The 115,343-nt window shown below is 72.1% G+C and carries 89 protein-coding genes (2 of these 89 running past the window's edge); 54 read left to right on the top strand and 35 right to left on the bottom strand.

Annotated features, from left to right (window positions below; translation table 11 throughout):
- Together OG985_RS41730 and OG985_RS41725 are read left to right on the top strand one after the other, a co-directional pair.
- A protein-coding gene (locus OG985_RS41730) for a tetratricopeptide repeat protein (RefSeq protein WP_371673607.1) crosses the window boundary here: on the top strand, positions 1-1,282 show its 3' portion. It extends 1,868 nt beyond the left edge of the window; only the last 1,282 of its 3,150 coding nucleotides appear in the window; the start codon falls outside the window, past its left edge; it ends in the stop codon at positions 1,280-1,282.
- Positions 1,283-1,539: 257 nt separating this feature from the next.
- Positions 1,540-6,753 carry a family 43 glycosylhydrolase gene (locus tag OG985_RS41725; protein ID WP_371673606.1) on the top strand — a complete coding sequence of 1,738 codons (5,214 nt, stop codon included), beginning with the start codon at positions 1,540-1,542 and terminating at the stop codon, positions 6,751-6,753.
- Between the two features lie 87 nt (positions 6,754-6,840).
- Here OG985_RS41725 and OG985_RS41720 read toward each other — a convergent pair whose 3' ends face one another.
- Positions 6,841-8,037 carry a serine hydrolase domain-containing protein gene (locus OG985_RS41720; RefSeq protein WP_371673605.1) on the bottom strand — a complete coding sequence of 399 codons (1,197 nt, stop codon included), beginning with the start codon at positions 8,035-8,037 and terminating at the stop codon, positions 6,841-6,843.
- Between the two features lie 326 nt (positions 8,038-8,363).
- On the opposite strand from OG985_RS41720, the gene OG985_RS41715 reads away from it, so the two are divergent.
- Positions 8,364-9,485, top strand: coding sequence for an arabinogalactan endo-beta-1,4-galactanase (locus OG985_RS41715; RefSeq protein ID WP_371673604.1), 1,122 nt, complete (start codon positions 8,364-8,366; stop codon positions 9,483-9,485).
- A 35-nt stretch (positions 9,486-9,520) separates the two neighbouring features.
- Here OG985_RS41715 and OG985_RS41710 read toward each other — a convergent pair whose 3' ends face one another.
- Positions 9,521-10,417, bottom strand: a complete 897-nt coding sequence (locus OG985_RS41710) for an SDR family oxidoreductase (RefSeq protein WP_371673603.1) — start codon at positions 10,415-10,417, stop codon at positions 9,521-9,523.
- A 90-nt stretch (positions 10,418-10,507) separates the two neighbouring features.
- A complete protein-coding gene (locus tag OG985_RS41705; RefSeq protein WP_371673602.1) occupies positions 10,508-10,963 on the bottom strand; it encodes a hypothetical protein in 456 nt (151 codons plus the stop codon).
- A 430-nt stretch (positions 10,964-11,393) separates the two neighbouring features.
- Here OG985_RS41705 and OG985_RS41700 point away from each other — a divergent pair, with 430 nt between their 5' ends.
- Genes OG985_RS41700 through OG985_RS41690 form a run of 3 tightly spaced genes read left to right on the top strand, consistent with a single transcriptional unit; the run spans position 11,394 to position 13,017 of the window.
- Positions 11,394-11,993 (top strand): sulfite oxidase-like oxidoreductase, encoded by a 600-nt coding sequence (locus OG985_RS41700; protein ID WP_371673601.1) that lies wholly within the window; start codon positions 11,394-11,396, stop codon positions 11,991-11,993.
- Positions 11,963-12,706, top strand: a complete 744-nt coding sequence (locus OG985_RS41695) for an FAD-binding oxidoreductase (protein ID WP_371673600.1) — start codon at positions 11,963-11,965, stop codon at positions 12,704-12,706. Before OG985_RS41700 ends, OG985_RS41695 begins: the two co-directional genes overlap by 31 nt.
- A 38-nt stretch (positions 12,707-12,744) precedes the next feature.
- The gene (locus OG985_RS41690; RefSeq protein WP_371673599.1) at positions 12,745-13,017 is read left to right on the top strand and encodes a DUF6510 family protein; all 273 of its coding nucleotides are present in this window, start codon (positions 12,745-12,747) and stop codon (positions 13,015-13,017) included.
- Positions 13,018-13,184: 167 nt separating this feature from the next.
- On the opposite strand, the gene OG985_RS41685 is transcribed toward OG985_RS41690, so the two are convergent.
- Positions 13,185-13,502: a hypothetical protein gene (locus tag OG985_RS41685; RefSeq protein ID WP_371673598.1), complete on the bottom strand. Its 318-nt coding sequence runs from the start codon at positions 13,500-13,502 to the stop codon at positions 13,185-13,187.
- 367 nt (positions 13,503-13,869) lie between these two features.
- On the opposite strand from OG985_RS41685, the gene OG985_RS41680 reads away from it, so the two are divergent.
- From OG985_RS41680 to OG985_RS41670, 3 genes are all read left to right on the top strand, one after another.
- On the top strand, positions 13,870-15,027 hold the full coding sequence (locus tag OG985_RS41680; RefSeq protein ID WP_371673597.1) for a M23 family metallopeptidase: 1,158 nt from the start codon (positions 13,870-13,872) through the stop codon (positions 15,025-15,027).
- 179 nt (positions 15,028-15,206) lie between these two features.
- Entirely contained in the window at positions 15,207-16,508 is a 1,302-nt protein-coding gene (locus OG985_RS41675) for a PP2C family protein-serine/threonine phosphatase (protein WP_371673596.1), read from the top strand.
- Between the two features lie 586 nt (positions 16,509-17,094).
- A complete protein-coding gene (locus OG985_RS41670; protein WP_371674644.1) occupies positions 17,095-19,293 on the top strand; it encodes a M4 family metallopeptidase in 2,199 nt (732 codons plus the stop codon).
- A gap of 90 nt (positions 19,294-19,383) precedes the next feature.
- On the opposite strand, the gene OG985_RS41665 is transcribed toward OG985_RS41670, so the two are convergent.
- The 3 genes from OG985_RS41665 to OG985_RS41655 form a co-directional block, all read right to left on the bottom strand.
- Complete coding sequence (locus OG985_RS41665; protein WP_371673595.1) at positions 19,384-19,665, bottom strand: zinc-ribbon domain-containing protein; 282 nt, start codon at positions 19,663-19,665, stop codon at positions 19,384-19,386.
- 171 nt (positions 19,666-19,836) lie between these two features.
- Positions 19,837-21,081, bottom strand: coding sequence for an MFS transporter (locus OG985_RS41660; RefSeq protein WP_371673594.1), 1,245 nt, complete (start codon positions 21,079-21,081; stop codon positions 19,837-19,839).
- A 152-nt stretch (positions 21,082-21,233) separates the two neighbouring features.
- Positions 21,234-22,196: a LysR family transcriptional regulator gene (locus OG985_RS41655; protein WP_371673593.1), complete on the bottom strand. Its 963-nt coding sequence runs from the start codon at positions 22,194-22,196 to the stop codon at positions 21,234-21,236.
- A 117-nt stretch (positions 22,197-22,313) separates the two neighbouring features.
- Between OG985_RS41655 and OG985_RS41650 the strand changes: the two genes are divergently transcribed.
- The 11 genes from OG985_RS41650 to OG985_RS41600 all read left to right on the top strand — a co-directional run bounded on the left by OG985_RS41650 (position 22,314) and on the right by OG985_RS41600 (position 32,814).
- Positions 22,314-23,312, top strand: coding sequence for a fumarylacetoacetate hydrolase family protein (locus tag OG985_RS41650; RefSeq protein ID WP_371673592.1), 999 nt, complete (start codon positions 22,314-22,316; stop codon positions 23,310-23,312).
- Entirely contained in the window at positions 23,309-24,265 is a 957-nt protein-coding gene (locus OG985_RS41645; RefSeq protein WP_371673591.1) for a cyclase family protein, read from the top strand. The genes OG985_RS41650 and OG985_RS41645 overlap by 4 nt, the downstream gene beginning before the upstream one ends.
- A gap of 23 nt (positions 24,266-24,288) precedes the next feature.
- Positions 24,289-25,461 (top strand): FAD-dependent oxidoreductase, encoded by a 1,173-nt coding sequence (locus OG985_RS41640; protein WP_371673590.1) that lies wholly within the window; start codon positions 24,289-24,291, stop codon positions 25,459-25,461.
- Positions 25,458-26,456, top strand: a complete 999-nt coding sequence (locus tag OG985_RS41635) for an amidohydrolase family protein (protein ID WP_371673589.1) — start codon at positions 25,458-25,460, stop codon at positions 26,454-26,456. Before OG985_RS41640 ends, OG985_RS41635 begins: the two co-directional genes overlap by 4 nt.
- A gap of 4 nt (positions 26,457-26,460) precedes the next feature.
- Positions 26,461-27,393, top strand: coding sequence for a VOC family protein (locus OG985_RS41630; RefSeq protein ID WP_371673588.1), 933 nt, complete (start codon positions 26,461-26,463; stop codon positions 27,391-27,393).
- 7 nt (positions 27,394-27,400) lie between these two features.
- Positions 27,401-28,327 (top strand): fumarylacetoacetate hydrolase family protein, encoded by a 927-nt coding sequence (locus tag OG985_RS41625; RefSeq protein WP_371673587.1) that lies wholly within the window; start codon positions 27,401-27,403, stop codon positions 28,325-28,327.
- Positions 28,324-29,073 carry an SDR family NAD(P)-dependent oxidoreductase gene (locus OG985_RS41620; RefSeq protein ID WP_371673586.1) on the top strand — a complete coding sequence of 250 codons (750 nt, stop codon included), beginning with the start codon at positions 28,324-28,326 and terminating at the stop codon, positions 29,071-29,073. Before OG985_RS41625 ends, OG985_RS41620 begins: the two co-directional genes overlap by 4 nt.
- Positions 29,074-29,156: 83 nt before the next feature.
- Positions 29,157-29,714 (top strand): GNAT family N-acetyltransferase, encoded by a 558-nt coding sequence (locus OG985_RS41615; protein ID WP_371673585.1) that lies wholly within the window; start codon positions 29,157-29,159, stop codon positions 29,712-29,714.
- 211 nt (positions 29,715-29,925) lie between these two features.
- Entirely contained in the window at positions 29,926-30,687 is a 762-nt protein-coding gene (locus tag OG985_RS41610; RefSeq protein WP_371673584.1) for a tetratricopeptide repeat protein, read from the top strand.
- 290 nt (positions 30,688-30,977) lie between these two features.
- Entirely contained in the window at positions 30,978-31,406 is a 429-nt protein-coding gene (locus OG985_RS41605; RefSeq protein ID WP_371673583.1) for a VOC family protein, read from the top strand.
- 247 nt (positions 31,407-31,653) lie between these two features.
- Positions 31,654-32,814, top strand: coding sequence for a S1 family peptidase (locus OG985_RS41600; protein WP_371673582.1), 1,161 nt, complete (start codon positions 31,654-31,656; stop codon positions 32,812-32,814).
- Between the two features lie 91 nt (positions 32,815-32,905).
- On the opposite strand, the gene OG985_RS41595 is transcribed toward OG985_RS41600, so the two are convergent.
- The 3 genes from OG985_RS41595 to OG985_RS41585 all read right to left on the bottom strand — a co-directional run bounded on the left by OG985_RS41595 (position 32,906) and on the right by OG985_RS41585 (position 35,186).
- Positions 32,906-33,316, bottom strand: a complete 411-nt coding sequence (locus OG985_RS41595; protein WP_371673581.1) for a VOC family protein — start codon at positions 33,314-33,316, stop codon at positions 32,906-32,908.
- A gap of 89 nt (positions 33,317-33,405) precedes the next feature.
- Positions 33,406-33,798 carry a helix-turn-helix domain-containing protein gene (locus OG985_RS41590; RefSeq protein WP_371673580.1) on the bottom strand — a complete coding sequence of 131 codons (393 nt, stop codon included), beginning with the start codon at positions 33,796-33,798 and terminating at the stop codon, positions 33,406-33,408.
- Positions 33,799-33,920: 122 nt separating this feature from the next.
- Positions 33,921-35,186 (bottom strand): MFS transporter, encoded by a 1,266-nt coding sequence (locus OG985_RS41585; protein ID WP_371673579.1) that lies wholly within the window; start codon positions 35,184-35,186, stop codon positions 33,921-33,923.
- Positions 35,187-36,219: 1,033 nt separating this feature from the next.
- Between OG985_RS41585 and OG985_RS41580 the strand changes: the two genes are divergently transcribed.
- The 13 genes from OG985_RS41580 (at position 36,220) to OG985_RS41520 (ending at position 50,049) form a co-directional block, all read left to right on the top strand.
- Positions 36,220-37,215: an NAD-dependent epimerase/dehydratase family protein gene (locus OG985_RS41580; RefSeq protein WP_371673578.1), complete on the top strand. Its 996-nt coding sequence runs from the start codon at positions 36,220-36,222 to the stop codon at positions 37,213-37,215.
- 34 nt (positions 37,216-37,249) lie between these two features.
- Positions 37,250-38,884: a carbamoyltransferase gene (locus OG985_RS41575; RefSeq protein ID WP_371673577.1), complete on the top strand. Its 1,635-nt coding sequence runs from the start codon at positions 37,250-37,252 to the stop codon at positions 38,882-38,884.
- Between the two features lie 145 nt (positions 38,885-39,029).
- Positions 39,030-40,037 carry a glycosyltransferase family 9 protein gene (locus tag OG985_RS41570; protein WP_371673576.1) on the top strand — a complete coding sequence of 336 codons (1,008 nt, stop codon included), beginning with the start codon at positions 39,030-39,032 and terminating at the stop codon, positions 40,035-40,037.
- Complete coding sequence (locus tag OG985_RS41565) at positions 40,034-40,996, top strand: glycosyltransferase (protein WP_371673575.1); 963 nt, start codon at positions 40,034-40,036, stop codon at positions 40,994-40,996. The genes OG985_RS41570 and OG985_RS41565 overlap by 4 nt, the downstream gene beginning before the upstream one ends.
- Positions 40,993-42,228, top strand: a complete 1,236-nt coding sequence (locus OG985_RS41560) for a glycosyltransferase (protein WP_371673574.1) — start codon at positions 40,993-40,995, stop codon at positions 42,226-42,228. The genes OG985_RS41565 and OG985_RS41560 overlap by 4 nt, the downstream gene beginning before the upstream one ends.
- Positions 42,225-42,860, top strand: coding sequence for an SIS domain-containing protein (locus OG985_RS41555; RefSeq protein WP_371673573.1), 636 nt, complete (start codon positions 42,225-42,227; stop codon positions 42,858-42,860). Before OG985_RS41560 ends, OG985_RS41555 begins: the two co-directional genes overlap by 4 nt.
- The gene (locus OG985_RS41550; protein WP_371673572.1) at positions 42,857-44,260 is read left to right on the top strand and encodes a PfkB family carbohydrate kinase; all 1,404 of its coding nucleotides are present in this window, start codon (positions 42,857-42,859) and stop codon (positions 44,258-44,260) included. The genes OG985_RS41555 and OG985_RS41550 overlap by 4 nt, the downstream gene beginning before the upstream one ends.
- 160 nt (positions 44,261-44,420) lie before the next feature.
- Positions 44,421-45,710: an ANTAR domain-containing protein gene (locus OG985_RS41545; protein ID WP_371673570.1), complete on the top strand. Its 1,290-nt coding sequence runs from the start codon at positions 44,421-44,423 to the stop codon at positions 45,708-45,710.
- Positions 45,711-46,121: 411 nt separating this feature from the next.
- The gene (locus tag OG985_RS41540; protein WP_371673569.1) at positions 46,122-46,310 is read left to right on the top strand and encodes a hypothetical protein; all 189 of its coding nucleotides are present in this window, start codon (positions 46,122-46,124) and stop codon (positions 46,308-46,310) included.
- Positions 46,311-46,332: 22 nt separating this feature from the next.
- Positions 46,333-47,028 carry a hypothetical protein gene (locus tag OG985_RS41535; protein ID WP_371673568.1) on the top strand — a complete coding sequence of 232 codons (696 nt, stop codon included), beginning with the start codon at positions 46,333-46,335 and terminating at the stop codon, positions 47,026-47,028.
- On the top strand, positions 47,025-48,035 hold the full coding sequence (locus OG985_RS41530) for a hypothetical protein (protein ID WP_371673567.1): 1,011 nt from the start codon (positions 47,025-47,027) through the stop codon (positions 48,033-48,035). Before OG985_RS41535 ends, OG985_RS41530 begins: the two co-directional genes overlap by 4 nt.
- Entirely contained in the window at positions 48,032-48,955 is a 924-nt protein-coding gene (locus tag OG985_RS41525; RefSeq protein ID WP_371673566.1) for a hypothetical protein, read from the top strand. Before OG985_RS41530 ends, OG985_RS41525 begins: the two co-directional genes overlap by 4 nt.
- Positions 48,952-50,049, top strand: coding sequence for a serine hydrolase domain-containing protein (locus tag OG985_RS41520; protein WP_371673565.1), 1,098 nt, complete (start codon positions 48,952-48,954; stop codon positions 50,047-50,049). The genes OG985_RS41525 and OG985_RS41520 overlap by 4 nt, the downstream gene beginning before the upstream one ends.
- A 124-nt stretch (positions 50,050-50,173) precedes the next feature.
- Here the strand turns inward: OG985_RS41520 and OG985_RS41515 are convergent, their stop codons facing one another.
- Together OG985_RS41515 and OG985_RS41510 are read right to left on the bottom strand one after the other, a co-directional pair.
- Positions 50,174-51,544, bottom strand: a complete 1,371-nt coding sequence (locus OG985_RS41515; RefSeq protein ID WP_371673564.1) for a carbohydrate-binding protein — start codon at positions 51,542-51,544, stop codon at positions 50,174-50,176.
- Positions 51,545-51,863: 319 nt separating this feature from the next.
- Complete coding sequence (locus OG985_RS41510) at positions 51,864-53,522, bottom strand: FAD-dependent oxidoreductase (RefSeq protein WP_371673562.1); 1,659 nt, start codon at positions 53,520-53,522, stop codon at positions 51,864-51,866.
- Between the two features lie 236 nt (positions 53,523-53,758).
- Here OG985_RS41510 and OG985_RS41505 point away from each other — a divergent pair, with 236 nt between their 5' ends.
- The 7 genes from OG985_RS41505 to OG985_RS41475 all read left to right on the top strand — a co-directional run bounded on the left by OG985_RS41505 (position 53,759) and on the right by OG985_RS41475 (position 59,069).
- Complete coding sequence (locus OG985_RS41505) at positions 53,759-54,883, top strand: SchA/CurD-like domain-containing protein (protein ID WP_371673560.1); 1,125 nt, start codon at positions 53,759-53,761, stop codon at positions 54,881-54,883.
- Between the two features lie 68 nt (positions 54,884-54,951).
- Entirely contained in the window at positions 54,952-55,434 is a 483-nt protein-coding gene (locus tag OG985_RS41500) for a cupin domain-containing protein (RefSeq protein WP_371673559.1), read from the top strand.
- Positions 55,431-56,699 (top strand): beta-ketoacyl synthase, encoded by a 1,269-nt coding sequence (locus OG985_RS41495; protein WP_371673558.1) that lies wholly within the window; start codon positions 55,431-55,433, stop codon positions 56,697-56,699. The genes OG985_RS41500 and OG985_RS41495 overlap by 4 nt, the downstream gene beginning before the upstream one ends.
- On the top strand, positions 56,696-57,943 hold the full coding sequence (locus OG985_RS41490; protein WP_371673557.1) for a ketosynthase chain-length factor: 1,248 nt from the start codon (positions 56,696-56,698) through the stop codon (positions 57,941-57,943). The genes OG985_RS41495 and OG985_RS41490 overlap by 4 nt, the downstream gene beginning before the upstream one ends.
- Before the next feature lie 27 nt (positions 57,944-57,970).
- Entirely contained in the window at positions 57,971-58,231 is a 261-nt protein-coding gene (locus OG985_RS41485; RefSeq protein ID WP_371673556.1) for a phosphopantetheine-binding protein, read from the top strand.
- Position 58,232: 1 nt separating this feature from the next.
- Positions 58,233-58,712 (top strand): SRPBCC family protein, encoded by a 480-nt coding sequence (locus OG985_RS41480; RefSeq protein WP_371673555.1) that lies wholly within the window; start codon positions 58,233-58,235, stop codon positions 58,710-58,712.
- A gap of 24 nt (positions 58,713-58,736) precedes the next feature.
- On the top strand, positions 58,737-59,069 hold the full coding sequence (locus OG985_RS41475) for a TcmI family type II polyketide cyclase (protein ID WP_371673554.1): 333 nt from the start codon (positions 58,737-58,739) through the stop codon (positions 59,067-59,069).
- A 78-nt stretch (positions 59,070-59,147) separates the two neighbouring features.
- On the opposite strand, the gene OG985_RS41470 is transcribed toward OG985_RS41475, so the two are convergent.
- The 3 genes from OG985_RS41470 to OG985_RS41460 all read right to left on the bottom strand — a co-directional run bounded on the left by OG985_RS41470 (position 59,148) and on the right by OG985_RS41460 (position 62,485).
- On the bottom strand, positions 59,148-60,176 hold the full coding sequence (locus OG985_RS41470; RefSeq protein ID WP_371673553.1) for a methyltransferase: 1,029 nt from the start codon (positions 60,174-60,176) through the stop codon (positions 59,148-59,150).
- Between the two features lie 51 nt (positions 60,177-60,227).
- Positions 60,228-61,289, bottom strand: coding sequence for a nitrous oxide reductase family maturation protein NosD (locus OG985_RS41465; protein ID WP_371673552.1), 1,062 nt, complete (start codon positions 61,287-61,289; stop codon positions 60,228-60,230).
- A gap of 131 nt (positions 61,290-61,420) precedes the next feature.
- Complete coding sequence (locus OG985_RS41460; RefSeq protein WP_371673551.1) at positions 61,421-62,485, bottom strand: NAD(+)/NADH kinase; 1,065 nt, start codon at positions 62,483-62,485, stop codon at positions 61,421-61,423.
- A 166-nt stretch (positions 62,486-62,651) separates the two neighbouring features.
- On the opposite strand from OG985_RS41460, the gene OG985_RS41455 reads away from it, so the two are divergent.
- Positions 62,652-64,376: a dolichyl-phosphate-mannose--protein mannosyltransferase gene (locus OG985_RS41455; protein WP_371673550.1), complete on the top strand. Its 1,725-nt coding sequence runs from the start codon at positions 62,652-62,654 to the stop codon at positions 64,374-64,376.
- Positions 64,377-64,387: 11 nt separating this feature from the next.
- On the opposite strand, the gene OG985_RS41450 is transcribed toward OG985_RS41455, so the two are convergent.
- Entirely contained in the window at positions 64,388-64,840 is a 453-nt protein-coding gene (locus OG985_RS41450; RefSeq protein WP_371673549.1) for a flavodoxin family protein, read from the bottom strand.
- Positions 64,841-65,091: 251 nt separating this feature from the next.
- Here OG985_RS41450 and OG985_RS41445 point away from each other — a divergent pair, with 251 nt between their 5' ends.
- Positions 65,092-66,225, top strand: a complete 1,134-nt coding sequence (locus OG985_RS41445; RefSeq protein ID WP_371673548.1) for a PP2C family protein-serine/threonine phosphatase — start codon at positions 65,092-65,094, stop codon at positions 66,223-66,225.
- Between the two features lie 33 nt (positions 66,226-66,258).
- On the opposite strand, the gene OG985_RS41440 is transcribed toward OG985_RS41445, so the two are convergent.
- From OG985_RS41440 to OG985_RS41430, 3 genes are all read right to left on the bottom strand, one after another.
- Entirely contained in the window at positions 66,259-66,684 is a 426-nt protein-coding gene (locus OG985_RS41440) for a DUF6003 family protein (protein ID WP_371673547.1), read from the bottom strand.
- A 180-nt stretch (positions 66,685-66,864) separates the two neighbouring features.
- Entirely contained in the window at positions 66,865-68,505 is a 1,641-nt protein-coding gene (gene pgm / locus OG985_RS41435; protein ID WP_371673546.1) for a phosphoglucomutase (alpha-D-glucose-1,6-bisphosphate-dependent), read from the bottom strand.
- A 111-nt stretch (positions 68,506-68,616) separates the two neighbouring features.
- Positions 68,617-68,877 (bottom strand): WhiB family transcriptional regulator, encoded by a 261-nt coding sequence (locus OG985_RS41430; protein WP_371674643.1) that lies wholly within the window; start codon positions 68,875-68,877, stop codon positions 68,617-68,619.
- 269 nt (positions 68,878-69,146) lie between these two features.
- Between OG985_RS41430 and OG985_RS41425 the strand changes: the two genes are divergently transcribed.
- Positions 69,147-70,034, top strand: coding sequence for an oxygenase MpaB family protein (locus OG985_RS41425; protein ID WP_371673545.1), 888 nt, complete (start codon positions 69,147-69,149; stop codon positions 70,032-70,034).
- Between the two features lie 7 nt (positions 70,035-70,041).
- Here the strand turns inward: OG985_RS41425 and OG985_RS41420 are convergent, their stop codons facing one another.
- Both OG985_RS41420 and OG985_RS41415 read right to left on the bottom strand, forming a co-directional pair.
- The gene (locus OG985_RS41420; protein WP_371673544.1) at positions 70,042-70,638 is read right to left on the bottom strand and encodes a DUF4383 domain-containing protein; all 597 of its coding nucleotides are present in this window, start codon (positions 70,636-70,638) and stop codon (positions 70,042-70,044) included.
- A 252-nt stretch (positions 70,639-70,890) separates the two neighbouring features.
- Complete coding sequence (locus tag OG985_RS41415) at positions 70,891-71,067, bottom strand: hypothetical protein (RefSeq protein WP_371673543.1); 177 nt, start codon at positions 71,065-71,067, stop codon at positions 70,891-70,893.
- 397 nt (positions 71,068-71,464) lie between these two features.
- Between OG985_RS41415 and OG985_RS41410 the strand changes: the two genes are divergently transcribed.
- Together OG985_RS41410 and OG985_RS41405 are read left to right on the top strand one after the other, a co-directional pair.
- Positions 71,465-72,568, top strand: a complete 1,104-nt coding sequence (locus tag OG985_RS41410; RefSeq protein ID WP_371674642.1) for an acyltransferase family protein — start codon at positions 71,465-71,467, stop codon at positions 72,566-72,568.
- Positions 72,569-72,908: 340 nt separating this feature from the next.
- Positions 72,909-73,565 carry a fasciclin domain-containing protein gene (locus tag OG985_RS41405; RefSeq protein WP_371673542.1) on the top strand — a complete coding sequence of 219 codons (657 nt, stop codon included), beginning with the start codon at positions 72,909-72,911 and terminating at the stop codon, positions 73,563-73,565.
- A gap of 58 nt (positions 73,566-73,623) precedes the next feature.
- Here OG985_RS41405 and OG985_RS41400 read toward each other — a convergent pair whose 3' ends face one another.
- The 3 genes from OG985_RS41400 to OG985_RS41390 form a co-directional block, all read right to left on the bottom strand.
- Entirely contained in the window at positions 73,624-74,838 is a 1,215-nt protein-coding gene (locus OG985_RS41400; protein ID WP_371673541.1) for a serine hydrolase domain-containing protein, read from the bottom strand.
- Between the two features lie 134 nt (positions 74,839-74,972).
- On the bottom strand, positions 74,973-75,182 hold the full coding sequence (locus tag OG985_RS41395) for a hypothetical protein (RefSeq protein WP_371673540.1): 210 nt from the start codon (positions 75,180-75,182) through the stop codon (positions 74,973-74,975).
- Between the two features lie 177 nt (positions 75,183-75,359).
- Positions 75,360-77,414 carry a DUF1996 domain-containing protein gene (locus tag OG985_RS41390; RefSeq protein ID WP_371673539.1) on the bottom strand — a complete coding sequence of 685 codons (2,055 nt, stop codon included), beginning with the start codon at positions 77,412-77,414 and terminating at the stop codon, positions 75,360-75,362.
- Between the two features lie 460 nt (positions 77,415-77,874).
- Between OG985_RS41390 and OG985_RS41385 the strand changes: the two genes are divergently transcribed.
- Both OG985_RS41385 and OG985_RS41380 read left to right on the top strand, forming a co-directional pair.
- Positions 77,875-78,567, top strand: coding sequence for a GAF and ANTAR domain-containing protein (locus tag OG985_RS41385; protein ID WP_371673538.1), 693 nt, complete (start codon positions 77,875-77,877; stop codon positions 78,565-78,567).
- An 87-nt stretch (positions 78,568-78,654) separates the two neighbouring features.
- Positions 78,655-79,188, top strand: a complete 534-nt coding sequence (locus OG985_RS41380; RefSeq protein ID WP_371673537.1) for a DoxX family protein — start codon at positions 78,655-78,657, stop codon at positions 79,186-79,188.
- A gap of 113 nt (positions 79,189-79,301) precedes the next feature.
- Here OG985_RS41380 and OG985_RS41375 read toward each other — a convergent pair whose 3' ends face one another.
- From OG985_RS41375 to OG985_RS41340, 8 genes are all read right to left on the bottom strand, one after another.
- Positions 79,302-80,069, bottom strand: coding sequence for an alpha/beta fold hydrolase (locus OG985_RS41375; RefSeq protein WP_371673536.1), 768 nt, complete (start codon positions 80,067-80,069; stop codon positions 79,302-79,304).
- Between the two features lie 59 nt (positions 80,070-80,128).
- The gene (locus OG985_RS41370) at positions 80,129-81,268 is read right to left on the bottom strand and encodes an alpha/beta hydrolase (RefSeq protein WP_371673535.1); all 1,140 of its coding nucleotides are present in this window, start codon (positions 81,266-81,268) and stop codon (positions 80,129-80,131) included.
- Positions 81,265-83,775: a thioester reductase domain-containing protein gene (locus tag OG985_RS41365; protein ID WP_371673534.1), complete on the bottom strand. Its 2,511-nt coding sequence runs from the start codon at positions 83,773-83,775 to the stop codon at positions 81,265-81,267. Before OG985_RS41365 ends, OG985_RS41370 begins: the two co-directional genes overlap by 4 nt.
- Positions 83,776-83,838: 63 nt before the next feature.
- Positions 83,839-98,535 (bottom strand): SDR family NAD(P)-dependent oxidoreductase, encoded by a 14,697-nt coding sequence (locus tag OG985_RS41360; RefSeq protein WP_371673533.1) that lies wholly within the window; start codon positions 98,533-98,535, stop codon positions 83,839-83,841.
- Between the two features lie 245 nt (positions 98,536-98,780).
- On the bottom strand, positions 98,781-100,505 hold the full coding sequence (locus OG985_RS41355) for a fatty acyl-AMP ligase (RefSeq protein ID WP_371673532.1): 1,725 nt from the start codon (positions 100,503-100,505) through the stop codon (positions 98,781-98,783).
- A gap of 336 nt (positions 100,506-100,841) precedes the next feature.
- Positions 100,842-101,078, bottom strand: a complete 237-nt coding sequence (locus tag OG985_RS41350; protein WP_371673531.1) for a hypothetical protein — start codon at positions 101,076-101,078, stop codon at positions 100,842-100,844.
- Between the two features lie 56 nt (positions 101,079-101,134).
- Complete coding sequence (locus OG985_RS41345; protein ID WP_371673530.1) at positions 101,135-101,575, bottom strand: Lrp/AsnC family transcriptional regulator; 441 nt, start codon at positions 101,573-101,575, stop codon at positions 101,135-101,137.
- A 49-nt stretch (positions 101,576-101,624) separates the two neighbouring features.
- Positions 101,625-102,974 carry a transaminase gene (locus tag OG985_RS41340; RefSeq protein ID WP_371673529.1) on the bottom strand — a complete coding sequence of 450 codons (1,350 nt, stop codon included), beginning with the start codon at positions 102,972-102,974 and terminating at the stop codon, positions 101,625-101,627.
- A 262-nt stretch (positions 102,975-103,236) separates the two neighbouring features.
- Here OG985_RS41340 and OG985_RS41335 point away from each other — a divergent pair, with 262 nt between their 5' ends.
- Positions 103,237-103,704, top strand: coding sequence for a hypothetical protein (locus tag OG985_RS41335; RefSeq protein ID WP_371673528.1), 468 nt, complete (start codon positions 103,237-103,239; stop codon positions 103,702-103,704).
- Between the two features lie 493 nt (positions 103,705-104,197).
- On the opposite strand, the gene OG985_RS41330 is transcribed toward OG985_RS41335, so the two are convergent.
- Together OG985_RS41330 and OG985_RS41325 are read right to left on the bottom strand one after the other, a co-directional pair.
- Positions 104,198-105,769, bottom strand: a complete 1,572-nt coding sequence (locus tag OG985_RS41330; protein WP_371673527.1) for a helix-turn-helix domain-containing protein — start codon at positions 105,767-105,769, stop codon at positions 104,198-104,200.
- A gap of 45 nt (positions 105,770-105,814) precedes the next feature.
- On the bottom strand, positions 105,815-106,405 hold the full coding sequence (locus tag OG985_RS41325; protein WP_371673526.1) for a GNAT family N-acetyltransferase: 591 nt from the start codon (positions 106,403-106,405) through the stop codon (positions 105,815-105,817).
- Between the two features lie 83 nt (positions 106,406-106,488).
- Between OG985_RS41325 and OG985_RS41320 the strand changes: the two genes are divergently transcribed.
- The 3 genes from OG985_RS41320 to OG985_RS41310 all read left to right on the top strand — a co-directional run bounded on the left by OG985_RS41320 (position 106,489) and on the right by OG985_RS41310 (position 109,375).
- The gene (locus OG985_RS41320; RefSeq protein ID WP_371673525.1) at positions 106,489-107,109 is read left to right on the top strand and encodes an L-threonylcarbamoyladenylate synthase; all 621 of its coding nucleotides are present in this window, start codon (positions 106,489-106,491) and stop codon (positions 107,107-107,109) included.
- A 158-nt stretch (positions 107,110-107,267) separates the two neighbouring features.
- Positions 107,268-108,023 (top strand): dienelactone hydrolase family protein, encoded by a 756-nt coding sequence (locus OG985_RS41315; RefSeq protein ID WP_371673524.1) that lies wholly within the window; start codon positions 107,268-107,270, stop codon positions 108,021-108,023.
- A gap of 167 nt (positions 108,024-108,190) precedes the next feature.
- Entirely contained in the window at positions 108,191-109,375 is a 1,185-nt protein-coding gene (locus tag OG985_RS41310; protein WP_371673523.1) for a glycoside hydrolase family 64 protein, read from the top strand.
- A gap of 82 nt (positions 109,376-109,457) precedes the next feature.
- Here OG985_RS41310 and OG985_RS41305 read toward each other — a convergent pair whose 3' ends face one another.
- A complete protein-coding gene (locus OG985_RS41305; protein ID WP_371673522.1) occupies positions 109,458-111,857 on the bottom strand; it encodes a M4 family metallopeptidase in 2,400 nt (799 codons plus the stop codon).
- Between the two features lie 416 nt (positions 111,858-112,273).
- Between OG985_RS41305 and OG985_RS41300 the strand changes: the two genes are divergently transcribed.
- The 3 genes from OG985_RS41300 to OG985_RS41290 form a co-directional block, all read left to right on the top strand.
- The gene (locus OG985_RS41300; RefSeq protein WP_371673521.1) at positions 112,274-113,182 is read left to right on the top strand and encodes an MHYT domain-containing protein; all 909 of its coding nucleotides are present in this window, start codon (positions 112,274-112,276) and stop codon (positions 113,180-113,182) included.
- A gap of 228 nt (positions 113,183-113,410) precedes the next feature.
- On the top strand, positions 113,411-114,913 hold the full coding sequence (locus tag OG985_RS41295) for a metallophosphoesterase (RefSeq protein ID WP_371673520.1): 1,503 nt from the start codon (positions 113,411-113,413) through the stop codon (positions 114,911-114,913).
- A gap of 80 nt (positions 114,914-114,993) precedes the next feature.
- On the top strand, positions 114,994-115,343 hold the beginning of the coding sequence (locus OG985_RS41290; RefSeq protein ID WP_371673519.1) for an LLM class flavin-dependent oxidoreductase. Its footprint extends 685 nt past the window's final position; only the first 350 of its 1,035 coding nucleotides appear in the window; its start codon is at positions 114,994-114,996; the stop codon falls past the right edge of the window.

Genomic DNA, 115,343 nt, shown 5'->3' with positions numbered 1-115,343 from the left:
GGACCTCGACACCGCCCTGGCCGGACTGCTGGATCACTGCCTGGCCGCGTCCGCCGCCGCCATGAACGTGCTGTACCCGGCCGAACGGCATCTGCGTCCCGCCGTCGACCTGCCCGTCACCGGCCTGCCGCCACTGCGCACGGCCGAGGAGTGCCGGGCCTGGCTGCGCGCCGCGCAGCCCACCCTGGTGGCCCTGTGCTCGCGCACCGAGGAGCCCGGGCCGTCCCGGCACACGGTGCGCCTCGCGACGACGCTGCACCGCCACTACGAGCGGTCGGGTCACTACGCGGACGCCCTGACCGTCCACACCCAGGCCCTGCGGGCGGCCCGCTCGGCGGGAGACGCCCGCGGTGAGGCCGATGTGCTCGCCTGTCTGGGAGCCGTCCACCGGCGGCTCGGCGACTACGGGAGCGCGCACGCCCACCACGAGGAGGCGCTCGCCCTCTGCCGTCGTATCGGGTACCGGGCGGGTGAGGCCCGGCATCTGACGAACGTCGGGGTGCTGCACGAACTGCGCGGTCACTACCGGGAGGCCGCCGAGCACCACGAGACGGCCGTCGGACTGTTCCGCGCGGTGGGTGACAGGCACGGCGAGGCGGACGTGCTCAACAACCTGGGCATCGTGCACGAGTTGCTCCAGGACTACCAGGCGTCCATCGAGCGGTACCGCAGGGCGCAGACCCTGTACCGGCAGACGGGGCACGCCTTCGGGGAGGCGAGTGTCCTCGGGAACCTGGGCATCGTCGTGGCGCGGCTGGGTGACCACACGGCCGCGGCCGGGCACTTCGAGCGGGCGCTCGCCCTCTTCCGACGGCTCGGGCACACCGGAGGCGAAGGCCACGCGCTGACCAATCTGGGCGACGCGCTGTGCGGCCTCGGTCGGTACGACGAAGCCACCGAACACCAGCGTCAGGCCCTGGCCCTGTTCCGGCGCACGGGCGAGCGCTACGGCGAGGCCGGCGCCCTCAACGGCCTCGGGGAGGCCCTGCACGGCGCCGCGCGGTACGCCGAGGCCCTCGACGCGCACGCCTCGGCTCTGGACGCGGCGGTCGGGATCGCGGAGCAGGAGGAACAGGCCCGCGCCCACGTCGGGACGGCACGGGTCCGGCAGACCATGGGGGAGCCGGCCCAGGCCGTGCGTCACCTGCGTCAGGCGCTGTCCCTCTACACCGCCCTGGATTCCCCTCGCGCGGAAGAGGTGCGCAAGACCCTCCTCTCCCTCGCCGTGGACCGGCCGACCGAAGGCGCGGACCGAGGCGAAGGCGAAGGCGGGAAGCACTGACGCGACGCCCCTTCAGGCGCTTGCCAAGTAGCCAACGCGCTGCGGTTGTTGAGAGCTCGGGAAAGCAAGATGTTCGGCCTGTCGGACATCGTTCGAAAACTCTTGACGCTGCGCCGCGCCCCGATTGACACTCTCGCAACACGACGTCACACAGCCGAAACGACAAGGCACCCACGATCGGGGCTCCGTTGCCGGCCTGCTTCGCCATGCCTTCGTCGCCTCCCCCCATCAGCCATGCTCCAGCAGGGAAACCCCACATGACGTACACCGCACGTCTGCGCAGCCGCGCCAGACGCCGGGCGGGCCGGCTCGCCGGCCTGACCGCCGCGTCACTGTTCCTGGGCCTCGCCGCGCCCGCCGTACCCGCGCAGGCGGCGGAGAACGCGCAGAGCGCGAGCGTCACCGACGGTCTGGCCCTCTGGTACAAGCTCGACGCGGCAACCGGCAGCACCGTCACCGACGCCTCCGGAAACGGCCGCGACGGCAGGGTGAGCGGCACCGCCGACTGGTCCGGCGCCGGTCAGGGCCTCGCCTTCAACGGTTCGGACACCTACGTCCAGGTGCCCGACGACGTCATGAAGGGCATGGCCGCGATCACCGTCGCGATGGACGTGCGGATCGACTCCTCCCAGACCACGCCGTACTTCCTCTACGGCTTCGGCAACTCGAGCGGCGGCAACGGGAACGGCTACCTGTTCACCACCGGGAACTCCCTCCGGACCTCCGTCGCCACCGGCAACTGGTCGACGGAGCAGACCACCAAGCCGGCCGACTCGCACAATCTGGCCCGCTCGGTGTGGAAGCACCTCACCTACACACAGACCGGCACCACCGGTGTGCTGTACGAGGACGGTGCGGAGGTCGGCCGCAACACCTCGGTCACCACCACCCCCGGTGCCATCGGCTCCGGCACCACGAGCGCCAACTACATCGGCAAGTCCGTCTACTCGGGCGACAAGCTCTTCAAGGGCAGCATCCGCGACTTCCGGGTCTACGACCGGGCGCTCGCCGACTCCGAGGTCGAGCAGCTCGCCCTCCCCGTCGCCACCCAGGGCGTGGCCGACGACAAGGCCGCCCTCAGCCTGGGCGACACCGGCGCCGTCACAGCCGACCTGGACCTGCCGCGCACCGGCACGGCCGGCGGTTCCACGATCAGCTGGGCGAGCGACAACCCGGACGTCGTCTCCGCCGGCGGCACGGTCACCCGCCCCGCCGCCGGGGCACCCGACGCCCACGCCAGGCTCACGGCGACCCTGAAGAAGGGCACGGTGACCGACACCAGGACCTTCGACGTCACGGTCCTGGCCGCCTTCGACGACGAGACCGCCACGCGTCAGGCCGCCGAGGCCCTCACCGTCCACACCCTCGACGACGTCCGCGGCAACCTGACCCTGCCGGCGACCGGTTCCTACGGCACCGACGTCAGCTGGTCCTCCGCCGAGCCGGACGTCGTCTCCGCCGACGGCGTGGTCCACCGTCCCGCGCACGGCGACGGAGCCACCACCGTCGAACTGACCGCCACCGTCACCAAGGGCACAGCCTCGACCACCCGGAAGTTCACCGCCGAAGTACCCGAACTCCCCGCCGAGCAGGCCCTCAAGGGCTACATGTTCAGCTACTTCACCGGCGAGGGCACCGCGGACGGCGAGCAGCTCTACTCCGCGCTCAGCAAGGGCAACGACCCTCTCAAGTGGCGGGAGTTGAACGACGGAAAGCCGGTCCTCACCTCCACGCTGGGCGAGAAGGGACTGCGTGACCCCTTCATCATCCGCTCCCCCGAGGGCGACAAGTTCTACCAGATCGCGACCGACCTCAGGATCTACGGCAACGGCGACTGGGACGCCGCCCAGCGCAGCGGCAGCAAGTCCATCATGATCTGGGAGTCCACCGACCTGGTGCACTGGACGAACCAGCGGCTGGTGAGGATCTCTCCCGACAGCGCGGGCAACACCTGGGCGCCGGAGGCGTTCTACGACGCCCGGCGCGGCGAGTACGTGGTCTTCTGGGCGTCGAAGCTGTACGCCGACGACGCGCACTCGGGCGACACCTACAACCGCATGATGTACGCGACCACCCGCGACTTCTACACCTTCAGTGAGCCCAAGGTCTGGATCGACCGCGGCTACTCGGTCATCGACTCCACGATGATCCGGCACGACGGGACGTACTACCGCCTCTCCAAGGACGAGCGGAACAACAGCTCCTCCACCCCGAACAGCAAGTTCATCTTCCAGGAGAAGAGCGACTCCATCCTCGACCCGGCCTGGGACCCGGTCGCCGAGGGCATCGGCAAGGGCGCGATGACCGCCGCCGAAGGCCCGCTGGTGTTCAAGTCCAACACCGAGGAGAAGTGGTACGCGTTCCTCGACGAGTTCGGCGGCCGCGGCTACATACCCTTCGAGACGACCGACCTGGCCACGGGCAACTGGACCCCGGTCGCCGACTACGACCTGCCGTCGAAGCCACGCCACGGCACCGTCCTGCCGGTCACCCAGGCCGAGTACGACCGCCTGCTGCGCGCCTACCAGCCCGACCAGTTGGTGGAGAGCGTCGAGAGCGTGAAGGTACGGACCCGGACCGGCCGGGCCCCGGTCCTGCCGGCCACCGTGATCGCGAGGTACGCCGACGGCGTCGACCGTCCCGTCGCCGTCGCCTGGGACGACGTCCCGGCGTCGAAGTACGCCCGGCCCGGCACCTTCACCGTGACCGGCAGCCTCCCGGACGGCGCCGCGATCCCGGTCCGGGCCGAGGTGACCGTGTCGGACGAGGGCGCCGACGTCCCGGCCGACCTGCTCCTGCACTACGGCTTCGACGAGACGGGCGGCACCATCGCCCGCGACTCCAGCGGACACGGCTACCACGGCACGTACGTGCACACGCCCGACTTCGGTACGGGCGTCGAAGGCGGCTCGTTCGAGATGTCGGGCGGCTCCGGCACCTCCACCACGTCGCCGTATGTGAAGCTCCCGAACGGCGTGCTGAAGAACGCCGACAGCGTGACCGTGTCGACGTACGCCAAGTGGAAGGGCGGCGACAGCTTCCAGTGGCTGTTCGGGCTCGGCCCGGACAGCAACAAGTACCTCTTCGCCACGCCCTCCAACGGCGGCTCCAGCCTCTACTCGGCGATCAGCAAGGCCAGTTGGTCGGCGGAGTCGAAGCTGACGGCCGGCTCGCGGCTCACGCCCGGCGAGTGGCGGCACGTCACCGTCACCCTCGACGGCTCGACCGGCACGATGGTCCTCTACGTCGACGGCGTCGAGGCGGCCCGCACGACGACCACCATCAAGCCGTCCGAGCTGTACGACGCTAACAAGGACTACAGCGGCTACATCGGCCGGTCCCTGTACTCCGGCGACCCGTACTTCGGCGGCGAGGTCGACGACTTCCGTATCTACGACCGGGCGCTGTCCGCCGCGGAGGTCATGGAGCTCAGCGGCAACACCGCGGGCATCGCCAAGGCGACGCACCCCGCGCTGAAGGTCGACGCGATCATCGACAACACGGACACCAGGATCACCCTGCCGATGAAGGAGGGCACCGATCTCACCGCCCTCGCACCGGAGTTCACCCTCGCCCACGGCGCGGCCATCAGCCCCGCCTCCGGCAGCGTCCACGACTTCACCGAGCCGGTGACGTACGAGGTGACCGGGTCCGACGGCACACAGCGGACCTGGACCGTGGCCGCACTCGTCATGAAGAGCCCGGTCCTGCCGGGACTCAACGCCGACCCGAACATCGTCCGCTTCGGCGACACCTTCTACCTGTACCCGACGACCGACGGCTTCGACGGCTGGAGCGGCACGCAGTTCAGGGGGTACTCCTCCACCGACCTGGTCCACTGGAAGGACCATGGCGTCATCCTCGACCTCGGCCCGGACGTCTCCTGGGCCGACAGCCGGGCCTGGGCGCCGACGATCGCCGAGAAGAACGGGAAGTACTACTTCTACTACTGCGCCGACGCGAACATCGGCGTCGCCGTCTCCGACTCGCCGACCGGGCCGTTCAAGGACGTCCTCGGCAAGCCACTGCTCAAGCAGGGCCAGTACAGCGGCCAGATGATCGACCCGGCCGTGTTCACGGACGACGACGGAAAGTCGTACCTCTACTGGGGCAACGGCCACGCCTACGTGGCTCCGCTGAACGACGACATGACCTCCATCGACACCTCGAAGGTCGAGGACATCACCCCGAGCGGCTACAACGAGGGCACTTTCGTCGTCAAGCGCAAGGGCACCTACTACTTCATGTGGTCGGAGAACGACACCCGCGACGAGAACTACCGGGTCGCGTACGCCACCGGCCCCTCCCCCACCGGCCCGTGGACCAAGCGGGGCGTGATCCTGGAGAAGGACCTCTCCCAGGGCATCAAGGGCACCGGCCACCACAGCGTCGTCCACGTCCCGAACACCGACGACTGGTACATCGCCTACCACCGCTTCGCCATGCCCGGCGGTGACGGCACCCACCGCGAAACCACCGTCGACAGGATGGAGTTCGACTCCGACGGCCTGATCAGAAAGGTCCTCCCGACCCTGACGAGCATCGACCCGGTCACCGTCGTCCACGCGGGGCCCGACGCCGAGGGCAAGGAGGGCGACGCGATCCGGCTGAACGGCACCATCTCCGGGGCGGGCAGCCCGACATGGTCGGTCGATGCGGGAGCGCCGTGCGCCTTCGCCGACCCCAGGGCGGCCAGGACCACACTCACCTGCACCGACGACGGCACCTACGAGGCGACGCTCACCGGCGGCCGCAGCAGCGACACGGTGAAGGTCGAGGTCGCCAACGAGAAGCCGGTCATCACCTCCGCCACGGGCCCCCGCTCCCCGGTGGCTGCCGGCGAACGTGCCGCCGTCAGTGCCGAGTTCATCGACCGGGGCGCGAGTGACACCCACACCTGCGTGGTCGACTGGAAGGACGGCACGAAACCGCAGTCGGGTACGGTCACCGCCATCGGCTGCCGGGCCCGGCACGCCTACGCCGGGGCAGGCATCCACCGCCCGGTGATCACCGTCACCGACGACGAGGGAGCCTCGGACAGCACCACCCTCCCCGAGGTGATCGTCTACGACCCGGCCGCCGGGCCCGCGCTCGGCACCGGCGTCTTCGGCTCCCCGGCCGGCGCCTACCCCGCCGGACCCGGCCTGACGGGCAAGGCCGCGTTCTCGTTCCTCGCGTTCTACCCGAAGAAGGCCACCGTCCCCTTCGGCGGAGCCACGTTCGACTTCGGCCGGGCGGGTCTGACGTTCCGTTCCACCAGCTCCGACTGGCTCGTGGTCGACGGCTCCCGGGCGATCTACCAGGGGTCCGGCACCGTCCGCGGCACCGGCGGCTACGGTGTGCGCATCACGGCCACCGACAACCCGGACACCATCCGCGTCAAGCTCTGGAAGAAGTCGACGGGCGACATCGTCTACGACAACCTCACAGGCGCGAGGGCGACGGGCGTCATCACGGTCAGCAGCCACTGACAGCAAGCGGGGTCGTACTCGGGAAGCCCGAGCACGACCCCGCGTCTTCGCGGCCCGCGGACGTACGTCGCCGCGGGTCGCCGTCCTTCAGCCCGCGAGGGGGTGGTCGGGGGCCAGCAGGTCCGCGATGCGCTCGGTGATCGTCTGGGCGGTGTTGCCGCCCGGCGCGCTCGGGCCCACGGTCGTCGACACCGCGATGGACAGACGCTGGTGCGGTTCGTACGCCATCACGGCGGCATAGCCGAAGAAGGACGGGTTCTGCACCACCCAGCCGTTCTTGACGACGACGCCGAGGCCGAAGTGGAAGTCCTCGGTCATCGGCAGGCACACCGTGGCGGGGCAGGTCTCCGTCGCATGGCCGAGGCCGACCGTGCCGGGGTTCAGCTGGGTGCGGAACGCGCGCCGGGAGAGCAGTTCGCCGGAGCCGATGGCCTGCCCGGAGCGGGCGAGGTCACAGATGTCGGTGGTCAGAACCGCGCCGGGGGCGGTGGTCCAGGACGGGTTGAAGTAGGTGGACTCCTCGTAGGTGCCGCGTTCGGCGTCGTAGGCGTGCAGGACCGGCGGCGGGATGAGCGCGGTGTCGTTGTTGCGCGTGTTGTCGAGGCCGAGCGGGTTCAGCACCCGTTCGCCCAGGAGCCGGTCGAGGGGAGTCCCGGTGATCTCCTCCAGCGCGCGGCCGAGGAGCACGAAGTTGGCGTGCGAGTAGCTCCAGTTGGTGCCGGGCTTGTACCACAGCGGGTGGCTCGTGGAGATGCCGACGAGTTCCTCGGGGGTCCAGTGCTGCCACGGGTCGGCGTACAGCTTCTTCAGGAAGACCGGGTCGGTGACGTAGTCGTGCAGGCCCGAGGTGGAGTCGCCGAGCATGCGCAGGGTGATCTCGTCGGCGTGCGGCAGGTCGGGCAGCCAGCGGGAGACGGGCTCGTCGAGGTCCACCTTGTGCTCGTCCACGAGTTGGAGCAGTACGGTGCCGAGGAAGGCGATGCCGACCGAGCCGGCGCGGAAGTGCATGGCGGGGGTGGCGGGGACGTCCGTCATGGACTCGCCGACCGCTCCGGTGACCAGTTCGCGCCCGTCGACCGTGACCCGGACGAGGGCGGCCTTGAGGTCGAGTTCCTCGCGGGTCTCGCTGACGATGTCGAGGACCTGGCGGGCCTGGTCCCGTGGCTGCCGGGTTTCGGCGCACGCCTGGTCGTGGGATCCGGGGGCGGCGCTCGCGCCGGTGGTCTGCAGGGTGGCGGCGAGGAGGGCGGCGGCACAGAGCACCGCCGTACGGGTACGCGTCATACGGGCACTATGAGCGGATCGTCCCAAGTGCCCCGGCGTCAACACTCCGAACGACGGCGCCCGGGACCCGTACGGCGGACTCCTGTCGGCCCACGTGGGGCGAGCGTGAGAGCGGTGCCGGAACCTGTGCGGAACTGTGCCGAGGACTGTGCACGTACCCAATTCGCAGGTGGCGACTCTATGCCTCGCACCTGCGCGTAATCCGACCGACACATCTATTTACAGCGCCTGTTACCTCTCCTACTGTGAACGTTCACGGACTCTCCCGCATGCACATGCCAGGCTCAGGCCTGGGCGTGGCCACGTCTCGATCAAAGGAGGTCGGGATGACCATGAACCGTCCGGGCCGCACAGTGAAAGCCGCACTGCTCCTGGCGGCGGTCGCCCTGCCCGCGTCCCTGCTCACCACACCCACGACCGCCTCCGCCGCGGGCTCGCTCAGCATGCTCGGCGCCGATGTCTCGACCGCCCAGCGAGCCCTCGACCTGGGTGCCAAGTACTACGACGCGAGCGGCACCGCCAAGGACCCGCTCGACATCCTCAAGGGCCTCGGCGTGAACTACGTCCGGCTGCGCGTCTGGAACAGCCCGGCCAGCGGCTACAACAACAAGGCCAAGGTGCTGGCGTACGCGAAGCAGGTCAAGGCCAAGGGGCTCAAGCTGCTGGTCGACTTCCACTACTCGGACACCTGGGCGGACCCGGGCAAGCAGTACAAGCCGGCGGCCTGGGCGAGCCACGGCATCACCCAGCTGCAGACGGACGTGTACAACTACACGTACGACGTCTGCAACAGCCTCAAGTCCCAGGGCACGACCCCGGACAGCGTGCAGATCGGCAACGAGATCAACGTGGGCATGCTGTGGGACGACGGCAAGGTCGTCAACAACGACTTCACCAACCTCAGTCTGCTCCTCAAGTCGGGCTACAACGCGACCAAGGCCTGCAACAGCGGCACGAAGGTGATCATCCACACGGCCAACTCGGACAGCGACGCCCACGCACGCTGGTTCTACGACGGCATCAAGGCCAAAGGCGTCAGCTGGGACGTCACGGGGCTGTCCTACTACTGCCCGTGGCACGGCACGCTCGCCAACATGGGCAGCGTCGTGTCCGACATGAAGTCCCGGTACGGCAAGGACGTCGTCATCGCCGAGACGGCCTATCCGTTCACCTCGGCGAACGCGGACGGCACCAGCAACTCGATCACCTCCGGCTGCTCCGGCTACCCGCTCAGCTGGCAGGGCCAGGCCGACAACTTCACCGCCGTGCAGAACACCGCCCGCAGCTCCGGCGCGATCGGCGTCTTCTACTGGGAACCGACCTGGTACGCGGTCACCGGCAACGGATGGGACCCGGCCGACATCACCAACAGCGGCAACGGCTGGGACAACATGGCCATCTTCAACTGGACCGGCCAGGTGAACCCGAACATCAAGTGGACGCCGTAGCACCCGTCACGGACCAGTCCCCGACGTCGTACGCCTCACTCAGGACGTGATCGCGTACGTCGTCGGGTCGCCGCGCGGTCGGCCCGGCCACCGGCACCCAGCAGCCCCGAGGAGACCAACGCCTCCTCGGCCTGCAGGCGGGGCAGTTCACGGCGGGACACCCGCAGGATCACGGGCGGCAGCGCGGCACGCGCCACCTGGACCAGACGCAGCCAGGCCGGAACATAGACAGCGGTGGTCCGGCTCTCCACGGCACGCGCCAACCGCTCGGCGACGACCTCCACCCGGCTGACGCGCCGGGCCAGGGGCGGCATGTGGGTGCGCAGTTCCCGCAGAGCCGTGAACCGGTCGGCGTCACGGATCATGTCGGTGCCGGTCCAGTTGAGATAGGCGATCCCGACCGCCACACCGCGGTGTGCCACCTCGGCCCGCAGTGCGTGGGTGAAGGCTTCCACGCCGGCTTTCGAGGCACAGTAGGCACTCATCATCGGCACCGCGCCGATCGATGCCAGCGAGGCGATCTGGAGGTGGTAGCCCGCCGTCTCCACGAGATCCGGCAGGAACGCCCGCGCCGTCTGGGCGCTCCCGGTCAGGTTCACGTCGATCACCCGGCGCCAGGTCGCGGGATCCGACAGGGCGAAGGGGCCGCCCTCGGCGATTCCGGCGTTCGCCACGACCACCGACGGTGGACCGAGACGGCCGCGGACGACCTCCGCGGTGTCGGTCAACGCCGGGTAGTCGGTGACGTCCACCTCGAGGGTCAGCGGCGCGTTGGGCAGCGCGGCTGCCCTCTCCTCCAGCGCCGGTCCGTCGTGGTCGAGCAGCGCCAACCGCGCGCCGCGCCGGGCGAGTTCGTTCGCCAGCGCCGCTCCCACGCCGCGTGCCGCCCCGGTCACCACGACGGTGCGGCCCTTGACCGGACTGTCACCCACAGGCTCGTCCCTTCTCGCTTCCGTGCGCGCACTTCGTGGCCCGCGACCGCCTGCACGTCCGACCGTCCGGCCGGCGGCCGGTCCCGCCGCTCATTCCGGACGTTCGGGAGGGACCCCGGGCCGGGCGGTGTGGTCGGGATGGCCGACGGTCCGCCGGTCCTCCTTCATCTCCGCCTCGTACAGGTGGTCGCGGCCCCCGGCGAGCCGGTCCACGGCGTCCCGCTCCAGGCCCCGGAACGGCTGGTAGTACGTGTCGTCGTACGCCTCGACGATCTGGAAGGTCCAGTGCCCCGGAATGACGTTGCGGCCCAGGATCTCGGTGCGCACCCGGTCCGCCCACTCGTCGTGGCCGGCCTCGCGCAGCAGCTCGACCGCCCGGTCCAGCTGGAGGTCCGCGGTGCCGGTCAGCTGATGGAAGCCGTAGAGGTGGCCTCTGGCCCGTTCGGTGGTCTCCAGGGCCTTGGACAGCGCCCCGAGTGCCTCCACGGTCTCGTCGCTGACCCCTTCGGGGCGCCGGTGGTCCCGGTCCGGGCCGTACTGCCGCATGTCCGTGTTCCTTTCGTCCCGGGGCCACCCGCAGCCGGTGGCGGGCAGCGCGGACGGCTTCGAGCCGAGGTCGCGTGGGACCCGTCCGGAGCCGGGGAGACCTCCGCGACAGCCTGCCGCGCTTCACCGCCAAGTGCCCACTCCGGTGTGGACCAACCGGGCCCTTCCGCCGGCCGAGGGCACGGTCGGAGGGGCCGGCGCGCGGACGACCGTCCTCGCCGACCGTGCGCCGGGAGACCAGCGGCGGTGCGCGGTCGGGCAAACCTCACCGGCTCCTGCCCGCTAGCGTGTCGGACGCCGAGCCCCCGGAAGGCGACGACGCCTCGGTCTCGCAAGCAGGGCAACCGACTGGTGGACAGGCCTCCCGCGCCCGACACTGACTGGTGGGCCTTCGCACGCTCCCCGTCAGACGTGCTCAGGAGATGACGCCGTGAACACTTTCTCCCCCGGCTTCCAGGGGCGTGGCCGTCGACCGGCCGACAAGCTGCCTCCCGGCCAGTACCCGACAGACTCGTTTCCCGTGCTGTCGGCGGGCCCCACGCCCAAGGTCCCCGTCGACACGTGGCAGTTCACTGTGACCACGGAACTCGGGGAGAGACACGCCTGGACGTGGGACGAGATGATGGCGCTGCCCCAGCAGGAGACCGTGCACGACATCCACTGCGTCACCCGCTGGTCGAAGTTCGACACACGGTGGCGCGGGGTGCCCCTCGACGCCTTCCTCGAAGACGTGGAGACGGCCGCGGATCACGTCGTCGTCAGCAGCTACGGCGGCTACACCACGAACCTCCCGCTGGAGGACCTCCTCGACGGCCAGGCCTGGATCGTCCACTCCTACGACGACGACCCCCTGTCCCCCGAGCACGGCGGACCGGCCCGCCTGCTCGTGCCGCACCTGTACTTCTGGAAGTCCGCGAAGTGGGTGCGGGGACTGCGGCTCACGGACGAGGACGAACCCGGCTTCTGGGAGAGCGTCGGCTACCACAACTACGGCGACCCGTGGCGCGAGCAGCGGAACTGGGGCGACTGACCGTGGCCGTCATCTGGCGCAGGGCACAGCTCGTCGAGCGCCGCCCGCAGAACGCCACCGCGCGCACCCTGGTCTTCAGCGTCCCCGGCTGGCCCGGCCACCTGCCCGGCCAGCACGTCGACGTACGCCTGACCGCCGACGACGGCTACCAGGCCGTACGCAGCTATTCCCTGGCCGCGCCCGCCGACGGCGACCGGATCGAGCTGGGCGTGCAGAGCGTGCCCGACGGGGAGGTCTCGCCGTATCTCGCCGACGCCCTGCCGGTCGGCATGGACGTCGAGGTCAGGGGGCCGCTCGGGAACTGGTTCGTCTGGCGGCCCGCAGCGGGCGAACCGGTGCTCCTGGTGGCGGGCGGCTCGGGAATCGTCCCGCTCGCGGCGATGGTCCGGGCCCACCGCGCATCCGGCTCGGACAGTGCGCTGAGCCTCGTGTACTCCGTGCGCGGCGGGGACGACGTCTGGTACCGCGACCACCTCGACGACGGGCATCCGGGCCTCGACGTCCGCTTCCTGTACACGCGCAAGCCCCCGCCGGGCAGCATCCGAGATCCCGCCCGCATCAGCGCCGCAGACCTGGCGGACGCGGCGGCCGGGCTGCGTCCGTCCAGTCCGGTCTACGTGTGCGGTCCCACCGGCTTCGTCGAGACCGCCGCCGACCTGCTCACCGGTCTGGGCCGGGACCCGGCCACCATCCGTACCGAACGCTTCGGCTGATCCGCCGTCCGCCCTCACCCGTCCCTCCGGAGGACCTCGTGGCCGACACCACCGCCCACCTGGACGGCAACTGCCTGGCCGGACCGCTCTCGGAGATCCTCTCCGTGGAGCCGACCGCCGCCTGGTGGCGCTGCCCGCAGTGTGCCCGCTCGGGTCCGCTCGCCGACCTGCACGTCTACGGCCCCGAGCCCGGCCTCACAGCCCGCTGCCCCGGCTGCGCCCACGTGGCGCTGCGACTGGTCAGGGAAGAGGGTCACATCTGGCTGTCGATGGGCGGAAGCGCCGGCGCGTTCCGCTTCCCGGTCGCCTGAGCGCCCTGCCGGAAGCCGGTACGGCAGCGAGACTCCCCGAGCCCTCCCGGCCGGTCTGCGACGCGCACTCCGCGGGCCGGCCCGCCGACAAGGTGAGCGGAGCCGCTGTCGGCGGCGAGCCGCACGTCCGCTCCCCTGGCGAGCGAGCCCGCGACGAGTGAGCCTTGTCAGAACTCGCTGTCGATGCCGGTGACGATCGCCGCCCCCAGCGGGGCGTCCTCCTCGCTGAAGCCGCTGTCGCGCAGCGCGGTGGAAACCAGTCGTACCGCTTCGCTCTCGGCACCGGACTGATCCGCGGCCTCGACCTCGACACGGGCCGCGAACATGCCGTCCTCGTCGACCGTCAGCAGGCTCAGCTCCTCGCTCTCACCCAGGTCCGTGTTCTTCGGGTCCTGGGGGCGGAGGCTGCGCTCGACGGCGGAGCAGGTGTCCTCGGAGATTCCGTGGACGAACGTGCCGGGCACGGTGATGACGAACGTGGTCACAGGGACTCCTTCCGCGGGTCCGCCGGGCGCCGGGGTACCGCACACGGCGGACGGGACATGGTCCGTACGGCCGGGATGCGGTCCGCCGGTCGCGCGACGCCGGGTGGGTCGGCGTCCGCCCCGGCATCGCGTGTCCTCCTGACTCTCGTCCGCTGCTTCCCGGTTCGCACTCGATGCGCCTGCCCCGCCTGCGCCCGGGAATGCGGACGTCGATCACCTGCGATGTGCCGGAGCGGACACATGGTCTGCCCGTTCGGGCAGGCGGGTGTGCCTCGGCGCTTCGTGATACCGGGGCGGTACAGCCTTAGCGTCGGCTCGTGAGCACCTTGTTTCCGCTGAAACCGTCGTCGGCGTGCGGAGTTCCCCGGTGACCGACACCCGGCCGGACGAACGGGAAACGGACGAGCGGGCAGCGGACGAGCCGGCGGCGCCCGAGCAAGGCAGACACGAGCAGGAAGCCGCGGGGCCGTCCGAACGGCCCCCCAAGCGCGTCCGACGCGGTCCGGGCCCGTTCACACTGCTGGTCCTGCCGGGGCTCACCGCGCTGGTGGGAGTGTCCTGCTTCCTGGCGCTGACGGGCGACCTGTCCGCCCTGTGGCCCCAGGAGCCCGACCCCGGCCCCGCCGCGGCCACCCACGTCGACGACTCGTACCTTCCCTGGCTGCGCAAGGCGGCCTCGGCCTGCACGGTGGTCACACCGTCGCTGCTCGCCGCTCAGATAGACCAGCTCTCCGGCTGGAGCAACGGCACCGGACGACTGACCGGCGAGAAGGGCATCGCGGCCTTCACCGACCCACGGTGGCGGACCTGGGGCAAGGACGACGACGGCAACGGGCATGCCTCGCCCCGTGATCCGGCCGACGCCATCATGGCGCTCGGCCGGCAGGACTGCTCGCTCGCCGGGAAGGTGACCGACCTCAGGACCGACGGCACCGTCAACGGGGACCTCGTGGATCTCACCCTCGCCGCCTACGCGGAGGGGACGGCAGCGGTCACCGAGGCGGGCCGCGTCCCGGCCCGGGCGCGGGTCTACCTCACCGAGGTGAAGGCCCTGCTCCCGCGGTACAAGGAGGTCGACCAGGACACGTCCGAGGGCACCGGCGCCGAGGCGGCCGGCGGTGTGCTGGTGGCGCCGCTGAGCGCCCTGACCGTGACCTCGCCCTTCGGGTCCCGTGTGCACCCGCTGACCGGGGTGACCAATTTGCACACCGGAGTCGACTTCGCCGCGGCCCAGGGCACGCAGGTCTCCGCCGCCGCGCAAGGACGCGTGGTGTTCGCCGCGATGACCAAGGCCTACGGCAACCGCGTCGTCGTCGACCACGGAACCGTCGCCGGGAAACGCCTGGAGACGACGTACAGCCACCTGTCGGCCCTCCAGGTCTCCGTCGGCCAGACGGTGCCGGCCCGGGCGCCGATCGGGGCGGCCGGATCGACGGGTCTGTCCACGGGTCCCCATCTGCACTTCGAAGTGATCTACGACGGGCGCTACACCGACCCGCTGCCGTGGCTCTCGCCCGGCGGGTGACGCACCGCGTCCGAGCCGGCGCCTGCGCCCCGGGCACCTGCGCCGGGACACCCGCCGGACATGCCGCTGAGTGGAGCAATGACCGGCACGCCGTGCCGCGGCACAGGAGGCTGGACCTCTTGCCAGATCCGCTGCCGGGAGTTTCGTGTGTGCAGGCCGCGTCAGCCGAGCCGTCAGGCATGTCAACCGCCCGCGAACCCCGCATCGGGACACCTCACCCGTCCGTCGGCGTCCGCGTGCGGGAGCGCTCGGTGAGGCGGCTCCGTCGTGGCACACCGTCCCACCGCCACGAGCCGCGGCCGGGCGGTGGCGGCCCGGCGCTCCCCGCCCCACCGCTGTGGATGCGCTGGCTTCCCGTCCTGTACGTCATCGCCGTCCTGGTCATCGAGCCGCTGACGCCGGTCGAGTGGCCGGTGAGCTTCCTCCTGGTGGCGCTTCCCCTCGTGGGCGCCTTCGCCCACGGGCCCGCGGCGGTCGCCGGCATCACCGTGTTCGCCGTCGGATTCGAAGCGCTGCTGGCGGGCACCCCGTGCTGCGCGGGCCGCTCCGTCGGCTACCTGTGGGACCGCCACTACGTGGCCGCGTACTTCTGCACGGTCCTGGTCGGCACCCTGGCCACGATCCTGGCCGCCCACCGCACCAGGCGCGAACGCACGCTCGCCACCGTGCGCTTCGTGGCCGACATCGCGCAGCGCGTCCTGCTCAGCCCCATCCCGCACCGTGTCGGCAACATCGAGCTGGAGAGTCTCTATCTCTCCGCCGCCGCGGAGGCACACATCGGCGGCGACCTCTTCGAGGCCGTACCCACCCGGCACGGCGTACGCCTGCTGATCGGTGACGTCCGCGGCAAGGGCCTGCTCGCGGTGGAGACCGCCGCCGCCCTGGTCGGCGCGTTCCGCGAGGCCGCACACGACGAGCGTGACCTGCCCGCCCTCGCGGGCCGGGTGGAGACGAGCATGACCCGCAGGGCCGCCCAGCTCCCCGGCAGCGAGATCGGCGAGCGTTTCGTCACCGCCGTCTTCGCGGAGATCGTCGCGGACGCCCGCGTCGTCCGGATCGTCAACTGCGGTCATCCACCGCCGCTGCTCATGCGCTCCGGCCAGGTGTGGGAGCTGGAGGCGACCCGGCCCGCGCCGCCGCTCAACCTCGGTGTCCTCGTCGGGGAGCCGTACCACGTGGACGAACACGCCTTCCATGTCGGCGACCAACTCCTGCTCTACACCGACGGCGTCACCGAGGCCCGCGCCCCGGACGGCTCCTTCTACCCGGTCCTGGAGCGCGTCCGCTCCTGGGGGCCCCTGTCGCCACGGCAGTTGCTGGACCGCCTGCACGAGGACCTGCTGGCCTACAGCCACAGCCGCCTGCACGACGACACCGCCGCTCTCCTCGCCTGTCTCCTCTCGGACGCTCCGCCGACGGGACCCGGGCCCGCTCCCCGGCTGCGGCGCCGGGTCGGCGAGGAGCACGCGGCTGAGGCGTAGGACCGGGGAGAAGCACCGCGGCTGAGGCGTAGGGCCGTGGGTGGAGAGCACCGCGGTCGAGGCGTAGGGCCGTGAGTGGAGCGCACCGCGGTAGAGCCGTGAGTCCGTCATGTGAGGAGCGCCGCGGCCGAGGCATCGAGGCCGTCGTGTTCGCCGGCCGGTGCCCGTCTGCGGACGTGCCCTCGGTTTCGGCTGGAAACCTCTCCTGTGGGTGATGAAGTCCCAGCACGCAATGGTCAGTTCCAGCCGTTGTGTTGTCACATCCATGACAATCCTGTGCGCCGGATGTCACCCTTCTTTCGGACGTTCACCGATCGTTCACTCCCCCCACGCTTCTTCACTCTCCCCCCACGTCCTCTCCCCACCTCCCCTTGGCGCACGCTCCCGCCGACACGGACTCCCGCGCCGGGCGGCTCCTGCGGCGTCCCCTTCCGTTCAGCGAAGCCGGGCCGGCCGTATCCCGCCGGCTCGCCCCGTCGGCCTGCGATCCGGGCCGGTCCCGTCGCAGAAGGAGAAGACCTTGCCCCAGCTCCACCGCACCGCACACCGGCGCAGACACACCACAGCCCTCGCCCTCACCGGAACCATGATCGCCCTCGCCCTGCAGAGCGGCACCGCCTCCGGCGCCCCGGCGGACCCCGGCCCTGCCCGGATCAGCGCCCAGCCCCGCGCCGGCGCGGCCCCCGCCACCACCTCCCCCGCCAGGCGCGCCACGCTCCTGAAGAAGGCCAAGGCGGCCGCCGCCGGCACCGCGCGGCGACTCGACCTCGGATCCGGCGAGAAACTCGTGGTCAAGGACGTCGTGCAGGATGTCGACGGCACCACACACACCCGCTACGACCGCACCTACGCCGGACTGCCCGTCCTCGGCGGCGACCTCGTGGTCCATGTGAACGACGGCAGCACCACCGTGTCCGCGGCCACCGAGAGCGACCTCGCCGTCCCGTCCACCAAACCCGCGGTGAACGCCACCACCGCCCGGCACAAGGCGCTCACCACCGCCGAGAAGGCCGACGCCGAGCGAGCGACCGTCGGCGAGGCACCCCGGCTCGTCGTGTGGGCCGTCGCCGCCGAACCGGTCCTCGCCTGGGAGACCGTGGTCGAGGGTGTCCAGCGGGACGGCACGCCGAGCGAACTCCACGTCGTCACCGACGCGGCGTCTGGCAAGACGATCCAGAAGTACGAGGGCGTGCACACCGGAACGGGCACGGGACAGTTCAACGGCCCGGTTCCGCTCGGCACCACGCTGTCGGGCTCGACGTACCAGCTTCTCGACGGCGACCGGGCGGGTCACCGCACCTACGACCTGAACCAGGGCACCTCCGGCACGGGCACGCTGTTCACCGACGACAACGATGTCTGGGGCGACGGCACCCCTGCCAACCGGCAGACCGCCGGTGTCGACGTGGCCTTCGGCGCGGCGGCGACCTGGGACTACTACAAGGACGTCCACGGCCGCAACGGCATCCGCAACGACGGGGTCGCCGCCTACAGCCGGGCCCACTACGGCAGCAACTACGTCAACGCCTTCTGGTCCGACAGCTGCTTCTGCATGACCTACGGCGACGGGTCCGGCAACACGCATCCGCTGACCTCGCTCGACGTGGCCGCGCACGAGATGAGCCACGGTGTCACCAGCGCCACCGCGGGCCTGACCTACTCCGGCGAGTCGGGCGGGCTCAACGAGGCGACCTCGGACATCTTCGCCGCCGCCGTGGAGTTCCACGCCGACCTCCCGGCCGACGTCCCCGACTACCTCGTCGGCGAGAAGATCGACATCAACGGGGACGGCACCCCGCTGCGCTACATGGACAAGCCCTCCCGGGACGGCTCCTCCCGCGACTACTGGAGCTCCACCCTCGGCAGCGTGGACGTCCACTACTCCTCGGGCCCCGCGAACCACTTCTTCTACCTGCTCTCCGAGGGCAGCGGCGCCAAGACCGTCAACGGTGTCTCCTACGACAGCCCCACCTCCGACGGCGCGCCGGTCACGGGCATAGGCATCGGCAACGCCGAACGCATCTGGTACCGGGCGCTGACGACGTACATGACCTCGTCGACCAACTACGCCGGGGCGCGCGTCGCCACCCTCCAGGCCGCCGCCGACCTCTTCGGGGCCTACAGCGACACCTACCTCGCCGTCGCCGGCGCCTGGGCCGCCATCAACGTCGGCGACCGGATCGCGCTGGGCGTCAACGTCGCCCCCGTCGCCGACCAGACCAGCGGAGTGGGCCAGCAGGTCGGCCTCCAGATCGACGCGTACACCACGAACTCCGACGCGAGCCTCACCTACACGGCGACCGGTCTGCCCGACGGCCTGAGCATCGACGAGCACGGCCGGATATCGGGCGTGCCCACCACCACCGGCAGCAGCGACGTGACCGTCACCGTCACGGACAGCACCGGTGCCGCCGTCACCGCGGACTTCGCCTGGCGGATCGCCTACATCTACGCCAACGCCACCCGCGTCGACATTCCCGACGCGGGAGCGGCCGTCGAGTCACCGCTCACCATCACGGGCCGGCCCGGCAACGCCTCCGCCACCACCCAGGTCTACGTCGACATCGTGCACACCTATCGCGGTGACCTGACCGTGGACCTGGTGGGTCCCGACGGAACCGTGTACTCGCTCCTCAACCGCAGCGGCGGTTCGGCGGACAACGTCGACCAGACCTTCACGGTGGACGCCTCCGCCCAACCCGTCGACGGCACCTGGAAGTTGCGGGTCCGTGACGTCGCGTCCATCGACGTGGGGTACATCCGCAACTGGCAGCTCACCCCCTGACCCTCGGCACAGTCGCCCGCACCCGCCCGGACCGGCTCACGGTCCGGGCGGGTGTGCGGGGGCGACCGGGTTCAGGTTCCGCCGTCCGGATCAGGACTGGTAGGGCTGCTGCTGCGGCTGCCCGTAGGACTGGCCGCCGGCGGCCTGCGCCTGCAACTGGTCGGCCTGCTCCTTGGTCACCTTCTGCTCGGCGCCGCAGAAGGTGCACTGCGTGACGTACTTCGTGGAGATCGGGAACAGCGGCACGAAGAACAGCGTGAACTTCGTGACGCGCTTCCTGAGCGTGTGCGCGGACGGATTCCCGCACTGTCCGCACACCAGCGTCAGTATCGCCAGCTGGTACAGGTAACCCTTGGTGCCGAAGATGATCATTTGGTTGGTCCCTCCCGGATCGGTGCCTGCCCGCACGGTGCCGGCGAACGGCACGGTACGGTCACCGCACAGTCTCGTGCACGCCGGCGGTACTGCCGAACAGCCGGGGTGACCACAGCGGCGCGCGGGTCGGCCGACGGCGCCCCGGGAGGGCGCGGCGGGCGGGGACGGTCAGGCCGCCGGCCCCTCGTCCGTCACCGCCGCCACCCGGCGGCGGGCGAGCAGCAGTCCCCCCGCCATGAGAGCGGAGGCGAGGCCGAGGAGGCCCACGGCGCCGGACAGGCTGCCGACCACGGACTCGGCGCCGATCAGGACGAGCGGGCAGACGAACTCGCCCGCGAAGAAGGCCGCCGTCCACAGGCCGGTGCCACGCCCGCGGTCGGCGTAGTCCAGCCTGGACATCGCCGCCGTGAGCAGGGAGGGCAGCAGGACTCCGCAGCCGAAGCAGTTGAGTACCGCTCCGGCCACCAGGAGCACGGGCCTGCCGGACAGGCCCATCACGACGAATCCGGCCGCACACAGGGCGAAGACGGCGGGCAGTCTGTGCCCGGGCTCGCCGCGCAGCCGGGTGAAGGCGACCGAGCCGGCCACGGTGGCCGCGCTGGCGAGGGCGGTGGCCAGACCGATGACCCCGGTGGACGTCACCCCCAGGTCGTCGAGGAGGTACGACATCTCCACCGGCACGGTGTAGAAGACCGCGGCGCCGAACATGGTGAGCGCGCAGAGCCCGGCCAGCCTCCGGACGGGGAACGACCGTGTCCCGACGGCCGGTTCGTCCGCGGCGGCCTCGTCGCCGGGTCGCGGCCTGGGCAGCGCGGCGGCCATCGCCGAGGCGAGCAGGAGGCCGACGGCGTAGATCCAGAAGGGGGCGCGCCAGCCCGCCGAGCCGAGCGCGCCGCCCAGCACGAAGAACGCGGTCGCGGCGGCGGAGGCGCACATGGTCTGCAGGGCGAGGTAGCGGTCCCGTACGTGTCCGGTGTAGTAGTCCCCGATCAGCGTGGTGCAGCAGGTCATGATCGCGGCCTCGGTGATGCCGACCAGCACACGGCTGGCCACGATGGCGCCGAGCGAGTGCAGCCAGAGCGGGGCGGTGCCGAACAGGGCGTACAGCACGGTCGCGGTGACCAGGAGGCGTTTGCGTCCCAGCCGGTCCACGATGACGCCGGCGAACGGAGCCAGCAGGGCGAGGGCGAGCGCGGGGACGGTCAGGACGACGGGGACGAGGGTTTTGGCGCCGGGGACCGAGTCGAAGTGGTCCTGCATCCGGGGCAGCACGGGGGCGATGAGGACGGCGCCGAGCACGGGCAGGCAGCTTCCGGCCAGGAGGAGAGCGGCGCGCAGGGGACCCGCGTTCTCGGTGCTCAGGGTGGCGCCGGCGGTGGTGACGGGCGCGGGCAGGGGGACGGATCCGGGCATGCGGGCTCCACGGGCGGTGGCGGGGGGTGCGGAGCCATGCCGCCGTCCTGGCCGTCGCCAGGCGGTGGGGCGTCTGCGCACCCGGGGGGACTGCGCCCGAAGCGGCGGGCGTCAGGATCTGCCCCGACTATGAGCCGGTCCGCCCCCGGCGCCTAGCCCTCGCGCGATCGATCTTCCGGATCGCCCTCATCCGTGCCGTGGATGACCGGACCGGGCGTCACCGTGGCGGCGACCCGCGCGGCCGTCTCCCGCAACCAGATGTGGGCGGCGTCATGGGTGTGGACGGGATGCCACCACAGGGCCTCCTGGAGCGGGACCGCCTCGTAGGGCGGCCGCATGACCCGGACCGGGGCCAGGCCGCGCAGCTTCTCCGCGAGGAGCTCCTGGATGAGGGCGATGCGCCGGGTGCCGGCGACCATGAACGGCAGCAGCTGGAAGCTGTCGACGGACACCTCGACCCTCGGCTCGATGCCGAGCATGCCGAGCTGCCGGACGGCCGGGGCGTCGTAGGTGCGCCGGTACGTCACCCACGGCAGGCGCGCCAGGTCGTCGGTGGTGAGGTGTTCGCCGACCTCGGCGTTGTCCTCCGCGACGAGGAAGACCCATCCGTCGCGGTAGAGCTCGGTGGTGGGGAAGTCGCTGATGATGCCGTGCGGCATCAGCAGGCCGTCGGTCGTGCTGAGCAGGGTGCCGGCCGCCTCGACGATGCCCGGCGGCGTCTGGGTGAAGCGCAGGCGGATGCCTGGAGCCTCGCGGTGGAGGGTGCGGGCGAGTTCGGCTCCGTAGACGGCCACCGCGTAGTCGGAGGCGACGATCGTGATCTCGCGGGACTCGGTGGCCGGGTCGAAGTCGGCCTGACTGGTGAAGAGGCGTTCCAGCAGGTCGCAGGCGGTCGAGGTGCGGTCCATGAGGACCTGCCCGAGAGCGGTCAGCTCGTAGTGACCGCCGACGCGGGAGAGGAGGTCGTCGTCGAAGTGGCGGCGCAGGCGGGCCAGGGCGGCGCTCATGGCGGGCTGGCTGAGGCCGACGCGTCGGCCCGCGCGGGTGACGTTGCGTTCCTCCAGGAGGGCGCGCAGGGCGACGACGAGGTTGAGGTCGAGGCTGGCGAGGTTCACGGCGCGCTCCCTGGGCGGGGAAAGGGCATAGACGGCATGGATGATCCATATCCACGGAATCGATTTCCCAGATTACGGGGAAGGGGCCCAGATTAGTCACATCGCAACCAGGAGGACATGCCCGTGAAACCCGCAGACCCTTCCGCGCCCTTCTCCGGACCCTTCGCCCTCGGCACCCTCGCCGTGCCCGGTCAGGAGCCCTTTCCCGGGCTCGTGCTCCCCGAGGGCAGTGTGCTGGACCTCCGCACCGCTGTCGGCGAGCCCGCGCTCACCACGCGGGGGATCTTCGAGCGCTGGGAGGAGTTCCTGCCCCGGCTGCACACGCTGGCGGCGGACCCGACCCACGACAGGCGCCCGCTCGCCGGTCTGCGCGTGCTGGCCCCCGTCGAACCCCGTCAGGTCTTCCAGTCGGGCGCCAACTACCGGCAGCACGTGATCGACCTGGAGGTCGCCCACCGCTCTCCGGACGATCCGCGCGGCCCCGAGGAGGCGCGGGCGGAGATCGCCGCGGTCATGGACCGGCGGGCGGCCGAGGACCTGCCGTACGTGTTCATCGGTCTGCCGAGCGCGCTCACCGGTCCGTACGACGACGTCGTCCTGCCGGCCTGGGCCGAGAAGCCGGACTGGGAACTGGAGTTGGCGGTCGTCATCGCCCGGCCGGCGTACCGGGTGCCGGTCGAGGAGGCCCTGGAGCACGTCGCCGGGTACACGATCGCCAACGACCTCACCGACCGCGCCACCGTCTTCCGCCGGGACATGCCCGCCATCGGCACCGACTGGCTGCGCAGCAAGAACGCGCCCGGCTTCACCCCGCTCGGCCCGTGGATCGTGCCCGCCGGCTCGGTCCCGGATCCGGGCGACCTGCGCGTCACGCTGAAACTGAACGGCGAGACCATGCAGGACGAGTCCACCAAGGACATGCTCTTCGGCGTCGCGCGTCTCGTGTCGTACGTCTCCCAGGGTGCCCGACTCCTGCCCGGCGACCTGGTGCTGACGGGCAGTCCGGCCGGAAACGGCATGCACTGGGGCCGGTTGCTGCGCGACGGCGACGTCATGAACGGCTCCATCACCGGGCTCGGAGTCCAGCGCACCCGCTGTACCGGAGCGTCGGCATGAACCGCGACGACCCCGAGAGCGAGATCGCCGCGAGCGCCAAAGCCTGTTCCAACTGGGGCCGTTGGGGGGCGGAGGACGTGCTGGGCACGCTCAACTTCCTCGACGAGGCCAAGCGGCGGGAGGGTGCCGCCCTGGTCCGGCGCGGAGTCAGCTTCTCCCTCTCGCAGCGCTTCGACATGGACGGCCCGCAGAAGGGCTGGCGCCGGCGCACCAACCCGGTGCACACCATGCTCGACACCGGCACCGACGCCGCCCTCGGCAACCAGGGCTTCCCGCACGGTCTCGGCGGCGCCGACGACGTGATCAGCATGCCGCTGCAGTGCTCCACCCAGTGGGACGGCCTCGGGCACATCTTCGACCACGGCAAGGCGTGGAACGGACGTGACGCGGCGAGGACCGTCACCTCCGACGGCGACCTCGTCACCGGCATCGAGCACATGGCGCCGTACGTCGCCGGCCGGGGCGTGCTCCTCGACGTGGGCCGGGTCGTCGGCGAGGACGGCGAGCTGCCCGACGGCTTCGCCATCACCGAGGAGCACCTGAACCGGACCGCCGAGGCCCACGGGGTGACGGTCGGCCGCGGCGACATCGCTCTCGTACGCACCGGCCGCCTGGCCCGGGCCGGGCGCGAGGGCTGGGGCGACTACGCGGGAGGCGACTCCCCCGGACTGTCGTTCACGACGGCCGGCTGGCTGCACGGCACCGAGATCGCCGCGATCGCCACCGACACCTGGGGCTTCGAGGTGCGCCCGAACGAGTTCACGCACGCCTTCCAGCCGCTGCACCAGGTCGCCATCCCCCACATCGGCCTGCTCATCGGCGAGATGTGGGACCTGGAGGCGCTCGCCGACGACTGCGCGGCCGACGGCGTCCACGAGTTCTGGCTCACCGCCGCCCCTCTTCCCATCACCGGCGCCGTCGGCTCCCCGGTCAACCCCCTCGCCGTCAAGTAGCCCACGGAACAAGGAAGTTCCTCATGCCCGAGACACCCGACACACCCAGAGCACCCGCGGCCGGGACGACCGGCGCCCGCACCGTCCTCGTGATCGGCGGCGGCGCCGCCGGGAACGCCGTCAGCATCCTGCTGCGCCGCGCCGGTCTCGCCGTGGACCTGATCGAGGCCAGGCCCGACTGGAACGCCACCACCGGCTCCGGCATCACCCTTCAGGGCAACGCCCTGCGGGTCCTGCGTGAACTCGGTGTGTGGAAGCAGGTCGAGGCGTCCGGCTTCGCCTTCGGCTCGCTGGGCGTCACCGCCCCCGACGGGACGGTGCTGCACGTGGCCGAGGACTTCAGGACCGGCGGCGACGACCTGCCGGCCACCCTCGGCATGCAACGCCCACACCTGCAGCGGATCCTGATCGACGCGGTCCGCGCGTCGGGCGCCGAAGTACGCCTGGGCACCACCGCCGACGAGCTGGAGCAGGACGCGCACGGCGTCACCGTACGGTTCAGCGACGGCACCCGGGCCCGCTACGACCTGGTGATCGCCGCCGACGGCCTCAACTCCGCCACCCGCGGCACGGTCGGCATCACCGACAGCCCCGAGCCCACCGGCATGGCCATCTGGCGCACCCCGGCCCCGCGCCCCGCGGGCGTCTCCCGCACCGACCTCGCCTACGGCGGCCCGGCCTACATCGCCGGCTACTGCCCCACCGGCGCGAACACGATCTACGCCTACGTGGTCGAGGCATGCCGTGACCGCGCCTCGATCCCCGAGCTGACCTACGCGGACGAGATGCGCCGGCTCACCCAGGGCTACGGCGGCGTCTGGCCGGAGATCACGAAGCACATCACCGACCCGGCGAAGGTCAACTACACCTGGTTCCACCGCCTGTTGGTGGAAGGTTCCTGGCACCGCGGCCGCGTCGTTCTCGTCGGCGACGCCGCCCACTGCTGCCCGCCCACTCTCGCCCAGGGCGCGGCCATGTCCCTCGAGGACGCCTCCGTCCTCGCCGAGCTGCTCACCGGCGGCCGGCCCTGGGACGACGAGCTGTTCCAGGAGTACCACGAGCGGCGTGTACCGCGCGTGCGGAGCGTCGTCGAGGCGTCCGTGCAGCTCGGGCAGTGGCAGCTGGACGGCGTGCGCGACGCCGACGTACCCGGTCTGCTGGCCCGCACGATGCCCCTCCTGCGGGAGCTGCCGTGAACGCGCCCACCGTGGACGTGCACGCCCACATCCTGCTCCCCGAGGTCGAGGCACTGGTGGCCGGACTGCCCGGCCTCGCCCAGGCCAGGGCCCTGGACGCCCGCCGCAACGGCGCCGCGGCCCTCGCGGTCAGCGGCGCGATGGTGCGCGAGGTCGTTCCACGGGCCACCGACGTCACGCTGCGCCTGGCCGCGATGGACGCACAGGGTGTCGACGTCCAGCTGGTCTCCCCCTCCCCCTCGCACTATCACTACTGGGCGGACGAACCGACGGCGGAGAAGGTGTACCGACTCGCCAACGAGGCCACGGCCGCGCACTGCGCGCAGGCGCCGGACCGGCTGAAAGGGCTCGGGCTCGTCCCCCTCCAGCACCCCGACCAGGCCGTGCGCGCCCTGGAACACGCCCTGGACATGGGCCTGTCGGGCGTGGAGATCTCCAGTCACGCGCCGGGGCGGGAGCTGTCCGACCCGGCGTACGAACCCTTCTGGACGCGGGCCGAGCAGACCGGCGCGATCCTCTTCCTGCACCCCTTCGGCTGCACGCTCGACGAGCGCCTGGACCAGTGGTACCTGTCCAACGTGGTCGGCCAGCCCACCGAGAACGCCGTCGCGCTGTCCCACCTCATCTTCTCCGGGGTACTGGACCGGCATCAGGAACTGACGCTGATCGCGGCCCACGGCGGCGGCTACCTGCCCACCCACATCGGCCGCTCCGACCACGCCTGGTCCACCCGCTCCGACGCCGGCGCCGGCTGTGCTCACCTGCCCAGCAGCTACCTCGGGCGCCTGTACTTCGACTCCCTGGTCCACGACCCGCACGTCCTGCGGGAGCTCGTCCGCGCCGTCGGCGCCGACCGGGTCCTGCTCGGCTCCGACTTCCCCTTCGACATGGGCACCGGGAACCCGGTCGGCGCGCTGCTCGCCGCGCGGCTGCCCGACGCCCACTTCCACGCCGTACGGGGCGGCAACGCGGCCGCCCTCCTCCGGAAGGACTGATCTCATGCGCCTGCTCACCCATCTGCGCCACGTCGACCTGGCCGTGCCCGACTACGACAAGCAGCTCGACTTCTACGCCGGCGTCTGGGGCCTCACCAAGGTCGCCGAGGACTCCGGCATCTCCTTCCTTGCGGCCGAGGGCTCCCCGGAGCAGTACGTCGTACGGCTGCGCAGGGCCGAGGAGAAGCGCCTCGACCTCGTCTCCTACGGCGCCGCGAGCACGGCCGACGTCGACACCCTCGCCGAGCGACTCCTCGACGGCGATGTGCGGTTGATCTCGCAGCCGGGCAAGGTCGACACCCCGGGCGGCGGCTACGGCTTCCGCTTCTTCGACGTCGACGGACGCACCGTCGAGGTCCTGGCCGAGGTGGCGGTACGGCAGCACCGCAGGATCGAGGAGAAGGAGGCGATCCCGGTCAAGCTGTCGCACGTCGTCCTCAACTCCCCCGACCTCAACCGCACCCGGGAGTGGTACGAGCGCCATCTCGGCTTCCGCCTCTCCGACACCCTGACGCATCCCAGGATGGGCGAGGCGATGCACTTCATGCGCATCAGCAGCCAGCACCACTCCATGGCCATCGCCCGGGGCCCGCACACCGCGCTGCACCACGTGTCCTTCGAGATGCGCGGCCTCGACGAGTACATGCGAGGTTCCGGCCGTGTGATCCGGGCCGGCCACCGCAAGATCTGGGGTCCGGGACGGCACACGGCCGGCGACAACACCTTCACGTACTTCCTCGACCCGCACGGCAACACCGTCGAGTACACGACGGAGCTGGAGGTCCTCGACGAGGACACCTGGCACCCGCACGTCTACGACTTCTCCCAGCCCGACGTGGCCGACCAGTGGGGCACCGCCAACCCCATGAACGAACTGGTCGCCAAGGAGTCCTTCAACGACGTCGACCGCGGCGTGTTCGTCGCCCCTCCGGTGTGAGTGACCCATGCGCATAGCCACCTACGTCCACGACGGCCGCCGGCACCACGGCGTCGTGGAGGACACCGTCGTACGCCCGCTGCCGGACGGCGTGTCCCCGCTCGACGCGGTGGGCGTGCGTCCGGTGGGCCCCGCCGTCCCGCTCGCCGACGTACGCCTGCTGCCGCCCCTGGAGCCTCCGACCATCCGCGACTTCGTCACCTTCGAGGAACACGTCGAAGGCGTACGGCGGTCCGTGGACGGCGCCACCGGGGTACCCGCCGCCTGGTACGACGCGCCGACCTTCTACTTCACCAACCCGTACGCGGTCGTCGGACCCCATGACGACGTGCCCGTGCCCCCGGGATCCCAGGTCCTCGACTTCGAACTCGAGGTGGCCGCCGTCGTCGGCCGGGAGGGACGGGACCTCACCCCGCGGCAGGCCCGGGATCACATCGTCGGCTACACGATCCTCAACGACTGGTCCGCGCGCGACCTGCAGGCCCGCGAGATGCAGGTGGGCCTCGGCCCGTGCAAGGGCAAGGACACCGCCGCCACGCTCGGCCCGTACCTGGTCACCGCCGACGAACTGGAGCCCTACCGGGACTCCGAGGGCTTCCTGCGGCTCGGCCTCACCGCCACGGTCAACGGCGAGGTCGTCGGCGAGGACCTGCTGTCGAACATGAGCTGGACCTTCGAGGAGATGGTCGCCTACGCCTCCCGGGGCAGCGTCGTCCGCCCCGGTGACGTCCTCGGCTCGGGCACCTGCGGCAACGGCGGCTGCCTGGCGGAGCTGTGGGGCGTACGCGGGGAACGCCGTCCGCCGCCGTTGCGGCCCGGGGACACGGTCACCCTCACCGTCGAGGGCATCGGCAGCCTCACCAACACCGTGGTCGCGGGTACGGCTCCCGTCCCGCTCCCGGCCGCCCGCCGCCGCACCCGGGAGCGGCCGTGAACCGGCTCGACGGCAAGGTCGTGGTCGTGACCGGCGCCGCCCGGGGCCAGGGCGCCGCCGAGGCGGAGGCGCTGGCCCGTGCGGGCGCACTCGTCATCGCCACCGACGTACGGGCGAGTGGCGACTGCCGCCGCCTCGACGTCACCAGCGAGGAGGACTGGGTTCAACTGGCGGCACAGGTGCGGGAGTCGTACGGCGTGGTCCACGGCCTGGTCAACAACGCGGGCATCACCTGGCGGGCCCGCCTCGACGACGTACGGCCCGACGACTTCGCCCGCGTCCACGCCGTCAACGTCACCGGCCCCCTCCTCGGCATCCAGCACCTCGTCCCGCTGATGCCACCCGGCTCGTCCATCGTCAACGTCGGCTCGTCCGCCGCCCTCACCGGCCACTACCCGGTGGCGTACACGGCCAGCAAATGGGCGCTGCGCGGCCTGTCCAAGACCGCTGCCACCGAGCTGGGCCCGCGCGGCATCCGCGTGAACACCGTCCACCCCGGCTACATCGAGACCGAGATGACGGCCACCGCCCCTCCCGCCTTCCGCGAGGCGAACATCCGCGAGACTCCGCTCGGCCGCACCGGCACCACGGGCGAGGTGGCCCCGCTGGTAGTCTTCCTCCTGTCCGACGCGGCCTCCTTCATCACCGGCGCCGAGATACCGGTCGACGGCGGACTGACCGCACACGGTGGCGTCAAGTCCCTCTCGGACGCGGTGGGTTCGCCGCCGCAGGGCTGGACACCGTGAGACGCCACGGCGATGCTTCCGGTCACCCCGCGCAAGCAGGCCGAGAACGGGCCACACCCTCGCCGCAGGTGGGAAAATGACCCATGACATCGTTCTGGACCGGCAACCGAATACGCCTGCGGGGAATCGAGCCCGACGACTGGACCCCGTTCATGCGCTTCGCCACGGACGAGGAGCGACTGGGTGATCTGCTCAACCCGCCTCGCTCCGCCGAGAGTTTCCGTAGCTGGGCGACGGAGCAGTCCACCGCCGGGTCCGACAGCGACTGCTTCAGGCTGGTGATCGAAGCCCTCGACACGGGCGAAGCGGTCGGTACTGTCGGTGTCCATCAGGCCGACCCACGGTCGGGCTGGTTCGAGTACGGCATCACCATGGGGGCCGATCACCGGCGCAAGGGCTACGCGGCGGAGGCGGCGGCGAAGCTGTTGCGCTTCATGTTCGCCGAGCGGCGCTATCACAAGTGCCAGGCGCGGATCTTCGCCCACAACGAGGCGTCTTTGGCGCTTCAGCGTCGGCTCGGTTTCGTCGAGGAGGGTCGACTGCGTGACCAGGTGTTCTTCGCCGGTCGGCACCACGACCTGGTACTGATGGGCATACTCGCCGACGAGTTCACCCGGCTGCACTCGCCGTCCGAGCCGTGACCCCGCCTTCCGGGGGCAGTAGCCGCCCGCCCTGCGTCCGCCCACCCGGTTCGCACAGCGCGGCGGAAACGACTGCGGCCTGCGGCTGATCCCGTGCTCCTCCCCGAGGCTCGGGGAGGAGCCTGAGACCGGCGGTGTGGCCTGTTCCGGGACACCGCCGTCACGGGCGCCGAGCGTAGCCTGGATGCAGGCGACAGACAGGGGTGGCGCCATGGACGGGCAGCCGGGCACGGGGTGCGCCGGGACGATGCGTGCCCTTCGGGAACAGTTGCGGCAGGCCGCCGAGGACCAGTCGTGGGCGAGCGTTCCGCAGCCGGGCGGGGACGGGGACCGAGGTGCCGGCGAGACACCGATCGACGATGTCGCCCTCTTCGAGAGGGAGTCGGCCACGGTCGAACGCGACCTCGGACCCGATCACCCCGAAACCCTCCGCGCCCGCAACAACCTCGGCGGCGCCCGTCAGCAGGCCGGGCTCCTGGAACGGGCCGTGCCGCTGTTCGAGCGGAACCTCGCCGACAGCGAGCGCGTCCTGGGACCCGACCACCCGGACACCCTCGCCTGTCTCAACAACCTCGCCGGCGCGTACGAGGCGGCCGGCGAGGCGGCCCGCGCCATCCCCCTCTACGAACGCGCCCTGGCCGGCCGCGAGCGCGTCCTCGGACCGGACGACCTGCGCACCCACCTGTGCCGGGACAACCTCGCCCGCGCCCACGAACTGACAGGCAACCCGGCTCGCGCCCTCCCGCTGCACGAGCGGACCCTGACCGACCGCGAACGGGTCCTGGGCCACGGCGATCCCGACACCCTCCTCTCCCTCGGCAACCTCGCCCACGCCCACCACACCACCGGAAACCGCGAGCGAAGCACGGAGTTGTTCGCCCAGGCCCTGACCGACAGCGAACGCCACCTCGGGGCCGGCCATCCCGCCACACAGCTGCTCCGAGAGCTGCTCTCGCACGTACGGGCCGGCTGAGCACGACGGCAACTGGCCTTTCCACGAGGGGCGTTGAGGGCAGTTCGCGGGTCGCGCCAGGAGACCGTTGCGCCGGAGGGCAGGCGAGAAACGGCGTTGCCCCGCCCCGCTGTGGTCACTAAAGTCAGCCGGGTGACTGCCGGGTCGGCCATGGGCCATACACGAGTGCGGGTCCCGGCCTCGGCTTGAGCGCGAGGCGGGCACGAGGCCCGCCCCTGTCTCCGTGTCCTCACCCGCGGCGCCGTGTGCGGCGCCCATCCCCACGCGTTCACCGACACGGAGACACACACATGCCCAACGACCGGCACCCCGCGCACGAATCCGCGCTGCCGACCTCCACCGTCCAGCTCAACCACACCGCCGTCTACGCCGCCGACCGGCATCTGTCGGCCGAGTTCCTCGCAGCGATCCTCGGGCTCGAGGTCGGTGTGCCGTTCGGACCGTTCGTTCCCGTCGATCTCGGCAACGGCGTGACGCTCGACTACTACGAGAAGCGCGACGAGCCGATCCAGTCGCAGCACTACGCCTTCCTCGTGCCCGACGCGCGGTTCGACGGGATGATCGCCCGCCTGGAGGCGGTCGGAGTCACCTACTTCGCCGACCCGAGCCATACCCGGCCCGGCCGCGTCAACGATCTGTTCGGTGGCCGCGGCGCGTACTTCGCCGACCCGGACGGCCACAACATGGAGATCATGACCCGGCCCTACGTCCGCCCCTAGGCAGGGCGACCCCAGCAGCCGCCCTGAGCTGGGCGGCTCCAGGCGGGCTCCTCCAGACACGGCCCATCGCCCCCCCGGGGCTCGCGCCGAGTGGTTCCCGGCGCGGGCCCCGGAGGCATGACGATGGCTCGCATTGGTATGGACCTGACACGTCGAGGGGTCTACGCTCTGCTCCAACCACGATGAGAGCGCTCTCAGCTTGCGGTTGTTCCACCCCACCTCGCTGGAACGACGAAGGGCAACTCCTGTGAGACGTAACGGACTCAAGCGCGCCGGCCTGGCCGCCCTGCTCATGCTGGGCAGCTGGGCCACCGCCGGAACACTGCCGGCCTCGGCCACGGACTCCCCCACCCCTGCCGCCGCCCCCTCCACCTCCGCCGGCCTGATCGAGGCGATGCAGCGGGACCTGGGCCTGTCACCGTCCCGGGCCAAGGCACGCCTGGCGGCCGAGCACACCGCGACAACCCTCGAACCGAAGGCGCGCCGGGCCGCCGGCTCTGCCTACGGCGGCTCGTGGTTCGACGCCGGCAGCGGACGGCTGACCGTGGCCGTCACCCGGGACGCCTCCCCGGCGACACTACGGGCCGTCCGCTCCACCGGAGCCGCGGTCCGCACCGTGGAGCACAGCGCGAAACAGCTCGCCGCCGCCAAGAACCGTATGGACGGACTGACCGCCCCCTCGGGTGTCAGCAGCTGGCATGTCGATCCGGCCGCCGGCTCGGTCGTCGTGAACGTCGTCGGAGAGAGGCGCTCCGACAACGATGTCCAGACGTTCCTCTCCCGGGCCCGCGATGCCGGGCCCGTCACCGTGCGGACCGTCGCGTCCGCCCCGCAGACCTTCGCCGCGGGCACCGTCGGCGGTGACCCGTACTACACGGGCAACGTCCGCTGCTCCATAGGCTTCTCGGTGTACGGCGGATTCGTCACCGCCGGACACTGCGGGCAGCCCGGCGCCGGAGTCAGCGGCTGGGACCGCTCCTACGTCGGAACGTTCCAGGGTTCCTCCTTCCCCGACAACGACTACGCCTGGGTCAGTGTGGGCAGCGGCTGGTGGACGGTGCCGGTGGTGCTCGGCTGGGGCACCGTGCCGGACCAGCTCGTGCGGGGTTCGGCCGCGGCGCCGATCGGCTCCTCGATCTGCCGCTCCGGTTCCACCACCCACTGGCACTGCGGCACCGTGCTGGCCAAGAACGAGACCGTGAACTACAGCCAGGGCGCGGTGCACCAGATGACGAAGACCAGCGTCTGCGCGGAGCCGGGCGACTCGGGCGGCTCCTTCATCAGCGGCGACCAGGCCCAGGGGGTCACCTCGGGAGGCTGGGGCAACTGTTCGTCCGGCGGGGAGACCTGGTTCCAGCCGGTCAACGAGATCCTCAGCCGCTACGGGCTGACGCTGCACACGACCTGACCCGGGCCACGTCCCGGTGGTTCCGCCACGGCGACGTGGCGGAACCACCGGTCGCGGCACGTTCCGCCGCGGGGAAGCGCCGGAGCCGTGCTCAGGCCGAGGGCTGGGTGAAGCGGATGCTGTTGCCGAAGGGGTCGCGCAGGCCGCAGTCGATGCCGTACGGGCGCTCGGTGGGTTCCTCGGTGAACTCGACGCCCCGGCCCAGCAGGGTGTCGTACGTCTTGCGGCAGTCGTCCGTGCTGAAGATGAGGTGGCCGCCCATGGCTCCCTTCGTCACCAGTTCGCGGACCTGCTGTGCCGTCTCCTCGGACATGGCCGGGGGCCCGGGCTTCTCCAGCAGGATCTGGCGGTCGGGGTGACCGGAGACGTTGACGGTCAGCCAGCGCATGAAGCCCAGGTCGACATCGGCGTTGACCTCGAGGCCGAGCTTGCCGACGTAGAAGTCGAGGGCCTCGTCCTGGTCGAGGACGTAAATCTGCGAGTGCGTGATGGCGGTGAACATGTGCTTCACGCTACCGAGCCGACCGGCGGAAAACTTGTCCAAAACTGCTCAGTCGGGGCGGCGAAGCGGCCGGGGCGGTCCGCGCGTGATCAGGCGCTCGGCCGCGTCCACGCCATCGTGAAGCACGTCGGTACGGCCGTGGCCACCGCCCCCTTGCGGTACGCCCTCGGCGACCGGCCGACGATGTCGCGGAACGTGCGGCTGAAGGTTCCCGGGCTGCCGAAGCCGACCTCGAAGCAGATGTCCGTCACCCTCCGGTCGGTCTCGCGCAGCAGGAACATCGCGCGCTCGACCCGGCGGCGTTGCAGGTAGCGGTGGGGTGTCTCGCCGAACGTGGCCCGGAAGGTGCGGGTGAAGTGCGCCTCCGAGACGTGGGCGATCCGGGCCAGGGCCGGGACGTCCAGCGGCTGGGCGTAGGAGCGGTCCATCGCGTCCCTCGCCCTCAGCATGCGGCGGTTGGTGTCCTCTGCGGCGCGGCTCACCGCACCATCCCACCACGCCCGCCCGCCCCCGGTGACCTGTCTGGTGACCGAGGCGCTCAGCGCCTTCGGCCGCACCGGTACAGCCCCTCTCAGCGTCACCGCCGTACCCCACGAGGCAACCGTCAGGCAGCCGTGCCCAGCGCCGCGCGTCCCGTGAGGTCGCCCGGCCGCGTCGGCACGGCGACCGCCCGCGGGTGTCGACGGCCGCGGGCGACGAAGCCCGCGCCGATCGTGCCGGCGATGAGCAGGCCGCCACTCACCAGAGCCCCGCGTGCCCCGGCCAGCTCCATCAGCAGACCCAGCGCCGGCGGACCACCGAGGCCCCACACCGTGCCGATGCTGCCCCACACACCCAGCACTCGTCCCCGCAGGTGAGCGGGCGGGTCGGTCTGCAGGACGGCCGTCCCGGCGGTGTCGGAGAGGGACTCCACCACAGCCATGGGCAGGACGAGGACCAGCAGCACGGCCAGCGACGGTGACAGCCCCGCCGCCACCTGGAGCAGCGCTCCCCCGGCCGCCAGTGCGCCCACGAGCCGGACGGAGGGGCGGCGCAGCCGCGCGCCGAGAACCGCGCCGAGGATGCCGCCGACCGCGAGGACGGTGGAGACGGTGCCGAACGATCCCGCGCTGCCCGCGAGGGGTCCGGTGACGAGCACGGCGAGGGTGAGTCCGTAGTTGCGTCCGAAGACGGCGCTGATACCGGTGACGGCGGCGAGCGCGACCAGGCGGGGCCTGCGTGCGAAGAAGGACAACCCCTGCCGCACGGTCATCTCGTCATGCTTCCGGCGCCCCCGCTCCGCGCCGGAGCCGGCGTCCGCCCTCGGGGTGCGCCCGGGGGCGCCCTTCACCGGGCGCAGGAACGGGATGACCGAGGCCACGAAGAGGAACGACAGCCCGTTGGCCGCGTAGGCGGCGGCCGTACCGAGGAAGCCCACGGTCACGCCGGCCAGGGCCGTACCGGCGAGCCGGCCCGCGTTGTGCACCAGCGCACCGACCCCGATGGCGGAGGGGACGTCCTCGACGGGAACGAGATCGTTGCCCAGCAGGGCACAGGCGGGGCCGTCCACAGTGGCGATCGTGCCGGTCACGGCGGCCAGCACCAGGAGAGTGGTCATGTCGAGCCGGTCCAGCGCCACGCACACGGCCGTCGCGGCGGCGACCGCGCCGAGGAGTGCCTGGCTGACGGCGGCCGTCACCCTGAGCGGCCACCGGTCGACGGCCGCGCCCCCCAGCAGGCTGACGAACAGGGCCGGGGCGGCCTGGACGGACATCGACAGGCCGGTCGCGGCGGCGGAGCCGGTGATCTGGAGGACCAGCAGGTTCTGCACCGTGAGCTGCATCCAGGTGCCGGCGTTCGACACGAAGTTCGCGAGGGACCACCAGCGCATGCTGCGGTGTCTCAGGGAGCGCCACGGCGAACGGGACGCCTCCGGCGAGGAAGCCGGGGCACTGTTCGGGGCAGGGGTGGACGCGGAAACGGGGACGGAAGGCATGGGCGCGGTATCCGAACGGCGAGGCGGGACATCAGGCAGGCGGCGAAACCGAGGAACGCCGGCTGCGCTGCGCGGCCACTCCACCAAGTCGGTTACAGCGCGGTCCATGCTGGCAGACGGGACGGATGAGTCGAAGCCGGTCGGGCCCCCAGGACTGCCGTCGGTGCGGGAAGTACGCCTGCGGGGCGGCTACTTGTGCGCCGAGTGCGGTTGCTCACAGAGGCCGGCGCCTCATCGCGCCATCTGTCCGCGTCGGGACGTCGTAGCCGGGCCGCCGCGCGCCGCCGTGCTGTGTTCACCGGCTGAAGCCTGACTGTCCGGGTCTGCGGCTTCGTGCGCGGGCCGCCGACGGCGGCAGCGGCCGCGGCGCGGACCGCACCGCCGTCTGCCGCGCCCGTCGGTGGTCCACGCCGCGGGCGGCCCCTCCCGCGGCGTGGAGAACGGTCGTCTCGGCCGCAGGTGTCCTGCCTTCCGGTGATGTACGGGGTCAGGATCGTGCCTCACCTGCTCACCTCGTCCGTCACCGCCTCCGCGGGCAGGTGGGCGTGCGGCGGGTCGGCAGGGACGTGGACCGACACCCTCGCGCCCGGAGCGGGAAGCGCGAAGATTTCCCGCGCCTCCCGGCGCCCCGCGCGAGCCCGCCGATGAGTGCGAATGGGCAGGTCAAGCATGCTTTTTGGGGAGCGGGCCGACGCGGCCCCGGACGTCATCGCGCACCGGTACTCCGCACACCAGGGATTAACGTGTGAAAGGTACTGAGACGGGAACTCCGTGCGGGTGTCGTCGAGAAAACGGCGGCCGTCTGAGGGTCCCGTGACACAGCGCGACCCGGATGTCCTGATCGTTGATCTCCATCACGAACCTCTTGTGTCGCACCGCCCCTCCGCGCGCCTGCTCCGGCGCCCGCGTGTGCGCCGAAGGACTTCCTATGACTGATCCGACTCCCCTCGCGCCCTGGCGTCGTGCGCTGGTGACCGGCGGCGCCGGTTTCCTGGGCAGCCACCTGTGCGAGCGCCTGCTGGATTCGGGCGCCGAAGTCGACTGCGCGGACAACCTGCTGTCCGGATCGCGCGAGAACATCGCCCACCTGGAAGGCCGCGCCGGTTTCCGGTTCGTCGAGTGCGACATCTCCTCGCCCGAGTGTCCACACCTTCTGACGGGCCCCTACGACCTGGTCCTGCACTTCGCCTGCTGCGCCTCCCCCGTCGACTACCTCCGGCTGCCGCTGGAGACGCTCGACGCGGGCAGCCTGGGCACCCGCAACGTGCTGGCCGTGGCGGAGCGGGACCAGGCGCGCTTCCTGCTGGCCTCCACGTCCGAGGTCTACGGCGACCCCCTCGTACACCCGCAGCGCGAGGACTACTGGGGCAACGTCAACCCCGTCGGTCCGCGCAGCGTGTACGACGAGTCCAAACGGTTCTCCGAGGCACTGGTGACCGCCCATGTCCGCACGCGCGGCGCGGACGCCGGCATCGTGCGCCTGTTCAACACCTACGGCCCGCGCATGCGCGCCCACGACGGCCGTGCCGTGCCCACCTTCGTCTGCCAGGCACTGGCCGGCGAGCCGCTGACCGTGGCGGGAGACGGCAGCCAGACCCGGTCCCTGTGCTACGTGGACGACACGGTCGAGGGTGTCCTCCTGGTGGCCTCCAGCCGCTCGGTCCGCCCGGTGAACATCGGCGGAAGCGACGAGGTCACGGTCGGGGACATCGCCCGCCGTGTGGTGGAGCTGACGGGTTCCTCCTCGCGCATCGAGTTCGTCGAGCGGCCCACCGACGATCCCCAGCGGCGCCGCCCGGACACCCGACTGGCCCGCGAGCTGCTCGGCTGGACCCCCAGGGTGCCCTGGGAGGAAGGGATCAAGCAGACGATCGCGTACTTCGCCACGGCCCGACCGACACGGCAACCGGCCCCGCAGCTCTGAGACGTCTCGCAGCCCGCCGCCATGGAGGCCCCGCATGCGTGTACTGGGAATCAACGCCCTCTTCCACGACCCCGCCGCCGCTCTGGTGGTGGACGGCAGAATCGTGGCCGCGGCGGAGGAGGAACGCTTCAGCCGGCGCAAGCACGGCAAACGGCCCGTCCCCTTCTCCGCCTGGGAACTGCCTGAGCTGTCCGCACGCTGGTGCCTGGACCAGGCCGGACTCGCACCCGCCGAGCTCGACGCGGTCGCCTACTCCTACGATCCCGAACTAGCCCGTCCGGCAGAGCAGTTGGGCCTGCACGACCCCTGGGACCACCTCCGTCAGGAGTACGCCCGCCGAGCCCCGGAGTTCCTGGCCGACGCGCTGCCCGGCCTCGATCCGGCCAAGGTCCGCTTCGTCGCGCACCACGTGGCCCACGCGGCCTCGGCCGGGCAGGCCTCCCCCCACCCGGACTGCGCCGTGCTCGTGCTCGACGGCCGCGGCGAGTGCGGCTCCCACCTCGCCGGCCGGTACGCGAACCGGGAGCTCAGCGTGCTGAGCGCACAGTCGCTGCCCGACTCCGTGGGGCTGTTCTACGAGGACCTCACCCAGCACCTCGGATTCCTGCGCAGCAGCGACGAGTTCAAGGTGATGGCGCTGGCGTCCTACGGCAGGCCGCGCTTCCTGGACCGTCTGCGCGCGTACGTGCACGCCGACGAGCACGGCGGATTCCGGGCCCGCCCGGTCCCCTGGTCGTCGCTGGTCCCGCCGCGGGCGGCGGGCGCCCCCTGGACACAGGACCACGCCGACGCGGCGGCCAGCGCCCAGGCGTGTCTGGAGGAGGTCGTGCTCGGCCTGGCGCGATGGCTGCACGACCGTACGGGCGAGGACGTGCTGACGCTCGCGGGTGGTGTGGCCCTCAACTGCGTGGCCAACACCCGGCTGCACAACGAAGGCCCCTTCCGCCGCGTCTGGGTCCAGCCCGCCGCCGGGGACGCGGGCACGGCACTGGGCGCCGCGCTGCACGTCGCCCACCAGAAGGAGACGGTGGAGGCCATGCCGACCGCCGCCCTGGGACGCGGCTGGAGCGACGCCGAACTCCGCGCCTGGCTGGAACAGGCGGCCGTCCCCTACGAGGAGCCCGACGACATCGCGGAGACCGTCGCCGCGGAGCTGGCCAGGGACGGCGTCGTGGCCTGGTTCCAGGGGCGCAGCGAGTTCGGCCCCCGGGCGCTCGGCCACCGCTCGCTGCTGGCCCACCCCGGCCGCGCCGAGAACCTGGAACGCCTCAACGCCGTGAAGGGCCGGGAGGAGTTCCGCCCGGTCGCCCCCATGGTCCTGGCCGAGCGGGCCGCGGAGCTCTTCGACGGCCCCCTGCCCAGTCCCTACATGCTGTTCGTGCACGAGGTCGCCGCGAAGTGGCGGGAGCGGATTCCGGCCGTCGTCCACGTGGACGGCACGGCCCGGATACAGACCGTGGACCGCGGGGCGGAACCGCTGGTGGCCCGGATGATCGACGGTTTCGAGCGTCGGACGGGCCTGCCCGTGGTGGTCAACACCAGCCTCAACACCGCCGGCCGGCCGATGGTCGACGACCCCCGGGACGCCCTGGAGTGCTTCGGGTCGGCGCCGGTCGACCTGCTCGCCCTCGGGCCGTTCGCGATCCGGCGGAAGCAGGTGTTCGCATGACCGCCACTCTCGCCGGCCCTGTCGTACCGACGGCGCCGCACGACGGCGATCCGGGCCTGGCATGTGTCCGGCCCGGCGCCCGGCCCGCCCCGGACCCGCACGTCACGGCCTTTCGGCCGCGGGCGCGGGGGCGAGGAGGCCGGTCGTGAAGGCGCTGGTCGTACGACTCGACAGCTTCGGCGACGTGCTGCTCGCCGGCCCCGCCGTCCGGGCCGTCGCCGCGCACTGCTCCGAGGTGACGATGCTCTGCGGCCCGCTCGGCGAAGGCGCCGCCCGGCAGCTGCCCGGGGTCGACGAGGTGATCGTGTGGGCGGCGCCGTGGGAGGGAGTGGACGCGCCCGCGGTGCACGAGGCGGACGTCGACGGCCTGGTGCGGCAGGTGCGGTCGGCCGCGTTCGACGTGGCTCTCGTCCTCACCTCGTTCCATCAAAGTCCCTTGCCCACGGCCCTGTTGCTGCGGATGGCCGGCGTCGCACGGATCGGCGCCGACAGCGTCGACCACCCGGGCCGCCTGCTCGACGTACGGCATCGCCGGTGCCCCGGCCGCCACGAGGCCGAGGCCGCGCTCGACACGGCGGCCGCCCTGGGTTTCGTCCTGCCGCCCGGGGACGACGGCCGACCGCGCGTGCTCCCCCCGCCCGACACCATCGCGCTGACCGGCAACGGCCCGTACCTCGTCGTGCACCCCGGAGCCAGCGCGCCCGCCCGCGCCTGGAGCCCCGAACGCTGCGCCGAGGCCGTGTCCCTCCTCGCCGAACTGGGGCACCGCGTCGTGGTCACCGGAGGCCCCGGCGAGGCGGGACTCACCCGCCGGGTCAGCGGTGACACGGCGGTGGACCTCGGCGGCAGGACCACGCCACGCACTCTGGCGGGCGTCCTGCGGACGGCCGACGTGGTGGTGAGCGGCAACACCGGCCCCGCCCATCTGGCCGCGGCCGTCGGCACCCCGGTCGTGTCGCTGTTCGCGCCCGTCGTGCCGGCGGAGCGGTGGGCGCCGTACGGCGTGCCGAGCGTGCTCCTCGGCGACCAGAGCGCACCGTGCGCCGACAGCCGGGCCCGGCACTGTCCCGTGCCCGGTCATCCGTGCCTCGACGAGGTCACGGGCCAGGACGTGGTGCGGGCGGTACAGAAACTCCTGAAGGAGAGCACATGAACGTCCTCGTCTGGCATGTGCACGGCTCCTGGCTGACGGCGTTCGTCCAGGGCCCGTACGACTTCCTCGTTCCGGTGACGCCCGACCGGGGGCCGGACGGGCAGGGGCGGGCCAGAACCTGGCAGTGGCCGCGGACCGTCCGGGAGCTGAGCCCCGGCGAACTGCGCGAGGCCGACATCGACCTCATGGTGCTGCAACGGCCGCACGAGCCGGAGCTGGCCCGGCGATGGACCGGCCGCCGCCCCGGCATCGACGTGCCGGCCGTGTACGTCGAGCACAACAGTCCGCACGAGACGGCCGTCGACACCCGCCACCCGCTGGCCGGCCGGAGCGACATCCCGCTCGTCCACGTCACCCACTTCAACCGCCTGATGTGGGACAACGGCCGGGCGCCGACCGAGGTGATCGAGCACGGCATCATCGACCCCGGGCAGCTGTGGACCGGCGAGGAGGCCCGCGCCGCCGTCGTGGTCAACGAGCCCGTGCGGCGCGGCCGTACCACCGGGACGGACCTGCTGCCCGGGTTCGCCCGCGCGGCACCGCTGGATGTCTTCGGCATGCGCACCGAGGGACTCGCGGAGCACCTGGGGCTGCCTGCCGGACGTTGCCGCGGCCGGGACCTGCCGCAGGGCGAGCTGCACCCGGCGATGGCCCGCTGTCGCCTGTACCTCCATCCCGTCCGCTGGACGTCGCTCGGGCTGTCGCTGCTGGAGGCGATGTTCCTGGGGATGCCCGTGGTGGCACTGGACACCACCGAGGTGCGGGAGGCGGTGCCGGAGGAGGCCGGGGTCGTCTCCAACCGGCTCGACGTGCTGGGGGACGCGGTCCGCCGGTTCGTCGCGGACCCCGCGTCGGCGCGGCCGGCAGGGGAGGCCGCTCGGGCAGCGGTACAGGCCCGCTACGGAGAGCGGCGTTTCCGGGACGACTGGGAACGCCTGATCAAGGAGGTCACCCGATGAGCCCCAGCCACCCCCCGGCCGGCCGCGTCGCCATGGTCTCCGAGCACGCCAGCCCCCTGGCGGAACTCGGCGGCCCGGACGCGGGCGGACAGAACGTGTACGTGGCTCAACTCGCCGGCCAGTTGGCCCGCCGCGGCCATGAGGTGGTCGTGTACACGCGCCGAGACGATCCCGGGCTGCCGGACCGGGTCACCACCCCCGAAGGGGTGAAGGTGGTGCTCGTGCCCGCAGGACCGCCCGCGCCGATACCCAAGGACGAACTGCTTCCGTACATGCCGGAGTTCGGTAGGTGGCTGGCGCGTGAGTGGGCGGCCGAGCCACCCGATGTGGTGCACGCCCACTTCTGGATGTCGGGGTTGGCGGCGGTGGACGGCGCCCGCGCCCTCGGGCTGCCGGTGGTGCAGACCTATCACGCGCTCGGCACCGTGAAGCGACGGCATCAGGGCGCCGCCGACACCAGCCCGCCCGAACGCGTCCGCATCGAGACTGCCGTGGGGCGTGAGTGCAGTGGCATCATCGCCACCTGCCAGGACGAGGTGGCCGAACTCGTGGCCATGGGCCTGTCACGCCGCCGTGTCTCCGTCGTCCCCTGCGGGGTCGACCCCGTGCGGTTCTCCCCGGTCGGCGACAACCGGCGGCCCCGACCCGCGCTCCGCCGGCTGCTCAGCGTCGGCCGGCTCGTTCCCCGCAAGGGCTACGACCGGGCGATCCGTGCCCTGGCCGACATCCCCGACGCCGAACTCCTCATCGCGGGCGGGCCCGAACCCGCCCTGCTCCTCGCGGAGCCGGAGGCCGAGCGGCTGTGGTCGCTCGCCGAGGAGTGCGGTGTGGCCGACCGGGTCCAGCTGCTGGGCGGGGTGAGCCGCGAGCGAATGCCGCGCCTGCTGTCCAGCGCGGACCTGGTGCTGTCCCTGCCCCGTTACGAGCCGTTCGGCATCGTCCCGGTCGAGGCCATGGCCTGCGGCGCGCCCGTGCTCGCCACCGCCGTCGGCGGTCAGCTCGACACCGTCGTGGACGACGTGACGGGTGTCCTCGTCCCGCCCGACGACGACCACGACATCGGCGGAACCGTCCGTCGTCTCCTCGACGACCCGGCCCGGCTCTCGCGCTACGGCGCCGCCGGCCGGCGGCGGGTGCTCGCCCGCTACACCTGGGACCGCGTGGCCGACGGGGTGACCCGGGCCTACAGCGCCGTCTCCACCGTCCCCTCGCTCTCTGGAGTCGCCCGATGAAACTCGCCACCGACGCCACGCACTGCGATGACCTGATGAAGGCCCTCGAAGGATTCCGGGAGGACGGCGCACCCGTGGTGCACAGGTGGGGCGTCGTCCTCGCCGACCGCCTCGCGGCCGGGGCCAGGCTCCTCGTCGCGGGCAACGGCGGAAGCGCGGCCCAGGCCCAGCATCTGACCGCCGAGCTCGTCGGCCGTTACCGGGACGACCGCCCGGCGTTCTCCGCGCTCGCGCTGCACGCCGACACCTCCGCCACCACCGCCATCGCCAACGACTACGGAGTGCGGGAGATCTTCGCCCGGCAGGTGGCCGCGCACGGCCGCGCCGGGGACGTCCTGATGCTGCTGTCCACCAGCGGCGCCAGTGCGAACCTCCTCGCCGCCGCCACCCAGGCGCAACGCCTCGGCCTGACCGTGTGGGCGCTGACCGGGCCGGCGCCCAACCCGCTGGGCGGAGCCGGTCACGAAGCCCTGTACGTGGACGCGGCAGCCGGCGCCACGGTCCAGGAACTGCACCTCGTGGCCGTACACATGCTGTGCGAGTCCTTCGACCTCGCCGTCGAACGGCAGGCGGCCGCGCGCCGGCGCCCCGCGGGCCGCTGGACGGCCATGGCGGGAGAGGGCGGCCTGTGAGCGCCCCGGCACCCCTGCTCGTCATCGGCGACGCACTGATCGACCACGACCTGAGCGGACGCGCGGAACGCCTGGCCCCGGACGCGCCCGTGCCGGTCGTCACCTCGATCCACCGCACCACGCGCCCGGGCGGAGCCGCTCTGGCGGCCTGCCTCGCCGCGGCCGACGGCAGACAGGTCACCCTCGTCACCGCGCTGGGCGACGACGAGGCCAGCGAAGCCCTGTGCAAGCTGCTGGCAGGCCGTGTGCACCTGGTCCGGCTGCCGCTGACCGGCGCCCTCTCCAGCAAGACCCGGGTCTTCGCGGAGGGCACGCCGATGCTGCGCCTGGACCACGGCGAGGGCCGGGCCCGTGAGCGCACGGCCGAAGCGTGCCGGGCGATCGCGGACGCCGGTGCCGTACTCGTCGCCGACTACGGCCGCGGCACCGCCGACGTGCTCCGTGACGCGCTGGCGGCCGCGGCCGGGCGGGTGCCCGTCGTCTGGGATCCGCACCCGCGCGGGGACGCCCCGGTGCCCGGCGCCCGGCTCGTCACCCCCTCGGCGGCCGAGGCGCGTGCCTTCGCCGACCGGCAGACAGGCGCCGGTGAAGCCTCGGCCGGCGGCGTCCTGCACTCCGCGGCCCGGGACGCCGGCACACTCGTCCACGTCTGGCGGGCCGCGTCCGTCGCCGTGACGCTGGGCGGCCGGGGCGCGCTCCTGTCGCACGGGGAGACACCCCTGCTCGTGCCCTCGCCGGCCACGGCGGACGGCGACGCCTGCGGGGCCGGAGACCGGTTCGCGGCAACCGCCGCCGGACACCTCGCGGACGGTGACCTCACCGAGACGGCCGTGCAGGCGGCCGTGCACGCCGCCACGCGCTACGTCGCCGAGGGAGGCGTCCGCACCCTCGCCGTGGACGCGGCCACGACCACCTCCCCACGTCCCCGGGCCGATGACGAGCCGATGGACGACGCCCTGCGGACGGCCGCCCGGGTACGGGCCGTGGGCGGGACCGTGGTCGCCGCCGGCGGCTGCTTCGACCTGCTGCACGCCGGCCATGTCGCCCTCCTGCAGGCCGCCCGCCGGACCGGCGACTGCCTGGTGGTGTGCGTCAACTCGGACGCGTCCGTACGCCGGCGCAAGGGCAGCGGCCGCCCACTCGTCCCGGTGGCCGACCGCGTCCGGGTACTGCTCGCCCTGGAGTGCGTCGACGCGGTCGCCGTGTTCGACGAGGACACCCCCGAGCGCCTGCTCGGCGAACTGCGTCCGCACATCTGGGCGAAGGGCGGCGACTACGCCGTGGCCCGGCTGCCGGAGGCGTCACTCGTGGAGAGCTGGGGCGGGCAGGTGGTCCTGTTCCCGTACCTGGACGGCCGCTCCACCACCGGTATAGCGGAGCGGGCGGCGTTGTCCCCCTGACCGGTGGGCCGGCCGGGCGGCCGATGCCTGGACAGTCCGCGACGGGCCCGAAAGACGGTGCGGGGGTTGTTGCGCCCGGCAGGCACCCGAGAACATAGTGGACATAACGGTCAGGATGCAGTCGGCTGCCGATCGCCCGCTCCAGGAGGCGCCTCTCCTCATGACTTCCGACCAGCCCTGCCGGACAGTCGGCAAGCCCCCCGCCCCGCTGCTGCTGAAAGCGTCCGCCCTGGACGGCCGGAGCCTGGGGGAAGTGACCTTCCTGACCTTGCGCGGCACCCTCGACGCCTCGAACGCCGAGGACTTCGCACAGGCCCTCGCCTCGCATCTCGCGCGAGCGGAGGCCACCGGCACCCACGCCGTGCTGGACATGGCGGAGGTCTCCCTGTCCAGCGCCGCCGCGGTCCGCGCGCTGGACCGGGTCACCCGGGGTCAGGCGGGCACGGGCCGGCCCCTGCTCATCGTGCAGCCGCGGCCGCACGTGCGGGAGGCCCTCCGTCTCGCGGGCCTGCCGGGCATCCGACTGCACCCCACGGTGGACTCCGCACTCGAAGCCCTCAGGGCCGGGACGACCAGGTTCGGACCCTCGGTCGCGCGCACGCAGCCCCCGCCCGCCCCGCACCCGCCCACACCTCCGGCGGCCGGGGACCCACACGCGGAACTGCGCGGACTGCGGGCCAAGGCACGCAGCGCGGCACGGATCGGGGTGGCCCAGGGCGTCCTGATGGAGCGGTACGGGCTGCCCGGACCGGAGACGGCCTTCGAACTGCTCAGCGGCGCCTCCCAGCACTGCAACGTGCCGGTCCGGGTGCTCGCCGCGGCGGTGGCGACGGCTCCGCCCCCGGTGGACGCGGCGACCGCGTGGCTCGGCCGCCACGTCCGCCCACCGGAACCCACGGCGCCCTTCCTCCGGACGGCCGGAGTCGCGCCCTCGGAACGGCGCAAGGTGCTCGACGCGGCGGCCCGCGAGGCCCTCGCGGTGACCGACGCCCATTCCGCCGATCTGCTGTTCGCCGAGGACACCCTCAACTCACTGGTGCTGGAGGCCAGGTGCAACCTCGGCGACACCTTCGCCGACGAGTTCGCCCAGGTCTCCGGCGTTCGGGCGCCGTGCACCGTCGCCCACTCGACCAGGCGACGGGTGGTCGTCGAGAACGTGCGCACGGACCCGGTCTTCGCCAGCCCGCGGATGCGGGAGGTACTGCTCGCCGAGGGCAGCCGCGCACTGCACAGCACGCCGGTGATCGACGGGCGGACGGGGCGCTGCGTGGGAGTGCTCTCCGTCCACTGGCCGTCGGAGGGCAGGTGGCTCTCCCCCACGCAGGAGCAGGCACTCCTCACCCTGGCCGAGGACGTGGCGACCTGGCACCACTGGTACCGGCGGAGCGTCGTCGCCGACGCCCTCGACCAACTCCACCACAGGGCCGCCGCCCACCGCCGACAACGGTGAGCGAAGCAAGGGCGCGAGACCGGTCGCATCACTCGTAGCGCTTCTCGGCTCGGCCGCCATGACGGCGCGTCAGGTCGCGGCCAAGTGCACCTCCTTCGCCGGGTTACCCAGCACGAACCTTTCACGAGGCCTTCAAGTGGGCTTCGTGGAACGGGATATGACGTCACCTCAGAAGCACAGGTATCGCGACGGGGCCGCGAAGCCGTAGCCCGGCCTGCCGCACCCCCGCACCTGCCTTGCCCCTCCGCACCCGCCTGAGACGTTCAGCCCTCAACCACCTCCCCTTCGGCGAACGATCAAGATGTTGAAGAAGTAATTTCTGTGATTTGAGGGGTTTTTGCATGTTTTCGCCCGATGCGGTCAACTTGGTTGTTGAGGCTCATTGGCCCAAACCGAGAGGGAGATGGTGGTATGCCTTCCACCGAAGACCGCATCGACGAGCTCACCGGAATCCAGGACGTCGATCTCGAAGCCGTACTCGACCCCGCCGAGGCCGACGGTGTCTTCCGTGACAGCAGGGAGTGCGCGGCCCTGGCCCTGTCCTCCGGGACGACCAGCCTGCTGCTGTCGCCGCCCACCCCCCGCCCGAAGAAGGGCTGAGGGGAGCGACGGGAGCAGGACCATGGAGCAGTCAGGCACTTCGACCCCCTTGGTGGGTACAGTGCACGACCTCGCTGCCGGCGTGGTCTCCGCCCTTCGCGGCGGGGACCACGTTCCGGTGGCAGGCCGCGCGGTGGTGGATGGCTGCCTGACGGCGGCCGTCCGCGTGGTGGGAGCGGATCTGCTCCTGCCGGACGTCCTCTTCCACACCTCCCCCGACCCCGGCGAACTCGCCGTGTTCCGGAAGGCCGTGGAGGCTTTCCCGCCCAGTGCCGACGCCGCCCCCGCCGTCCGGTGGAGCCACTGGGCCATGGGCCGAACCCTGCGCCGGTTCGAGCCGTCCTTCCCCGGCCGCGACGGCGACGGCGACGGCGACGAGCCCGCCGGAACCTGGCTCGACGAGGCGGACTGGAGGTCTCTGACGCATCAGCTCGCGGTGCTGGCCGCTCTCGCCCTGCCCGGCGAGGACTCCGCGGTCGCCCGCACCGCCCGGCACCGGCCGCTCGACGTGGCCAGAGGCTTCGTACGGGCGGTACGCCGCAGGGACTGGCAGCAGGCGGCGGGAGCCGCACGCTGGCTGACGCTGCTCGACGGGGTGCCGGACACCCTGGGGCTGGACACCGGACTCGACTTCGTCGAGCTGATGGGTAGTTCCGACCCGCGCGTCGCGCTCCAGGTGCAGGCGGCCCGGCTCCTCCGGGCAGGAGCACTCGTGTGACGGCGCCCCCCACCGGGGCCGCCCGCGAGGTGGAGGAAGGCGCCTTCGTCTGGCTGTCGGCACACCGGGACGAATTCACCCTGGGCGAGGACGCGTTGGCGCCCGACGGCCAGGTGAACGGCAGTTGGAAACCGCTCGGGGAACTCGCTCAGGTGTGTGCGAGCGTCCTGCCGCACACCCCGTCGTCGGACCCGGTACACGCCTGCGCCGACGATCTGCTGGCGTTCGCCTGGCGGCAGACCGGTCAGGGCGAGTTGTTCTTCCGCCTGCAGCGGTGCGAGCCCTTCGCCACGTATCCGCTGGAGGTCTACGGCGCGTTCGCCACCGCGGGCCTGCGGCACGCGGGCTACGAGGCGACCGCCGCCACCATGGCCCGCACCCGCGCCTGGCGGCTCACCGAACAGGATCCGACCCGGCGGCTCGGCGTGCTCGCCGCCGAGCGGCGCGCCGGCATCCGCCGGCCGGAGAACGCCTCCCGGACGCTGGGACGTACCTGGCTCGGCGGACTCCCGGAACCCTGGGCCTTCGAGCGTTTCTCCGGGTACGCGCTCACCCACGTGGTGTTCCACCTCACCGACTGGGGCCGCGCCCCGGACGGCATACCGGCGGACCTGGCGGCCTATCTCGCCCACTGGCTGCCGCCCTGGCTCGACACCTGCCTCGACGCCGGGATGTGGGACCTCAGCTGCGAACTGCTGGCCGTGGCGGCGAGTCTGCCGGGCTCGCCCGACCCTGCCGTGACGCGAGACGCCTGGGAACGGATCTCGGCGGCCCAGCGCACGTCGGGCGCACTCCCCGAGGAGCGACGGCCCCCAGGGGCAGCTCCGGGCGCCGATACAGGGGAAGCTCCGGGGTCGGGGCAGGACTTCACGCACTGCTACCACTCCACCCTGATGGCCGCCCTCGCCGCGGCTCTGACCCGCGGACGCCCGCACGCGCACCGCGAGGTCACCACGACCGGACCGGACACACGGAGCCGGTACGACGGACAGGGAGCGCTCGGATGACCGACACCCGACTGATCCACACCGTCGGCGTCCACGCCCTGGAGTGGCTGTGGTCCCATCGTGACGGATTCCGCCTGGAGCCGGACGTGGACCCCGAGGTGGGATTCCTGGAACGCTTCAAACCGGTCGGGGAACTGGCCCTGATCTGCAAGGTGTTGTTCCGCGAGGGAGTGGCCGGGGCACGCCAGGCCCAGTTGGCACGCCAACTGCTCGACCACGCCTGGCGGGAGACCCTGGACGGCGGCCGGATGCTCGTGCGCGGACAGCGCATCGAACCCGTCTCACCCATCCCGTTCGAGGTGTACCTGCCGTTCAGGGAACTGGGGTACAGCCAGCCCGAAGTGGAGCGGGCCGCGATCCTCAACCACCGGATCGACAGCTGGTCGGCCTTCGAGGTGACACCGACCCGGCGGCTCGGCCTGTCCGCGTTCCAGCGCCGCTTCGGCCTGTCCCCCCGCACCAGCGAGACCGAGGCCCTGGCACTGACCTGGCTGGCCCGCACCCCCGAACCCTGGACGGTCGAAGGGCACATCGCCTACGACATCACCCACGCCGTGTTCCACCTCACCGACTGGGGAGAGACCCCCGACGGCCTGCCGCCCCGACTCGCCGACTACCTCGCCCAGTGGCTGCCGGTCTGGATCGACGACTGGCTGGATCTGAAGCGCTGGGACCTGCTCGGCGAACTGCTCGTCGTCGACGCCTGCCTTCCCCGCCCCACGCTCGACGAACGCGCCTGGCACGCCTTCGCGGCGGCGCAGAGGGCCGACGGTGCGATGCCCGCCGTACGCACGATGCCCGAAGGGAACCCGGAGCAGGTGTTCGACCTCGTCTACCACCCGACGCTGGTCGCCGCCTTCGCCTCCGCGCTGGCCACATCCCGCGCGCTGACCGAGCTGACGCAGGCCGGTCCGTCATGACCGGCCGGGCCACGCCTCCCTGGCCGGGCGTCACCGGCGACACCGCGGACGCTTTCGTCCCGTACGGCGACCTGCCGGCGACGAGCCGGGACGACGAGGCCCTGGGGCGGCGGTTGGAGGACGCCGTCGACGCCGCTGACGCGCCGGACGTCGTCCTCGCCTTCTCCCGGCACGGCCACCGCACCCTGCGCTGGGGCGGCACCGCGCCACCGCCGCCGGTTCCGCGCCCGGAGTTGCGCTACGAACTGGGGTCGGCCTCCAAGACGTTCACCGGGCTGCTGCTGGCCCAGTTGATCAGACGCGGGCTCCTGTCGGGCGGCGAGACGGCCGTCGGCTGCCTCGACCCCGGCCGCTCGACCGGTCCGGCGCCCGTGACGCTCGCGCATCTCGTCACCCACACGTCGGGACTGCCCGCCCTGCCCGGCGACTTCTTCCCCCGGGCCCTGCCCGCCTGGCGCACCAACCCCTACGCGCGCTATCCGGCCGGGCGCGTGATCGACGCGTTCCTGCGCCACCGGCCACGGCACCGGCCCGGCACGCGGTGGCACTACTCGAACTTCGGTGTCGCGGTGCTCGGCCACGCCATCACCGGGGCGACCGGTACGGGGTGGGAGGAGCTCCTCGCCGGACACGTGCTGCGTCCGCTCGCGCTCAGCGACACCGGTACGCGCGCGCTGGGGCCGGGGGCCGACGCCGTCGGGCACCGCAAGGACGGCCGTACGCCCGTCCCCGCCTTCGACGCCGGCGGGTTCCGGGCCGCGGGTGCGGTCCGGGCCACCCCCCGCGACCTGCTCACCTTCCTGGAGGCCCACCTCGCCCCGCCTCCCGAGCCGCTGGCCGGGGCGCTGCTGTCCATGCACACCCCCGTCCTGCGGCGTGGGCTGGACCGGCGGCACGTGCACACGGTGGGCTGGTTCCGTCATCCCACCGACAGCGGGCCGATGTACTTCCACAGCGGGGCGACCCTGGGCCAGCAGGCGTTCCTGGGCTTCCGGCCCGACACGGGCAGCGCCGTGGCGGCCCTGTGCACCCGGCGGTTCCGGGCCCACGACCCGTTCGTGGCCACCGCCTACGCACTCCTCGCGGAGCAGTGACGTGGAGCGGGAGCACGTCACTGACCGGTCCCGTCCGGTCCAGTCCTGGCGCAGGAAGGGCTGAACAGCCTTGTGGGGTGCGGGAGTTGCCTCCCACACCCCACGGATTCCTACGGCCTGACAGTTACTGGACGCGCTGCCACAGCGCCGGGGTGCTGTCCGGCGACCAGGTGGCCTGGGCCTGGTGGGCCTGCAGGCACTGGTAGCTGACGCCCTCGATGGTCACCGTGTCCCCGACGCCGTAGACGCGACCGGTCGCCCACGTGCCCGTGGTCCCGTTCTCCTCCGGGGCGGCCGTACCGGCGGCGGTCGTCGTCAGGGTGAGACCGAAGTCGCTGAGGATCGGATTGACCGGCTGGTAGAAGGTCGTGCCGCCCCTCGTGCAGTCACCCGAGCCGCCGGACGTGACACCCTGCGCCTGCGAGCCCGCCAGGTAGGGGCCGCCGGAGTCCCCGGGTTCGGCGCACACCGTGGTCCGGGTCAGGCCGTTCACGGTGCCCTCTTCGTAGGTGACACTCGTGTTGTGCTGCTGGATCGTTCCGCAGTGCCATCCGGTGGTCGAGCCGGAGCGGCATACCGAGGCCCCGACGAGCGCCTGCACCGAGCCGGCGACCTGCACCGTCTGGCCGCCCTCCCCTCGCACCTGAGGAGTGGCGGTCCAGTCACTGTTGACGCCCACCCAGGACATGTCCTTGCCGGGGAAGGTGGATGCCTGGAACGTCCCCTGGTCGGCCTGGTTGAAGCCGGTGGTCGTGTCGCCGGCCGTGCCGCAGTGGCCCGCCGAGGCGAAACCCTGCTGCTCGCCCTTGGTGACGGAGAAGCCGACGGAACACCGCGCGGTGTCGTTGATGTAGTAGGCGTCTCCGCCGACGATGTCCTCCATCAGGCGCGGCCGCTCGGCCGACACCCGGACGGCCAGGTCCCGTCCCTCGACGCCGGCGGCCTTGATGAAGGAGGCCGCGGCCGACTTGCTCGTGGCCTGGACCACGACCCGGTTCTTGCGCACGTCGACGTACCAGACCGGGCTGTCCGGCGTGTGGACACGGCCGGCCGCCTTGTCCAGCTTGTCCTGGAGGGACTGGAGTCCGCTCAGTGCCGTCCTGACGACCGTGGCCTTCGCGCCCTCGGCCTGGATGGCGGGCACGTCCGCGGCGTCGGTGGTGGCGACGTTCAGATCGGCGGAGGTCGCGCCACTCACCCAGGCACCGGCGAACCGGCCGCCCAACGCGTTGTGGAGGCGGCCCGCACGGGTGCCCGCCTCGGCCTCGTTGGCCAGCCGTGCGGTCACCTGCCCGGGCGTCAGCCGCAGGTCGCGCTGCAGGGCGCGCAGCATCTCCGGTGACGGTTCGCCGGCGCCGACCGTCCGGGCGGCGGGCACGGTGTCCTGGGTGTGCGGCGGCTCGGCCGCCGCGGCCGAGTGGACGCCGGTGAGTACGAGGGCGCTCAGAGCGGTCACAGCGGCGCGGCGTCTGCCGGCGGCGTGTCTGCCGACCATGCGGTGTACCTCCTTGGATGACGGATCAGGCTGTGGCCAGGCCTTGCCCGGACGGCCCGAAGCGATGCCGACGGAGGGGGTGTTTCGCGCGATGGGGGACGTGCGGGCTGCCATGTGCAGTACACGGGCAGGGCCCGGGCGGCGCGGCGCCACGCCTCTCGGTCACCGCGGAGTGCGCGTCCGAAGCCGGCGCGGACCCGGGCCTGTGTGATGGCCGGTCAGCACCCCGCGCGGCGTACTCACCCGGAAACGGGCGGACTACCTGAGCCCCGGGGGGTGCAGGTAGTCCGGTATCGCGCCAAGGGGTGAGGACGGTGGGTCAGTCCCGGTTCAGCACCCCTTCGAGGGCTTCCCTCAGGGCCGCCGCCGGATCGGCCGACGGCCCTTCGGACCGCCAGGCGACGAACCCGTCGGGGCGGACCAGCACCGCGCCGTCCGCGGTGACACCGTGGACCTCCGCCCAGTCCGTGCCGCTCTCGGGAGACAACTCCGCGTCGGGCCCGCCGCCGACACGGTAGGAGTCGAGGGGCACGGACAGTCGTCGTGCGACCTCCCCCGCCGCGGTGTGCCACCCGCCGGAACCGTCCGCGGAGCTCAGCAGCACCATGGACCGCTCGTACAGGTCCAGGGTGGAGATCCGGCCGTCGGCGCGGTTCAGCCACATGTGGGGCGCCCGGCTCCCGGGCTCGCCCGTCAGCCGCACGCCCTCGGGCACGACCGGCGTCGCGGGATCGGCACCCAGGACCGCGCCGCGCGGATAGCGGTAGCCCAACGCCACGTTGAGGATGCCGCCCTTCCTGCCGCCGGGGCCGCCGGCTCCGGGGCCGGGGGTGTACCCGGGGTGGCTGTGCTCGACCGACCGCGAGGATGCGCGTGCGCTGGTCGCCTCCGCGACCGGCCGGCGCTCCGCGTCGTAGCTCTCCAGCAGGCCCGGACCGGCCCAGCCGCCCAGCACGGCGGCCAGCTTCCAGGCCAGGTTGTGCGCGTCCTGGATGCCGGTGTTGGAGCCGAACGCCCCGGTGGGGGACATCTCGTGGGCCGAGTCGCCGGCGAGGAACACCCTGGAGTGCGCGTACCGTTCGGCGACCCTCTCGGCGGCGTGCCAGGCGGCTCTGCCGGTGATCCGTACGTCGAGGTCGGGCACCCCGATGGCCCGCCGGATGTGTTCGGTGCAGCGCTCGTCGGTGAACTCCTCCAGCGTCTCGCCGTCCTCCGGGTGCCAGGGAGCGTGGAACACCCAGTGCTCGCGGTTGTCGACCGGCAGGAGCGCCCCGTCGGCCTCCGGGTTGGTGAGATAGCAGACGATGAAGCGCCGGTCCCCGACCACCTCGGCGAGGCCGCGGGAGGTGAAGGTGATGCTCACGTTGTGGAACAGGTCGCCCGGGCCGCTCTGCCCGATGCCGAGTTCCTCACGGACGGGACTGCGCGGACCGTCCGCCGCGACGAGGTAGTCGGCGCGAATGGTGGTGTGCTCGCCGGTCTCCCGGCTCTTGACGTGCGCGGTCACCCCGTCGGAGTCCTGCTCGAACGACATCATCTCGGTGGAGAACCGCAGGTCTCCACCCAGCTCCCGGGCACTGCTGAGCAGTACCGGCTCGAGGTCGTTCTGGCTGCACAGGCACCATCCGCCGGGGCTGAAGCGGGCGAGCCCGCCACCGGGGTCGATCTCCTTGAACAGCCACTCGCCGACATCGCCCACCAGGCTCGGTGTCTGCAGGATGCCGTGGTTGTCGGCCAGGACCGACGCGGCCTCCTTGATGCGCTGCTCCACCCCGGCCGCCCGGAACAGCTCCATGGTGCGCACGTTGTTCCCGCGCCCGCGCGGATGGATCGAGGTGCCCGAGTGACGCTCCACGAGCGTGTGCGGCACGCCGAGGCGCCCGAGGAACAAGGACGTGGACAGGCCCACCAGAGAGCCGCCGACGATGAGGACGGGTGTGCGGTGGCCGGCCTCGCCGGTCTCTTCCCACCGGTTCATTGATTTCCTCCAGCGTCACCTGCGACGTGAGTCAGGGATGGGATGCAGGTTCCATGCCCTGTACGGACCGTTTCGCGCGCCCGGGGCACCCGGATGGCGCGCGGTTCACTCGTCCGGACCGTAGAGATCGCACGCACCGGCGCTTGCATCAACGATCGGCTCATGGCGACCCCGGTCTTTCGGACTCCGTGGTCGTTCACCGACCTTCCGTGAAACCAAAAGGAGAGGTGCGCCGGATGACCAACTCGGGACGCATATCGCAGTCGGCGTTCGACGGTTCCAGGCTGCGGGTGATCCTGCTGCTGGACCTGTACGAGGGAGCGCAGGAGCAGTTCCTCGACGCGTACGAGCTCATGCGCAGCCAGGTCGCGTCCGTCCCCGGACACATCAGTGACCAGCTCTGCCAGTCGATCGAGAACCCCTCGCAGTGGCTCATCACCAGCGAGTGGGAGAGTGCCCCGCCCTTCCTCGCCTGGGTGAACAGCGAGGAGCACGTCGAGACCGTACGGCCGATGCACAGCTGCGTCCGGGACACCCGGTCGATGCGCTACAGCATCCTCCGGGAGACCAGCCCCAGCCGGACGCAGGCGCCGGCGTCGGCGAAGGCGGGCATGCAGGTGAAGGCCCGGGTGGGCGACGGTGTGGCCCGCCACGCCCTCACGTTCACCGTCAAGCCGGGTTCGGAGTCGAAGGTCGCGGAGCTGCTGGCCGGCTACAAGTCGCCCAAGGCCCAGGTCGACGACAACACGCGGCTGCGCCGCACCTCGCTGTTCATGCACGGCAACCGCGTCGTTCGGGCCGTGGAGGTGGAGGGCGACCTTCTCGCCGCCCTGCGCCATGTCGCCCGTCAGCCCGAGGTGCGTGCGGTCGAGGAGGCCATCAACCCGTACCTGGAGCAGGACCGGGACCTGAGCGACCCCGACTCGGCGCGGGTGTTCTTCACCCGGGCGGCACTCCCCTCCGTCCACCATGTGGTGTCCGGCCGACCGGAACCCGACGGTCTGCGGCGTCACGCGCTGTACTACCCGGCCAAGGAAGGCCGCGGGATGGAGCTGGCGCGGCTGCTCGCCCATCAGGACGAGGCCGCGGCGGAGGACCCGAACAGCCCGGTGTACGGCAGCACCGTCTTCCAGCGCGACGACATCGTGGTGCGTCTCGTCGACATCACGGGCGAACTCGACGTCGACCCCGTCGCCTCGCTCGGCCTCAAGGGCCGTGACAAGGCCGCGGAACTGGAGCGTCTCCTGGACGGCGCCGCCATCGGCATCGAGGGCTCCCTGAAGTCGGACCGCAACATCAACCGGCTTCTGTCGCACGCCGACATGCTGCCGATCACCGACCGCAGTTCGGCGGATTCCTGACGGACAACCGTGGTGGTGTCCACAGCCCTCGCGTCCGGACACCCCTGCCACACCCGGAGGTATCAACCATGACCAAGCAGCATCCACGCATCGTGGATCTGAGCGAGACGGAACCCAACCGCCGGCGCGGAGGTGACCTGCGGGCCATGCTCACGCCCGCCACGGTCGGTTCCACGAGCGGCTTCATGGGGCTGGCGATCGTCCAGCCCGGTGAGCGCATCGGCGAGCACTACCACCCGTACTCCGAGGAGTTCGTGTTCGTCGTCGCGGGTGCCCTCGAGGTGGACCTCGACGGCACCACGCACGAACTCAGGTCCGAGCAGGGCCTGTTGATCCCGATCGACGTACGGCACCGGTTCCGCAACGTCGGCGACGTGGAAGCCCGCATGGTCTTCCACCTGGGGCCGCTCGCCCCGCGCCCGAGCCTCGGGCACGTCGACACGGAGGCGACCGACGACACCGTGCATGGCTCCGAGTTCGGCGTCGGCGGGCCGGACCTGACCGCGCCGCAGCACGGACGGCCGTCCGAGCGAAGTGGGGCCATAAGGTGACCCGGCGGGTGGCTGTCACCGGTGTCGGTGTGGTCGCTCCCGGCGGCATCGGAGCGACGGCGTTCTGGGATCTCCTCGCAGGCGGCCGTACCGCGACCCGTGGCATCACGCTGTTCGATCCGGCGGGGCTGCGCTCGCGCATAGCCGCCGAGTGCGACTTCGACCCGCTCGCCCACGGCCTGGAGCCGGAGCTGAGCGACCACGCCGACCGGTACATCCAGTTCGCCGCGGTCGCCGCCCAGGAGGCCGTACAGGACTCCGGACTCGACACCGGCCGGGAAGACCCCTGGCGCGTCGGCGTCTCGCTGGGCAGCGCGGTCGGCGGCACCACCCGCCTGGAGCACGACTACGTCCTGGTCAGCGAGGGCGGCCGGCGGTGGGACGTGGACCACCGCTCGGCCGACCCGAAGCTGCACCTGGCGTTCTCGCCGAGCACGCTCGCCTCCGTCGTCGCCGAACGCTTCGGCGCACAGGGCCCGGTGCAGACCGTCTCCACCGGCTGCACCTCCGGGCTCGACGCGGTCGGCTACGCCTTCCACACCATCGAGGAGGGCCGGGCCGACGTCTGCATCGCCGGCGCCTCGGACTCTCCGATATCGCCGATCACCATGGCCTGCTTCGACGCCATCAAGGCCACCTCACCCGACAACGACGACCCCGAGCACGCCTCACGGCCCTTCGACGCCAACCGCAACGGCTTCGTGATGGGCGAGGGCGCGGCGGTGCTCGTCCTCGAGGAGTACGAGCACGCCCGTGCCCGGGGCGCGCACATCTACTGCGAGATCAGCGGCTACGCCACCTACGGCAACGCCTACCACATGACCGGTCTGACCAGTGAGGGACTGGAGATGGCCCGGGCGATCGACACCACGCTCGACCAGGCCCGTCTCGACCCCACACTGATCGACTACGTCAACGCGCACGGCTCCGGCACCCGGCAGAACGACCGGCACGAGACCGCCGCCGTGAAGCGCTCCCTGGGCGCCCACGCCTACGACACGCCCATGAGCTCCATCAAATCCATGGTGGGACATTCACTCGGCGCGATCGGCGCGATCGAGGTGGTCGCCTGCGTCCTGGCCATCAAGCACCAGGCCGTACCGCCCACGGCGAACTACGAGACCCCCGACCCGGAGTGCGACCTGGACTACGTGCCGCGCACCGCACGCCCGCGGAAGCTGAGGAACGTGCTTTCCGTGGGCAGCGGATTCGGCGGCTTCCAATCCGCGGTGCTCCTGACCGGGCCGGGCGGGAGGACACGATGAGCACACAACGCCCCGGGCGCGCGGCCATCACCGGGATCGGTGTGATCGCGCCCAACGGAATGCGCGTCGACGCGTACTGGAAGTCGATCCGGGAAGGCCTCGGCGTCCTGGGCCGGATCACCCGCGAGGGATGCGAGCACCTGCCGCTCCGTGTCGCGGGCGAGGTCCCGGCCTTCGACGCCTCGGCCCTGATCGAGGAGACCTTCCTCGTCCAGACCGACCGGTTCAGCCACTTCGGCATGGCCGCCGCCGCACTCGCCTTCGACGACGCCGGTCTGGGCAGCGGTGACCCCGCGGAGCCGTACTCGATCGGCGTGGTCACCGCGGCAGGGTCCGGAGGCGGCGAGTTCGGCCAGCGCGAACTGCAGAAGCTGTGGGGCAAGGGATCCCGGTACGTGGGCCCGTACCAGTCCATCGCCTGGTTCTACGCCGCCAGCACCGGCCAGATCTCCATTCGCGGCGGCTTCAAGGGGCCGTGCGGGGTGGTCGCGAGCGACGAGGCGGGCGGCCTGGACGCCATCGCGCACGCGGCCCGGGCCGTACGGCGCGGAACCGGCACGATGATCGTCGGAGCCACCGAGGCACCCCTCGCCCCCTACTCGATGGTCTGCCAGCTCGGATACCCCGAACTCAGCACCGTCGACGACCCCGAGCGGGCCTACCGCCCCTTCACCGCCTCAGCCTGCGGCTTCGTGCCGGCGGAGGGCGGCGCCATGCTCGTGGTCGAGGACGAGGCCCGCGCCCGCGACCGCGGCGCGAGTGTCCGCGCCACCGTGGCCGGTCATTCCGCCACGTTCACCGGCGCCTCCCGCTGGGAGCGGTCCAGAGAAGGGCTCGCCCACGCGATCCGTGGCGCCCTCGACGAGGCGGGCTGCGCCCCGGAGGAGATCGACGTCGTGTTCGCCGACGCCCTCGGCGTACCGGAGGCGGACCGCGCCGAGGCGCTGGCCATCGCGGACGCCCTGGGGACGCACGGCACCCGGGTACCCATCACCGCCCCCAAGACCGGTACGGGGCGGGCCTACTGCGGAGCGCCCGTCCTGGACGTCGCCGCCGCGGTGCTCGCCATGGAACACGGACAGGTGCCCCCCACGCCCAACGTGTTCGACATCTGCCACGACCTCGATCTGGTCACGTCCCGCGCTCGCCCCGCCGAGCTGCGCACGGCCCTGGTCCTGAGCAGGGGACTGATGGGCTCCAACGCGGCGCTGGTAGTGCGCCGCGGTGGCGAATCCGCCCGGTAGGACCGGGCGGGAGAGGAGAAGACACACATGATCACCACCGAAGTGACCTACGACGAGCTGGCCGGCCTGATGAAGAAGGCGGCCGGAGTCACCGTCGACCCCCAGGAGCTCCAGCGGGTGTCGGAAGCCCCGTTCGGCTCCCTCGGCCTGGACTCACTGGGACTGCTCGGCATCGTCGGCGAGCTGGAGATCCGGTACAACCGGTCGCTGCCCACCGACTCGGAGCGCTGCAAGACGCCCCGCGAGTTCCTCGACCTCGTCAACAGCACCCTCACGGCTGGAGCCTGAAGTGGCCGGACACACCGAGAACAGCATCACCGTCGACGCCCCCCTCGACCTCGTCTGGGACATGACCAACGACATCGAGAACTGGCCGCAGCTCTTCAGCGAGTACGCCTCCCTCGAGGTGCTCTCCCGCGAGGGCGACTCCACGACCTTCCGCCTGACCATGCACCCGGACGACAACGGGAAGGTCTGGAGCTGGGTCTCGGAACGGACCGTCGACCGCCGCAACCGGACCGTCCGGGCCCGCCGCGTCGAGACCGGTCCCTTCGCGCACATGAACATCGTCTGGGAGTACACGCAGTTGCCGGACGGCGTGCGGATGCGCTGGGTCCAGGACTTCGCGATGAAACCCGACGCCCCGGTCGACGACGCCTGGATGACGGACAACATCAACCGCAACTCCCGCACCCAGATGGCCCTCATCCGGGACAGGATCGAACAGGTCGCCCGCGACCGCCGGACCGCTCCGGTCGCGCCCCGCTGATCGCCCGACCAGGAAGGACACCCGATGCACCAGGCCCTGATCGTCGCCCGCATGGCGCCCCAGTCTGCGCCCGCGATCGCCGACGTGTTCGCCGCCTCCGACCGAGGTGAACTCCCGCACCTGGTCGGCGTGACCCGGCGCAGCCTCTTCCAGTTCGGCGACGTGTACCTGCATCTCCTCGAAGCCGACCAGGATCCGGCGCCCGCCATCGCGAAGCTGACCGGGCACCCCGAGTTCCGCAGCGTCAGCGACCAGCTGTCGGCGTACGTCAGCGCGTACGACCCGCAGACCTGGCGCAGCCCCAAGGACGCCATGGCGCAGTGCTTCTACCGCTGGGAGCGGGGCGCCGGTTCCTGAGGCGCACGCGACGAGAAACCCCGAGGCCGCCGGCTCCGTCACACGGAGCCGGCGGCCTCGGGGTTGGTGCGTCCTAGGTCAGCCCGGGACGGTGCACTCGAAGGCGTGGAGATACGCGTTGACCGGCTGGATCTCTCCGATGACCAGGCCCGCGTCCGTCAGCCGGTCCACCATGCTCTGCCGGGTGTGCTTGGCACCGCCGACGTTGAGGAGCAACAGCAGGTCCATGGCCGTCGTGAACCGCATCGACGGGGTGTCGTCGACGAGGTTCTCGATGACGACGACGCGGGCACCGGGGCGCGCCGCCTTCCGGACGTTGGCCAGCGCCCTGCGGGTGCTGTCGTCGTCCCACTCCAGGATGTTCTTGATGATGTACACGTCCACCTGGACGGGGATGTCCTCGCGGCAGTCCCCCGCGACGATCCGCACCCGGTCGGCCAGCGAGCCGCGGTCACGCAGCCGCGGGTCGGCGTTCTCCACCACTCCCGGCAGGTCCAGCAGGGTGCCGTGCATCTTCGGGTGCTTCTCCAGCAGACTCGCCAGGACCTGGCCCTGGCCGCCTCCGATGTCCGCGACCGAGGACACGTCCCGGAGGTCGAGCAGGGCGGCGACATCACGGGCCGACTGCTCGCTGGACGTCGTCATGGCCCGGTTGAACACGTGCGCGGACTCGGGGGCCTCTTCGTTGAGGTACGTGAAGAACTCCCGGTCGTACACGTCCTCGAAGACGTTACGGCCCGAACGCACCGCCTCGTCCAGCTTCGGCCAGACGTTCCACGTCCACGGTTCCGTGCACCACAGCGCGATGTAGCGCAGGCTGTGCGGGTCGTCCTCGCGCAGGAGCCGGGACATCTCCGTGTGGGCGAAGGTGCCGTCGGGGCGCTCCGTGAAGACGCCCTGGCAGGACAGCGCGCGCAGCAGCCGGCGCAGCGTGTGCGGCTGGGACTTCACCGCCGCCGCCAGGTCCTCGACGGTCATGGGGGTGTCGTCCAGGGCGTCGGCCACGCCCAGGCGGGCGGCCGCTCGTACGGCGGCGGCGCACGCCGCTCCGAAAACGAGCTCCCGCAGCCGCATGGGCGGCGGGGGAGCCGGATCAACGGTCGTCATCGAATGCCTCGCTTTGCTGTCGTGCCGTCTGTGGGGGGTGGGGAGCGTTGGTCAGCACATTCCGGCGGGCTCGGAGACGGAGCACTGGTTGCCCTTGAACGTGTTGCCCTTGCCGGTGTCCCGGTTGGCCAGATCGGACGGGCCGTTGCGCCGCACCACGTTGTCGCGGATCTCGTTGCGCTCGTTGAGGGCGCCGACGAAGCTCTTGAAGAGCACGATGCCGCCGGAGAGAGGAGAGGTGCCCACGTTGTCCTCGACCCGGTTCTTCGTCACCAGCGTCTTCTCGGTGCCGGTGAGCACGATGCCCGTCCCCTGCAGGAAGGGCAGCCGGGCGGTCTTCGGACACAGCTTGTTGTTGGCGTAGACGTGGTTCCGGCGCACGCTCAGCGCGCCGGCGCGCGGTGCGGACTCGTCGCCCACGACGAACACGCCGGTGCAGTTCCCGGTCACCTCGTTGTGCTGGACGGTCAGGTTCCGCAGGCGCCGTACCGTGACGCCGATGCGGTTGCCGAGCAGCCGGTTGTCGCTGATCATCATGGACTTGCTGTCCTGGGCTCCCTCCTCCCGGTCGACGGTGTTGGCCACGAACAGCCCCGCGTCGCCGTTCCGCTCGGCGATGTTGTGGCTGAACACGCCGTGCACGGACCTCTCCTGCGCGAGGCCCCACTGGCCGTTCCTCTCGGCGGTGACGCCCTGGACCTTGAGACGGTCGGTCCGCGACGCCCACAGGCCGTTCTTGGTGAAGTTCTTGAGGGTCAGCGAGCGCACGGTGACGCGCTCGACGCGCTTGCCTTCCGTACCGGTGACACAGATGCCGTTGCCGGCCTTGGCACACGCACTGCCTGAGGCCGGGTCAGGCACGATGACGGCGGAGTCGGCGTTCATGCCCCGCAGGGTCAGGTCCGACGTGGTGATGGTGACACTCTCGTGGTAGAGGCCGGGCGAGAGCAGGACGGTGTCTCCCGGCTTCGCGGCATCCACTACCTTCTGGATCGATTCGCCGGGCTGTACCCGGTGCACCCGCCAGCCGGCGGCGGAGGGCGCGGCGGCTCCCAGCCCCGACGCCACGACTGCCGTGGCGCATGCGAGGAGGGCCATCTGTCGTTTGGTCATATGGCGAAGTTATGAGCGGGTGTTCCGGCCCGCCACCGCTGATCACCCAGGCGGGAAGCAGCTGCCGCGAGCTCGACCCGAGCAGCCGATCCCCCGGGTACGACGCACGGCGTGGCCGGTGTCGTCGACAGTCAGCGTGCCGCCGAGGGGGGCGGCAGGCGCATCTGGGCCAGGTCGGGAGGGATGGGGGTGTCGGGCCGGAAGAACGGTTCTGACTCGCCGTCGGTCACGGTGGCGGGCGCGTCGGTGAGCCGGAAACGGTCGCGCAGCCTGCCGTAGAAGTCGGTGGGGCGCAGCCGGATGAGGCGTACCCGGCGCGGGGCGCGGAAGACGCCGATCCAGTCGCCCGGGTCGAGGACTCCGCGCAGTTGGCCGTCGACGCTCACGGCGGCCTGCCCCGAGTGAGGCAGCACGCGGAGGGCCACCGGTTCGTCGGGCGCGGCCACCACGCTGCGGTTGAACGTCATGTGCGGCGCGATCGGGGTGAAGACGACCGCGTCCATGTGGGGCGACAGCACGGGGCCGCCGGCGGCGAAGCTGTAGGCGGTCGAACCGGTGGGAGTGGCGACGGCGACGGCGTCGGCGCTGTAGGAGGCGAGCAGCCGGCCGGCCACGTACACCCCGACGCTCACCTGGTGGTCGCGGGCCAGCTTCTCCAGCACGACGTCGTTGAGGGCGATCACGTCCAGGGCGAGGCCCCAGCCCTCCCCTTCGGTGCTCTCGGGCCGGACGCGCGGCGGAGGGAGCGCGGGACCCCGGCCGTAGCGGAGCAGCGCCTCCATCTCCTCGGGGATCTCCAGGGCCCTGGACGCACGCATGGTCAGCGTCATGCGCTCCTCCACGACGGCATCGCCCTGGCGGACGGCCTGGAGCGCCTCGGTGACCTCGCGCACCGGCACCTCGGTCAGGAACCCGACCTTGCCCAGGTCCACGCCGAGGACGCTCGCCCCGCTCCTGACGGCGATCCGCGCTCCCCGCAGGAAGGTGCCGTCGCCGCCGAGCGTCACCACGAGGTCGGGGTGACCGGCCGCCTCGGCCTCCTCCATGCCCCCGCGACGGTGCTGGTCCTTGCTCCAGACATCGATGTCGGTGCAGGGGATGCGACGCTCCGCGCACCACGAGCGCACCGCGTGAGCCGCGTCCCGTGCCGCCGAACGCCCTTCGTGCACGACCAGTCCCACGCGCTCTACGGACATGCCAGCCTCCAGTCGGGTGCGCCGCCTGTGCAGCAACGTACGGCAGAGGCGGGCAGCCCGCACGAAGGCCCGCACTCCACGGCGAGCACCCGGCGCGGGCGTGCTCTCCGAGGCATTGGCCCGGGTGCCCTGAGGCCGTCGCGGGGACACGATCTAAGGTCGTCCGGTGACCAGCAGCCACGCGACGCGTTCCCCCGACCTCGACGACGCCCGTCCGGCGACGCCGCCCGGCGCCTGGCAGGAGCGGCTACGCCTGTTCGGCCACGTCGGACAGCCGCGTACCGACGTCCGCCTGCGTCTGGTTCCGCCCTTCCCGGAGCCCGGAACCCGCGTCTGGCGGTTCCTCGGCCTCGGGCCGGCAGCGGCGGACCGGGTCGCCAAGGCCATGGGCTGGCTGGGCCCCGTCCTCGTCGCCGTCCTGGCCGGAACCATCCGCTTCTGGCATCTGGGACAGCGCCGGAAGCTCGTCTTCGACGAGACCTACTACGCGAAGGACGCGTGGGCCCTGCTGCGACTCGGCTACGAGGGCACCTGGCCGGACCGCAAGATCGCCGACCCGCAGGTCCTGGCGCACCCCCAGGTGATCCCGCTCTCCGACACGGGGGCCTTCGTCGCGCACCCCCCGATGGGCAAGTGGGTGATCGCCCTCGGCGAGTGGATGTTCGGCCTCGACCCGTTCGGCTGGCGCTTCATGACGGCGCTCCTGGGCACGCTGTCGGTGCTGATGCTGTGCCGAATAGGACGCCGGCTCTTCCGGTCGACGGTGCTGGGCTGCCTGGCCGGCGCGCTGATGGCGGTGGACGGGCTGCACTTCGTGATGAGCCGCTCCGCCCTGCTCGACCTGGTCGTGATGTTCTTCGTCCTCGCGGCGTTCGGATGTCTGCTGGTCGACCGGGACCGTGCGCGGGCCCGGCTCGCGGCGGCACTGCCGGTCGGCGCGGACGGCCTCGCACACCCCGACCGGGACACCGGCGACCGGACCGGGACCGGACTGCGTCCCTGGCGGTTGGCGGCCGGCTGCTTCCTGGGACTGGCGGCCTCCAGCAAGTGGAACGGCCTGTACGTCCTGGCCTTCTTCATGGTGCTGACCCTGCTGTGGGACGTCGGCGCCCGGCGCGTCGCGGGGGCGCGCCGCCCCTGGCGGGCGGTGCTGCGCAAGGACCTCGGCTGGTCGGTGCTGTCCGTCCTCCCGGTCGCCGTGGTCACGTATCTGGTGACGTGGACCGGCTGGTTCCTGTCCGACGACGGATACGGGCGCCACTGGGCCGACGGCCGCGGCGGCCCGTGGTCGTGGATTCCGGCCCCCCTGCGCAGCCTGGCGCACTACGAGTACCTGGTCTACGAGTTCAACGTGGGGCTGCACAGTCCGCACCCCTACCAGTCCAACCCCTGGAGCTGGCTGGTTCTCGGCCGCCCCGTGGCGTTCGACTACGTGGCGCCGAAACCCGGGCAGAACGGCTGCCACACCGGTGCCGGCTGCTCGCAGGAGATCCTGGCCCTGGGGACGCCGCTGCTGTGGTGGACGGCCTGCGCCGCCCTCGTGTACCTGCTCTACCGGTGGGCCCTGCGCCGCGACTGGCGCGCCGGCGCCGTCCTGTGCGCGGTGGCCGCCGGTTACCTGCCCTGGTTCCTATACCAGGACCGTACGATCTTCTCCTTCTACGCGGTCGTCTTCGTGCCGTACCTGTGCCTGGCGGTGGCGATGCTGGTGGGCGCGCTGCTGGGTCCGCCGGGGGCGGACCGGGGACGCCGTGCGGTGGGGGCGGTGGCCGCGGGCGTTCTCGTGCTGCTCATCGCCTGGAACTTCATCTATTTCTTCCCCCTGTACACCGGGCAGACGATCCCCTACTCGTCGTGGACCGGGAGGATGTGGCTCGACACCTGGGTCTGAGGCGCACGCCCTCAGTCCATCAGTCCCGCCGCCACCGTCGCGCCGAGTTCCCAGCAGGCCTCGACCTCCGGGCGGCCCGGCTCGCCGGTCGCGGTCACCGGCTCGGCGGCGCGGCGCCAGCCGAGGCCGGTCGTGATCGCCTCGATGCCGCGCACGGCCCCCGTGACGTCGTTTCCGCCATGCACGTAGAAGCCGAAGGGCCGGCCGCGCGTGGCATCCAGGCAGGGATAGTAGACCTGGTCGAAGAAGTGCTTGAGCGCGCCGGACATGTAGCCGAGGTTGGCCGGTGTGCCGAGCAGATACCCGTCGGCGGTCAGCACGTCCGACGCGGTGGCGGCCAGCGCCGCGCGCCGCACCACCCGGACGTCCTCGATCTCCGGCGCCGTCGCACCGGAGACGACGGCTTCGAACATCGCCTGGCAGTTGGGCGAGGGCGTGTGATGGACGATCAGCAAGGTGGCCACAGCGCGAACCCTGCCGTGCCACCACCTCCCCTCGCAAGCGGCGCCACCACCGCCGACCTGCTCGGGGTCCGCCGGCCGTACCCCGTGTCAACTCCCCCGCGGGCGCTGACGGACGACCGGCTCACCGGCCGACGCGGTGGGGGGCGGCCGTCTGGTCGCGGCCGCTGCCGAGGAGGCGGATATTGGGATGGGGAGGCATTCCCGGGCGTTCCCGGGCGGTTCGCCGACGACTGCACGCAGCCGGAGGGACGGTGCTCACCTCCAGAGATCCGGACGACCTGTCCGCCGCCGACGGCCGAAACCGTCCCGCGCCCCCACTGCGCTGGCGCGCGGTGCTGGTTTGGCTGATCGGCATCACGGCGGTGCTGGTGGTGACCGGCCTCGTCCTGGGCCGGGAGACCAGGCTCGCCCCGTTTCTGATCGTGGTGCCCGCACTGATCGCCGGGCGCGGCACGGTACGCCAGACCGCCGTCGCCTCCGTCTGGGTGACCGTCGTCATCGCCGCCTCCCTGTTCGACACCCCGATGGGCACGATGGGCGCCGATGCGGCGGTCGTCGTCTTCGCCGTGCTCTTCAACGGCCTCAGCGTCGCGCGGGCCGCTCAGCGCGTCCACCGGGAGACGGAGATCGCCCGGCTGCGGTCCGCGGCCGCCGCTCTCCAACGGCAGCTGCTGCGCCCGTTCCCGCTGGTCACCGATCAGCTTCTGGTGCACGGCCTGTACCAGCCGGTGGAGGAGGACAGCCGGGTGGGCGGTGACGTCTATGAGGTCGTGGCGTCCCCGTTCGGCAGCCGTGTCTTCATCGCGGACGTGCAGGGCAAGGGCCTGCCGGCCATCAGCGCGGCCTTCGCCGTGCTGAGCGCCTTCCGCGAGGCGGCCGTGACCGAGCCGACGCTCACCGCCGTGGTCGACGCCCTGGAGGAGGCGGTGCTGCGGCACAACTCCTTCGCCGCGCAGGTCGGTGAGCGGGAGCGGTTCGTGACGGCGCTGGTCCTGGGCGTCGACTCGGAGCAGGAGGTGCAGGTGATCAACTGCGGCCATGTGGCGCCGCTGCTGCTCCACAGCGAGGGCGCCGGACCGGTGCTGGACGCCGACCCGTGCGTTCCGCTGGGCCTGGACTCGCTGGCTCCGGAGCCGCGTACCGTCGAGTGGTTCTCCTTCCCCCACGAAGGCACGCTGCTGCTCTGCACGGACGGTGTCACCGAGGCGCGCGACCCGTCCGGCGCCTTCTATCCCCTCGAGGAACGCGCCGTCACCTGGGGCGGCATCCTCCCCAAGGACGTCCCGGCCGCGCTCTACCGCGACCTGCGCCATCACACGGCCGGCACGCCGACCGACGACACCGCGCTGCTGGTGCTCCGCAGGAGGAGCGGCCTCGGCATGTGAAGCGTGACGGAGGCGGGGGCGGTGTGCGTCGCGTCAGCCGGCGGCGGCGGTCGTCACCGTCGCGGGGTCCACTCCGGTCAGTTCCACGATCCGGTGCGGCGGTACGCCGGCCGCCAGCGCGCGCCCGATGAGAGCGTCCCGGTCGTCCGTGCGGTCGCGGTAGGCCATCAGTTCCTCCTCGGCCCGGGCGGCGGCCTCGGGGACCGTCCGGTGGCGCAACAGGTTCAGTTCCTCGTCGCTCAGCGGGACGGGCAGGCGCTCGGCGTGCTCCGGAATGGCGCCCGTCTCCTCCGGGGGCAGCACCCGCAGTCTCGGGGAGGTGGCCGCCACCCCCTGGGCGTCGAGCCACGCCCGAACCGCGGGAGTGTCCATGCAGGACAGCTCGCCCACGGCGGTCGGCGGCACGCCGAGCGACGCGTCCGTGTCGGCCAGCAGGAACAGGTAGGCGTCGTCGGTCATCCTCGGCTGCCTTTCGGGCGGGTGCGCTCACGCGCGTGGGCTGATCGCCGTCCCTCTACCCCGTCTCGGCCGGTTCAGCGCGCGGCTCGCGGGGCCGGGCCGTCGTCCGGGGTGGTCCACCGGGCGTTCCCGTCGCCGGTGCGGTCCCGGGCCGCCGCCGGAGCGGCCCGGGAGTCCCGGTCAGCCGGCCAGTGCGGCCTGGACCACTCCCCTGGCCTCCTCCTGCACCTGGTGGAGGTGGTCCTGTCCGAGGAACGACTCGGCGTAGATCTTGTAGACGTCCTCGGTGCCCGAGGGACGCGCCGCGAACCAGGCGTTGGCGGTGCTCACCTTGATGCCGCCGATCGACGCGCCGTTGCCCGGCGCCTCGGTCAGCACGGAGGTGACCGCCTCGCCGGCGAGCGTGTCCGCGGTGACCTGGGCCGGGGAGAGCTTGGCCAGCAGCGCCTTCTCCTCGCGGGACGCCGGGGCGTCGATGCGGGCGTAGGCGGGCTCGCCGAAGCGGGCGGTCAGCGCGGTGTAGTGCTGGGACGGGGTCTTTCCGGTGACCGCCGTGATCTCACCGGCGAGCAGGGCCAGCAGGATGCCGTCCTTGTCGGTGGTCCACACCGAGCCGTCCCGGCGCAGGAAGGACGCGCCGGCCGACTCCTCTCCCCCGAAACCGATCGAGCCGCCGGCCAGGCCGTCCACGAACCACTTGAATCCCACGGGTACCTCGACGAGCCGGCGGCCGAGGTCTGCGGCGACCCGGTCGATCATCCCGGACGACACCAGGGTCTTGCCGATACCCGCTTCGGCGGCCCATCGCTCCCGGTGGGAGAAGAGGTAGGAGATGGCCACGGCCAGGTAGTGGTTGGGGTTCATCAGGCCCGCGTCCGGTGTGACGATGCCGTGCCGGTCGGCGTCCGCGTCGTTGCCCGTGGCGATCTGGAAACGGTCCCGCTGCTCGATGAGCGAGGCCATCGCGTACGGCGACGAGCAGTCCATGCGGATCTTGCCGTCCCAGTCCAGCGTCATGAACCGCCAGGTCGGGTCGGTGAGCGGATTGACCACGGTCAGGTCGAGTGCGTGCTGCTCGGCGATACGGCCCCAGTAGGCGACGGACGCGCCGCCGAGCGGGTCGGCGCCCAGCCGCACCCCGGCGGTGCGGATCGCGTCCAGGTCCAGCACGCTCGGCAGATCGGCGACGTAGCTGCCGAGGAAGTCGTAGCGGCCCGTGCCCTGGGCGGTGAGCGCCCGGGAGTAGGGAATGCGCTGTACGCCCTTCAGGCCGTCCGCGATGATCTCGTTGGCCCGGTCCTGGATCCAGGAGGTGGCGTCGGAGGCGGCAGGCCCTCCGTTCGGCGGGTTGTACTTGAAGCCGCCGTCGGCGGGCGGGTTGTGCGAGGGCGTGACCACGACCCCGTCCGCGAGGCCGGCCGACCGTCCCCGGTTGTGGGTGAGGATGGCGTGGGACACCGCCGGCGTCGGCGTGTAGCCGTCCGCGGTGTCGATGAGCACCGTCACGTCGTTGGCGGCGAACACCTCCAGTGCGGTGACCCGCGCGGGCTCCGACAGGGCGTGGGTGTCGGCGCCCAGGAAGAGGGGGCCGTCGATGCCCTGGCCGGTCCGGTATTCGCAGATGGCCTGGCTGGTCGCGGCGATGTGGTCCTCGTTGAACGCGGTCGCCAGCGAAGACCCGCGGTGTCCGGACGTACCGAACGCGACACGCTGGCCCGGCTCGGCCGGGTCGGGGTGCAGTGCGTAGTACGCGGTGACCAGCCGGGCGACGTCGACGAGGTCCTCGGGACCTGCCGGTCCGCCCGCTCGCTCGTGCTGCATGTGCCCGCTCCTCCACGTCGGTTGACTTACGGTCCCATCTTTCCCCGTCCCGCCCGCCCGACGCGACCACGCGACCACGCGGCCGCGGAAGGCCTGGGTCCGCGCGCTCCCTCACCGTTGGCCTCCGGTGAACCGGGGCAGGCGCAGAGCCCGGCGTTCGGCCGCCGTCATGCCGCCCCAGACACCATGGCTCTCGCCGTTGCGCAGCGCCCAGCTGCCGCAGGCGGTCATCACCGGGCAGCGGTGGCAGACCGCGCGGGCCCGTTCGATCTGCGTCCGGGACAGGCCGACCTCACCCAGCGGGAAGAAGAGCTCGGGGTCCTCGGAACGACAGGCTGCCAGCTCGCGCCAATGGCCACGAAAAATGTTCATCACGAAATCCACCGATCGGCTGCGCCGCCCGTTCGGGCAGCTCGGAAGCGCGGCGCGGACCGCACCGCGTGACCCGGCAGAGGTGGGGACAATATAGGCTTTTTCCACCATTCCAGCTATATGACTGACGGACGCCCCGCGGCGGGTTCGACCCCGGGAGATCGCATCCGAAGACCCGCGAGCGGCCGAACACCTGATGGCGGCGACCCCCGTCGGCCCCGGCACGCGGACCGAGCCCGCCGCCCATCCGCCGGCAGGAGGACCCACCGATGAGACTCCTCGGAACCCTCACCCCAGATCTGCGGGAGCAGTTGGGCAAGGGCCTCTTCGCCCGTGTCGCCGGGCCGGACGGCCCCAGAAACCGCGCCCGTATCCACGGCACGCCGGGACCGCGCTGGTTCGGCCCCGAGCGCCCCATCCGCACGGTGCACGGTGACGCCTCGATGTTCATCGGAGGGCTGTCCGCGCTGCTGTTCCAGTCACTGCACCCGCTCGCGATGGCCGCCGTGGCCGCCCACTCGGGCTACCGCGGGGACCCCTGGGGGCGGCTCCAGCGCACGAGCACCTTCCTCGCGATGACGACGTACGGAACCGCCGAGGACGCGCAGGAGGCCTGCGACCGGGTCCGCGCGGTCCACGAACGCGTGCGCGGCACGACCGTCGAGGGCGAGCCGTACCACGCCGCCGATCCGCACCTGCTCGGCTGGGTCCACGTCGCGGAGACCGACAGCTTCCTCCGGGCCCACCAGCGCTACGGGGCACATCCGCTGTCCGAGGACGCCTGCGACGGGTACGTCGCCGACACCGCGCGGGTCGCCGCCGCCCTGGGTGTCGTCGATCCGCCCACCGACCGGGCCGAGCTCACCCGGCGGCTGAACGCGTACCGGTCCGAGCTGCGGGCAACCGCCCAGTCGCGGGCCGCCGCACGCTTCCTGCTGCTCGAACCGCCCGTTCCGCTGGCCGTACGGCTCCCGTACGGCGTGCTCGCCGCGAACGCCGTTTCCCTGCTGCCCTCCTGGGCCGCACGCGAGCTCCGGCTGCCGCGGCTGCCGGTGGTCGACGAGGTGTGCGTACGGCCGCTGGGCGGGCTCATCACCTCGGTGGTGCGCTGGGCGATGGCACCCTCGCGCCCCGCTCCGTCCCCGCCGTCGGAATGACCGCGCCTCACCCTTCGCGCTGCACCTGGGTGGGGGTCGGCGCCGGGTCCGCGAGATCCAGGGCGGTGCCACCCCGACCGGTGGGGAGCGCCGTGCCGGGGCGGGCGGGGCGGCGGCGCGCGGCGAGGGATTCGCGGGCCGCCTCGCGGGCGTGACGACGACGCCAGTACGGGTTGTCGTGCGACAGCTTGCTGGAGACGCGCCCGTACATGCCGAAGGTGAGCACGACCAGCCCCATGACGAAGCTGAACATCACGTTGGTCATGCCGAAGTCGAGGACGTTGGCGGGCCGGTCGAGGATGAAGATGTGGGCGAACCCGCTCAGCAGGAACAGCGTTCCGACGACCATGTTGAGCGTCGACGCGAAGTTTCCACCGACGAGCGCCCCACCGATCAGTGCGAGGCCGACGACGACGGAGACGAGACTGAGGACACCGTTGGTCGACATGCCCGCGAGGTGCTGCCCGTCCGTGGCGAACGGGCTCAGGCGGTCGGCGAACCCGAGGCTGCCGAAGGCCAGCAGGATGAGTCCGCAGAGTGCGGCGCCGTAACGGTAGACGGCGGCCAGCTTGTGATCGACGGGAAGCTCGTCACTGAGTTGCATGGCGGTCCTTTCGGGGTGGGGGCACGTCACCGCGTCCCTCCGGGCGGCACTCCGCATCGGCCACCCTGCCCACTGTTCGCCATACATGGGGCATTTGGTTTCACTTCGGACGCGGAATCCGCGTCACGCCCCAGCCGACGTCGGCCGGCCGGGATCCCTCGGGGGAAGGGATCCCGGCCGGCCGACATCTTCCGTCGCCCGCCATCCGCTCCGGCCGGACACCTCGACTCCTCGGCATCCGGGCGCCGGACGTCACCTTCTACGGCTGCGGCCGGCCCAGGCACTCCCGATACCCGCGACGTGCAGGGCCAGCAGTGTGAGCCCGATCAGCATGAAGTTGGTCGAGGTGAAGGTGTCGTTGGTCGAGATGTCCGCCGCATTGATCAGGAACGCTATGAAGAACAGGACCGCCGCGATGATGCCGAGCATGGATTCCTCTTTCCCGAGTGGTGTCGTCTTTCCGACGCGGTGAGATCCGAATGCCCAGAGGTCGACGAGGAACACAGCCCGCCGCCACGGAAATGGCGGACAAATCCCGCGTCGACGTGGGACGTTGACACAGAAGGGGCCAAAGCGGTGGCGTACCCCACGCGGTTCACCGCGGCCTGACGAAAATGCGAAGCCCGTGGTCGGCGTTCGGCGCACCTTCTGGATCTTTCGAGGGCCGGCGCAGGTTTGCGCGGCACGGAAGTGGTCAGGCGACGGGGATGCCGCACAGTGATCCCGCCACGAGGCGCCCCGGACACGTCGACGTCGGAGCGCGCCACCCTCACCGGTCGGAGCACCTGCGGTGACGGCGACCGGGTCCACGCACGAGCAGCCCGGGATCCGGCAGGCCGGGAAGCCGTTCCCCGCTGCCACGGCCGGGGACGGGACCGCTGCCGCCGCCCCGCCGGAAGCCGTGCGGACGGGTCAGCGCGACGCGTTCTTCGACAACGCGAAGTACCTGGCGATCGTGCTCGTGGCCGTCGGCCACTCCTGGGAACCGCTGCGCTCGGACAGCAGAACCGTCACCGCGCTGTACATGACGGTGTACGCGATCCACATGCCGGCGTTCATCATCCTCTCCGGCTACTTCTCCCGCAGCTTCGACGCCGCCCCGCAGCGCATACGGCGCCTGGTGACCGGCGTGGCCCTGCCCTACGTCGTCTTCGAGGTCGCCTACACCCTCTTCACCAGGTGGACCGACAACGCTCCGGACCGACCGATCAGTCTGCTCGAACCCCTGTATCTGACCTGGTTCCTGGCGGCGCTGTTCATCTGGCGGCTGACCACCCCGTTCTGGCGCACCGTACGCCGGCCGTTGCCGCTGGCACTGGGCGTCGCGATGCTGGCCACGCTGTCGCCCGCCATCGGCGAGGACCTCGACCTGCAGCGTGTCCTGCAGTTCCTGCCGTACTTCGTGCTCGGCCTGTGTCTGCGGCCCGAGCACTTCGGCCTGCTGCGCCGGCGCGAGGTGCGCGCCCTTGCTCTGCCGGTGCTCGTGTGCGCGTGCCTCTTCGCCTACTGGGCGGTGCCGCGCGGGAACTACGCCTGGCTCTTCCACCGGGACAGCGCCCGGGAGCTCGGGGCGGCTCCCTGGACGGGGCCCGCGATGACGCTCGCCCTCTTCGGCTGCTCGGTCGTTCTCGTCACCTGTTTCCTCACTCTGGTGCCCAACCGGCGCGTCTGGTTCACCGTTCTGGGCTCGGGGACCCTGTACGGCTACCTGCTGCACGGCTTCGTCCTCCAGGCCGTCGGTCACTGGCGTGTGTGGGACCACGCCTGGCTGCACCGCCCGTTCGGCGAGATCGCCGTCACCGTCGTCGCCGCCACGGTGGTGACGGCGCTGTGCACTCCCGCCGTACGCCGGATCTTCCGCGTCGCCGTGGAACCGGAGGTGCGCTGGGCGTTCCCCGCGACGCACCCGCGCGAGGCGCCGACCCGCTGAGCAATGGGAAAGGTACGGCCCGCCGGTGATCCGGCCGAGTGGGTAATCCGACGCGGACTCACACGCGGATTGGTCTGAGAAAAAACTTCGCCCGATCGGGTTCTCGACCAATCCCGGCAACCGTCAGGACCGGATTCCCGGCGTGACGGACGAAGCGAAGAAACCGCGAAAGCGGACGGGTGGGACGCATGCCGGCCCTGCCGGGCGCAGCGACGCCCGGGCGGGTTTTGACGCAGTCGGCCTCATCCGTTCCTCGGCTCGGAATTCCCACTGCGGGCCGCTTTCCCCCCTTTCCCGTGTACGTGCGGCGCTCGCCGCCGACCTCAGCAGGAGAACCCTCATGAACACCCGCATCCGCCGTGTCGCCCTGACCGTGGCCGCCGCGGCCGTACTGCCGCTGGCCCTCAGCGCCTGCTCCGACGACAGCGGCGACACGGCCGCGTCGGACTCCTCCGCCAAGGCGTCCGCGACCGCCGCGGACGACAGCATGGCCGGTTCCGGCAGCAACGCCACCACGGCCGACGAGCCGTTCGGGCCCGCCTGTTCGGCGGTGCCGCAGGACGGCGCCGGTTCCTTCGACGGCATGGCCAAGGACCCGGTCGCCACCGCCGCGTCCCACAACCCGGCCCTGTCCACGCTGGTCACGGCCGTGAAGAAGGCCGGTCTCGTCGACACCCTCAACAACGCCGAGAACATCACGGTGTTCGCCCCGACCAACGACGCCTTCGCCAAGATCCCGAAGACCACCCTCGACAAGGTCCTCAACGACAAGGCCCAACTCACCAAGATCCTCACCTACCACGTGGTGGGCGAGAAGCTCACGCCGGCGGACCTGGAGAACGGCTCCTTCGACACGCTGGAGAAGTCGAAGCTCACCACCGCGGGCTCCGGCGAGTCCTACACCGTCAACGACGCCGCCAAGGTGGTCTGCGGCAACGTCAGGACCGCCAACGCCAACGTCTACATCATCGACACCGTCCTGATGCCCGCCGGCTGAACAGGGACCCGCGAACCAGGCTCCTGGGCGCCTTGGGACCGGCGCCCGGGAGTCGGCGTCAGCGCGGCGTACGCAGCAGCGAACAGACGAAGTTCTCCTGGACGGCGCGCAGCCGCTCGAGTCGGGCCGGGTCGACGGACGCGTTGATCTGACGGGTGACGGAGAACGTGAGCGAGCGGCGGCCGTCCGGGGTCGCGGCCACCAGCTGCGTGTAGCCGGGGAAGTTGCCGGTGTGGCCGAGCACGACGCCGCACCGCGTGGTGTAGCGGAAGATGCCCAGTCCCGCGGAGTTGCCGCCCGGGCCGGCCGGTTCGGACGCGCCGGCGATCCACCGTCGCTGCTCCCGCAGCACGCTGTTGCCGTACAGCGCGCCTCCGGCGTAGCCCCGCACGAACCGGGTCATGTCGGCCGGTGTGGAGACGATGCCGCCGGACGCCCACACTCCGGAGGCGCTGAGGACTTCGCTGATGTCCTCCGGGGACGCGGGATCACTCATGTCGTAGCCGTGCAGGTAGGGCTTCGGCATGCGGTAGCCCTGCGGAAGGCTGGTGTCGCGCAGGCCCAGCGGCCGGTAGACCAGCTCGCCCAGGAGTCGTTCGTACGGGGTGCGGGTGACCGCCTCCGCCATCAGGGCGACGGCGATGTTGTCGGAGTTGGAGTACGCGTAGCGGCTGCCCGGAGTGAACCGCAGCGGTTCGTCGGCCACGTAGTCGAGCAGGCGGCGGGAGTCGAAGTGGTGCCGTGGGTCGGCCGTGACCACGGCGAGGAACTCGGCGTCACTCGTGTAGTCCGGCAGGCCGCTGGTGTGGTTGAGCAGCTGTCGCAGCGTCACCGAGCCCCAGGCGGCGGGCAGACGGGGCAGACGCTCCCGCAGCGCGTCGTCCAGGTCCAGGTCACCGAGGCCGACCAGGCTCAGGGCGACCGCTCCGCTGAAGGCCTTGGCGGTGCTCGCGATCCGCATGTGGTCCACCGCGCGCGGTGCCCGGCCCGTCGCGAGGTCGGAGACCCCGGCGCGCAGGACACGGGTCCGGCTGTCGCTGCGGAGCACGGCGATGACTCCGGGAGGGCCGCCGGACTCGCTCACGAGGCGGTCGATCTGCCGCTGCAGAACCGGGTCGTCCGCGCCTCCGGACGCGGTGTCGGCGGCGGTGCCGGCCGCGGTGCCCGTGGCGGCCGGGGCCAGCACCGCCATGCAGGCGGCCGCGCCGAGGAACGCGGTGCGCAGACGTGGGCGCGACAGGGCACGACGGGGTCGTGCGGGGCGTGACGGCATCAGGGCTCCTCAGCAGGTCGGGGCGACATCCACCAGGGTTCGGCAGCGCCCGCGGGGGCGCGGGGAACTGCGCGGCCCACCACGACGGTGCCGCAGGCGTTCCACGGCGCGTCGCGGCGCTTCCAGCGGAGCGCTCAGTGCTTGTCCGCTCCGTGCTTGTCCGCGACGTCCAGGAGCTGCTGGAAGCGGGTCATACAGGGGAGACAGTGGCGGTTCGTCTCGGCAGCGCCCGGTACCGGTGCGGACAGCTCGATCCCACAGAGACTGCCGGCTCCCTGCCGGGCCACCACGTGCCACACCAGCTCGGCGCTTCCTGTCTGCGGACCTACGCACATCTCGTACACGAGGCGACTCCCTTGGTGGCGATGCGTCCAGCACATCGCAACCCCGCTGTCACGTCCTGATGAACGGGCCGTTCGCGTGAACCGACGGCGCCCGTCCGCACCCGCGCACGGGACACACGAACGACCGGCGGCCGGCCCTGAGCTCAGGGCCGGCCGCCGGTCGTTACCGGGAAGGTGTCACATCCCGCCGCGCCTGGTGCGTCGCAGCAGCAGGAAACCGCAGATGAGAAGTACCGCTCCGGCTGCCGCCGGCCACAGCTGCGTGCCGGTCTCGGCGAGGCCGCCCCGGTTCGCCTGCGGTTCCGTCTGCGGGGCGGCGGCCTGCGCGCCGACACCGTTCGACGGGGCGGCGGAGGCGTCCGCCCCGCTGCTGCCCAGGTCGTCCGAGGTGTCGTCCGCCGAGGCCTCGGCACGGTGGGTGGACGCCGACGTCGAGTAGACCTTCGGTTCGTCGGCGCCGGAACCTCCGGAACCCGCTGAGTCGTCGGATCCGCCGTTGCCGTCGTCGTTGTTGTCGTTGCCGTTGTCGCCGTTGTTGTTGCCGTTGTCGGACCCGTCCGACCCGTCGGAGCCGTTGTCCTGGTCGCCGCCGGAGGTCGGCGTCGCGGCCGGGGGCTGCGAGGTCGCGTCGCCGCCGGGGGTACCCGGGTCCTCCGCCCCGTCGTCCCCACCGGCCGGGGGCTCGGCGGTGGCCGTCGGCTCCTCCTGGGGGTCGTCACCGTTGCCGCCGGGCTCCTCCGCCGCGCCGGCACCGCAGTCGCGGCCCTCGTTGATGCAGTCGACCAGCTCACCCATCAGGTCCTCGTCGAAGACGTTGATGAAGTCGCCGTGGTCGGTGACGGGCTTGTGCAGCTGCTCGGGGAAGGAGTCCACCGCGAACAACGGAGTGGTTCGGCCGCCGTCCTGGAGGCTCGGCGCGTCGACGTCGTAGACGATGCGCTGCGCCAGCTGCGGAATGGCCTGGAAGCCGGCCCCGCAGCTGCCGTCGGCCTGGGCGAACGCCACGTGGGTGCGGTGGTTGGCGCTGTCGATGTTGCGGCCGTCCCAGCAGCTCTGGAACTTGAAGGTGCGGACCACGTCACTGCCCTGCGGGCACAGCGGGTACTTGTCCTTCAACTGCCGGTCCTCGAACCCGGTGCAGCTCCACGAGGCGTTGGCGTTGGCCGTGCCGTTGACGAAGGCCTTGGCGTCGCCGGTGATGATGCGCAGGAGCCGCGGCATGGCCGTGACCTTGCTCCGCGGGTTGCCCACGAAGGTGAGGGTGACCTCCTTGGGCGTCACGATCTCACCCGCGTTGCCCTCGGTGCCGCCGCCCGGGGCGTTGGCGTCCTGCTCCTGTGTGCCGTTCTGCAGGCGCAGCACCGGCCAGTAGTAGGTCGACTTGTCGCCCTCGTCCTCGCAGCTCGTGTCACCGTTCGCCAGGTCGTCGTCGCTGGCGAAGGCGCTGTTGGCCTGGTTGCCCACGTAGTCGTGGAAGTGGTGGGCACCGTTGCCGACGCCCGGGGCGACGATCACGTTGTCCGAGTTGAACAGGCCGTTCTCGTTCACCCCGCACTGGGTGGTGAAGGTGCCGGTCGACCCGTCCGACTGGGCGCTCGGCGCCTGTGCGTTGGGCTGGACGGAGGTGATGTCGGCGTAGTCGGCGGCGACCGGGCCGTTGCCCGCCTGACCTCCGTTGCCCGCCTGCTGCCCGCCCTGGTCCTGGCCGTCGCCCTGCTGCTGGTCCTGGCCGTCCTGGCCGTCGCCGCCGTCCTGGCCGTCGCCCGACTGCTCCTCGGACTCGCGCAGCGTGCAGGGAGCGAGCTCGTCAAGTCCCTCTGGACGGTCACCGACCCGCTCGATGGCGGCGGCGATCCGCTCGATCGTCGCGGCCCGGTCCTCCTTCAGCGGGTTCATGATCCCGCTGTCGACGTCGGCGCGGTTCTTGTCGCCCGCCTCCGCCGGATTCTGCAGCCGCTGATAGGCCTGGGCTATCTGCCCGTCCAGCAGGGCGAGTTCCTTGTCGACCTCTTCTCGCGCCTCGTCCGGAACGGTGGTCAGCTGATCGCCGACGTCCGGGCAGTCGATCGTGGCCGCCCCCGAGACGGGGGAGCTCTCGGGCCCCGAACCGTCCTCGGTGGCGGAGGCGTACACGTTCGCCGCCACCAGACCGCCGCCGCCCAGCATCAGTGCCACTGCTGCGAAGCTCGCTCGTCGTGCGCCTGTTGGGCGTCTGCGCTTGTTGCGTCCCACGGAATAACTCCTGCGCGTCTCGACCGGCCGGGTATACCAAGCCCCCGTCCCATACGCAGCCGTGAGCCGATGTGTTCAAGCGACTCGGAAATTCTTATGAAGCTCGTAAGAAACTTCCGACGCGGCAGGTCACGGTGGTCGCACCGACGGAGGCCGCCGTGCGCCGCCGCCGGTGACCCAGCCGCGGTTTCGGTCCGCAACCGTACCGGCTCCGCCGCCTACCGCAACCCCTTCGGCGAGGTCGCCCGCCGGCCCGGGTCCCGGCGCCGTGGAGGACGTCCGTCGAGGGCCGCGGCCGAGGTACGGCAGGGGTGCCCTCTCCGCTCCGGCTCCGCGACCTGGTGCCGCGGCTGCCGCCGCCGGGCCCGCGCGCCGCCGCGCTTACGCCCTCGACCTGCGGAAAGCGGCGCGGCCCGCGCGCATGTGCCAGGGTGGACGGAAGTCTGCGTGAGGAGGACCGGTGGACTGGCGCATGTTCGCGCAGAAGATGGCTTCCATGGCACGGGACCTGCTGGCCCAGGAGAGCGTGAGCGCCACCCTGGAGGGGACCACGGCGTCGGCGGTGGAGCTGGTCGAGGGCTGCGACGCGGCCGGGATCCTCGTCCTCTCCCGCGGCAAGGTGCGGTCGTACGCGCCGACTGAGCAGATGGTGGTCGACAGCGACCGGCTCCAGGAGGAGCTGCGGGAAGGCCCGTGCTACGACGTGGCCCGGCCCGACACCGGTGAGCGGGTCTTCCGGATCCCCGACTTCACCCAGCCCTCCGAGCGATGGCCGAACTACGTTCCGCGCGCCCGTGAGCTGGGGGTGGGCAGCATGATGGGGTTCCTGCTCTACACCGAGGAGGAGGAGCTCGGTGCCCTGAACGTCTACTCGCGCAAGAGCGGCGTCTTCACCGACGCCAGTGAGACCGCCGGATGGCTGCTGGCCTCGCACGCGGCGGTCGCCCTGGCCACAGCCCGGAACGAGGCCCAGATGCAGGAGGCCATCGCCACCCGGCACACCATCGGCGAGGCGATGGGCATCCTCATGGGCCGCCACCACATCACGGAGGAGCAGGCCTTCGACATCCTGCGCAAGCACTCCCAGGCGACGAACACCAAGCTGCGCGACATCGCCCGCCGGGTCTGCGAGACCGGCAGCCCGGTGCAGTGAGCTGCGGCGGTCCCGGAAGACGGCGAATGGGCCGGCCCGGGGTGGGGACTCGACCATGACCGCATGCCCACAACATTGGAGAGAGTCATGAGTCTCTTGCGCGTGGCCGGCCGTCCCATGCTCGCCTCGATGTTCGTCGCCGGCGGTCTGAACTCGGTTCGCGACCCGAAATCGGTGGCCCCGGCCGCCGAGCCCGTCGTACGGCCGGTGACCGAGCGTGTCACGGCACTGCCCGAACGTACCGAACAGCTCGTACGGCTCAACGGCGCGGTGCAGGTGGCGGCGGGTGTCCTGCTGGGGCTCGGCCGCATGCCCCGGTCGGCCGCGCTGGCCATCGCGGCCACGCTGGTGCCGACGACCCTGGCGGGCCACCGCTTCTGGGAGGCGGAGGACCCCTCCGACCGCGCCCAGCAGCGCATCCACTTCCTCAAGAACCTGTCCATGCTCGGCGGCCTGCTGATCGCCGCCGACGACACGGCCGGCCGCCCGTCCCTGGTCTGGCGCGGCCGCCACACCGTACGGGACCTGGAACGTGACGCACGGCTGATCCGCCGCTCCGTGCGCGCCGCCGGGCGCCCGGCCGCCACGGCCGCCGGGCTCCGGGCCAAGCTGCCGGTGTGACCGCGGCGGGGCGCCGGTGCCCCGCCGGATGACTGTTCGCGTTACCCCGCCGGCCGGGGCGCGACCACCGTCGCGGCCCACCGCGCGCGGCGCCGCATCGTGCGGAGGGCCGCTCAGACGAAGCGGTCGAGTGCCTCGGTCAGCTCGGCGGGCTTCTCCACGGGCAGTTCGTGGCCGGCGTCCAGGATGCGGATCACCGCGTCCGGATAGTCCTTCGCCATCCGCAGCATCTGGGACACGGGCAGCTGGATGTCGTGGTAGCCGTGCACCAGCAGGGTGGGGGTGTGGATCTCACCGACCCGGTCTAGGACGTCGAAGGCCCGCATGGCGCCGTAGAGGGTCATCACGACCTCCTGCGGCAGGGACGCGGAGGCCTGGACGTACGCGCGGATCTCCTCGCGCGGGTAGCCGGGGGCGAAGGCCCGCTGGATGTTCGTGGCGACGAAGAGCTTGAACGGGACGAGCGTCGACACCGCCATCAGCAGGCCTCTCCCCCGGCTGAAGGCCATGCGGCCGATGGAGTTCACGAGCACCATGCGCTCGACCCGCTCGGGGTGCGACAGGGCGATGGTCTGCGCGATCATGCCGCCCATCGAGTGGCCGACGACGACGAACCGGTCGACCTTCAGATGGTCGAGGAGGGCCAGGACGTCCTCCGCCAGCGCCGCCACCGTCCGTACGCCCGCACCGCTGCTCTCGCCGTGTCCGCGCAGGTCGAGCCGGATCACCCGGCGCCGCTGGGCGAAGTGCGTCAGCTGGTGGTCCCAGCGGTGCCGGTTCGCGGTCCAGCCGTGGACGAAGACCAGGGGCACGCCGGCGTCGTCGTGCGGCCCCTCGTCGTCGTACGTCAGTGTCGCGCCGTCGACCTCGAACTGCGGCATGCCGGTCCCCTCCCATTGCGGTTACTGGCCAGTACGGTAGCTGTCGGCCCAGGCCGGCGTCACCGTCGGGAGCCCAGGAAGTCGAGGATGTGACCGAACACGTCGAGGGCGGCGCCCCGGCCGATGAACGTGTCGAGGTGGCCGTAGCCGGGGATCTCCCGGTAGGTCACGTCCAGTTGTGGCTGCCGGTGGGCCAGTACGTCCTTGCACAGCTTCTGGGAATCCAGCCACAGGCCGTTCTCACTGCCCGACAGCAGCAGGACGGGTGTGTCGATCCGGGCGGCCGCGTCGAGCGCGTTGGGCGGCAGGGCGCGGTAGCGCAGGTCGGTGTCGTGCCAGCGCACCACGCTGCGGGCCAGCTCGATGCGCCGCAGGTGCGGCAGGATCCACAGCGGGGCGGGACCGAGGAGTTCGGCCAGCCGGTCGTGGGTGGTCGCGGTCAGGTTCTCGTGGGCGAAGAGCGAGGCGCCCGTGCCCCACGCGGAGTTGTGCAGGATCTGGCAGGTCGGGTCCGGGCATTCCGCCTTGCGGGACGCCAGGGCGAACAGGGGGGTGTATTTGGACCACAGCCCGACCTTGCGGAAGTCGACGGGGATGTGGTCGATGCGGGATTTCAGCAGCTCCCCGGCCAGCGTCATGCGCAGCGAGGTGCGCCCGGCGAGTTTGGGGGTGAGGAACACGCCCTGCGACACGACGCCGGCGAGGCCGGGGACCAGGCCCGCCGTCATGCTCAGCGACAGGGTGAGGGAGCCGATGCAGTGCGCGACGACGAACAGGGGCCGCTCGTCGCCGATGCGGGCGCGGATGTGGGCGACGGCATCGGGGATGTCGTGGAGGGCGACGTCGTCGTAGGTGTACTTCCCGCCGGTCTCGTTGTAGGGGAGCCGGCAGCTGCCCCGCCAGTCCAGCAGCCACGGTTCGTAGCCGTCGTCGAGCAGCACGTCCACGAGGTTGCGGGTCTCCGGCAGCAGGAACATGTCGGCGGAGGCGGTGTGGCCGTGCAGCAGCAGGACGGCCGGACGGTCCTCCTCGCCGCCGCCCACGCGGGTCAGGCCCAGCCGGACACCGTCGCCCGCGCGGAAGGGGATCTCCTCGACGGCCGCGGGGTCGAGGCGGTGGCGCAGGGGGCGCAGCGCCGTGCCGGTACGGGTGCGGCGCAGGGCCGGCCTGCCCTTGGTGTTCGTCGCCTTGATGATCATCGGTTGTGCTCCGTCGGGGTCTGGGTGCGGCGCAGGTCGAGCAGGTCGGCGGCGGCCCGGGCGAAGGGACCGAGCAGGCCGCGGCCCATCTCCAGGCCGAACCAGGCGAGCCAGGTCAGCTTGGCCGCCCGCTTCTCCTGTCCGGTCAGACGCGGGTCGACCTTGATGCCGTCGATCTGGTCACGGACGTAGGACTCCGCGGGGACGACGACCTCGCCCGCCAGGCTCGCCGCCTCGCCCTCGCGGCCGATCTCTATGCTCAGCGCCCGGGTCTGGCGCCACACATCGCGACGGGCACGGGCGTACTTGCGGCCCTCCAGCCACCAGCGCCCGCCGTCGGTGTCGGTCAACTGCAGCCGGTAGCGCAGAAGTTGGTGACGCATGCCGTGCTGCTGGGGGATGCCCTCGTCCGGGCGGACCCACACGTCGCCGCGATGCACGGTCATCGGCTCGGGGTGCACAGCCGTGCAGCCGAGTCGGCCGCGCGCGTCCACCCTTCGCTCCGTGACGAGCTGGTGCATGCTCGCGATGGAGAGCGTCAGCTCCATCGAACAGGCGGTGGCGGTGGCGGTGGTGCCGATCGGGCGCACACTGCCTTCCGCGGTCTCGGAGAACCACAGGTAGGGCTGGTCGTCCTTGTGCGGGAGGCGGGCCAGGCCGTCGTGGGCGAGCTTCTCGAAGGTCCGCAGCTGCGCCCTCGCGTCGTAGCGGGCGGCGGGTGCGAGGCCGAGCGCGTCGGTGACCGTGGCGGTGCGGTCCATGGTGGCGGCGGGGCCCGTGAGAGTCGCCTCGCACAGCTTCAGGGCGGCCGGATTCTGCAACACCCGCTCCAGGAAGGCGAGTTCGGGAACCGGCTCGGCCTGGAGACGGGCCAGCGCCTCGGTCCGCCACTCGTCCCAGTCCTGCACCCGCACGTGCATACCGCCGAGCGCCATGTCCGCCACGACGTCGTCGAGGGTGTTCGGCACGCCGGTCAGGTTGTAGTCGAATCCCCAGGCGTCGGGTTCGCAGATCACGCCGACGGCGGCACGGCTCACCCAGTCGACGGGCGCCGCGTTCAGGTGGCGGAACGCCGGAACGGTACGGAAGCGGCCGAACGCCGAGATCAGGCCGCTGCTCAGGTCCTGGGGATTGTGGGCGCCGGTTCTGGTGTGCCCGCCGATGCCGCCCGGCCGCAGCGCCGTGACGACCAGACCGTGGTCGCGGGCGCGGCGCAGGGCGACCTCGGCGGCCCACTTCGTCTGGTCGTAGCCCGCGACGAGGCGGTCGACGTGGGCAAGGGGGTCGTCCTCACCCATGGAGGTGATGCCGACCTCGTTGAAGACGGCGATCGAGGATATGTGGTGCAGCGGCTTCGGGCGGCCGGCCGAGGCCAGTTCGGCCAGGGTCAGCGCGCCGAGGACGTTGCCGGCGCGCAACGAGTGGTAACCGCGCAGGAAGTCCACGGCCGCCGCCACGCCCACGACGCTGTCCAGTTCACCGGCGAGCGTGTGCCACAGCTCGTCGGACAGCCCGAGCCGCGGACGGCGGATGTCGCCGGGCAGCACCGTGACGCGCCGTCGTACCTCCGACGACCAGGGCAGCTCGTACCCCCGGAGCGCCTCGGCGAGGCGGGCCACGGCCGCCTCCTCGTCGGGCGCGCGGACCAGGCAGTACACGTGCGCGTCGCTGTGCCGCAGGAGGTCGAGGAGCATGTGGCTGCCGAGGAAGCCGGTCGCGCCGGTCAGCAGGACGCGGCGCGGGGGCAGGGGCTCGGGCGAGCCGGTGAACGGCAGACGGTCGGCGAGAGCGAGGTCCGCGAGGATCTGGTCCAGGTCCTCGCGGCGGGCGGTGGAGTGGGGGGTGGCGTCGGCGGCGGGGGCGAGGGTGGCGGTCGGGCGCGCGAGGGTCGGCAGGGGGGCGGTGAGGAGGGGTGTGGTCGGGAGGGTGGTGGTGGTCGGCGTCGGCGTGGCGGTCGCCGAGGCCGTCACGGCGGGCACCGGTGTCCCTCCGGTGACCTGCAGCCAGCGCCGGGCGAGGCTGCGCGGACGGGCGTCGGCGAACACCTCGTCGAGGTCGACCTCCATGCCCAACTCGTCCTCGAGGGTCGCGACGAGCTCCACCGCGTTCACGGAGCTGCCCCCGGCGTCGAAGAAGTCCGCGTCCGGAGCCAGGTGGCCGCCGGGCAGGAAGCGGCCGGCGGTGTCGGCGATGACGGCGGCCAGACGGTCCAGGTCCTGAATCGGCGGACCGGGGACGGGAGCGGGGGCAGGAGCCGGGGTCGTCTCCGGGCCGGCCGGTACGAGTACGGCGACGTCCGCGGGACCGCCGTCCGCACTGGCACCTGTGCCTGCACCCGTACCGGCGCCCGCACCTGCACCCGCGGCCGTCGGTTCGGGCGGCGCGGCGGCCTGCATGACCCTGGCGAGCAGATCGTTCACACCCAGTCCGCTCCCACCCCGCTCGATCTCCTCGGCGGTGGCCCGCTGTTCGGCGTGCGCCGACGCGGTCTCGTTCATCTCACGCATGGGAGCCCTTCACGAAGTACGCGGTCTTTTCGTCACTGCTGCCACACCCTGTGGCGCGCCCGGTCACTGGTGCCGCCAGGAGCGGAACGCCCGCAGGTGCTCGGGCGTGCTGACGGCCTCCAGTCGCTCGTCGTCCTGGTCGCCGCCGCCGAGGGCGGCCAGCAGGCGTCGCGCCGGCGCGTTGCGCGGGGTGCGTTCCGCGGTCAGACGGATCTTGGTGCAGCCGAGCTGTTCGGCCCGGTCGGCGAGCCATTGCAGCATGCGTTCCTCGACGCCCCGGCCGAGTGCGCGACAGCTCATCAGCCAGGCGAGTACGTCGAGTTGGTCGCCCTCCGCGCGGACGGCGAGCAGGCCTATCTGCCCGTAGTCGCCGAAGCGGTCGCGGGCCGCGGCCGTCCACACCTCGCCGTGCTCGCGCCACCGGGCGAGGTCTCCGCCGTCCGCGGAGCGCCCGCGCAGGGTGAACTGATTGGTGCGGCGCACGAGTTGTTCGCCTCGCGGGACCGCGTCCGCCGCCAGCTCGCACATCTCGACGCGCAGGTCGAGCTGGGCGAGGAACTCCTCGAAGCCGGCCTGGTCCCGGACGGCGTCCCGCTCCCGCTCCTGCTCGTAGAACCGGGCCCGAAGGGCGTCCTCGGCCGTGGCCGCCGCCGGGACCAGCGGCCACAACCGCCGTAGGAAATAGGGGAGTTCGGCTTTCGGAGGGCAGGTCACCGACAGGACCTGCGGCAGCGCCGACCGCATCTTCGCGATCTCGGCCGGGTTGTCGTCGAGGAACAGGAAGCTGTCCAGGCCCAGGTTGAGGCTGCGCGCCGCTTCGGCGACACGGACCGGCTTCGGCCCCCAGGCGGCGGAGAGCACGCTGAAGTGCTCTGCCTTCAGCGTGCTCTCCGGGCGGTCCAGGACGGCCCGGACCGTGTCCTCGTCGTTGTTGCTGACCAGGGCCAGCAGCGCGCCCGCGGCACGCCACCGCAGCAACCTGCGGGCCAGCAGCTCGCGCGGGCCGGTCAGGTCGACGGACCCCGGCCCGCTCTCTCCGGCGACCCCGCCCCACAGGGTCTCGTCGCCGTCGACCACGATCACCTTCGGCGCGGGACGCCGGACCGCCCGTACGGTCTCGGCCAGGCGCAGGGCCACCGCCGCCTGGAAGTGCGGGGTGAAGGGGAGGTGGGCCAGGCGTTCGGTCCGCTCGTCGAACCGTTCCCCGACGGCGTGGTAGCGCGTCCAGTCATCGGGCCGCAGCACCGCGATGCCGGGCAGTTCGGCGAGTTCGTCGGCGATCTCCCGTTCCCAGCGCGTGAAGCGCTCCTCGGGGTGTGCGGCAGGCAGGAAGCCGACGATGAGCGGCTTGCGGGTGCGGTCGGCCAGGGCCCGTAGCGCGGCCGGATACGCGTCGCGCAGCTCGGCGAGCAGTGCGTCGTCCACCGGCCCGAAGCGCTCCAGGTCCGCTGCCCGGACCAGCACCACACCGGCCGCCGTGGCGGGGTCGGCGAAAGCGCCGGAGGGGTCCTGCACGGCGGCCAGCACCTGGTGGTACGGGGCTTCCGCGACCGCGGTCGCCCCGCCGTCCCGAACTCCCTCGTCGACCGCCGCCTCGCACAGCGCGGGGAGGTTGCCGAGAGCGAAGGTGGCGGCGAGGGCGAGCGTGCGGCGAGGGACGGTGGTGGGGGCGCCGACGGTGTCGCCGGCCGTGGCAGGCACTGCGTCGATCGCGGCCGTTGCCGCCACCTTGCTCGCCGCTGCGGGCGAAGTGCCCACGGTCCTCCCGGCCGTGCCCGGCACAGTCCCGACCGCGCCCACGGTCGTCCCCACCGTGCCCGGCATCGCCCCCACCGTCTTCCCCGCGGCCCGTACCGGGCCGCGGGGATCCTCGGCCGTCTCTCCCAGCAGGCGCACCAGCTCCTCCCCCAGCCCGGTGGCCGTTGCCTCGTCCAGGATGTCGAGGTTGTGGTCGAGACGGACACGGCCCGCGTCCGGGGTCATCGTGATCATCAGGTCGAGGTCGGAGTAGCCCGTTCCGGCGGGCAGCACGTCGAGGTGGGTGAGGCGGCCGGACGCGGAGCGTACGTAGTTGAAGTACACCTCCACCAGCGGTGCGTTCGGCCGGTACAGCCCCTGCTTCGCCAGTGTCGGCAGCACGTCGGAGAACACGGCACCCTTCGCCAGGACCTTGCCGAGGCGGCTGTCGGTGCGGCGCAGCACCTCCTCGATCGGCTCGTCGGGGCGGGCCTCGGCCGGGAAGGGCACCGGCACTCCGAAGAAGCCCACCGCGTCGAAGGCGTCGGCGTGGATGCGGGTGTCCACCGGCACGGCGAGCACGAAGCGTTCGCGCTCCCGGCGGCGGGCCAGCAGCACGGTCAGCGCGCCCAGGCAGAACGCGGCGGGCGTGACGGCGAGCCGGCTCGCGGCCGCCGAGACCCGCTCCGGCAGCCCGTCGGGGAGGGGCACGGTGACGCTGCCGGCCCGGTAGGACCGGCGTGCCGGGCGCGGCCGGGCGAGCGTCAGGTCGAGGCGGGAGCTGCCGTGGAAGGCCTGGCGCCACTCGGCGGCGCCGTCACCGGGCTCCCGGGTCTGCCGCGCCCCCTTGGTCTCCTGCGCCTCGATCAGCAGGTCGATGTCACGGTTGGTGACGGTGTCACCGAGCGGGGTGCCGGACAGTTCGGCGTCGATCTCCGCGGCCACGAGCAGCAGGGACTGAAGGTCGCTCACCGCGTGGTGGGCGCCGTAGACCAGGATCTGGCCGCGCGCTCCGCCGTCCAGCAGTTCGAAGCGCCACAGCGGTGGACGGGTGAGGTCGAACGGCGGCTCCAGCAGCAGCCGGAGCCCTTCGTCCGCGTCGGGTCCGGTCGCGGCGGTGACCGGCGTCCAGCGCAGCAGTGGCTCCGCCGACTCCCTGCGGACCAGGAGCTGTCGGCCGCCCTCCGGACCGGTGACGATCCCGGTGCGCAGGGCCGCGTGCCGTGCGGCGAGCCGGGTGAGGATGGCCGTGAGCGTCTCGCGGGTGGTGGTCGAGGTGAGCCGTACGGCCAGGCCGACGGCGTGCGCCGGGTCCGGCATGCCCGGCTGGGCGCTGCGCAACAGCCGTACGACATCGCGGGTGGCGGGGCGCAGAGCCGTCTCGGGCACCTCCACGGCACGCTCGGCGGGCTGCCGGACGGGGGTTTTGGTGGCGGGGGCGCTTTCGGGCAGTGCCCGGCCCAGGGTGCGGGCGAGACCGCGGAGGTCGGGGGCCGAGAACATGGCGGCGGCGGGGAGTTCGACGCCCAGCTCACGGGCGAAGGCGTTGCGCAGCCGTACCAGCATGAGGGAGTCCAGTCCCAGTTCCTTCAGGCCCGCGGTCGGGGACGGTTCGGCGGTGCCGCCGGAGACCTCCGCGACCCTGGCGCGTACGTAGGCTTCGAGGTGTTCGGCGCGGTCCTGGTCCGTCGGCGCGGTGAGGATCTTCCTGACCAGGTCGTCGGCGTGCGTGCCGGTCACCGGGGCCGTGACGAGGTCGGCCAGGACGGGACGGGTGCGGGCCGCGTCCGGGTCGAGGGCCAGGAGCTCCCAGTCCAGGGCGACGGGGGCGAGCTGGCGACGCGAGGTGGCCAGCACCCGGTCGAACAGTTCACCGCCCTCCTGCGGGGTGAAGGCGATCAGACCCGACCGGCCGGTCTCGGCGGCCCGGGTGCCGGAGGCCGCGACCATGCCGACCTCCGCCCAGGCGCCCCAGTCCAGGCTCAGCGCCCGGCGTCCGGTGCGCGACAGATGGTGGGCCCAGGCGTCCAGGAAGGCGTTCGCCGCCGAGTACGGGCTCTGTCCGGCCGAGCCGAGAAGGCCGGCCACCGACGCGAACAGGACCAGGTTCTCGGCTTCCGGGACGAGTTCGGTGAGCAGGGCGGTGCCCAGCACCTTGGGGGCGAGGACACGCAGGACGCGTTCGTCCGTCAGGTTCGCGACCGTGGCGTCGTCGAGCACACCGGCCGTGTGGACGACGGTGGCGATGGGCCCGGCTTCCTGTCGTACGGCGTCCAGTGCGGCCGTCAGACCCGCGCGGTCGGCGACGTCGGCGCGGACGAGACGCACGCTCACCCCGCCCTGCTCCTGCGCCGCGATCCAGCTCGCCGCGTCGGGGGAGGGTGTACCGCGGCTCAGCAGGGCCAGCCGGCGGGCCCCTCGGCGCACCAGGCGTTCGGCCACGACGCGGCCGAGGCCGCCGAGGCCGCCCGTGATCAGGGCGACGCCGTCCGGGGTGACGCGGCCGTGGCCGCCGTCGTCCGGGCGGGTGCGGGTCAGGCGCGGGACGAGACGGCCCGCGGGGCGGAGTGCGACCAGGCGTTCGTCGTCGGCGTGCCGCAGCTGCGTCCACAGGGCGTCGGCGCCGCCGGTGGGCGGCAGATCGATCAGCGTGGTGGCCAGCTCCGGGTGCTCCTGCGCCACCGCGAGGCCGAAACCCCAGGCCAAGGCCTGCTCGGGGTGGGCCACCCCGGTACTGTCACCGGCCGCCTGGCTGCCCCTGACCACCATGAACAGGCGGGGCGGGCGGCCCTGTGGGCGGTCGGTGAGGGCACGGACCAGGTGCAGGGTGCTCAGGCAGCACAGCCGGGCCGCTTCCTGGGAGGACGCCGTGTCGGTGACCGGCGGCGCGTCCAGCGCCGACAGCTGGACGACCCGCCGGGGCGGCCCGTCGGGGAAGGCCTCGTCCAGCAGCCGGGCCAGCTGGCGCGGATCGGCCGGATCGAGCACGTACTGTCCGTGCCCCTCGGCGGCGAACTCCGTGCCGCTGCGGACGCTGACATACGGCACGGACGCGGCGCCCAGCCGCTGGGCGAGTTCGCCGGCCACTCCGCTCTCGTCGGCAAGGAGCAGCCAACTGCCCTGCACGGCCGGCTCCTTGGCCACGGGGCGTGGCTGCCAGCGCGTCTCGAACAGGGCGCCGTCCAGCGGCGAGAGGGCGGCGAGCTCGAACTCCCGCAACTCCAGGACGAGTTGGTCGTCCTCGTCCCACAACCGCAGGTCCAGCGTCGCCCGGTCGCCGTCCAGCGAGCGCAGCCGGCAGGTCACCCACACCGGCGCGGACCGCCGTGCGGTGTGGCGCAGGCGTCCCACTCCGGCGGGTACGAACGCCCGGCCCTCGGGCGCGTCCCCGGGCAGGGCGGCCGTGTGGAAGGCGGCGTCGAGGAGCGCGGGGTGCAGCAGATGGCCGTCGTCGGGTCGCGCGGTCAGCCGGCCCAGGGCCGCGGTGTTCGTGCGGCGGCCGTCCTCGAGGCCGCGGAAGGCGGGGCCGTAGTCGATGCCGAGGGCCGCGAGCCCGGCGTGGACGGCCGCCAGGTCGACGCCCTCCACATCTGGTTCACGCAGCCGCGCGAGTTCCTCACGCGGGTCGTCGCCTGCCTGGACGGCGGGTTCGGCGGCGCCGACGGCCACCCGCCCGGTGACGTGCCGCTGCCACGGCGCTCGCCGCTCACCGGCCGGAGCCGAGGCGATGGTGAAGTCCCGGAAACCGTCCTCGGCGGGCCGCAGGACCAGTTGCAGCCGCACGGGTGTGTCAGGGTCCAGCCGCAAGGGCTGGACGAACCTGATGTCGGCGAGCCGTAGGTCGCCGGCGTCCCGCAGTTCGGACGCGGCTTCCAGGGCCATGTCGAGGAACGCGGCGGCGGGCAGCCAGACCTCGCCGGTGACCCGGTGGTCGGCGAGATACGCGAACCGGCTGTCGCGCAGGTCGATGTCCACCTGGAAGAGGTGCCGGTCGGGTTCGTCGCTGGCCTCGACGTGGGTGCCGAGGAGCGGCGAGCCGTGACCGGCCGGGGCCAGGGGAGCGGGGGTGATCCAGTGGCGTTCGCGGGCGAAGGCGTAGGTGGGCAGGTCGGTGCGGCGGCCCGCCGGGACCAGGGCCGCCCAGTCGGGGGTGTGGCCGGCGACGTACATGTCACCCAGTCCGCGCAGCAGGGTCTCCTGTCCGCCCCGCTGCCGGCGCAGCGACGCCACGCTCACGACGTCGACGGCCGCCTCGGCGGCCACCGCCTCGATCGACGGGCCGAGGGAAGGGTGGGGGCTGAGTTCCACGAAGGTGCGGTAGCCGTCGTCGAGCATGCGCCGCACGGTGTCGGCGAAGCGGACGGGCTCGCTGAGGTTGTCGTACCAGTAGCCGGCGTCCAGCCGGTCCCCCGGGACGGGCTCGGCGAGGACCGTCGAGTACAGCGTGGTCGGCGTTCGCGACCCCTCGACGCCCGCCAGCCGTTCGAGCAGGTCCTCGCGGAGCGGGGCCATGAGCGGGGTGTGCGAGGCGAAGGGGGTCGAGAGCCGGCGGGCGGGGACGTCCAGCTTCTCCAGGTGGGCGGCCAGTGCGGCCAGCGCGTCGGTGTCGCCGGAGACCGCCGTGGAGTGGGCGCTGTTGACGGCCGCGACGAACAGCCGGCCGGCGTACGGTGCGAGGAGTTCCTCGACCTCGGCGCGCGGCAGTTCGAGGGCGAGCATGCCGCCCCTGCCTTCCAGCGGTACGACGGCCCGGGCGCGCCCGGTCACCACCTTGACGGCCTCGTCGAGGGTGAGGGCACCCGCGCTGTAGGCGGCGGCGATCTCGCCCAGGCTGTGTCCGACCACCGCGTCCGGGGTGACGCCGAGGGCGCGCCAGGCGGCGGCCAGCGCCGCGTTGACGGCGAACAGCACCGGCTGCAGGAACTCGGTCCGGGCGAGCGGGGTGATGTCCTCCGGGGCCCGCAGCGCGGTGAGCACCGACCAGCCGGCCTGCCGGAGCACCGCCTCGTCGATGCGGGTCAGCTCCTCGCGGAACCCGTCCGAGTCGGTCATCAAGTCCAGTGCCATGCCGGGCCACTGGCCGCCGTGCCCGGCGAAGACGAAGGCCACTTTGCCCGCAGGCTCCTCGCGGAAGGGGGTCGCCGGCGTGCGTCCGCCCGCCAACGCCTCGAGTCCGTCCAGCAGTTCGTTCCGGTCACCCGCCACCACGGCGGCTCGACGCTCGAAGTGGGTGCGGTGCCGGGCCAGGGTGTGGGCCAGGTCCGGCAGCGCCACGTCCTCGGACAGGTGAGCGGCCAGCTGCGCGGCCTGCCCGCGCAGGGCCGCCTCACTGCGCCCGGACACCGTGAACAAGAGTTTTCCCGAGCCGAATTCCGCCGACACGGCCGTCGGATCCGCCCGCGGGGCCTCCTCCACGATCACGTGTGCGTTGGTGCCGCTGATCCCGAAGGCGCTCACTCCGGCGCGGCGTGTCCGCTCGCCCTCCGGCCAGGCCACCGGCTCCCGCAGCAGGCTCAGCCCGCTGTCCGCCCAGTCCACATGGCGGCTGGGGGTGCCCGCGTGCAGGGTGCGCGGCAGCGTCCGGTGGCGCAGCGACTGCACCACCTTGATCAGCCCGGTCACGCCCGAAGCCGCCTGGGCGTGGCCGACGTTGGACTTGAGGGAGCCCAGGTACAGGGGCCGGTCCTCGGGGCGCGGGCTGCCGAAGACCTGCGCCAGCGCGTTCGCCTCGATCGGGTCGCCCAGTGTGGTGCCCGTCCCGTGCGCCTCCACGTAGTCGATGTCGGCGGGCTCCAGCCCGGACAGCTCCAGGGCGCGCCGGATCACCCGCTCCTGGGCGGGGCCGTTGGGCGCGGACAGTCCCTGGCTGCGGCCGTCCTGGTTGACGGCGGTCCCGCGCAGCACCGCGAGCACCTCGTCGCCGTCACGCCGGGCGTCGTCCAGCCGCTTCAGTACGACCATGCCGGCGCCCTCGGACCAGATGGCGCCGTCGGCCGCGTCGGAGAAGGACCGGCAGCGGCCGGTCGGGGACAGGCCCCTCAGCCGGCTGAACTCCACGAAGGTCTGCGGTGTCACCATCAGCGTCACGCCGCCGGCCAGGGCCAGGTCGCACTCGCCCGCACGCAGTGCCTGGGCCGCCAGGTGCACGGCCACCAGCGACGACGAGCAGGCCGTGTCGACCGTCAGCGCCGGGCCGACCAGGCCCAGCGTGTAGGCGAGCCGCCCGGAGGCCACGCTCAGGGCCGAGCCGGTGCCGACGTATCCGTCCAGTTGGTCGAGCCGGGTGCCGGACAGGTAGTCGCTGCCGAACATGCCGACGTACACGCCGGTGGTGCTTCCCGCGAGGTCGGCGGGCACGATACCGGCGCGCTCCAGCGACTCCCAGGCCGTCTCGAGCAGCAGCCGCTGCTGCGGGTCCATGGCCGCCGCCTCCTTCGGTGTGATCCCGAAGAACCCCGCGTCGAAGGACTCGATGTCGTCGAGGAAGCCGCCTTCGCGGGCGTACGACTTGCCCGCGGCATCCGGGTCGGGATCGTAGAGGGACTCCACGTCCCAGCGTCCGGCCGGGAAGGGGCCCACCGCGTCGCGTCCCTCGGCGACCAGGCGCCACAGGCCCTCGGGGTCGTCGACCCCGCCGGGCAGCCGACAGGCCATGGCCACCAGTGCCACCGGCTCGTCGCCGGGCGTGGAGGCCGTGCGCGCGGGCCGTGGATCGGACGCGGCCCGTCCGGCCGTACGGCCGTCCGTGGCGAGCGTGGTGGCGAGCAGGTGCGTGGCGAGCCTGGCCGGGGTGGGATGGTCGAACACCAGGGTGGCGGGGAGCTTGGCGCCGACGCGGGTGCCGATGCGGTTACGCAGGTCGACCGCCGTCACCGAGTCCATGCCGAGGTCGCGCAACGGCTGGTCGGCGGGGACGGAGTCCGCCGAGCGCAGGCCGAGGGCGTGGGCGGCCTCCTCACGGATGAGGGCGAGGACCCTGTCGGCACGTTCGGGTTCCGGAAGCCGGGCGAGGCGATCCGCCAGGCGGGGTCCGCCGCCCTGGCCGGCGGGGGGTGCGGGCAGCAGGGAGCGCCACAGGGCCGTCGTGGCACTGTCCCCGGCGACCGCGGCGGCTCGCAGGCGGGGCAGGTCGAGTGCCCAGGCGACCAGGTGCGGGGAGCCGCGTCGCAGGGCGATTCGGACGAGGTCGCGGCCCTGGTCTGGGGTGAGGGCGCGGTGGCCGAGGCGGGCCATCCGGTCCAGGTCGGCGTGCTCGGCGGCCAGGCCCTCGCCCGCCCACGCGCCGAAGGCGACGGAGACACCGGGCAGGCCCAGCGCCCTTCTGTGGTGGGCCAGTTGGTCGAGGAAGACGTTGGCGGCGGCGTAGTTCGCCTGGCCCGCGTTGCCGACGACACCGGCGGCCGAGGAGACCAGCAGGAAGAGGTCGAGGGGCAGGTCGGCGGTGAGCCGGTGCAGGTGTGCGGCGCCGTCCACCTTGGGACGCAGCACCTGCGAGAGACGGTCGGGGGTCAGCTCGGCGACCACGCCGTCGGCCAGGACGCCGGCGCAGTGCACGACTCCGCGCAGGGGCAACTCCTCGCCGACCGTGGAGAGTACACCGGCCAGGGCCGCCGCGTCGGCCACGTCGCAGGCCGCCACCTCGGCGACGGTACCCAGCGCCGCGAGGTCGGCGACGGCCTCGGCCGCACGCGGATCACCCGTCCCCTGCCGTGACGTCAGCACCAGCCGTCTCACACCGTGTTCGGCCAGCAGTCGGGCGATGTGACGACCGACCGCACCGAGTCCGCCCGTGATCAGGACGGTGCCGTCGGTGGGGACCGGGGCGCGGAGCGCCACCTCCCGCGGCGAGCGGGCCGGCTCGTGGCGGTCGCCGGCCGGGGCCCGCGGCACGTCCCCGGTACGGGCGCGCACCAGCCTGGGGGCCAACAACTGGTCTTGCCGCAGGGCGAGTTCGGGCTCGTCGGGATGCGTGGCGGCTGCCATCAGGGCGGCCGTCGGATCGGAGTCGTCGAGGTCGAGGAGGCTGAGCCCGAGGTCCGGGTGTTCGGCGCGAGCGCTGCGGGCCAGGCCCCACAGCACCGACTGGGCGAGGCCGGGAACGGTGTCCCCGTCGACGGCCGCGACCGCGCCCCGGGTCACCCACACGATCCGGGCGGGCGCCTCGCCGGGCGGCAGGGCGAGCAGCGTCTGCAACTCGGCCAGAGCGGTGGCCGCCAACTCGCCGGCGGCGGCCGCCGTTTCGTCACCCACCGCGGCACACGGCCAGAACCGCACGAGGACGCCTGGGACCGCCTCGGCGGGCCGGGGGCCCGCGTCCGCCCCACGGAGCGCCCCCGCTACCGCCTCGCCCCGCCACGCTTCTCCCCACGCCTCGGCGCCCCGCGCTCCCGCGTCCGTCCCACCGGGCCGCACGGCTGAGACCACCCCGTGCTGCCGCGCGTCAACTCCCGCCTCGGCGGACCGCGCCACCACGTCCGCCCCGCCGGGCCGCACCCCCGAGGCCACCCCGGCCTCCATCGCGTCGGCTTCCGCCTCGGCGGGCCGGGTGCCCGCGGGTGCCTCAGCCCGCGTCCCGTCGGCTTCCGCCTCGGCGGGCCGGGGGGCCGCGTCCGTCCCGGCGGGCGTCCCGACCCGACGCATGTCCGCTTCCGCCTCGGTGGGCCGCGAATCCGAGTCCGCACCCCCATGCCGGGTCCCTGCCACCGCCTCGACCGGCCGCGCTTCTGCCTCCGCCTCGGCGGGCCGCGCTCCTACCTCCGCCTCGGCGGGCCGCGCTCCTACCTCCGCCCCGCCGGGCCGCACCCCCGAGGCCACCCCGGCCTCCATCGCGTCGGCTTCCGCCTCGGCGGGCCGGGGGGCGTCCGGCGTCCACTCCCCCGTCCGGATGTGCGCCGCCTTGAGGCCGCGCAGGGTCTCCGCGATGTGTGGGGTCGACCGGTCGCCCACCACGGTCCACAGGGTGTCCGGCCTCTGGTCCGGGTTCGCGGTCACCGTGGTCCATGTGACCTCGTACAGGTGTCGGGTGTTCTCCGAGCCGACGGTCAGGTCGGCCGGGTCGGCGGCCCGCAGGCGTACGTTCTCCAGGCGGCCGGCCGGGAGCCCGTCGGTGTCCCACAGGGTCACGTCCAGCGTCAGGTCGGTGCCGGTGCCGCCCGTCCGCCGTACGGACGCGGTCAGGTCGTTCGCGCCGCCCGGCGGCAGGACGCAGCGGCCCACCGACACGGGCAGCAGCACTCGGCCGTCGGTGGCGTCGAAAGCCGCGGCCACCTGGAGTGCCGCGTCCAGCAGCGCCGGGTGCACCGGATACGGGTCGCTCATGTCCCGGGCGGCCACCGGCAGTGACAGCCGGGCCAGCAGTTCGCCGTCTCCGGCGGCGACGACCTGCCGTACGCCCTGAAAGACCGGTCCGTAGCTGAGTCCGAGGCCGTTCAGCCGTACGTACGTCTCCTCGCTCCAGGCCTGCTCCGCGGTGTGCGGCCACACCGGTGGCGGGCCTCCCGGCGCGGGGGACGGACCGGCCGCCGACGCGGTGGCGTGCAGGGTCCAGCCGGCGTCTTCCCGACCGCGCGGGCGGCTGTGCACGGTGACCTCCGGCACGGGGCCGGCGGCGGACACCTCCACGGACACCTCGACCGTGCCGGCGGCGGGCAGGGTGAGCGGCGCGAGCAGGAGCAGGTCGGTCACGTCGTCCGCGGCGTCCGGGCGGGCCACGGTGAGCGCCGCGCGGCACACCTCCATCACGGTGGTGCCCGACACGACGGTCCGGCCGAACACGGTGTGGTCGCCCAGCCAGTCCGCGGTGGCCGGTGACCACTCGTTGCGGAAGGTCCAGCGGGTCTCGTCCGCGGACTGCAACTGGATGCCGAGCAACGGGTGGGCCGCACGGTCGAGGAGGCCGGAGGTGCCGGTGGCGGGGGCGGGTTCGATCCAGTGGCGCCGCGGGTCCCAGGCGTACGTCGGCAGGTCGGCGGGCCGGCTGCCGGAGACGAGTCGGCGCCAGTCCAGCGGCCTTCCGTGGACGTGGAGTTCGGCCGCGGACCGGTCGAGGCAGGCGGGGCCGTCCTCGTCGCGGCGCAGTGATCCGACGGCGACCAGGTCGTGACCGACGTCCTCGGCGACCGTGCCGAGGGCGGTGAGCAGGGAGGGGTGCGGGCCGAGTTCGACGAAGTACCGGTAGCCGTCGGCCGCCATGCGCTCCACGGTGGGTGCGAAGCGCACCGGCTCGCGCAGGTTGGTGTACCAGTAGTCGGCTTCGAGTTCCTCGGTGACGGGCGCGCCGGTCACCGTGGAGTACCAGGCGACGGACGTCGGGGAGGTGATGACGCCGTCGAGTTCGTCGAGGATCGTCCGGCGCACCGGCTCGACCTGGGCGCTGTGGGAGGCGTAGTCGACGTCGAGGCGGCGGACGAACACCTGCCGCCCCTCCAGTTCGGCGAGCAGCGCGTCCACGGCCGTCACCTCACCGGCGACCACCGTGGAGCGACCGCTGTTGACGGCGGCGACGCAGACGCGGCCCGCGTGCCCGGCGAGGTGGGCCTCGACCTCGGTGTGCGGCAGCGCGACGACGGCCATGGCGCCGGTGCCGGACAGGGCGGTCAGGGCCTGGCTGCGCAGGGCGACGACCGCCGCCGCGTCGTTGAGGCTCAGGGCCCCGGCGACACAGGCCGCGGCCACCTCGCCCTGACTGTGTCCGACGACGGCGTCGGGGCGGACACCGCGGGCCCGCCACACGGCGGCCAGGGACACCATCACGGCGAACAGCACCGGCTGGACCACGTCGACCCGGTCCAGGGACGGCGCGCCGGCGTCGCCGCGCAGGACCGCCGCCGTCGACCAGGTGGTGAACGGCCGCAACGCGGCGTCGCAGCGGTCGAGTTCGTCGGCGAACACGGGGTCGCGGTCGAGCAGGTCGCGGGCCATGCCGGTCCACTGGGAGCCCTGGCCGGGGAAAACGAAGACCAACTTGCCGGTCGGGGAGACCTGTTGGGGTCCGACGGTCAGATCCTCGTGCGGTTGTCCGTCGGCGAGTTGGCGCAGGGCGGTGAGCAGTTCGTCGCGGTCGCCCGCCCGGACGACGGCTCGTTGCTCGAAGTGCGTGCGGTGGTGGGCCAGCGTCGTCGCCACTGCGGTGAGGGGGGTCTCCGGCCGCTCGACGAGCGCCCGGTGAAGCCGGTCGGCCTGTCCCCGCAGGGCAGGCAGGGTCCGGGCGGAGAGGGCGAAGAGGCTCGGTCGGGCTGCGCCTTCCCCGCCGACCGCCACGAGAACCGGGTCCGGGGCCGGGGCCGGGGCCGGGACCGGGACCGAAACCGCGTCCAAGGCCGCGCGGTCCGGGACCGGCCCCACAGCCGCACGGTCCGGGACCGGGCCCCCGTCCGCACACTCTTCGGCCGTCACCCGCGCCTGTTCCCGCGGTGCCTCTTCCAGCACCACATGGGCGTTGGTGCCGCTGATGCCGAAGGCGCTCACGCCGGCCCGCCGTACCCGGTCGTCGGAGTACGGCCACGCCTGGGCGGCATCGAGCAGGCGCAGGCCGCTGTGCAGCCAGTCGACGTGTTCGGTGGGGTTGCGGGCGTGCACGGAAGCCGGCAGCAGCTCGTGGCGGAGGGCCAGGACCGTCTTGATGACGCCGCCGATGCCGGCGGCGGCCTGGGTGTGACCGATGTTGGACTTCAGGGAGCCGATGCCGAGCGGCCGCTCCCCGGGCCGTCCCGGTCCGAACACGGCGGCCAGCGCCCGGCCCTCGATGGGATCGCCGAGCGGGGTGCCCGTGCCGTGCGTCTCGACGTGGTCCAGGTCGTCGGGCCGGAGCCCTGCGGCGTCCAGGGCGGCGCGCAGCACCCGTTCCTGCGCCGGCCCGCTGGGAGCGCTCAGGCCCTGGCTGCGGCCGTCCTGGTTGATCGCCGACCCCTTGACGACCGCGAGGACCTGGTCGCCGTCCCGGCGCGCGTCCGCGAGCCGCTTCAGCAGCACGAGGCCGCAGCCCTCGGCCCACACCACGCCGTCCGCGTCGGCGGAGAAGGGGCTGCACCGTCCGGACGGCGACAGTCCGCGCAGCCGGCTGAACTCGACGTGCCCGCGCGGGGTGACCAGCAGCGTCGCACCGCCCGCCAGCGCGAGGTCGCACTCGCCGGCCGCCAGCGCCCGCGCCGCCAGGTGCAGCGCGACGAGCGAGGAGGAGCAGGCGGTGTCGACGGTCACGGCGGGGCCCTGCAGGCCGAGGGTGTAGGCGATGCGCCCGGAGGCGACACTGGCCGCGGAGCCCGTGCCGATGTGCCCGTCGAGCTGGTCCAGCGAGGCCGAGGCCAGGTAGCCGCTGTCGTACAGGCCGATGTAGACGCCCGTGGAACTGCCGTTGAGGGTCTCCGGGACGATCCCGGCGCGTTCGATAGTCTCCCAGGTGGTCTGCAGCAGGAGGCGCTGCTGCGGGTCCATCGCGGCGGCCTCGCGCGGGGAGATCCCGAAGAAGGCCGCGTCGAAACGGTCGATGTCGGTGAGGTAGCCGCCGCGCAGGGAGTACGCCGTGCCGCCGGCCTCCGGGTCGGGATCGAGGAGCCCGTGGGTGTCCCAGCGGCCGGCGGGTACCTCGGTGACGGCATCCGCTCCTTCGGCGAGCAGCCGCCACAGCGACTCGGGGTCGTCGGCGCCGCCGGGGAACCGGCAGGCCATGGAGATGATCGCGATGTCGTCGTCGGCCCGCGGGGCCCGGTCCGTCGGCCGCGGCCGCGCCGTGACGGGTTCGCCGGACCGGTCGTGGAGCACCGCGTCGGCGAGTTCGGCGACGGTGGGGTGCTCGAAGACGAGAGCGGGGCTGAGGGGCCGTCCGAGACGCTCGGAGAGATCCGCGGCGAGTGTCACCAACTGGCGTGATCCAAGGCCGAGTTCGGCTATCGGCCGGAGCGGGTCGACATCTTCCGGGGCGAGTCCGGCCGCCTCGGCGACGGCCGACGTCAGCCAGGCCCGTATGCCTTCGGGGGTCGTGACGGACGGTGCGGGGAAATGCTTCGGAGACTCGTTCGCAGGCATCTGGAGAGGTGTCCTCGTGAACTCGGGCGCAGGCTGGTTCCGTACGACCGCCCCGGCCGGGGCGCGCGGATACGGACGGGCGGCGTGGTCGGCCTACGACGGCGTACGGCGGCGTGTTCGGAGCGGGGCGGCGTGAACGGCGTACGAGGTGTACGGCCGGTCTCGGGCGTCGTGGACCGAACGGGTGGCCGCGGTACGGCCGTTGTGCCGCCGGCGCGGCAGCTGGGCGTCGGCGGCGGGCGTGGTCAGCGCGCGGCGGTGGCGCCGACCGCGGCGAGGGTGCCGTTCAGGTAGGCCGCGCGGGCGGCGTGGCGCTGGATCTTGCCGCTGGACGTCTTGGGGATCGTGCCGGGGTGCACCAGGACGACGTCGTGCACCGCGAGGCCGTGGGCGCCGCCGACCGCGCTGCGGATCAGATCGGTGATCCTCTCGGACTCGTCGGCGGCCTCGGGGATCGTCTCGGCGACGACGACGGGCTGTTCGCCCGCGACTCCGCCGTCCACGGAGAACGCGGCGGTGCAGCCGGGCCGCAGCGCCGGGTGGCACATCTCCGCCGACAGTTCGAGGTCCTGCGGGTAGTGGTTGCGGCCGTCGACGACGAGGAGGTCCTTGAGCCGGCCGGTGACGAACAGCTCACCGTCGCGCAGGAATCCGAGGTCGCCGGTGCGCAGGAAGCGGCCCTCCCGGCCGGCGAGACGGGCGCGGAAGGTCTCGCGGGTGGCGAGGGCGTTGCGCCAGTAGCCCTTGGCGACGCTCGCGCCGGAGACCCAGATCTCGCCGACCTCGCCCTCGGGACGTTCCTCCTGCCGTTCGGGGTCGGCGATGACCACGGTCGTGCCGGGGGCGGGCCGGCCGGAGGAGACGGCGGCGGCGTCCGCCGCGCCGGCGTGCGGGCCGGTCCGGGCGGCCTCGATCAGGGTGGGCGGGGCGTCGACCGAGCCGCCGGTGACGATCAGGGTGGCCTCGGCCAGGCCGTAGCAGGGGTAGAAGGCCTCGCGGCGGAAGCCGGCCGGGGCGAAGGTTTCGGCGAAGCGGCGCAGGGTGGCGGCGCGTACCGGTTCGGCGCCGTTGTAGGCGACCTTCCAGGAGCCGAGGTCGAGACCGTCGAGGAGTTCGGGGGTGGCGTGCTTCAGGCACAGCTCGTAGGCGAAGTTGGGGCCGCCGGTGGTGTGCGGCCGGTATCGGCTGATGGCGGTCAGCCAGCGCTCGGGCCGCTGCAGGAAGTGCAGCGGGGAGAAGAGGGTGGCGGTGACGCCGAGGTGGACGGTGTTCAGGACGGGGCCGATCAGACCCATGTCGTGGTACACCGGCAGCCAGCTGACGAACATCTCGCGGTCGTACGCGGCGATGGCGTCGGGCGTGTGTCCCATCCGCTCGGTGATGGCCCGCTCGTTGTCCATCAGGTTCCCGTGGGTCACCACCACGCCCCGCGGGGCGGAGGTGGAACCCGAGGTGTACTGGAGAAAGGCCACCGAGTCGGCGGTCAGGTCGGGTTCGCGCCAGGAGTCGGCCGCCTCGTCGGGGATGTCCTCGGTGACGACGCAGGTGAGGTCGGCGAGTTCGGGCAGGTGTTCCGCCATGGCGCCGAGCACGGCGATCACCTCGCGCCCGCCCAGGATCACCTTGACGTCCGCGTCCGCGATCAGTCGCTTCATCCGGGTCAGCGCACGGTGGTTCTGGGACCGGCCCTGCGGGGGCACTCCCGGCACGGCGACGACGGCGGCCGAAAGGCAGCCGAGATAGCCGGAGATGAACTCAAGGCCGGGCGGGTACAGCAGCATGGCGCGGGAGCCGGCCAGCCCGCGTTCCTGCAGCCAGCCGGCGATGGCCCGGGCCCGGCGGGCCAGACGCCCGTAGGAGATGTCCTGGATCTCTCCGTCGCAGTCGCCGGTGACGAGATAGCGGTACGCGGTCCGGTCGGGCTGGTGCGAGGCGTGCGTGGTCAGCAGATCGACCAGGGAACGAGCCATAAGACGAGTGTCACCTGTCTGAATCGGTGGGCGAGGAACTGGCGTTCGAGGGCCGCGCCTGTATCCGCGCGGCAGCCGTGGCCGCTCCGGCCCCCTTGCCAGAGCGTCCTTCTCGACCACTCGTCCGAGGAACTGCGGTGAGCGCAGACTCCTCGTGTCCCCCGTTTCAGCTTGCTACCGGTGAGTAGCACCCTAGCAAGTCCCGTCGGCCCCACCGACCGGCCTCGTGTAAACCCTGGGTGTCGTAAGGGATTTGGACGTTCCGGACCACCCTACGACAGCGGCCCGGCCGCCGGGGATCCACCTCGGTGACCGGGCCGCTGGGAGGAGCCGGCGTCAGCCGCCGTCCAGCCGCGCCCGCAGGAGCTTCTTGCCCAGTTCCGCACCCTTGCGGCTGTCCGCCTGGGCCTTGCGGAACAGGTCGACGACCTCCGCGTCCTTCTCGCGCTCGGCGTCCTGGATGTACGTCTCCAGGCGCAGCGCGTTGCTCAGGCACGCCTCCACGTACCAGATCAGGTTGTAGTCCTTGTCCGGCGTGCCGGTCACGCCACCGGTGTCCGCACTGCTGGTCATTCGGGCCTCCTTCGTGTCGCGGGCCGAGTACCCGCACGCCCGACGGGCACACGGGCTCAGCCCACGTCCCACAGGAAGCGGTGGGTGTGGATGCCGAAGTACGGGAAGGACTGGATCTGCCGTACCCCGTCGACCGGGCGTACGACATCGTTGACGAAGTCCAGCAGTTGCCGGGGGCCCGGGGCGACCACCTCGGCGAACAGGTCGAAGCCGCCCGAGGTCAGGACCGAGTAGACCACCTCCGGACGCCCCGCCAGTTCGTCGGCTACCTCGCGCGGATCGCCGTCCACGACGATCCCGAGCAGCGCCATGGCCTGCCCGCCCATGGCCATCGGGTCGGTGACCCCGACCACCGACACCGCCCCGGAGTCCAGCAGCCGCTGGAGTCGCTGCCGGGCCGCGGAGGCCGACAGGCCGACCTTGGGTCCGAGGTCCGCGTAGGCGATACGGCCGTCGGTCTGCAGTTCGCGCAGGATGGCCCGGTCGATCTCGTCCATGCTCCGGGGGTTTCCTTTCCGGCCGGCGTGGCCGGCCTCACCGGGTGGTTCAGCCCGCAAGAGCCGTGAGGGCCGCGGCGAAGATCTCCGTGTGGGTGTCCACGTCCTGCTCGGTCGTGTCCGGGCACATCAGCGCCATGTTGTGGAAGGGCGTCAGCAGAATGCCCCGGTTGGCCAGATAGAGGTGGAGGAAGTCCTCGAGTTCCGGGTCCGCCGCCGCCGCGGACTCGGTGCCGGTGCGGGGCGCCGGGTCGGCGAAGCGGTACTCGGTGCGGGCGCCGAGCCTGCTGACGGACCAGGGCAGTGCGTGGGCGTCGATGCCCTCGCGCACTCCCGCCTCGAACCGTTCGGACAGCTTCGCCATGCGGGCGAACGCCTCGTCGGTCAGGACGTGCTCGAGCGTGGCCCGCATCGCGGCGACCGACAGGGCGTTGCCGGCCAGGGTGCCGCCGACGCCGCCCATGTCCACCAGGTCGAGGTCGGCCCGGCCGAGCAGCCGGTCGGCGAGTTCGGCGGACAGCCCGTAGGCGCCGGCCGGGATACCGCCGCCGATCGCCTTGCCGATGGTCAGCAGGTCGGGTTCCAGTCCCCAGGCGGCGGTGCACCCGCCCGGCCCGGCGGAGAAGGTATGGGTCTCGTCGTTGATCAGCAGGGTGCCGTACTGCCTGGTCAGAGCGCGGACTCCGGCGAGGTGGCCGGGTTCCGGCAGCACGATGCCGATGTTGGTCAGCGCGGGTTCCATGAGGACGGCGGCCACGTCGCCGTGGGCCAGTTCGCGCTCCAGCTGTGCCAGGTCGTTGAACTCCGCGACCCGGCTGGTCAGGGTGACGTCACAGGGGGCTCCGACATTGCCGGGCCGGGCCACACCGCGGCCGTCCGGGCCGACCACGATGAGCGACTCGTCGACACTGCCGTGGTAGCTGTAGCTGTTCACCAGGATCTTCGGGCGGCCGGTGACGGCCCGGGCCAGCCTGATCGCCCACCGGTTGGCGTCCGTCGCCGTCAGTGAGAAGCTCCAGCGGGCCAGCCCGAACCGGCGGGTCAGCTCGGCGCCGACCCACTCGGCCTCCTCCGTCGGCAGCATCGCGGTGGCACCGCCCTGCACGGCGAACCGGTGCTGGACCGCCTCGGCCACCGCCGCCGGGGAGTGACCGGCCATGGCGCCGGTGTCGCCCAGGCAGAAGTCGATGTACTCGTGGCCGTCGATGTCCGTGACGCGGGCACCGTGGGCGCTGTCGAGGTAGCGGGGGAAGGGGCCCGCGGTCTTGTTCATCCACGTCATCGGGACCCGCCCGAAGAGGTGTGCGGCACGCGCGTGAGCGTCTCTCGAACGCGGGCACCGGCGCTCGGCCTCCGCCCTCTCACGGACGAGCAGGTCATGTAGTCGTGGACGATCCATGGCAGACCCCGAAGGCTGGGAGGCGACTGAACCACCGCAGCGTACGACCGAAAACGACGACTCTTCAAGAGAAAGCGACCGAATCAATCGCAACAACGATCGATTCAGCCGTCCGTGATTCGCCAGGCCACGCCACCCCTTCCGCCACATAGAAATATCCACCAGCATGCATATGCCGGGATCGCGTGCGGCGGCCGACGACCGCCCCGGCCGGATCTTTCGTGCATCCCTGCGGCCGAGCGAACATCACCTGGAGGGGGACATGACCAACGCACTGTGGACGCACGGCATCGAGTGGCTGGCCGCGGCGGCCCCGAACCCCCGTACCTGCAAACGCGCGTGGGACGAGGGCGAAGGCATCGCCCTTCTCGAGGCGGGGCGGTTCTGGGACCTGCTCAGCGTGCCCGACCACCTGGGCCTGCTCACGCTGGACCTCCTGTGGAGACCCTCGCTTCCGGTACCCGGGCCGACGCTGGTGGACACGGCGGCCCACCGGGTCGGCTTCTTCCTGCCGCCCGACCCGGGCAGCCGCTGGGTCGGGGAGGGCCTGCGGAACGCCGGCCGGGGCTCCTGGGTCGCCGTACCCCCGCCGTACCGGGCCGCCCGCTCCCTCGAATGGCTCATTCCGCCCGACGGGACCGGAGCGCTGCACGCCCCGGTCACCCTGGAGCTGGCCCTACGTCAGGCGAACGGCACACTCGCCGTGCTGGCCCCCCTGTCCGGCGACTGACCTGCCCCCCCCAGGCCGGCCCGGCACTGTGCCGCCACGCGACAAGGGGTGCCGGTCCGCCGCCCCGGCTTCCCTCTTCACCCTTCGTCCCGGGTGCGTCCCCGCAGAAGGGCGCCCGCCAACCCGGCAGGCATCTCACGGCAGGCGAGCGCGCGTAAGGGACGGAGCAAGCGGGCGTCGCCGTACGGGACGGAGGCAATCAGGCGTCGCCGTACGGCACTTCGGAACCGGCCGCCTTCTCCGAGCGGTTGCCCTGTCCGTGGCTCCGCGACCCAGGACCGAAAGCCCGGCAGGGGCCGTCCCTCAGCGCTTCAAGCCACCAGGAGACCGGTGCGGCCCCTCGGCCGGCCGGCACCGCGGGCGGGGACCCGACCGGTCCCCCGTTCCGGTCGTGCCCCCGCGGCCCGTCGAACCTACGTCCCGCACGAGCCGTTGTGAACCGCAACAATGCCCGCTGCGCCGCCCGGAGGGCTCACCCGTGCACAGGTGCGTCCTAATGGCCCGGTTTCGCCCGGTCCAGGGCGGGCGGCCGCAGGTCTCCCGTCGCCACATGGGCGACGACGACCTCATAGAGGTCGCTGCCGGCGGAGAGGAGCTGGCGTTCCAGCACGGGTTCCGCGCTGCGGACGTGCTCGCGCACGGTCTGGGCGTGGACGCCCAGCGTCTGTGCGGCCCGTTCGGCGTTGCCCCCGGCGGCGATCCAGGTGCGCAGGGTGCGGCGCAGGTCCCGGGCGTCCGTGTCCAGCCGCCCCAGCAGGTCGCACGCCCACGTGCGCAGACCGGGCCCGGCGAGCAGGTCGCCGACCTGCGGCTGTCCGGCCTGCCGGGTGCCGCCGTCGACTGCCTCCTCACCCAGGCCGACCTGGGTGTTCAGCGCCAGATGGACGACCGCGCGGACCGTGAGGTCGGAGAAGTCGGTGCGCAACAGGCCCTCGACGCGTTCCATGCGCGCGCGGACGGTGTTGCGGCTCACGCCCAGGACCTTCGCCGCGCTCACGGCGGTGAACTCCAGGCCCAGCCGGGTGGTGGCCAGCAGTTCGGCGCGGGTGTGGTGGGGCAGGACGTCGAGCGAGCGCAGCACCTGGGTGGTCCAGACCCGCAGTGCCTCCGGGTCCATCAGCCGTTCCGGGTGGGTGCGTTCGGCGTACACCGCCGTCTTGTCCGGCCGGAACCGGGCGACGGCGAGGGCACTCACGGCCTGCCCGTAGGCGGTGGCGGTCCGGGCCAGGCTCTGCCGGACGCTGCCGCCGAGGAACGTGCCGGGGCGCCGGCCGATCAGTGAGCGGAGCTCCTCCCCCGCGGCTTCGCCGGGGGTCACGACGATCACGTGCCGGTCCATGGCCGGGCAGCGCACGACCAGGGCCCGTTCCGCCGTGATGTCGCGGCACTCGGCGGCGAGCGCGTCGCGTTCCCCGGGGCCGCTCTCCACGACGTAGACGCACGCCGTGTCCGTGTCGAGCAGCCCCGGCCACAGGCCCGCGGCGACACGGCGCGCCGAGACGGTGTCCTCCACCATCAGCAGCTGGAGGATCGCCAGCCGCAGATCGGCCGCCGCCAGCTCCAGCCGCCGTGCGGCCTCGGTGGCCTCCCGTGCCCGCAGCAGGAGTTCGACGACCTGGGCGGTGTGCGTGACGATCTCGGAGGCCCGCCGGTCGAACGGGGCCTCGCGCGAGACCGCCAGCACCCAGGCCGACGAGGTGTGCGGATGCGCGACCCTGACCAGGCGCAGGTGCTGTCCCTGGTCGTCCCAGGCGGCGGAGGCGATCCGGCCGGTGACGAGGTCCGCGACCAGGTCCTGCCGCAAGGCCGTACGCGGGCCGGCGAGGAGGGCGCCGGTGTGGTCCTGGAGGGAGGCCGTGCCGTGCACCGTGTCGGCGAGCCAGGCGACGAGCCTGCGGAGGTCACGACCGGTCGGCCGCAGATGCTCGAGCAGTCCCTGGGCCCACGGCGTGTCCACGTGCCCGCCCTCTCTCGCGCTCTCCGCCGTGCGCTCTGTCGCACCGTCCCTCGTGCGGTCTGTCGTGCGGTCTGTCGTCGGGGGGATTCCGTCCTCTCGGCCAGCCATGTCGGCCTTCTCCTCGCGGGTTGCCTCGTCCACCGTCCGCGGACGTTACCCCACGCGTGCCCTTCGCTCGGCGCCGCGAACGCAGGCGTGGACATGGCCGTCCCGCGGGAAGGCCGGCGGAGCGGCGGGCAGCAGCGAGCCGAACGTGTACCCGCACTTCTCCGCGACCCGGCAGGACGCCGTGTTGTCCGCCTGGTGGACGAGTTCGAGACGCGTGAGCCCGTCGCCGGCGAAGACGGTGAACGCCCACTCCGTCAGGGTGTCCAGGGCTCGCGGCGCGACGCCCCGGCCACGGGCGTGTGCGGCCGTCCAATAGCCGACCTCGGCCACCGAGGTGTCCGGGAGGCGGCGCTTGAGGACCGTGTGACCGACGAGTGGCCCGTCGGCCGCCTCGCCCAGCCGCTCGACGACCGCGAAGGCGTAGCGGGTCCCCGTCTCCCAGCCGTGCCGCTGCTCCCGCAGCCAGCGTGCGGCGCTCTCCCGGTCGTCCGCGACGGACGTCACCCAGCGGCGCAGCAGCTCGTCCCGACTCGCGGACGCCAGGTCGTCGGCGTCCTCGGGGCGCCAGGGGCGCAGGACGAGCGCGGGAGCGGACGGGGTGGCGGGTGTCTCCAGCCGTACGGTGTCGTGATCCATGCGCGGAGCGTACGGCGTCGGTGTGCGGGCCGCCGTGACACCGCCTGCGCGGGCGGAGCACCCGTACGGCATAAGCTCGGTGAATGGCGAAGTACTTCGACGTGCACCCCGACAACCCGCAACCGCGCACCATCGCCCAGGTCGCCGACATGATCCGCGCCGACGCGCTGATCGCGTATCCGACGGACTCCTGCTACGCGCTGGGCAGCCGACTGGGCAGCCGCGACGGTATCGACCGGATCCGTACGATCCGCAAGCTGGACGACCGGCACCACTTCACGCTCGTGTGCCAGGACTTCGCGCAGCTGGGCCAGTTCGTGCGGATCGACAACGACGTGTTCCGCGCGATCAAGGCGTCCACCCCGGGCAGCTACACCTTCATCCTGCCCGCGACGAGGGAGGTGCCGCGCGTGCTCCAGCATCCGAAGAAGAAGACGGTCGGCGTGCGCATCCCCGACCACGTCGTCACCCAGGCCCTGCTGGCCGAGCTCGGGGAGCCGCTCCTGTCGAGCACCCTCCTCCTGCCGGACGAGGACGAGCCGCTGACGCAGGGCTGGGAGATCAAGGACCGGCTGGACCACGTCCTGGACGCGGTGGTCGACTCCGGTGACTGCGGCACCGAGCCGACGACGGTCATCGACTTCTCCGGCGGCGAGGCCGAGATCATCCGGTACGGCGCGGGGGACGCCACGCGCTTCGAGTAGCTCTCGGCACACCGGACGCAGCACCTGCGCTTCCCTCGCGACCCCGCACCGGGGGCCCCGAACGGCCAGGTGGATGGTGCGTGCAACGATGGTCGCCGCCCGGCCTCGCCGGGCGGATCGCCCACTCGTCGTCGTGCACCGCGCAGAGAGGCACCCCCATGACCTCCGTACAGGGAACAGCCGTGGACATCCCCACCGAGGACGGCGTCGCCGACGCCTATCTCGCGCATCCCGGTGACGGGACGCCCCGGCCGGGCGTGCTGCTCTACCAGGACGCCTTCGGGCTGCGCCCGCACCTGCGGGCGATGGCCGACCGGCTCGCCGCGGCCGGCTACACGGTGCTGGTTCCCAACCTGTTCTACCGTCACGGACGGGCCCCCGTCATGGAGTTGCCGGAGTTCATCGACCCGGCCGCGCGCCCGGAGATCTTCGAGACGCTGTACCCGTTCGTGCTGGCCCTCACCCCCGAACTGATCGTCCGGGACGCCGACGCGTACCTGCGGTGGATGGCGGGGAGCGCACTGGTCTCGGACGGCCCGGTCGCGGTGACCGGGTACTGCATGGGCGCCCGGCTCACCCTGCCGACCGCCGCCGCACATCCGGACCGGGTCGCGGCGGTGGCCGGTTTCCACGGCAGCCGTCTCGTGACCGACGCGCCGGACAGCCCCCACCTGGCGGCCGGGCACATCACGGCCGAGGTGTACTTCGGCCACGCCGACAACGACCCAGGCCTGCCGCCCGAGCAGATCGAGCGCTTCGAGGAGGCCCTCAGCGCCGCGGGAGTCCGTCATACCTGCGAGGTCTACTCCGGATCCGAGCACGGTTACACGCAGGCCGACACCGCCGCGTACGACGAGAAGGGCGCGGAGCGGCACTGGGTGGCGTTGCTGGATCTGCTGAAGCGGACCTTCTGAGCACAGGGACGACCCTCTACGCAGGGACGCCGGTGGCCCGTCGTGGCTCACCGGCGACCCCTTTTTTGTTCACCTTGTTGACATGAGCACACCTCGATGCGACTTTGAGAGCGCTCTCAGCATGGTACGGACCAACCCCACAGGCCTACCCCGCACGGAGGTGGAGAGTGCTCGCAAGGATCACCCTCAGACTCGTCGGAGCCGTCGCCCTCATAGGCGCGCTCCTCAGCCTCGGGCCCCCGGCCCAGGCGGCCGTCCCCGACACCGTCCCGCTGAAGATCACCAACAGTTCCGGGCGCGGTGACGCCGTCTACGTCTACAACCTCGGCACCCTGCTGACGACCGGCCAGCAGGGCTGGGCCGACGCGAACGGCACGTTCCACGCATGGCCCGCCGGCGGCAACCCACCCACGCCCGCACCCGACGCGTCCATCCCCGGGCCGGCGGCCGGGCAGTCCAAAACGATCCAGGTCCCCAAGTTCTCGGGCAGGATCTACTTCTCGTACGGTCAGAAGCTGGTGTTCAGACTGACCACCGGCGGCCTGGTGCAGCCGGCCGTGCAGAACCCGACCGACCCGAACCGCAACATCCTCTTCAACTGGTCCGAATACACGCTCAACGACTCCGGACTGTGGCTCAACAGCACCCAGGTGGACATGTTCTCCGCGCCCTACGCGGTCGGCGTGCAGCGCGCCGACGGCAGCACCGTCAACACCGGGCACCTCAAGGCGGGCGGATACAACGGGTTCTTCAACGCCCTGCGCGGACAGCCGGGCGGCTGGGCCAACCTGATTCAGACCCGCTCCGACGGCACCGTGCTGCGGGCACTGTCACCCGGACACGGCCTGGAGAGCGGGGCGCTTCCGGCTTCCGTGATGGACGACTACGTCAACCGCGTCTGGCAGAAGTACACGACCGCGACACTGACGGTCACGCCCTTCGGCGACCAGCCGAACACCAGGTACTACGGCCGGGTCTCCGGCAACGTCATGAACTTCACCAACAGCGCCGGCGCGGTCGTCACCAGCTTCCAGAAGCCGGACGCGGACAGCATCTTCGGCTGCCACAAACTGCTGGACGCCCCCAACGACCAGGTGCGCGGCCCGATCTCCCGCACCCTCTGCGCGGGCTACAACCGGTCCACGCTCCTGGCGAACCCCAACCAGCCCGACGCCACGGACGCGGGCTTCTACCAGGACACGGTGACCAACCACTACGCCCGCAAGATCCACGCGCAGATGGCCGACGGCAAGGCGTACGCCTTCGCGTTCGACGACGTCGGCAACCACGAGTCGCTCGTCCACGACGGTGCTCCCCGGCAGGCGTATCTGACCCTCGACCCGTTCAACTGATACGAAAGGCCCGCACACGAACGTGTCAGCCCCGCACGCGAAGCGGAACTCGCGTGCGGGGCTGCCGTTCAGAGGTGCGGGATCAGCTGGTCGTCAGGGCGGTGTCGTCCACGACGAAGCTGGTCTGGAGCGAGGAGTCCTCGACGCCGCTGAACTTCAGGGCGACGGTGGATCCGGCGAACGAGGAGAGATCGAAGGTCTTCTGGGTGTACCCCGTGGCCTTGTTGAGGTTGGAGTAGGTCGCCAGCGTGGTCGATCCGGCGGTGACCGTCAGCTTGTCGTAGGCGGTGCTGGTGGTGGTCTCCGCACTGTCGATGTGCAGGTAGAAGGTGAGACTCGCCTTGCAGCCCGACGGGATGGCCACGGACTGGGTCAGCGTGTCGGTGTGGGTCGAGCCGTAGCCGTCGAGCCAGGCCTTGTAGGAACCGCCGTGCGCCGCCTGGCTGCTGGAGTTGGTGATGACTCCGCTGGACGCCGTCCAGGTGGTGTTGCCCGACTCGAAGCCGGCGTTGCCCAGCAGCTGCGCCGCGGTGCAGGTGCCGCCGCCTCCGCTGGAGCTCACCGTCCAGGTGAAGGAGGCGGTGCCGGTCGCGCCGGTGCTGTCGGTGACCGTGACGGTGGCGCTGGAGCTGCCGGCCGTCGTCGGGGTGCCGGAGATCACGCCGGTGGAGCTGTTGATCGACAGTCCGGCGGGCAGACCGGTCGCCGCGTACGTCAGCGACCCGCTGTTGGTGCTGCTCGCCGAGACCTGGAGGCTCACCGCGGTGCCGACGGTGGACGACTGGCTGCCCGGGTTGGTGACCGTGACGCCCGTCGACGGGACCGTGATGTGGCTGCCCACGTTGATGCCGGCGAAGGCGTTGCCGACACCCGCGTACTGGCTGGAGCTGGTGCCGTACAGTGCCGCGGCGGCGTTCAGCGCGGCGGTGCGCGCACCGGCGTAGTTGGTGCTGGACGTCATGTACGTCGTCAGCGCCTTGTACCAGATCTGCAGGGCGGCGGCCCGGCCTATGCCCGCGACGGCGACCCCGTCGGAGGTGGGGCTGTTGTAGGTGACGCCGTTGATGGTCTTGCTGCCGCTGCCCTCGGAGAGCAGGTAGAACATGTGGTTCGCCGGGCCCGAGGAGTAGTGGACGTCGAGGTTGCCGACGCCGGAGTACCAGCTGTCGGCGGAGCCGCCGTCCTTGTCGGGCTCGTCCATGTACCGCAGCGGCGTGCCGTCGCCGTTGATGTCGATCTTCTCGCCGATGAGGTAGTCGCCCACGTCGGAGGAGTTGTTGGCGTAGAACTCCACACCCGTGCCGAAGATGTCGGAGGTGGCCTCGTTCAGACCGCCCGACTCACCCGTGTAGTTCAGGCCCGCGGTGTTGGAGGTGACGCCGTGGCTCATCTCGTGGCCCGCGACGTCCAGCGAGGTCAGCGCGTGCGTGCTGCTGGTGCCGTCGCCGTAGGTCATGCAGAAGCAGTCGTCGTCCCAGAAGGCGTTGACGTACGCCGTGCTGTAGTGGACGCGGGAGTAGGCGGCGACGCCGTCGTTCTTGATGCCGCTGCGCCCGAAGGTGTTCTTGTAGAAGTCCCACGTCACCTGGGCGCCGTAGTGGGCGTCGACGCCGGCGGTCTGGGTGTTGGAGCCGGAGCCGGTGCCCCACGTGTCGTCGGCGTCCGTCATCAGGGTGCCGGTGCCGGACGTGCCGTTGCTCAGGCTGTACGTCTTGTGCGTGCCGCGCGTGGTGTCGTTCAGCTGGTACGTCGAGCCGGACAGCGTGGTGCCGATGGTGACCGTGCCGCTGTACTGGCTGTTGCCCGTGCCCGTCTGGACGCCCTCGAACTGGGAGAGCTTCGCGCCGGTGACGGCGTCGGTGACGACGTGCAGCTTGCTCGGCGTGCCGTCGTCCTGGAAGCCGCTGACCACCGTCTCCCAGGCCAGCTTCGGGGTGCCGCTGCCGGCCCAGATCACCTTGCGGGCGCTGTCGGCGGCGGGCTGCTCGGCGTCCAGCGCCCTGGCCGCCTTCAACGCCTTCGTCTGCGCGGCGGACTTGGAGTAGGTCGCCGTGGTGGAGGCCACCTTGACGGTGCGCTTGCCGTTGAAGGTGGTGCTCACCGTGCCGGAGGCCCGGGAGGCGGGCGGTGTGTGCACGACCAGGTCGCCGCCGAGCACGGGGAGACCGGCGTAGGTGCGCTCGTAGCGGGTGTGCACGGTACCGTCGTTGTCCTTCACGACGTCCTTGACGACCAGCTTCTCCTTGGCGCCCAGGCCGAGGGTGCGGGCCGTCCGCGTCGTCTTCGCCGCGGCGCTCTTGACCAGTGCGGTGCGCTGCGCGGGCGTGATGTCGGCGGGCAGGGCGCCGGCACGCAGGGGACTGGGGTGGGGGGCTGCGGGCTGCGCGGCCGCCGGGACCGTCTGGATGCCGACGGCCAGGAGGGCGGCGGTGGAGAGCAGGGCTGCTCCGGCAGCAATCCGCTTGCGGGGGTTGGGTCTCACTCGTTCTCCTACTGCTGCGACCGATGGGTCGGTCGTTGACAGACCGGGCAGACGGGTGTGCTGTCCGGGACGAGCCGAGGTGTGCGGGACCGAGCTGTGTGAGGGGAAACTGCTTGTCCTGCCGCGCAGTTGGCACTTGTGCACGGCAGTTGGGAGGGAGACTGACAGGCTTGTCCAGGGCATGTCATCACCTCCTGGGGGCTTCTAGGGATTTCCCTCGGTACCCCATGCGGTCGCGACCGCCGCATCGCATCACCCTGTGAGCCACCTGTCCGTTCCCTGTGGTGACGCGGGTGCGCGGAGAGCCGGCGGCGGACGACGGAGGGCCGGGCTACCGCCGGTAAGGCTTGCTTCACCAAGTCCCCACCCCGTAGACAGGGCCTCACAAAAGGCCATTACTCGGGGGGAGTTGGCTTATGGACGGCACGGTCGACGGGTTTCGGTACGGCGCGGTCACTCCGGTGGCGGCGTATCTGATGGCCTGTCTGGGAGGGGCCCTGGGGCTGCGCTGCGTCGTCCGGTCGCTGCACAACGATCAGTCGTGGAAGCCGGGTTGGCTCGCACTCGGGGCCGCGTCGATCGGCTGCGGCATCTGGACCATGCACTTCGTCGCCATGATCGGCTTCCAGGTCGAGGAGACCCGGATCGGCTACCACGTCGGGCTCACCGTACTGAGCCTGGTGGTGGCCGTCGTCGTGGTCGGCATCGGCGTCTTCGCCGTGGGGTACCGGGGCGCCACCACCGCCACGCTGTCCGCCGCGGGAACCGTCACCGGCCTGGGTGTCGCCGCGATGCACTACCTGGGCATGGGGGCGATGCGGCTGGACGGCGACATCCGGTACGCCTCGCCCGCCGTCGCACTCTCCGTGGTGATCGCGATCGTCGCCGCGACCGCCGCGCTGTGGGCCGCGGTCTCGATCCGGGGCTTCCTGGCGAGCCTCGGGGCCAGCCTGGTGATGGGCGTGGCCGTGTCGGGGATGCACTACACGGCCATGGAGGCCGTCACCGTCCATGTGCACGACACCGTCGGCGCGTCCTGGGCCGGTGAATCGCCCACCTCGCTGCTGCTGCCGATGCTCCTCGGGCCGGTGGTCTTCCTGCTGCTGGCCGGCGTGGTCGTCATGTTCGACCCCCTTCTCGTCATGGGCGACGCCGGATGGAACGGGCAGCCCGCACCCCGGCGGACCGCCTCCGCCGTCACCGCCGCGACCCGTGCGCCACGCCGAGGTTCCGCCGAACACCCCGGCTCCCCCAAGGACGCTCCCGCCGACCCGACCTGGTCCCGGCGGGATCCGTACGAGGTCCCGCGGCGCACGCGCGAGTGACGGGACGTCAGCCGGTCGGGCGTCGCCCGGCAGTCGCGGGGTTGCGTCCGGTGCGGGCGGGAACCTCGGGGCGCCGGGATGTGAGGGCCCGGGAAGTCGGGGCGCCGGGATGTGGGGCGCGGGATGTCGAGGAGCCGGCAACGCCCCTGCCCCGGAGCGTCATTGAGGTCCGCGGGGCGCCGCACTCCCCCTTCGGGCCCCGGTCCGGGTCATTGTTACGGTGCACCGGTGTCTGACTCCTCACGCGATACCGCCGAAGGCGCCGGCTGGGGCGCCGCAGAACGCGGTGACTACCAGCAGCTCATGCCGCGTAAGGTCGAGAAGATCTCGTGGCTCGACCCGAAGATGCTGTGGGCCGCCCGCAACGGCGTACTGGCCTCCTGGTTCGGAGACCCCACCGGCCGGACCCGCGGCAGATGGGTGGCCCAGCGGGCGGCCGCCGGGGCACCGGCCGACAAGGTGATCCGGCGCGACGATCCGGACCGGTTCTCCTTCATGGTCATCGGCGACACCGGCGAGGGCGACGACCCTCAGTACGCCGTCGTCCCCGGCTTCCTGAAAGTCGGTCAGGACACGGACTTCGCCGTCCTCGCCAGCGACGTGATCTACCCGGTCGGCAGCGCCGACGACTACGCCACGAAGTTCTTCCGCCCCTACCAGGACTACCGGGCCCCCATCTACGCGATACCGGGCAACCACGACTGGTACGAGGACCTCGGCGCCTTCATGCGCGTCTTCTGCGACGCCACGCCTCCCCTCCCCCCGGAACCCGCACCACGGCCCCTCACCCGGGCCTGGCTCCGGTCACTGCTGTGGCACCGGCCTCGCCCGCACGACGGCGAACACCTCGGCACCGCGCGGAAGTTGCGGTCCGCACCGGCCCAACAGGCCGCTCAGCCCGGCCCCTACTGGGCGATCGACGCCGGCCCCGTGCGCGTCATCGGCATCGACACGGGCCTGCTCGGCACCGTCGACGCCGAGCAGGGGGCATGGCTGCGCGAGGTCTCCCAGGGCCCCCGCCCCAAGATCCTCGTCACCGGCTCGCCGCTGTACGTGGACGGCGAACGCCACCCGTGCCCCATCGAGGGGGGCGGCACGGTCGACGACCTCGTGCGCGACCCCGCCCACCACTACGTCGCGGCGATAGGCGGTGACATCCACAACTACCAGCGCTACCCGGTCCAGGTGGACGGCCGCACCCTCCAGTACGTGGTCGCGGGGGGCGGTGGTGCGTTCATGCACGCCACCCACACCATCCCGCGCATCGGCGTCGCGGACGTCACCGAGCAGGACTTCCGCTGTTACCCCCTGCGCGGTGACTCCCTCGCCTTCTACAGCAGGCTCTACGGGCGCCGACTGCGCCTGCGCCGCTTCTTCGAGCTCAGCGAGGCCGAGGCGACGGCCGTGATCGCCGAACGCCTCGGCATCCCGCCGACCCGCTCCCCGGGCGAACCCGCCCGCGTCACGCGACGCACCCGGCTGGTGGCGAGCCTCCTGGGCGCGGGCGGCCGCCCCGACCGCACCTCGCGGCTGCGGCTGCCCGTGCGCAAGATCTACACGCAGCTGTTCTCGCCCAGTTCGGCGACGTACAGTCCGCCGTTCTTCAAGTGCTTCCTGCGCCTGGACGTCACCCCCGAGGCCATCCGGCTGCGCTGCTACGCGGCCACCGGCAACCGCGCTCAGGAGGTCGAACCGCCGGTCGAGGACGAGGTCGTCATCCCCCTGACCTGACCCGTCCCCCACGGCGGCCGCCTGCGACAATCGAACAGACCGGTGTACGGCCAAGTGCGCCGTGGACGATGGAGGAGCGCGTGTCCCCGACCTCACGCCCGTTGCGCAAGCTGGGCTTCCTCACCATCGGTCTCTTCGACGAAGCCGATCCGCGCCGGGGACACGAGTCCACGCTGGAGATCATCGAGCTGGGCGAGCGGCTCGGCTTCGACAGCGCGTGGGTCCGCCACCGCCACCTCCAGTACGGCATCTCGTCCCCGGTCGCCGTGCTCGCCGCCGCCTCGCAGCGCACCCACCGCATCGAACTGGGTACCGCCGTCATCCCGCTGGGCTGGGAGAACCCGCTGCGGCTGGCCGAGGACCTGGCGACCGTCGACATCCTGAGCGGGGGCCGGCTCAACCCGGGGGTCAGCGTCGGCCCGCCGATGCA

The sequence above is a fragment of the Streptomyces sp. NBC_00289 genome (genome assembly GCF_041435115.1).
Taxonomy (GTDB): Bacteria; Actinomycetota; Actinomycetes; order Streptomycetales; family Streptomycetaceae; genus Streptomyces.
Note: the sequence above shows the minus strand (reverse complement) of the source record. Positions and strands in the feature narration are given on the sequence as shown.

Coding starts and splice junctions, on each gene's coding strand:
- OG985_RS41725 (WP_371673606.1), top strand. CDS start 1,540: ATGACGTACACCGCACGTCTGCGCAGCCGCGCCAGACGCCGGGCGGGC.
- OG985_RS41720 (WP_371673605.1), bottom strand. CDS start 8,037: ATGACGCGTACCCGTACGGCGGTGCTCTGTGCCGCCGCCCTCCTCGCC.
- OG985_RS41715 (WP_371673604.1), top strand. CDS start 8,364: ATGACCATGAACCGTCCGGGCCGCACAGTGAAAGCCGCACTGCTCCTG.
- OG985_RS41705 (WP_371673602.1), bottom strand. CDS start 10,963: ATGCGGCAGTACGGCCCGGACCGGGACCACCGGCGCCCCGAAGGGGTC.
- OG985_RS41675 (WP_371673596.1), top strand. CDS start 15,207: ATGTCAACCGCCCGCGAACCCCGCATCGGGACACCTCACCCGTCCGTC.
- OG985_RS41670 (WP_371674644.1), top strand. CDS start 17,095: ATGATCGCCCTCGCCCTGCAGAGCGGCACCGCCTCCGGCGCCCCGGCG.
- OG985_RS41665 (WP_371673595.1), bottom strand. CDS start 19,665: ATGATCATCTTCGGCACCAAGGGTTACCTGTACCAGCTGGCGATACTG.
- OG985_RS41660 (WP_371673594.1), bottom strand. CDS start 21,081: ATGCCCGGATCCGTCCCCCTGCCCGCGCCCGTCACCACCGCCGGCGCC.
- OG985_RS41650 (WP_371673592.1), top strand. CDS start 22,314: ATGCCCGTGAAACCCGCAGACCCTTCCGCGCCCTTCTCCGGACCCTTC.
- OG985_RS41645 (WP_371673591.1), top strand. CDS start 23,309: ATGAACCGCGACGACCCCGAGAGCGAGATCGCCGCGAGCGCCAAAGCC.
- OG985_RS41640 (WP_371673590.1), top strand. CDS start 24,289: ATGCCCGAGACACCCGACACACCCAGAGCACCCGCGGCCGGGACGACC.
- OG985_RS41630 (WP_371673588.1), top strand. CDS start 26,461: ATGCGCCTGCTCACCCATCTGCGCCACGTCGACCTGGCCGTGCCCGAC.
- OG985_RS41625 (WP_371673587.1), top strand. CDS start 27,401: ATGCGCATAGCCACCTACGTCCACGACGGCCGCCGGCACCACGGCGTC.
- OG985_RS41615 (WP_371673585.1), top strand. CDS start 29,157: ATGACATCGTTCTGGACCGGCAACCGAATACGCCTGCGGGGAATCGAG.
- OG985_RS41610 (WP_371673584.1), top strand. CDS start 29,926: ATGGACGGGCAGCCGGGCACGGGGTGCGCCGGGACGATGCGTGCCCTT.
- OG985_RS41605 (WP_371673583.1), top strand. CDS start 30,978: ATGCCCAACGACCGGCACCCCGCGCACGAATCCGCGCTGCCGACCTCC.
- OG985_RS41595 (WP_371673581.1), bottom strand. CDS start 33,316: ATGTTCACCGCCATCACGCACTCGCAGATTTACGTCCTCGACCAGGAC.
- OG985_RS41585 (WP_371673579.1), bottom strand. CDS start 35,186: ATGCGCTGGTGGTCCCTCGCGAACTTCGTGTCGAACGCCGGCACCTGG.
- OG985_RS41580 (WP_371673578.1), top strand. CDS start 36,220: ATGACTGATCCGACTCCCCTCGCGCCCTGGCGTCGTGCGCTGGTGACC.
- OG985_RS41575 (WP_371673577.1), top strand. CDS start 37,250: ATGCGTGTACTGGGAATCAACGCCCTCTTCCACGACCCCGCCGCCGCT.
- OG985_RS41565 (WP_371673575.1), top strand. CDS start 40,034: ATGAACGTCCTCGTCTGGCATGTGCACGGCTCCTGGCTGACGGCGTTC.
- OG985_RS41560 (WP_371673574.1), top strand. CDS start 40,993: ATGAGCCCCAGCCACCCCCCGGCCGGCCGCGTCGCCATGGTCTCCGAG.
- OG985_RS41555 (WP_371673573.1), top strand. CDS start 42,225: ATGAAACTCGCCACCGACGCCACGCACTGCGATGACCTGATGAAGGCC.
- OG985_RS41545 (WP_371673570.1), top strand. CDS start 44,421: ATGACTTCCGACCAGCCCTGCCGGACAGTCGGCAAGCCCCCCGCCCCG.
- OG985_RS41540 (WP_371673569.1), top strand. CDS start 46,122: ATGCCTTCCACCGAAGACCGCATCGACGAGCTCACCGGAATCCAGGAC.
- OG985_RS41535 (WP_371673568.1), top strand. CDS start 46,333: ATGGAGCAGTCAGGCACTTCGACCCCCTTGGTGGGTACAGTGCACGAC.
- OG985_RS41525 (WP_371673566.1), top strand. CDS start 48,032: ATGACCGACACCCGACTGATCCACACCGTCGGCGTCCACGCCCTGGAG.
- OG985_RS41520 (WP_371673565.1), top strand. CDS start 48,952: ATGACCGGCCGGGCCACGCCTCCCTGGCCGGGCGTCACCGGCGACACC.
- OG985_RS41515 (WP_371673564.1), bottom strand. CDS start 51,544: ATGGTCGGCAGACACGCCGCCGGCAGACGCCGCGCCGCTGTGACCGCT.
- OG985_RS41510 (WP_371673562.1), bottom strand. CDS start 53,522: ATGAACCGGTGGGAAGAGACCGGCGAGGCCGGCCACCGCACACCCGTC.
- OG985_RS41505 (WP_371673560.1), top strand. CDS start 53,759: ATGACCAACTCGGGACGCATATCGCAGTCGGCGTTCGACGGTTCCAGG.
- OG985_RS41500 (WP_371673559.1), top strand. CDS start 54,952: ATGACCAAGCAGCATCCACGCATCGTGGATCTGAGCGAGACGGAACCC.
- OG985_RS41490 (WP_371673557.1), top strand. CDS start 56,696: ATGAGCACACAACGCCCCGGGCGCGCGGCCATCACCGGGATCGGTGTG.
- OG985_RS41485 (WP_371673556.1), top strand. CDS start 57,971: ATGATCACCACCGAAGTGACCTACGACGAGCTGGCCGGCCTGATGAAG.
- OG985_RS41475 (WP_371673554.1), top strand. CDS start 58,737: ATGCACCAGGCCCTGATCGTCGCCCGCATGGCGCCCCAGTCTGCGCCC.
- OG985_RS41470 (WP_371673553.1), bottom strand. CDS start 60,176: ATGACGACCGTTGATCCGGCTCCCCCGCCGCCCATGCGGCTGCGGGAG.
- OG985_RS41465 (WP_371673552.1), bottom strand. CDS start 61,289: ATGACCAAACGACAGATGGCCCTCCTCGCATGCGCCACGGCAGTCGTG.
- OG985_RS41460 (WP_371673551.1), bottom strand. CDS start 62,485: ATGTCCGTAGAGCGCGTGGGACTGGTCGTGCACGAAGGGCGTTCGGCG.
- OG985_RS41440 (WP_371673547.1), bottom strand. CDS start 66,684: ATGACCGACGACGCCTACCTGTTCCTGCTGGCCGACACGGACGCGTCG.
- pgm (WP_371673546.1), bottom strand. CDS start 68,505: ATGCAGCACGAGCGAGCGGGCGGACCGGCAGGTCCCGAGGACCTCGTC.
- OG985_RS41430 (WP_371674643.1), bottom strand. CDS start 68,877: ATGAACATTTTTCGTGGCCATTGGCGCGAGCTGGCAGCCTGTCGTTCC.
- OG985_RS41425 (WP_371673545.1), top strand. CDS start 69,147: ATGAGACTCCTCGGAACCCTCACCCCAGATCTGCGGGAGCAGTTGGGC.
- OG985_RS41420 (WP_371673544.1), bottom strand. CDS start 70,638: ATGCAACTCAGTGACGAGCTTCCCGTCGATCACAAGCTGGCCGCCGTC.
- OG985_RS41415 (WP_371673543.1), bottom strand. CDS start 71,067: ATGCTCGGCATCATCGCGGCGGTCCTGTTCTTCATAGCGTTCCTGATC.
- OG985_RS41405 (WP_371673542.1), top strand. CDS start 72,909: ATGAACACCCGCATCCGCCGTGTCGCCCTGACCGTGGCCGCCGCGGCC.
- OG985_RS41400 (WP_371673541.1), bottom strand. CDS start 74,838: ATGCCGTCACGCCCCGCACGACCCCGTCGTGCCCTGTCGCGCCCACGT.
- OG985_RS41380 (WP_371673537.1), top strand. CDS start 78,655: ATGAGTCTCTTGCGCGTGGCCGGCCGTCCCATGCTCGCCTCGATGTTC.
- OG985_RS41375 (WP_371673536.1), bottom strand. CDS start 80,069: ATGCCGCAGTTCGAGGTCGACGGCGCGACACTGACGTACGACGACGAG.
- OG985_RS41370 (WP_371673535.1), bottom strand. CDS start 81,268: ATGATCATCAAGGCGACGAACACCAAGGGCAGGCCGGCCCTGCGCCGC.
- OG985_RS41365 (WP_371673534.1), bottom strand. CDS start 83,775: ATGCGTGAGATGAACGAGACCGCGTCGGCGCACGCCGAACAGCGGGCC.
- OG985_RS41360 (WP_371673533.1), bottom strand. CDS start 98,535: ATGCCTGCGAACGAGTCTCCGAAGCATTTCCCCGCACCGTCCGTCACG.
- OG985_RS41355 (WP_371673532.1), bottom strand. CDS start 100,505: ATGGCTCGTTCCCTGGTCGATCTGCTGACCACGCACGCCTCGCACCAG.
- OG985_RS41350 (WP_371673531.1), bottom strand. CDS start 101,078: ATGACCAGCAGTGCGGACACCGGTGGCGTGACCGGCACGCCGGACAAG.
- OG985_RS41345 (WP_371673530.1), bottom strand. CDS start 101,575: ATGGACGAGATCGACCGGGCCATCCTGCGCGAACTGCAGACCGACGGC.
- OG985_RS41340 (WP_371673529.1), bottom strand. CDS start 102,974: ATGGATCGTCCACGACTACATGACCTGCTCGTCCGTGAGAGGGCGGAG.
- OG985_RS41335 (WP_371673528.1), top strand. CDS start 103,237: ATGACCAACGCACTGTGGACGCACGGCATCGAGTGGCTGGCCGCGGCG.
- OG985_RS41330 (WP_371673527.1), bottom strand. CDS start 105,769: ATGGCTGGCCGAGAGGACGGAATCCCCCCGACGACAGACCGCACGACA.
- OG985_RS41325 (WP_371673526.1), bottom strand. CDS start 106,405: ATGGATCACGACACCGTACGGCTGGAGACACCCGCCACCCCGTCCGCT.
- OG985_RS41320 (WP_371673525.1), top strand. CDS start 106,489: ATGGCGAAGTACTTCGACGTGCACCCCGACAACCCGCAACCGCGCACC.
- OG985_RS41315 (WP_371673524.1), top strand. CDS start 107,268: ATGACCTCCGTACAGGGAACAGCCGTGGACATCCCCACCGAGGACGGC.
- OG985_RS41300 (WP_371673521.1), top strand. CDS start 112,274: ATGGACGGCACGGTCGACGGGTTTCGGTACGGCGCGGTCACTCCGGTG.